Genomic DNA, 103,020 nt, shown 5'->3' on the forward strand with positions numbered 1-103,020 from the left:
ACCATTGCCATTGCCACCTTTATACTGGCCATGCTGGGTCCGATTCTTGGAACCATTGCTGACTATAAAGGATTCAAGAAGAAATTCTTTACTTTTTCTTTGGGCTCGGTGTCACGGCTACAGCCGTCCTTGCCTTCATTCCAAGTGACCAGTGGCTCATTCTATTAATATGTTATACCTTCGCTGCAGTCGGTTCCGCAGGGGCAAATGTATTCTATGACGCCTTCCTTACCGATGTGACCTCGGATGAAAGAATGAACAGGATATCTGCCAGAGGCTATGGACTGGGATATATCGGAAGCACCATTCCATTCCTCATCAGCATTGCCATCATTGTACTGTCTCAAAGCGGGACCATCCCCCTTTCGACTACTGTGGCAAGCAAGATTGCCTTCCTGATAACGGCTTTATGGTGGGGGCTGTTCGCAATCCCCATGTTCAGAAATGTTCATCAGCGCTACTATATTGAGCCTGAACCGAAGCCTGTCGTCAACAGCTTTAGGCGTCTTGCGAAAACATTCAAGGAGATCAAAAAATACCGTGCCTTATTCTTGTTCCTGCTCGCCTACTTCTTTTATATTGATGGCGTCGGAACCATTATCACGATGTCGACAGCCTACGGATCGGACCTTGGCATCTCGTCCACCAGCCTTCTCATCATCCTGTTTGTAACCCAAGTCGTGGCTGCTCCATTTGCCGTTCTTTACGGAAGGCTTTCTGAAAAGTTCACTGGAAAGAAAATGCTTTATGTGGGAATCATCATTTATATCTTTGTCTGTATTTATGCTTACTTCCTGGAAACGACATTAGACTTCTGGATACTGGCAATGCTTGTGGCGACATCTCAGGGAGGGATCCAGGCTTTAAGCAGGTCCTATTTCGCCAAACTGGTTCCAAAGCAAAACTCTAATGAATTTTTCGGTTTTTACAATATTTTTGGGAAATTTGCCTCCATCATGGGACCGCTTCTTGTCGCGGTGACAGCCCAAGTGACAGGCGACTCCAGCACAGGTGTTTTCAGCCTAGTCATCCTGTTCATCATCGGCATCATTATTCTATCCCGTGTTCCTGAGCCGAAGCAGCATCTTGCTCCTATAGATGCTGGAAATATGAAGATGTAAATGCCTGTCAAATAGAAGTAGAGTTTTGCTTTAGGATACACCATAACTGATATATGAAACGTCCTGTGAATTGGCACAGGACGTTTTATTTTGATAACAAGGATCATAAGAAATGGCATGTCCTTCTATATCACCAAGCAAATCATGCGTATATCACTCAAGAGTGGATACACTAAAGAACTTTAAATGCAGAATTGTTATACTCATGAATTTTCCGCCTCTTATATATGTTAGTATAGAATGTATGTTCGTTAAGATGACTTATATAAGGGGATGTTACATATGGAGAAAATAAGTTATCCAAATAGGTGGGATTTAGATGGAATTTTTAAGGGGAAAAGCAATTCAAAACAATTCTCAGAGCATCTCGAGAGATTAGAAGCATTGATATATAAATTGAAGGGCAGTGTAAACACTTTACGTACTCCTGCCTCAGAAATGGGCGCAAGGGAGATTTTCAATTTAGTAGAAAGCATCGGGAATATCCGTTTGCATTTTTCTCAAGCAAATTCGTTTATCACTTGTCTGCTTGCAGAAAACCCAAAGAATCAAGAGGCTGTTAGACTGCGTGGAGAAACCGCTCAACACGAAGCACCTTTCGAAAAAGAATTATCCAAAGTAAAAAAGCTATTAACTAACATCAAGGGAAATGTTTGGAAAGAGCACCTAAAAGCCGGAGACTTATCCGAATACAAATTCATTCTAAACGAATGGCGGAGCCAAGCGAATGAAAATATGTCTGAAGAGGAGTCAGCTCTTATTTCTGATCTAATGGCCGATGGATACCATGCTTGGGGAAATTTCTATTCTTCCCTCGTTAGCAGTATCAAGGTCCCTATTACTGTTCGTGGAGAAAAAGAGGTCTTGTCGGTCGGGCAAGCCATTAACTTGCGATCCCATCCTGATGAGGAAGTACGAAAAGAAGCTCATTATGCCTTAGAAGCTATATGGAAAGAGAAAGAGGACCTATTCAGTAAAATAATCAACCACATTACCGGATTTCGTATACAAATCGATAACAAGCGCGGAATTAAAAATCCGATCGAAGCTCCTTTGAAACGAAACAGGATGAAAGAAGAAACATTGAATGCAATGTGGGCAGTGATCAGTAAATATAAACAGCCTTTCTCCAGCTATCTGAAGCGGAAAGCTGAACTGACAGGGAATTCTAGTATGAAAGCTTATAATTTCTGGTCTCCGATAACAAAAAGCAACCAAGAAATGAATTTTGAAGAAGCTGCTGCATTTATTACGGAGCACTTTAGTCAGTTTGGTTCAGAATTAGAAGGTTTTGTAAAACAAGCTTTCAATGATGGGTGGATAGAAGCCGAAAACCGTCCAAACAAGTCAGCTGTTCCGTTTTGTGCCGGCTTTCCGCTCACTGGTGAATCGAGAGTTTTCATGACTTTCAGCGGTACTTTTTTAAATGTGTTGACCCTTGTCCATGAATTGGGGCATGCCTTCCACAATCATGCCATGATTCCTGTAAATGGTATGAATAAGCGGTATCCGTTGAGTATTGCCGAAACGGCTTCAACCTTCTCTGAAATGGTCATTTTTGATGCAGCTATGAAAAAGGCAAAGTCAAAAGAAGAAAAGCTATTTATACTGGATGAAAAATTAAAACGCAGCGTCATGAATTTTATGAACATTCATTCGAGGTTTCTATTTGAGCAGAGAGTATACAAGGAACGCAAGAAAGGAATTATTCCTGCCGACCGCCTCAATCAGTTAATGGAAGAAGCCATACATGAGGCGTATGCCGGATCCCTTGATGAGGCTTCCATACACTCTTGGATATGGACTCCTCATTACTATATTACTGAATCTCCTTTTTATAATTTTCCTTATACGTTCGGGTATTTATTTGCATTGGGCATTTATGCAAAGGCAAAGGAGAAAGGAAAAAATTTTGAAAGTGATTACCTCGCCTTGCTGCGTGATTCAGGAAGCATGACTGTAGAGGATTTAGTTATGAAACATTTAGGAGAAGATATTACTTCTGAGGCATTCTGGGAAAAAGGCATGAAGTTATGTGTACACGATGCTGAGGAATTCATCAGGCTTACATCCTCTTAACTTGATAGACGGAAGACGAAAGCCCCGTCAGTAGACGGGGCTTTCGTCTTCCTATCAACCAATTGCAGTAAAACACTGTCTATTGGGACTTTCCAGAAATACATTCTCCATCTACCTTCCAGGAAATAGAATCTTGAAATCTTCATATCCCTCTTTATCTAAATCTTCCACCGGGATGAATCTCAGTGCTGCTGAATTGATGCAGTACCGCAGCCCGTTTTTGCCTGGACCATCTTCAAAAACATGTCCCAAGTGGGAATCGGATTCACGGCTTCGCACTTCGACCCTGGTCATTCTGTGACTCAAATCGTATTTTTCTTTTACGCTTGCAGACATGACAGGCTTTGTGAAACTGGGCCAGCCGCATCCGCTGTCGTACTGGTCTTTTGACGTGAAAAGCGGTTCTCCTGAAACGATATCAACATAGATTCCTTCCCTGTCATTATTCCAATACTCATTCTTGAAGGGAGGCTCGGTGCCATTTTCTTGTGTGACATGGTATTGAATCTCCGAGAGCTTTTCCTTAAGATGTGATGTATCCTTTGGCCAGTGTTCCTTCAAAAACTCCTGCCTGCCAGACCCCCTGCGGTAAAGTTCGTATCTGAAATTATTTTTTATATAAAAATCCTGGTGATAATCTTCAGCAGGATAAAAGACCTGGGCTGGCAGGATTTCTGTCGCCACGGACTGTTGGAACCGCCCGCTGTCTTCCAGTTCTTTTTTCGATTCTTCCGCTTGTGCCTTTTGCTTCTCGCTATGAAAGTAGATAGCTGTTGTATACGCATTTCCCCTGTCGCTGAATTGCCCTTTATCATCAGTGGGATCAATCTGCTGCCAGTATAGCTTCAAGAGGTCTTCATATGGGAAAACTTCAGGATCGAAGAGGATTTGAACAGCTTCCCTGTGTCCTGTTTCCCCTGATACCACTTCTTTATAGGAGGGGTTGTCAGTCAGGCCTCCAGTATATCCGGAAACCACTTCTTTAATGCCCTCCCTCTCATCAAAAGGAGAAACCATGCACCAAAAACATCCGCCGGTAAAGGTCGCTCTTTCGTATTGTGATTGTGTCATTGTCGGCCCCCTTATTTAGAGTATGTATGGTTTCACGTGAAACATTTTATTCTTTTGCATACCTTTTATTAAAAGGCTGTTTTCGCATTCCCAAGAGTCGGATTTTTCCCCGGATACTAAGGGTATTAATTCTGATCGGAGGTTGCAGCTCTTTTCTTTTCATGTTAACTAGGTTATTCCGGTGAATTAAGGTTGTATTTTCGGGAATTAGTATTAATTAGCCACAAACTTTACGAAAAGAGCCTTTTAAAATCAGGACTAAGCTCACTCCATACATCAAACATATTGCCGTCCATATCCCAAAAGACAAAGTTCCTGCCGGCATGTCCCCGGTCTTCTATATCTCCGGTCTTTATCTTTTGCTCTTTGAATTTCTTGTGAAGTTCTTCTAACGCAGACAGACCGTCCACTTCGAAGGTCAACGAAAAGTGTTCCTCTCCCTTATGATTAAAAAAACCGGCCGATTGGTTGCTGCCTGCCTTCACAAGAAAAAAGCTCTGATTGGCTAAGTTCAGGATGGCCTTATCGCTATCCTGGTAGCTTATATCAGCTCCGAGGTTGACTGAGTACCACTGAGCAGAAGACGCCGGGTTTTGGACTGGAAGATAAGTCGTTCCTACTCTTAACAATGTTTGGTTCATTTGTTTTCCATTCCCTTCTTTTCGTTGTTATTTTGAAGCCATTCCCGGGCAAAATCGACTACTGCCCTCTGATCCAACAATTTGCAGTCTGCCTTGCCAATCATTGAGGTTTTAATCGTATGTATTCCCTCAAATTCTTTTCCCAATTCTTCAAATGGATCCGAATCATATAGAATTTCTTCATATACTTTCCATACCCGGCTTCCATCTTCCATCAGGGCTGCCCCTTTTTTGGCCTTCTCGCGGTTACCTATACTGTGTTCTGCAAAATGCAGGGAGGTATTGCTCTCATGAGTAACACCAAGCAAAAGCACGCTGCCCTCGAGTTCATAAATTTTAGCCAGTGGAGAGCGCGGTCCAAACCCTTCTTCAAGCGGCTGCTCACTTAAAATATAATCAGCGTGTTTTCCCCAGGCTGCAAAGGAATACATAGGATGGCTGCTTCTGCTTACACCAGGAAAACTCCTGAATACGTCGGCGATCATCCCCATCCCTCTGGAAGGGGTCACCCCTGGGTCATAGGCAGGCATCTCATCCCTGATAATCTGCCACCAGCTCTCCGGCACCGGCGGGTTCTCCCACTCTGACGGGTCGGAGTTATCTGCAGATTGTGCGGGCATGATCAGGGTCCCCCTTTCCCCTACCGCTTTCATCAAGGCGGTTACTACAGCAACTGCCCCTCCGCACACCCAACCTAAAGAGCTTAAAGAAGAATGTACGATAAGGACCATCCCTTCTTCAACGCCCAGGTTTCTAAAATCCTCAATCAGGCTGGCAGTTGTATGCGGTTTCTCTAATTGCTGAATTGCTTCTTTTTCTGTCATGATAAACTTCCCCTTACTCTCTACTTGAATAGAAATTATATATCATTTTTATTATGAACAATTTATTATATTTTTTCAATTTTCGGTAATTTATACTCAGTGTTGAACCAAATTTTAGAAAATGCTATAGTTAGAATGAAATATTCTGAAAAATTTGAAATGTTATTGTAACATCAAAAGCGGAAGCGCCCCGATTAGCCCCGACAGGCAAATGTTCCTCAGAGAAGAAAAGGCGGGTTTTCCTTTTATTCTCTGAGGGTTATTTGACCCCGAGGGGCTGGGCGCTGAAGCTGGACGGATCAAAAGCGGAAGCGCCCTGAACAGCCCCGACAGGCAAATGTTCTCAAGAGAAAAAAAGGCGCTCTTTCCTTTTATTCTCTAAGGGTTATTTGACCCCGAGGGGGCTAAGTCCGTTCCAGTGGGTACGAACCCTCGGGCGATGAAGCTTTCCGCGGATAACATAGTCTAAAGTTAATGGTTTTTAAAATTTTCTAACCATAAAGAAAAGGCAGCTAACCACTGCCCTATCGATTAAAAAGGAGGCTTACCCTTGAATAAAGTATTATGGCTGCCCATTCAGTTCCTGCTGACATGCGCAGGATTATTTCTTTTTAGTGCGGCCGGGTCTTTGCTTTTCTATGACCATGAGCTCGTCATACATATCGCCAAGTATTTTCACACCTTGAAGCAGGTTTTCCATGATGTCCTGAACCCCGGGTCGATTTCTATTATTGTAGATGATGACGGTAAGAACTATCCAATTTTCCCTATGCTGCTGCAACTGTTCGGCTACTCGTTTCTTCTTCTGATAGCAGCCTTTTCTATTGCGGTCGTTGTTTCGGCTTTCGTCAGCTATCTGATTATGTTTCTGCCACGGTGGGCAAAGCGGATATGCATGCGGATGCTGGATCTTTTCGATTCACTGCCTGATGTCATGATCGTTGTACTTCTGCAATTATTCATCATCTGGCTTTTTAAACAGACGGATATCCTCATGTTTGATATATACAAGCTGGGCGAAGATAAAATCTATGTGCTGCCGATCGTTTGTCTGGCGGTCCTGCCGATTGCCTTTCTAACAAAGCACTTCCTGTTTCAGATAAGAGAGGAAGAAGACAAACCATACGTTGAATATTCGTTTTCCAAAGGCTATTCGAAAGCCTATACCTTGTGGGTTCATCTGTTCAGGAACGTTTGGATTCAATTCTATTATCACATTAAACCGATTTTCTTATTGATGCTCTCTAACCTGCTTATCATCGAAATCTTGTTTAATATTAATGGATTTATGTTTGTTCTGCTAAAAACAGCTACAGCAGAACCAAGTGCGTTCTTCATAGGCATGCTGATGATTTACGTACCATTCTTCATCATCTTCAGCATAGGCAGGATTCTTTTGACCAAAACCATTGGAGGGGAGATTGAGGTATGAGTATTTTCAAATCTTTACGGTTTTGGATACCCTTTGCCATCCTGGCAGCCATGATTGTTGGAAGTTTTCTTGTCCCTGTTCTCTATCCGGATTTTCAGAATGAAGGACCTCCATATATAAGAGATTCGGAGACCGGTAAAGTCATCGCGGGATCACCTTATTCTCCTTCAGAAATGCCTCCTATGGGAAGTGACAGGCTTGGCAGAAATATTTTCCTTCTGCTTATGGATGGTGCCAAGTATACCCTGCTTGGTGCCCTGGCCATCGCACTCCTGAGGATGGCAGGCGGATTTGCGACTGGCCTGCTGTATGCTTTCATGCCCTCTTGGCTGCGCTCAGGCTTTAAAGGTTTTTGGGATACATTCAATTTCATCCCGCTTGCGATTGTCGGTTACATCCTTCTCCAGCCGCTTCAGATGGCTTACGAAGCTCAGGCACTCACAAGCATGCGCTTTTTGATTATTGAAGTGATCGTTATTGCTCTCATCGTCATCCCTTCCCTTGGCATGTATGTTGGGCAGGGGATGAATGATTTCATGAAACAGGAATTCGTCGATGTTTCAAGACAAATGGGTGCCAGCCGTTTTCATTTGATTAAAAAACATTTACTGCCGCATTACGGCCGCCATTCGATAGTTTTGTTTTCCGAACAGCTGTCACAGACACTCCTTCTTTTGATCCAGCTTGGAATTCTGAAAATCTGTCTTGGAGGGCTTATGACAGCTAATTTCGGAATCATGGAAAGCATCCCCGTCTATTTTTCAGCTATAAATGAATGGGCTGCCACGATCAGTATCAATATTCAGCAGGTCTTCATCAAACCTTATATTGTATTGGGTCCGCTCCTATTCTTTGCTGTATCAATTTATTGTGTAAATGAGATTAGCTCAGTATTAAGGTCTGTACTTATTGAGGGCAGCCATGTCGGCATGAGGCGCCTTAGAAAGAAAAGCAGTCAACGTCTCTCATCCTCCAGCAATCAGCCAAAAAGAGAAGACTTCTCTTTTGCTGATAAGGAGAAAAAGGCATGTTAAAGAAATCCGCTTCCCTTTTGGCCTGCCTTACCCTTCTTACTTTGCTGGCAGGCTGCAGGGTCGTTTTAGTGGATGAAACCCTCGCTGAAGAAGAAAAGGCTCCCCCAGTCGTTTCAGGAGAAGAAATTATCACTTTGGATTCTAGTGTGCAATTTGATAAGAAGATGGTGGTACGCGGTCAGACAAATCTGCCTGAGGGAAGTGTCCTCCAGGCCGGCCTGAAGGAATATCCGGATGACGCCGCAATGGAACAAATCATGAATGCCGAAGTACAGCCCCTTGAAGACTTTATACTGACCGGCACAGGGGAAGTGAGCGAAGACGGCACATTCTTAATTGTACTTAAAAGAGGGGATCGGGAAAAAAGATATCAGCTCACCGTTGAATTTCTTTCCGATTTACAGCCGCCTCCCATTAAAGAAAAATACGGGGAACTCGGTGAAAAAATCGGGGACAGCGAAGGTGCTTATCAATATGAGAAAGACGGAAAGACGTATACAGGCATCATACGGTTTGCACCCATACCAAAGCCTTCAGACCACGGGTTCTATAGCGGTAAAATGAAACTGAATTCAGACCCTGCCAACGCAGACCCCTTTTGGTAAGGCTGTTCCCGCATATATTGCTCCTTTCGAAAAAATCACAAGAGCCGGATCTTCCCCCGGCTACTAAGCTTTTACTCTCTTAAAAGAGGGAGCAGCTCTATTCTTTCTTGCTTACCGGTGTTATTTCGGTGAGTTATGGGATTAGCAGCAAAGTTTACGAAGCTTTCTGGTAACATAGGAGAAGAGAGCTGCCCTCTATTTAAAGATGGGGAGCATGTACGGAGGAGGATTGGAGCGGAAGGCGTGCGACCTCCTGCGGTACTAGCGGGACAGGTGAGACCCCGCAGGCGAAGCCGAGGAGGCTCAACGCCCGCCCCGCGGAGTCGCGCGCCTGGAGTGGAAATCCATTCCTTTTAAAATAGCCACAATCTTTGCGAAAACAGCCTTACGAAAAGACCCTTTGGTAAAGTTCACAGGTTCTCTTATTTATCCAGCAATTCTAAAAACCCTACTAAAGCAACATTTTGATGAAATTGAAAAAATAAAGAAGATCCCCTGGCTGTATAAGATCCAGGGGATTTTTTTGTTTCCCTCTGCTGTTACCTCATTGAATATCCAGGTGTATACTCCCTCATTTTGTTATATCGAAATAATTTTAACTATCAGAATAATGCGCCGGCACTATACCTAAATTCCTATTAATTTCTTTTATTCTCAATACTTAAACTAGTCATACTTTTAAGTATTTTGACATTGACAATAAAAGTAATTATTATAGTAAAGTATTTTCAGAGGAGGTACACACATGTCTAAATTAGATAAAAAGAAGATTGTAGAGAGTGTCCCGCAAAAAGGTTTTTTCGGACACCCTAAAGGACTTTTCACGTTATTTTTCACTGAGTTTTGGGAGAGATTCTCTTATTATGGCATGAGAGCCATTCTTGTCTTCTATATGTATTATGAAGTATCAGAAGGCGGACTCGGACTTGATGACAACCTTGCCCTTTCCATCATGTCCATCTATGGCGCCCTTGTTTATATGTCAGGAGTCATTGGGGGCTGGCTCGCCGACCGGGTATTCGGAACATCCAAAGCAATCTTCTACGGCGGGATCTTGATTATGTTCGGCCATATTGCTTTATCCATTCCTGGAAGCCTTTCCATGTTCTTTGTATCAATGGTCTTCATTGTCATTGGTACCGGTTTACTGAAACCGAACGTATCAAGTGTCGTAGGTGAAATGTATCCAGAAAGCGACAGCCGCCGGGACGCTGGATTCAGTATTTTCTATATGGGGATCAACCTTGGTGCCTTCATATCGCCGCTGCTCACCTCATCGGTTTCTGATGCATACGGATTCCACTGGGGATTCGCTATTGCTGCCGTTGGTATGCTGTTAGGCTTGATTGTATTTATGGTAACGAAGAAGAAAAATCTCGGATTGGCAGGCACATATGTCGGCAACCCGCTGACACTTTCTGAGAAGAAAAAGTACTCTATCATATTCGGTGCTGCCATTATTGTAATCGGCGGGCTGCTGGCCGTGCTGATTCCAAATGGATTATTTACTGTCGAAGCATTCATCAACTTAATCGGTATTCTCGGTATCCTTATCCCAACTATCTATTTCTTTGTCATGTATTTCAGTCCTAAAACGGATGAAATTGAACGTTCCCGAGTCATCGCCTATATCCCGCTCTTCATTGCAGCGGTCATGTTCTGGGCAATCCAGGAACAAGGCTCGACTATCCTTGCAAGCTATGCGGATAAGAGAACCGATCTTGATTTCGCCGGGATTTCCATCTCTCCAGGATGGTTCCAATCCTTGAATCCATTGTTCATCATTATCCTGGCTCCTGTATTCGCGTCCATGTGGGTGAAGCTTGGGGACCGCCAGCCGAACATCCCGCAAAAGTTTTCTATGGGATTATTGTTCGCAGGACTTTCTTTCCTTGTCATTCTTATCCCCGGCTACATTAGCGGAGATGCGCTTGTAAGTCCTTTATGGCTTGTTCTAAGCTACTTTATTGTTGTATTAGGTGAACTGCTTATTTCGCCAGTGGGACTTTCTGCAACCACTAAGCTAGCGCCCGTCGCCTTTTCAGCTCAGACCATGAGTGTCTGGTTCCTTGCCAGTGCCGCGGCACAAGCATTGAACGCGCAGCTGGTGAAGTTCTATACACCTGCTAACGAGATCATTTATTTTGGATCCATCGGAGGCGCAGCCATACTGCTGGGAATCGTTTTGTTTGTCATCGCCCCTATTATTCAGAAGTTTATGAGAGGCATAAAATAATTAAGGTGGAGAAGCCTGAGGGAGTCCTCAGGCTTTTTATAATGCTCTTTTCATAAATTTTGTTGCTAATAAACTCCTTTGATAACGCCTTCCTTCACTTTTAAAAAATCCTGGTAAGCTAAAAAGAAGGGAACTGTTACCCCCGATTAAAGAGAAAAGCCTTAGTATTTGGGGAAAAATCAAGTTCTTGGGATTTTTCCGGAAGCAACTATTTATACCAAATCAACCTTCTGAAAAGAGCATCGTAAAAAACTGTCGAAAACTATATAAGTGAATTTCATTTCCAAAGTTCACCTCCTGCATTAAACTAAAGTAAAAAGGGAGGGTCCCTGTTGAAATACTGGAAGCATGCTTTTTTAATTTTTGGCAGTTTTATTTTAGTGTTTATTATTGTAACCGCTTTCAACGCATTTACAATCCAATCTAAACAACCTGCCCCTAATCCTGAGAAAATTGCTTTGGATGAAGAAAAGGCGATCAATAATCTTTCTGAAGCAATAACTTACAAAACGATTTCTTATCAGGACCGCAGCAAATTGGATCTAGAGGAATTCCAGCGCTTCATTGATTTTTTAGAAAATAGCTATCCCTCTGTTCATCGTGAATTGGATTTGGAGAGAGTCAATGATTATGCACTCATCTATACCTGGAAAGGCAAAGATTCGTCTAAAAAACCGATTGGCATGACCAGCCATTATGATGTGGTTCCTGTCCTGCAAGGTACGGAAGCAAACTGGGAACAAGACCCTTTCAGCGGGGTGGTTTCCGGGGAGAAAATCTGGGGGCGTGGCACCCTGGACGATAAGATTGGCGTAATCGGCATTCTTCAAGCCCTTGAGCACCTATTGAATGAAGGATTTCATCCGGAAAGAGACATGTACTTCATGTTCGGCCATGATGAAGAAATCGGCGGAGAAGAAGGGGCAATGGCCATTGCCGCATTACTTAAAGAAAGAGGCGTCCAATTTGATTACGTCCTCGATGAAGGCGGCGCCATAGTGGAAAACATGGTGCCGGGTGTCGACTCACCTGTTGGCGTAGTCGGAATTTCCGAGAAAGGTTCCGCGACTGCAAAACTTTCAATCGAGGGCAGCGGCGGACACTCCTCCCAGCCTCAGAACCGGACCAATATCGGCAGAATCGCCGGTGCCATAGCCAAATTGGAAGATACCCAGTTCGCAGAGGATCTTAGAGGGCCTGGAGAAGATTTATTTGAATATGTGGCGCCTGAAATGAGCTTCGGGATGAAGTATATATTTTCAAATAAATTTATCTTTGAACCGATTATTGAAGAAGTGTTATTGAAAGAGCCGGCCTCAGCAGCATTAATCAGAACTACGATTGCTCCAACAATATTCCAGGCCGGGGAACAATATAATGCTCTGCCAGAGGAAGCAAGTGCCATCATCAACCTTCGACTCATGCCAGGTGATTCCTTGGAAGATGTGAAGCATTTCATTGAAGAGACGATTGAGGATGAAGCCATCACTGTTGAAGTGACGGGAAGCGAAGCAACAAAGGTATCTTCCTTGAAAGGCAAACCTTTCAAGACCATCCAGCAGGCGGCAAGGAATGTTTACAGCGAGGCCGTCATCGCCCCCTATCTGATGGTTGCCGGGTCGGATGCCAAACATTATGACAGTGTTGCAGACAATACGTACCGCTTTCTTCCAGTACAGATCACCTCTGAAGACTTGAACCGGATGCATGGTACCAATGAACATGTCAGTGTAGAAAACTATCTTAATTCCGTAAAATTTTATATTGAATTTGTGAGAGAAAGCAATCGATAAATAATCAAAAAACCTGCTTGCCATCAAGGAAGCAGGTTTTTGTTTTGTAGAAAAGATCTTTCAGGTAAACAATGCTGCTATTTAATAGGCATTTGGTAAGAAAAAGCTCTAATTCACGGTAAAAAAAGAGCTCTTCCCTCCGGTTAGCGAGAAAAACCTTGGTAATCGGAGAAAAGTGAAGAACTTGGTTTTTCCGGAAGCAACAATATATGAGAAAACAACCTTATAAAAAGGTCAAAAAAGCCCTCTCCAATTAAGACTAATTAGGAAGATTGTCGTTTAAATGGCGGTTGTCAGCAATATCCTGGCTGCCGTCCAAAAGGTGTGTCATGCCTCGGACCAAGGTATCATCCTCAAGCAGGCTCCAAATATGGTATCCAAAGTCTTCTCTTTTCAAGAGGACTTCTTCCAGTACCTGAACGGTTCCAAAGTCATTCAACTCATGCGCGCGCTTGATCGTTTTTCTCATCATGCCCTGAATTTTGATCTCATGTTCGAGGTCATTGCGAAGGTAATCCCTCATTGTGTAACGGCCCTCTACTTCGTGTTTTATATATGAAATTTCGTGCTGTGTAACAGGATGGGCAGTAGGCACGACACCCAGCCTTGCGACACGCTCGCCTACCATATCGATGTGCTTCTCTGTTACATCGATATGTTCATCCAGGATATGATGAAGGCTTCCAAATGATTCAGCACCTTCTGTGAGCCAATGATGTTTAGTGTATTGATGTAACGCGACGTTTAAAGCACACAGATGTTCATCCAGCATCAATCCCATCTCCAGACGGGTTTCATAAGGAAGGCTGATTCCGCTTCCTTCTTTTCTGGCAGTTCTAGGCTCTTGCCTTAAGATCATTTCTTTTGAATGCTGGTTCTTATGGCCAGGCATGTTCGGGTCAAACCCTGATTTCGAAAGCTTGAATTCATCATGGGAAAATCCTTGATTATCATGGTTCTGCATCTTGTTACCTCTTTTCCAGGAATTTTTACTTCTTTATTGTCCATATGCAGTACCTTATTTATTCAGGTTTTTTCATAGTTTTTAGACAATCCGTTATTCTAACCTACTCCCAAATGACTCCCACTTCATAGGATAGGGAAAGGAGGTGAATCTAAATGGAAAAACCTTATTTATTATGGTCTGAAACCCCTTATGCGGGGGAAAACAGGCCTCCGCGGGATCCCGTTACACCCTCTGCAGGCACCTGGCCGCTGATTTTTTTAGAAAGGCAGCCGAATGGTGACATTCTTACACCTCAGGGGAGGGATATTGAACGTGCCCTCCTGCACCCTGCTGTCATTGATTTTGACAGAGAGCTCAAAGTGGTGAAAAGAACCTTGAAAAATTTGACTGCAGAACAAAAAAGATTGCCGTGTATTATGGAAGCGGAGTTCCCACAAAACAATGGACACCTGTAATAGACCGGCTGATCGATACCTATAACGTCTCACCCACTGCTGCAGCCCAGATTCTGGCTTACGTCCAAGGAGCTGTCAATGATGCCATGGTCGTCACCTGGGACCTGAAGTATAAGTGGGATGTGGCAAGGCCCGATCAGTATGACCAGACAATGGAAACACTCATTTGTACACCGCGCTTCCCGACTTATCCTTCCGGGCATGCCGTCATGTCAGGTTGTTCAGAAACTGTATTGAGTTATTTCTTCCCTAGAGAAGCACGCAAGTTGAACAAGATTGCAGAGGATGATGCAGTCAGCAGGCTTTATGGAGGCGTGCACTTTCCTTCAGATAACAGCGAGGGGCTGCGACTGGGCAGGACGATTGGAAGATCCGTCATCAATCATGTAAAAGGCCAGCGAGGCTTTGATCCACGAATGATATCCAGAGACTATAACAATGCCAACCTTCTTCCTGAAGATTATCGTCAATTCATCCCTTATGATTTTCCACCTGATTGCTCTTCTTTAGTTATCGGTGAGGAGGTTAGCGGAAAGAAGGAGCAGCTAAAGAATCTTGATGCCCCAAAGCCGTTTCTTAAGAAACTTAATTAAGCATCCTAAGACCTTCTGGCAGGGGGTCTTTTTCTATTCCTTTCATTTATGAATTCTTAGTAGATCCGCCGCGCAGCAGCAAGCTATGAATATTGATTTCGGCAGCATGACTTTAAGGATGTGGCACACTTTTTCTGGGGATTCCAAAGCAACAATCCAATCTTTTGGTTTTTTATAAGCGGCTTGCGGAGCGAGGGATATCATCTTTCCATTTACCAGTTTTCCCTGTAAACCAGGACCGCTTCTACACATAAAAAAGATCCCGCTCTCAATACAGATGCGGGATCTTTTTACATTATCAACATATTATTCCTAAGGTCAATTAGGATCTTTTTTCGAAATTTGTATCAAATAGCAGCAAAGTTTTGAAAAGAGCCTTTTACTATTCATGAATGCAGCAGCCCGTTACGGCTGACAACATTGATGCCTCCTGAGGCCGAAATGACACTTCCGGTAATTAGATCCGAGTTCTCATCACACAGGAAGCCGACGAGGCGTGAGATATCTTCCCCTGTACCCGACCTGCCAATGGGGGTCACATCATCCTTCAACCCTCTGGCCGTTTCGATTGAAGATTCCTTCATTTCCCCCCTGATATCACCAGGGCATATCATATTTGCTGTGATGCCATATTCGGCTTCCTCCAAGGCGATGGACCTGGTTAGTGAAACCAGGCCCACCTTCGCTGCACTGAAGGCCGAACGGTAGATCCACCCAGGTGAATGCTCGGCATCCTGGAAGCCATAATTGACGATCCTGCCGAATTTTTGCTGTCTCATAATCGGTACAGCGAGCTTCAGAAAATGGAAAACGGCTGTCAAATTCCCGTTGATCATCTCTTCCCACTCATGGTCCTCATATTCAATCAGCTTCTTGCGCTCAAAAATATAAGGCCCGGCATTATTGACGAGATAATCAATGCGGCCAAATCGGCCCATAGCCTGATCAATAATGTTTCTGATATCTTCCTTTTTGGTGATATCGCCTTGAACAAACTGAAGCTGCTCAAGATAGGGAGCCCACTCTTGTTTCAACTGTTCAACCCTTTCAAGGTCGCTTCTGAAATTGACCGTAACAGAGCAGCCCCGCTTAAGGAATTGCTCGGTCACCTTTTTTCCAAGCCCTTTGGAACCTGCAGTGATCACTGCGTGTCTCATTATTCTCACCTGCGCTATCGACATTGTCATTTAAGTCTTTCCCTCTGCTATCTATTCAAAAGGGATAGAAATTCCATCCTGCTCTCCGTCTTCTCTGCGTAAATCCCCTTTACAGCGGTTGTCGTTGTAGAAGCAGTCGACTTCTTGATGCCGCGGCCGCACATGCACATATGCTTGGCTTCAACCACAACCATCACACCTTGCGGGTCAAGGACCTCTTCGACAGCTTTGGCGATTTCATTCGTCAGCCTTTCCTGTACCTGGAAACGTTTGGCATACCCTTCGACCAGGCGGCCGATTTTGGATAGGCCCGTGATTTTCCTATCCGGTATATATCCTACGTGAGCGACACCAAAGAAAGGTGCGAAATGATGCTCACACATGGAGTAGAACTCGATGTCCTTCACCATAACCAATTCCTTATGGTCGACATCGAATACTTTTTCCAAATGAGATTTCGGATCTTCACGATAGCCCTCTGTATACTCTAGGAATGCTTTTAGTACTCGGAAGGGTGTTTCCTGCAGCCCGTCCCGGTTCGGGTCATCACCGCAAATTTCAATCAAATTCTTGATTCCATCCATATATTGGTGTGCTTTGATGATATCTTTATCTATATCTCCAGATGTTCCTTTAAACAAATCCTGGAGTTTTTGAAGCATAAATTGATCTTCGGTCATTAACATAATAAATCTCTCCACTCTCTATTATGAAATAAAACCTTAAGCATCAAACTTACGGTTTCATGTTATACATACTATATCACAAATTCAAACAACCATTGATAGTCAGTATACTCTTGAAAAACATTACCAGCCATTTTATTGCTTTAAAGCACTAAAAGGAACAGACCCTCTTAGTGATTTAAAGTGTTGAAGAGCCAAAAAAGATAAATATTATCTCCTCGTTCAGTCTATCCTAAGGGTAAATACAATTTAAGAGGAGAGTTCTTATGAGTACAGATTCTCAAGAAAAATACAGGACGTACTGCGGCAGCGAGTATGATACGTTAAAGCGGGTCATTTTATGTGAGCCTCATTATATGACGATCCGTGATGTCATCAATGAAACCCAGAAGAAATTCAAGGATGAGGGCATACATATAGACAAAGCCGTTGAACAGCATGGCGAGTTTGTTAAAACTCTTAGAGAAAATGGTGTGGAAGTAGCTCTGCTTCCCTATCATAAAAAATACCATGAGCAGGTTTTCACCAGGGATATCGGATTCACATTAGGTCAGACAGTATTTGTCGCAAGGATGGCCAGCGAGGCCCGGAGAGGGGAAGAGGAAGTACTGAAGCAATGGCTCGAAGATGAGGATCTCTCTTATTACAATCTTGCTGAAGACAGAATCGAAGGCGGAGACGTTGTTATCGACCGGAATACTGTATATGTAGGTCTCAGCGACAGAACCACTCAAAGCTCGGTCGATCACCTGCAAAGCCTTATGCCGAATTATGAAGTAAAAGGCATCAAGTTCAAAGCGGAATATCTGCATTTAGACTGTGTCTTCAATGTCCTATCACCGACAGAAGCAATTATTTTCCGCGAGGCCCTGACTGAGCAGGACATTGAGTTTTTTGGATCACGTTACGAACTCATCGATGTTTCCAAAGAAGAACAGTTCACTCTTGGGACCAATTTATTGTCTATCGGGAATAAAAAAATCCTCAGCCTTCCTGTTAACAAGGAAGTCAACAAACAGCTTCGCGATAGAGGTTTTGATGTATTGGAAGTAGACATCACCGAGATCATTAAATCGGGCGGTTCTTTCCGCTGCTGTTCGCTTCCGATATTGAGGGAAAGCTGAGAAATCAAGCTTTGTTTTGGGTGCGACAGTATTCCGCATTGAGGAGGCCTGTCCGCTGCCTTCACACACTATCCAATTTTCATTAAAATCAGCCTTTTGAGCAGGGAATTCATAATCCCTGCTTTTTGTTGGTTCCATTTCTTCTATAGCTGTCCGGTAAATTTTGTTATAATCAAGTAAAATCAGGTCGACTGGGTGGTGAACTCATTGTTTAACATTCTCGTTATAGAAGACGATTTAACTTTATTTCAAGAAATCAAAGAACGTTTGTCTCAGTGGTCCTATGAAGTTCACGGAATCCGTGATTTTGCATTGGTCCTTCAGGAATTCACTGAGCTTAAACCCGACTTGGTCATCATTGATATCCAGCTTCCCAAGTTTGACGGCTTTCATTGGTGCCGTCTGATACGCTCGCACTCCAATGTGCCAATCATCTTTTTATCCTCCCGTGATCATCCTACAGACATGGTCATGTCCATGCAGCTCGGAGCAGATGATTTCATTCAAAAGCCCTTTCATTTTGAGGTGCTGGTCGCCAAAATTCAGGCTACTCTGCGGCGGGTGTACAACTATAATACGGAAAGCATCCATCTCAAGACATGGAATGGGGCGACAGTGGATTATGAAAAAACACGGTATCCAATGAGTCGGGCGCTATTGAGCTGACGAAAAATGAGATCTTCATCCTCAAGCTTCTAATTGAAGAAAAAACAAGATTGTCAGCAGGGAAAAATTAATGGAAAGCTTATGGGATGATAAACGGTTCATCAGTGACAATACCCTCACCGTCAATGTCAATCGGCTGCGAAAGCACCTGCAGGATATCGGTCTGGGGAGCTTCATTCAAACAAAGGTCGGCCAGGGATATATCGCTAAGGAAGAGGACAACCAATGATCCGGCTGTTTCTAAGAGAAAGACTCAGTTGGATTTCCCTCAATCTTTTCTTACTGGCCTTCCTGATCTTTGTCTCATATCTTGATCCGTCCATCCCGCTCACGCCCGTGTTGTATTTCGCCTTCTTAGCTCTGCTTGTTTTTTCTATCTTTCTTGCCATTCGATACAACAAAGAAACCAAGTTTTATAAAGAATTGACTGAGCGCGAAGATGACCTTGACCCCTCCACCCTCGTCAATGGCAGCAGCCCGTTTGAAAAAATCGTTGAAGAAAGCTTGGCTGGACAAAGCGAAGCGCTGCGAAAATCAGCTTCCCACAACCAACTGATGTTCGAGCAGGAAAAGGATGATCTCCTTTCCTGGATTCATGAGGTGAAAACACCTCTGACGGCCATGCACCTGATCATTGGCAGAATCGGTGATCAGCCATTGAAGGCCTCCTTGACATACGAATGGCTGAGGATTCACCTTCTTCTGGACCAGCAGCTTCATCAAAAGAGAATATCTTTTATTGAAAGTGATCTCTACATAGAAAAGACCAGCTTGGAAGAACTCCTCTATGGTGAAATCAAGATGCTTCAATCCTGGTGCATTCAAAAAGGGATTGGCTTTGACATCGATTTAAAGGCTGGCATAGTTTTAAGCGATAGCAAATGGCTTGCCTTCATTCTCAGACAGATTTTATCCAATGCGGTAAAATACAGTGATCAAGAAGACATCAGGATTAACAGTCATCATGAAAACGGCAATGTCATTTTGAGAATCCAGGACTTCGGAAGGGGGATCGATCCAAAAGACCTTCCAAGGATTTATGATAAAGGCTTTACCTCTACGACTGTTCATCAAGACAGTGCCTCCACCGGAATGGGACTTTACCTTGCCAAAAAGGCAGCCGAACCTCTCCACTTGGATTTGCATGTGAAATCAGTACCTCGGGCGGGGACCACTTTCACTCTGACCTTCCCCAAGGAAAATGATTTCATAACCATCACGAGCATGTGACAAAACTGTCACATGCTTTTGCTTATTGTTAGATGATTCGAAGGAAATTCCCTCTCTCCCTTACTATAATTAAAGTATCAATCAAAAGGAGTTTGAAGCGATGAATATTTTAGAAGCAATCAAAATCCAAAAAAACTACGGAAATAAATTTAATAAACAGGAAGTACTGAAAGGGATCGACCTTTCAATCGGGGAAGGGGAGTTTGTCGGCATCATGGGGGCTTCCGGCTCCGGAAAGACTACCTTGCTCAATGTCTTGTCATCCATTGATAAAGTCAGTGGCGGCAGCATTACCATCAACGGCAATGAAATGACCTCACTTAAAGAAAAGCAGCTTGCTCAGTTTCGTAAGAATCACTTAGGGTTCATCTTCCAAGAGTATAACCTGCTCGACACCCTGACGGTCAAAGAAAACATATTGCTTCCTCTTTCCATCACAAAAACACCCCGGAAGGAAGCTGAGCAAAGATTCAAGGCTCTAGGGGAAGAACTGGGAATCTTCGATATTAAAGATAAATATCCTAATGAGATATCAGGAGGACAGAAGCAGCGCACCTCCGCGGCAAGGGCGTTCATCCATGAACCAAGCATCATCTTTGCCGATGAACCGACTGGGGCCCTTGATTCTAAATCCGCTTCCGACCTTCTTAATAAACTTGCCGATTTGAATCAAAAAAGAAAGGCGACCATTGCGATGGTCACTCATGACCCGACTGCCGCAAGCTTCTGCAGCAGAGTCATCTTCATTAAAGACGGACAGATTTATACCCAGCTCATAAAAGGGGAACAATCCCGGCAGAGCTTTTTCAAAGATATCATCAAGACCCAGGCGGTACTAGGCGGTGTTCAGTATGAGCATGAATGATCTTATCTTCCGCAACCTGAAGAAAAACCTTAAGAACTATTATCTGTATGTTTTCGCCTTGATTTTTAGTGTGGCCTTATACTTTGCGTTTGTCACATTGCAATTTGATCCCTCAATGGATGAAACTAAAGGATCGATAAAAGGGGCAGCGGCAGTGAGGGCCGCATCGATCTTACTTGTGGCAATTGTCTCGATTTTCCTGCTCTATGCCAACAATATCTTTATCAAAAGACGCAGCAAAGAAATCGGACTGTTCCAATTGATTGGAATGACGAAAGGACGAATTTTCCGCCTCTTGAGCGTTGAAAATTTCATTCTTTATTTCGGCTCCATCATTGCGGGAATCTTCATCGGCTTTTCTTTTTCAAAGCTGATCATCATGGTCCTGTTTAAAGTGACCGGAGTCGACGCCATCGCCGCCCTTCACTTTTCCGAACGCGCCTTGATCCAGACCTTGATCGTCTTTGCGGGGATCTACCTTCTGATCATGCTTATGAACTATACATTCATCAAGAGGCAGAGCATCCTCTCGTTATTTAACGTAGTCTCTTCGACAGAGGAAAGGGTAAAGAAAATCTCTGTCTGGGAAGTTCTCATGGGCATCCTCGGTCTGCTCCTGATTCTTTCGGGATACTATATTTCTTCCAAGTTATTTGGTGGAGATTTCAACACGATTAATCAATTATTCTCAGCAATGGCCTTCATCCTGGCATCTGTCATCATTGGGACTTACTTCTTTTACAAAGGGTCTGTCCGTTTCATCGCCAACCTGATCAGAAACAGAAAGAACGGCTATTTAAATATCTATGAAGTGCTGTCCCTTTCATCCATCATGTTCCGGATGAAATCAAACGCTCTTCTTTTGACTATTATCACTACTGTATCTGCGCTTGCCATCGGACTGCTTTCTCTGAGCTATATTTCGTATTATTCAGCTGAGAAATTGGCGAAAAGCAACGTCCCGGCAGATTTTACATTTACGACTGTGGAAGAAGCACAGCAGTTCAAAGGCCTGCTGGGGGAGAACGAGATTTCCTTCACTGAAGAAACAATCGAGGTGCTTCAAGTCAATTTGGACGCTTCTGAAATCATTGAATCCACAATTAATGAGATGAACATGAACCCGGAAGAATTAGCGTTTCCTGTGATAGGTGAAAGGTCGGCAGAGGGGATCGAGCTTGAGGAAGATGAGGTAGTGTTTACTGGATATAATGATTTGGTACAGTCCTTCCTCTCATTAAAGGATTCAGGGAGCGTGACATTACTCGGCAATTCTGTTGAAATCCCACAAAAATATCTGGGAATAGAAAAAGAGTATTACGTCTCCTGGTATTTTACTGCCGGCGGTGTTCCTGTTGCCGTGGTGGACGAATCCATCTTTGAACGCCTTAAGAATGATCTTGATCTGGAAATTCAAAGGCCTTCTTCTCTTTACATTGGTATTGAAATCAAGGATGGTTCTCAAATAGAGGAAGCAAATGAGCTTTTCAATGAGACAGATCTAGCCGAAAAAGGCGGCAATGACTCACAATTGGCGATGAGTACCGGACAAAAGCAAACCATGGGCGTCGTCATGTTCATTGTCGGATTCCTGGGACTGACGTTCCTGATCACCTCCGGATGCATCCTCTACTTCAAACAAATGGATGAGAGTGAAAGTGAACGCCAGCACTATACGATCCTGAGAAAACTTGGTTATACCCAAAGCGATCTCCTGAAAGGAATCCAACTGAAGCAGGTATACAATTTTGGAATTCCTCTGGTTACAGGGCTGCTTCACAGCTACTTTGCCATTAAATCAGGATGGTTTTTATTCGGCACCGAGTTATGGACACCGATGATCATCGTTATGGGGCTTTATACAGCACTCTATTCGATATTTGGGGTATTGTCTGTTCTGTATTATAAAAAAGTAATTAAAGAAGCTTTATAAAATGTAAGCCTCAGTTATTGCGACTGGGGTTTTTATTTTTTCACACCTTGTTTTTGCCCATCATTTTATACAAGTATCTTTGGTACTGGACTTCTTCTAAACTATCACTCTTATTACTTGTAAATATATTTATATAGTTTGTGAAATATTTCACAAATAATCCACATACTTTTCAACTACCTCATCGTATACTAAGGATATAATCAATCACCTCATAAAAAAGGGATGAACAACTATGAATATATTTGAACTCCTTACCGCATTGACACCGGTTTTAGCTGTGTTTGTTTTTCTCGTCATTTTGCGCATGCCCGCTTCCCGGGCAATGCCCATCAGCTTAGCCGCCACAGCACTATTAGCTTTCTTTGTTTGGAAGGTTCCTGCTGTCCAAATCACAGCCGCAGCAATAGAGGGAATCCTTATCTCTGTCTCCATCTTGTGGATTGTTTTTGGGGCGATTTTACTGCTGAACACACTCTCCAACAGCGGCGCCCTCGACTCCATTCGTCATGGATTCACACAGATATCCGCAGACAGGCGTGTTCAGCTCATCATCATAGCCTGGCTTTTTGGCTCTTTTATCGAAGGGGCAGCCGGTTTCGGTACTCCTGCTGCGATAGGGGCTCCCTTACTTGTCGCCTTGGGGTTTCCTCCTCTGGCAGCCGTCTCCCTAGCTTTGATAGCAGACAGTTCAGCCGTTTCATTTGGAGCCGTCGGAACCCCGATGATCGTAGGGGTTAAACAAGGACTTAACGAGGGAGTGTCATTGGCTGAAATCGTAGAGAATGGCTTGGGCAATATGTCCATCAACCAATTTCTGCAGGAAGTTGCCAGCACAGCCGTTTTCATTGACTTATTCATAGGGTCGTTCATTCCCGTCATCCTTGTGATGATGCTGACCAGGTTTTTTGGAGAAAACCGCTCTTGGAAGGAAGGAGCCGAACTATTACCGTTTGCTATTTTTACGGGTCTAAGTTTTACAGTCCCGGCCTTTTTGACGGCGACCCTTCTCGGCCCGGAATTCCCTTCCATCATAGGGGGACTGGTTGGACTCGCGATTGTGGTGCCAGCTGCTAAAAGAGGATTTCTGCTGCCAGACAAACCTTGGGATTTCTCAGACACTCCATCAGAGACGGTAAACATTCAACCCCTGACAGCAGAGAAAACAATGCCGCTGTTGCTGGCGTGGCTTCCATATCTGCTGGTCGCGGTATTCCTGGTATTGACCAGACTTGATTTCCTCCCTGTGAAGGGGTGGCTCAGGGAAGTGAAAGTTGAATGGGCCTCCATTCTGGGGACAGAAATCAGTACCTCCTTTGAACCTCTGTACCTCCCGGGATCTATTTTTATCCTCGTCGTGGCTCTGACCATTCTCTTTCATAAAATGAATGGTTCGCTTGTTAGAAAAACATTTAGTCAGTCTGCTAAAACTATGGGGGGAAGCATTATTGCCCTCGGAACCGCTGTCCCGATGGTCAGGATCTTCATCAATTCCGGGGTGAACCTGGCTGACTTGGACAGCATGCCAATGGAACTGGCCGCAATGGTTTCCGAAGTGATCGGCGGCAACTGGCCGCTCGCTGCCCCGGTTATCGGGGCACTCGGCTCATTCATCTCAGGAAGCGCCACTTTCAGCAACATGATGTTCTCCCTGTTTCAGTTCAGTGTCGCAGATAGTATCGGAGTGGATACCAGAGTGGTGCTTGCCCTGCAAGTTCTTGGCGCGAACTGGGGGAATATGATCTGCGTCTTGAATGTCGTCGCGGCTGCTTCTGTTGTGAACCTCGGAGGAAAAGAGGGAACCATCATCCGGATGACTTTGATCCCAATGCTCTTCTATGCTTTGCTTGCCGGTGTGATTGGGTTTCTGCTTCTGATTTAACGTTTCAAGCTCTCTTCCAACAGGAAGGGAGCTTTTTTTTAGTTTAAACTGAGAGCTCTTACCAGTTACCCCTTAGAGGCGTTTCTTGAAAACAAGGCTGTAATTGGGTATTCTTAAGCTACAATGACCCAGATGAAGGTGTGTGTTCGAATTGCGTATAAATAAATTTATCAGTGAAGCCGGAAAAGCGTCGCGGCGGGGAGCTGACAGACTCATTGAAGAAGGAAGAGTCACGATCAATGGCAAAAAAGCGAAAATCGGCGATCAGGTTGAACCAGGTGACGATATCAGGGTAAGCGGCCAGCAGCTGCGTGTTGCCCGGAACAATGTCTATATTGCACTCAATAAACCGGTCGGAATCACAAGCACCACTGAAAAAAATGTGAAAGGCAACATCGTTGACCTTGTTAACCACCCATTAAGAATCTTCAACATCGGACGGCTTGATAAAGACTCTGATGGCTTAATTTTGATGACCAACGACGGAGATATCGTCAACGAAATTCTCCGTGCGGAAAATGAGCATGAAAAAGAGTACAACGTTTCTGTAGACAAGCCTATAACCCCTGAATTTTTGCAGCAGATGTCTGAAGGCGTCAAGATATTGGGGACCAAGACCCTCCCTTGTAAGGTGGAACAGCTTTCCAAGTTTGATTTTAAAATCATCCTGACACAAGGGCTCAACAGACAGATCCGCCGCATGTGTGAAGCTCTGGGTTATGATGTACTCCGGCTCCAGCGGGTACGAATCATGAATATCCACTTAGGTAATCTCCCCGTAGGCCAGTGGCGCGACCTTTCCAAAAAAGAGAAAAAGCAATTATTCAGTGACCTGGATTATGAGCCGAAGGAATGGTAAGGCGGGCTTCGTGAGTTAGGCTGTATGATGAGCTTGATTATATTTTGTGACCCTTTTGATGTCCCTTGCTCTTGCTGCGAGGGACATCCTTTTTGGTTTTTTTAATTTTGATGTTCCTCGCTTACCTTCCGAGGGACACATCTTTGGGTTTTTCGGATTTGATGTACCCCGCTCCGCTCACTAACGCCCCGTCAACAAAAAATAGTCACCTTTTCACTAAGTTCACTCTATTTTTCCTGAAAAAAGGGTATACATATTACTATACAAAGGAGGCTGCTATGACATTCTATATATTTGATGTGGACGGTGTTCTGACAGATGAACATGCCCGTCCCAGTGAAGAGGTATTACATACAATCGAGAAGCTGCACAAACAAAACGAACATCTCGCGTTCATCACCGGCCGCTCCAGGAAATGGCTGGCTGACAATATCTTTTCTTCCTTGGATGAGGAGGAAGATTGGTCAGGCCTATTCTGCGTCGCGGAGCATGGAGCCATAAAAGGAAAAGGGCCGGATGTAGAAAAGTGGGAGCTTGATAAAGACTTCGTAGTGTCTGATGACGTAAAAGACAAACTGATTAAGATCAGCCAAAAACAAGATTATGATGGACTCATTGAATGGGATGATACCAAGGAATCCATGGGAACCGTCGAGTCGGTCCACGGAGACCCGGAAGACAAGGAACACCTAAAAAAACACAAAAGGCGTTAAATGCCTATTCCAAAGAAGCAGAAGAAGTTGCTGATAAGCACAATAAAAAGGTTGTAGTCTCTACCTATGGTGTCGATGTTGTGCCGCAGGATCTTTCCAAAAAAATCGGTGCCGAGTGGGTTTTCGGCCAAGCTTCGGCAGAAGGGAAACCTGTCTATGTGTTCGGAGACAGCCATGGAGATTTCGTTATGGCTGAAACCGCCTGCCAATGCGGTGCCAAGGATGTGACCTTCTTTTGGGTAGGAGACGGCGATGCGCCTGAGAGCAAGGATGAGAATATCACCATTAAGAGTTCAAACGAGAATTATGCAAAGGGTACTCTCGAAGTATTGAACGAACTTCTCTAGCAGACATTAGCTGGTCCTCTGCCTTCAGCATGGCAGAGGACCTTTTTATGGGTAAAAAGCAATGAAGTCCAATTTATGTTATCATTAAAAAGTTGGATACTCTCAAATTTTTGAGAGGTGAAGTATGAAAAAAGCGACTCATGTATTTTGGTTTGCATTGGCTATCTCGTTGATAGTCGTTATCTGGGGGGCTGCGGCTCCCAAACATCTAAATAATTTTTCATCTGAACTGACCGGCCGTATTTTAAGTGACTTTGGCTGGTTCTACTTGCTGATTGTTATCGCCATTCTTCTTTTCTGTGTTTTCCTGATGTTTTCCCGATTTGGCAAGTTAAAACTGGGAAAGAAGGATGACGAGCCCGAGTTCAGCAGATCTTCTTGGTTTGCGATGCTCTTCAGTGCCGGAATGGGAATCGGCCTTGTCTTTTGGACAACCGCCGAGCCCATTTCTCACGCTTTCATCAACAGCCCTACAAGTGAAGAAGGATCGAATGAAGCGATTAAAGAAGCGTTGAAATACTCTTTCTTTCACTGGGGCATCCACGCCTGGGCCGTCTATGCTATCGTCGGATTGATCCTGGCCTATTTTAAATTTAATAAAGGGGCTCCCGGTTTGATCAGTGCCACTCTGACTCCTCTGTTTGGGGAAGAGCTGATGAGAGGGCCTCTTGGAAAAATGATAGATGTCCTGGCTGTATTTGCGACAGTCATCGGTGTAGCGGCCACACTTGGTTTCGGCTCTGCGCAAATTACTGGAGGACTCTCCTATCTATTCGGTTTCCCGGATACTTTTGCCGTACAGCTGACTGTACTTGCGATCGCAACCGTACTGTTCATCTGGTCCGCATGGTCGGGTATCGGAAAAGGTATCAAGTACCTAAGCAATATCAATATGGCACTCGCGATATTATTGCTGGTGGTTCTCTTTATTGTCGGACCCACCATGTATATCCTCAATATGTTCACACACACTCTGGGAAGCTATGTTTCCGACTTCTTTGACATGAGCCTGAGACTTGCTCCTTTAAGTGAAGACAAGCGGAGCTGGATTGATGGCTGGACCATCTTTTACTGGGCTTGGTGGATTTCCTGGGCGCCGTTCGTCGGAATTTTCATTGCCCGCATTTCAAAGGGACGGACAGTAAAGGAATTCCTTTTTGGTGTACTCCTGCTTCCATCGCTGGTATGTTTCATCTTCTTCGCTGTTTTCGGAGTTTCTGCCCTGAACCTTGAGCAGCTTGGTACTGCGGCTATTTCTGACCTCACATTGGAAACCTCCACATTCGGAGTACTAGCAGAGTACCCACTGGGAACGTTCATGTCCATCTTGACCGTCGTGGTGATTGCGATTTTCTTCATCACCTCTGCGGATTCTGCCACATTTGTGCTTGGCATGCTGAGCACGAACGGAGAGCTGAATCCTGGAAACTCTGTTAAAATCGGCTGGGGCCTGATCCAATCCACCATTGCGGCAGTCGTCGTGTATTTCGGCGGCACCCAAGGCCTGCAGAACATGCTGATCATTGCAGCCCTTCCGTTTGCAGTGGTGTTAATATTGATGGGCGTCTCTTTCTTTAAAGACATACAGAAAGAGGGAAAATCTCAACAAAAGTAAATAACCAGATTCAATCTAAGAGTATCCAATACAAGCACTGTTCCTTCAATGGAGCAGTGCTTTTCTATTACCATATGAAAATAAGGTATAATGAAATTGTCTGAATAGCAGAATAAATGTATTGCGGGGACGGATACGGATGGCGATGAAAGAAACAAGCAATTATATTCTTCAGGCTAAAAGCAAACAGTTTTACTGGGAGGGAAACGGACAGCTCTCCATTAAAACCTTCACTAATGGAAAAGCATACTACAAAACTTCAGCAGGATTTTTTGCTGTCGAAGAAAAAAGACATCTCATTTTAAATGAGGGCCCATATACGTTAATGATTGATGAGGAAGAGGAAGTTGAATCCTTCTGCATTTTTTTTAAGGATGGATTGGCCGAAGAGGTGCTGGCTTCATTCCGTGATTCACCGGAAAAACTATTATCGGACCCTTTCAAAGACAGAGAAAAGACAGGCTTATTTGAAAAAACGTATCACACTACAAGGAGTTTGTCCGATAAATTACAGAGACTGCAGAAAATGTCTTCGAAGCCGGAAGAAGCTTTTCACTTTTTAATGGAGGATATCCTTTCGCAGCAACTAAGGCAATTCCGCGATGTAAACTCTCTTCCTGCTTTACGTGAGTCCACCCGTGAAGAGCTTTACAGAAGAATAAGTATTGCCCATGAATATATCAGAGCCTGTTATCAGGAGTCTTTAACGCTGAGTGAGATTTCCAGAGCTGCCTGCCTATCGCCTAATCACCTTCTTAGAAACTACTCCTGGATATACGGAAAAACACCTCACCAGCATCTCTCACAATTCCGGATAGCAGAGGCAAGAAGGCTGCTTGCACAGACCAATCTCAGCATGACCGGCATTACCTTCCGGCTCGGCCTGAATAACCCTGTCTCCTTCAGTAAATTGTTTAAGCAGCATACCGGACTATCACCATCACAATACCGAAAAAAGGTGATATTGGATAAGAATTTTCACTAAAAATACTCTATCCTTAAATAGAATCAAATCGAAGGGAGAAATGACAAATTGGAATCAAACACTATTCAAAAAATCGGACAAATCGGAGTGCCTGTAGATAATATTGACCGCGCAATTGATTTTTATAAAGGGAAACTGGGCCTCACTCTTCTCTTTAACACAGACAGCATGGCTTTTCTTCAGTGCAGCGGTTTGCGCCTGATGCTGACACTGCCTGAAAAAGAGGAATTCGCACAGGCCAGTTCCGTCATCTATTTTGAAGTCAACGATATAACTACTTCCTATGAAGAACTGAAGAAAAACGGAGTAACCTTTACGGACGAACCTCATGTTGTCGCAAAGATGGGCCAGACAGAGACCTGGATGACCTTTTTCAAAGACACAGAGGGTAACACTCATGCGCTGATGAGTGAGGTATTTGCTTAAGGACCTCTAAGATGCTGCGCAGGTGAGTCCCAGTACCGCGGCTGCACGGGGTGTAAGAAGGAAAATAATAGAACGGCGGGCCCTCCTCTGGACCCGCCGCTCTATTTATTTTTTTGATCTCTCCTGAACAAATCCATGGACTTGTATCCTGCTGACAATACTTCCTTCATCTGAATTAAGCGCTTTTCCTGTGTCTCTTTCCTTTTTGCGCTAAAGATATAGCGGGCCCAATCTTTTTGATATCCAAAAGTCAGCCCATCATAAATGGCCAGGACCTCTTGACTGCCTTTCAAAGAATTCCTTACCTCGTCGATATTCTCGATATAGTCATCGACACACTGGCTGCTTTTTACCGCAGCTTTCTTCTTCTCCGGCTGTGCTTTCATCCCAACCACTGTGAACGTTTCATTCAAGCTGACCATCCTGGAGAACTTCAGATTGCTGCCATGAACAAATCCCTCTGCATTATAGTGATCCTCATTATAAATGCTGTCGCGTTCTATATACTGGTCATACTCCAGGTTATTTTTCTTCGGATAAGCGAAGTAAAGGTAGCCGTTATCCTTAATCAGCTTTTGGTTGACCGCCTTCTTCAAATACTCCCTGAACTCTTCAAGATTGTAGATGAACAGAAAGACCAAATCATACTGTTCTTCCTTGATTGTGCTGTCAAAAGCCAACTCCTCAAAATCATGAAGATTTTCTGGTATGTGAAGGACTGCTCTTGAAGAGAACTTTTGTAAATTAAGCTTTTCAATAATGCTTTTCTGCGAATTAATTTTCACATAACCCCTCCTTTCCTTATTGTGCGGCATGAGGAAAACGAAGAGTGACCGTTGTGCCGCTCCCAATGGCACTGTCAAATTGAATGGTACCCCCATACTTTTCCACAATATTATAGCAGATCATCAACCCAAGGCCTGTCCCTTTGCTTTTTAAAGAATAAAAAGGAGTTCCCAAAAAACTGACTTCTTCCTCTGACATCCCCCGGCCCCTGTCTTCTACTTTGATTTCGATAGTATCCCCGTGCCTTCCCGCCTTAACTGAGATAGGAGAACCATGCGGGGAGGCTTCGATTGCATTTTTAACTAAATTGATCAACAACTGCTTAAGTTCAATAGAATTGGCTGAGACATAGCACTCTCCATGAACTTGCAGATGTATTTGATTATCATGGAAAAGCCCATATGTCTTCAGGAGATCTGTCACGTCATCGAGCATCAGCTTAATATCCACTTTGCCTAAGCTGTTCTCCTTATCCGGTTTCGCTATTGAAAGAAATTGAGAGATCACATATTCTGCAGAGTCCAGCTCATTGATTAACAAAGAGAAGTTCCTTTTATATTCATTATTGAAGTCATCATCCCCTGCATAATATTGCAAAAACCCTTTAACCACAGTAAGGGGATTCCTGATTTCATGCGCAACGGCAGCAGCGAGCTGGCCTGTCGTCTTCAAGCGCTCCGCATTCTGGACCTGTTCATAATAAAGGCGCTGTTTCTGTATCCTTCTATTGGTTAAATGGTAGATAAAAAAATGATTATTTGACTGCCGATAAAATTGACACTATTGCCTATCAAATCTACTTCAATATGAGAAAACCGGACTCCATTATCAATGATAGAAATATAATTGAAGGTCAAGAAGATAAGGATTCCGTTCAGGATCAGAGAAAAATAGAACAGCTTCTGATCAAAAAACAGGATAGATCCCGCAGGAATTAAACAAAGAAAAATAAATGTCGACCATGTCTCAGGATAGAGGAAGAACAAGACATAAAAATAGGCTGAAGCCGCAATGATCGTTAATATCCGGAAGCCCCTGCTCTCAAACTTCGGATATAAAAGCAGACAGAGACTCAGAACCAATATAAGCGCAGCGTGCATCGCATACCCTATGCCGGGATTGGCCATTTGCGGATTGCCTGCCACTAATCCGGCAGACATTAAGATGATGCTGGTCAAGACACTGAAGTAATATAACTTCTTATTATAATTTGAGTGAAACTCCTTCAATTCGCTCACCGCCAATATTCTTCTATATATGTAACTATCTTACAAATTATAACATTAGTCAATTACTCCAAGATTGGCTTTCAAAGGCAGCCTGGTGATTGCTGATAATACGCGGAAACAGAGTCAAAATAAAGAAGGACACACCCTATATTCAAGGTGTGTCCTTCTATCCTCTTTATATACCTGCTTATCTTTCTTCAAGCCTGTTGATTCGATCGTCTAAATCAGGGTGTGTGGAAAAGATAGCAGATTTTCGTTTACCATTGATTTTCAAAGTTGCAACGGCTGTGTCTCTTTCCTCTACTACACGGTTGGAATAAGCTTTGAGCATACGCAAAGCATGGACCATTTTATCCTTGCCGGCAAGGTCTGCACCGCCTCGGTCTGCATGGAACTCTCTATAGCGTGAGAACGCAAATACGACTAGGCTTCCCAATATGGAGAAGACAATCTGGAATACGATGACGGCGATGAAATGGACGATTGGCGCCATATCTTCTTTCACGAAACGAGAAGCAATCCAAGCCGCGATTCTCGCCAGGAACACGACGAATGTATTGACGACACCTTGCAGAAGCGTCATTGTCACCATATCGCCATTGGCAATGTGGGCAACCTCGTGTGCAATGACACCTTCAACCGCATCATCATCCATTTCACGAAGAAGTCCTGATGAAACAGCTACCAGGGAACGTTTCTTGGAAGGACCTGTAGCAAATGCATTCACTTCAGGTGAATCATAAATACCCACTTCAGGCATATGCATTAATCCAGCCGCTTTGGATAGGCGGTGAACCTTTTCCACCACTTCCTGCTCCATGGCAGACATTGGCTGGTTAGGATCTAATACACGGACATTCATCATTTTCTTCGCAATCCAGCGTGACATTGCCAATGAGATGAAGGACCCGGAGAAACCGATGATCGCACTGAATATCAGCAAGGATACAAAATCAATGTTGCCTTGAGCATTAATATAATTACCTGCTCCAGTCAAAGAGAAGATAATACTAATCGTTAACAATACGAGAATATTCGTTAATAGAAAATACAATATACGTTTTCCCATTTAATCTCCCTCACTTTTTCAAGTTCAAATGAACCTGTATATGATCTTATTATATGATTTTTCCCTAATAATATCAATCTATTTTAATTTACAAAGACTGTTTTCGCATACATTGCTGCTATTAGAAAAATCCAAAGAGGCGGATTTTTTGTTAGGGGTCCCTGATGGGCAGGTTGAGTGACACCAAGAGGCGTTTTTTTGTTGTTAGGTATCCCTCACAAAAAACTTTTTTCCGATATTCTGCCGTTTTTAATGCTGCTTTACCCTATTGCTACTTTAAGCAGAAGGACCTTAGCCATCGTCCCTCCTTGAAAAGATTGACTGAAAAGGAATCAACACTTAGGATTAAAGAATAATATGGAGAACATTTGGAAGGATCAGGGGTGATGAATATGGAAGCCTTCAAACTATCCAGAAAAAACATGGCCGATTTACTTCTCTCTTTAAACAATTCTGCGGAAGAATCGCCATTAATGGTGCTGCAAAACGCCTGGACCTCATCACATGAGGATAAAATAAAAGATGGATTGACATTAAATGCCTTCATTTCTACAGAGATGCCTGCCATCTTCGAGAAATTCATCAAGACAGATAATGAAGACATTGGGTTTTCCATCAATGAAATCGTTTCATTGGGGAACCAGATTGAGTTTGCGAACCTCTCTCCAAGCGCTGTCCAAAATTGGGTTAAGCGGGATATAAAAGAGCTTATAGGCTCGCCGCAATTAGGAAGAAAATATACAGTCGACCAGGCAGTTATCCTCTTTATCGTAGAAGACCTGAAAGCGGCTCTCGACTTTGAATCCATCAGAAAAGTACTTACCTTGATTTTCAATAATCCAGAAGACCGTACCGACGATATGGTCAACCCAGTTGATTTATATTCTGCGTACGCTTCGGTATTCGATAAAATCCATCATCATACAGCGCCTTCGTTACAAGCCGCTGCTTCAATGAATGGGTGTGTAGGTACATTAATCAAGGAAGAGTGCCAGACCTCCTTGCCTGTATTTAAAGGAGTCGGAAAAGAAAACCTCGACATAGTATTGAATGTCCTGATATCCGCTGCTCTTACCGTACAGGCAGCCTACTATCAATCACTGGCCAGAAAGTATGCGGGTGCCGCCTTATTTCTGAAAGGCATGTAAAAAGGATCGTTTCGCTTCTTCAACTTTTGAATAAGCGAAACGATCCTTTTTTGCTTCAAACGAACTTCTTGCCAGGAAAGGCAGTCATTCCATGACTATCTTTACAATAAAGATTTGACAGGGATGTTTCACGTGAAACAATTCTATTAAAAAACGGACTCTATTGGAAGAGTCCGTTTTTCTTATCTTTACCTTATTAATGGCCGCCTTGTGAAGATTCTTTCTTCTCAGGTGCGAACCAGCCAAATAGAGCGATTGCTACCAGAATTCCGTAGAACGTAAGTGTCCACGGAGTACTGTGAGGGAAATGGTGGTCAAGAACACCGATATCCTCATGGGCCAAGGTAATGACAGCAAGCTTCACACCTACCCAGGCTACAATCGCATAAGCAGTTGTTTCTAATGCCGGGCGTTTGGCAAGTAACTGTACAAACCAAGTCGCAGCATACTTAATCAGAATCAGTCCGGCGATTCCGCCAAGAACGATCACTATGAACTTACCTGCATCCATGCCTCCGAATTGGCCAAGTCCTGAATCAGGCAAGCCCAAAGCAAGCGCAACAGCCGCAAGAATGGAATCAATGGCAAAAGCAAGATCAGCTAAACCAATTTTACCGACAGTCGGCCAAAAGCCTTTCCCCTTTGCTTCTTTTTCTATTTCCTCTTCTATATTCTCATTTTCCTTCCCGAACTTGGCGGTAATTAAGTGCTTGCCTCCCAAGTAGATAAGGTAGGCTGCACCAATTGCCTGCACCTGCCATACATTCGCGATAAATGAGATAGCGAAAAGGGCTCCGAACCTGAAAAAGAATGCCATTAGAATTCCATAGCTGATTGCCTTTTTCTTCTGGTCATCCGGTAAGTGCTTGGCAATGACGGCCAATACAAGCGCGTTATCTGCCGACAGCAAACCTTCCAGTCCAATTAAAATTAATAATGCCCAACCATATTCCAGCCAGATCGACTCCAAAATACCTCTCCTTCCTATAAAACAAAGTATTTGCAGTAAAGGTCTGGCTAACAATGTGAATTGCCAATAAAGCCGGAGGTAAACCCTCGTGCTGACGACTTTATTTGTACAGCTACTCCCCTTTACTTTTATATAATGCTAATAAATGGTGAAAAAGTCAAAAAAGAACGTACCTATTTATATATTTCTTTAAATAAGATCCTGTAACTCCTTTTTTCATGGCTTTAATACTCCGCTTATCTTCTCCTTGCGCTCTATTCTATATTCCTTTTTCGCCCGATTGTTAAACTATGACAAAAGAAACATAAAGAAACTGCATTCAGTATGTAGCGAAGAATTCCACTCCTTCAAAAACTCCCTTCTGCATACACCTTGAAATTACGGGAAACATAGTTGAAACGTACTGGTGCCTTTGGTTATTTCATTGAAAGTGGCAAGCGCCCCCTCGAGAGGATGTAAAACAAACAACCTTAAAGACCGTATTCACACCCATTCCTGTTATTGGAAGATCATTAGAGCCGAATTTCCCTGAGAAACCCAAGTTTTGTTCTCCAAACGGAGAGTGCCGTTCTTTTCCTTCTTGCTGCTTGGATATCAAGGTGAACCCTACAAAATTACAACAAAGTTACGAAAAGAGCCTTAAGAAAAGGAGATCCCTCATGAAAAAGGATAATGAACCTGTCTGTGACGAAAAAGATTACCTTCATCATTACCTCATTGAGCAAATCAACAGAATATCGGTTGAAGAACAAGAAGAGCAGATGAAGGAAGAGTATGATAATTATTGGATAAATATAGTAATCGCGAGGTGAGGGCTTGAATATTCTAAACCAATTAAAAGGGTTCAACTTTGATGCGCCCGACGCTGGCAGTGAGTTTGCAGCATTGGCAGATGCGTTAAAACTAGTTACTGAGGGCAAGGACAATGCCACAGGCAAATTAAAACACTTATATTCGACGGTTAAAGATGACTCCCTGAAAAGTGAATGTGCAGTAATCTTATTTGACCTTTACTTTGCAGAGTCTGACTGGAAACAGATTGAGTTCAATGGTCTTCTTGATGACAGCAGCATTGATGAGACCAACCGCTTAATTGCAAGAGCATGCAGCCAGGCGGAGCAAAGATTTTTTGTGTTCCCGGACAGTCGTCTGCAAGTACCTATTGAACTGAGTCTCACTGGCTGTCCTGTTATTGAAGTATTAATCAATGGACATAGAAAATTGTTCTGGCTTGATACGGGTGCAGGCATGACGGTCATCCCCCGTTCATTAGCCGCTCAATGTGATATTAATGTGATGGACGGTGAGGAAATGAAGGTCGGAAACTCTACAAATAAAAATGTTGATACAGAACTTGCCATTATTGATTCTATTGAAATTGAAGGTCTCCTCATTCAAAACCAACCGGCTTTAGTCCTGAAAGATGAGTATTTACACCTGCATAACCCCAAGACACAGGAAACGGTGATAATTGAAGGAATTATTGGCTGGGATATCATCCAGCACCTTTTTCTAGAGATTAATTACTCTAAGAAGCAGGCAGCCATCCAGGAACCACAACTTCAAAGTGAGTTGAAGGGAAATAATCTCTTTTTTTGCGGAGCCCCCATTGTAATGTTGAAAGCAGAAGATGGCTCCCCCCTTTATTTTGGATTAGATACCGGTGCAAGCAGATCACATTTCGGCCGGCCTTTGATCGCTAAATTTCCACATTTGGATATCAGTAAAAGAAGAGTCCATGCAGGCGGAATTGGTGAAGTAAAAGAGATAGAAGCAGACAGCCTGAGCTCGTTACATGTTTTTCTTCATGAGACACACCGGATAGAGCTTTACAATATAAGAGAGATGCTTTCCGATTTTGCCTCCTTCTTCCATTTGGACGGAGTCCTTGGAAGTGACGCAGCCAAGGATAGCTCTCTGATCATTGATTATAAAAATAGAAGAATTGAGATAACCAATTGAGACTCTTAAAAACTTTCTCATTTGAAAGCATCTCTTTTGAGAATCGTGCCGTTTTCTGTTAATTTTAATGTAGCTGATAAAAGTTCTCAGCTAACCAGCACTTCAAACAGTTCCCTGTTTGACTATCTATCTTTTTTAAAAAATTCTAATCAGAAAATCTATTTGAGTTTTATCCTTGACGTAGAATAGATTCTATATAATAATATATATCAGATTAGAATAATTATAAAAATTAACTATATTGAAGGAGGACGACATACTATGTCTCTTATCGGATCTGAAGTAAAACCATTTAAAGCACAAGCGTTCAAAGACGGAGAATTCATCGAAGTAACAGAAGAAAGCCTAAAAGGCCAGTGGAGCATTTTCTGCTTCTACCCTGCAGATTTCACTTTCGTATGCCCAACTGAGCTTGAAGATCTTCAAAACAACTACGAAGAACTAAAATCTCTTGGTGTTGAAGTTTACTCTGTTTCTACAGATACTCATTTCACTCATAAAGGCTGGCATGACAGCTCAGAAACAATCGGTAAAATTAAATATGCAATGATCGGTGATCCTTCTCAAAGAATCACTCGTAACTTTGAAGTATTAAATGAAGAAGATGGTCTTGCTGACCGCGGTACTTTCGTTATCGATCCAGACGGCGTTATCCAAACAGTTGAAATCAATGCTGGCGGAATCGGCCGTGATGCAGATATTCTAGTAAGCAAAATCAAAGCTGCACAATATGTAAGAAAGAACCCAGGCGAAGTTTGCCCTGCAAAATGGCAGGAAGGTTCTGACACACTTAAGCCAAGCTTTGACCTTGTAGGTAAAATCTAAGGAGTTGGTTTAAATGTTACTAGATGCGGATACCAAAGCACAGTTAGCCCAATATCTTGAATTGCTTGAGGGCGACATCCTTCTTAAAGTAAGCGCCGGTGAAGATGAGACTTCCCGCAATATGCTTATTCTTTTGGATGAACTGGCTACTATGTCTTCCCACATCAAAGTGGAGCATGCTGAATTAGAGCGCACTCCAAGCTTCAGTGTAAACCGTATCGGTGAAGATACAGGTGTAACCTTTGCCGGCATCCCTCTTGGACATGAGTTCACTTCTTTAATCCTTGCCCTTCTACAAGTAAGCGGCAGGGCTCCAAAAGTGGATGAGAGCGTCCTTGAGCAAGTGAAGAACCTTAATGGCCAATACCATTTTGAATCATACATCAGCCTTAGCTGCCACAACTGTCCAGATGTAGTTCAGGCACTCAACCTGATGAGCATTTTCAATGAAGGTGTCACGCACACCATGATTGACGGTGCTGCTTTCAAAGAGGAAGTAGAAAGCAAGGAAGTTATGGCGGTGCCGACCGTATTCCTTAATGGCGAAGAGTTCGGAAGCGGGCGTATGTCCCTTGAAGAGATTCTTGGCAAGATGGGCGGCGGTCCAGATGCATCTGAGCTTTCCGGGAAAGATCCTTATGACGTTCTTGTCGTCGGTGGAGGCCCTGCAGGAGCCAGTGCTGCCATTTACGCAGCCCGTAAAGGCATCCGCACCGGTATCGTTGCAGAGCGATTTGGCGGACAGGTTATGGACACCCTTGGCATTGAGAACTTCATCAGTGTCAAACACACCGAAGGTCCAAAACTTGTGGCGAGCTTGGAAGAGCATGTGAAGGATTATGGCATTGATGTCATGAATCTGCAGCGTGCCAGCCGCCTGGAAAAGAAAGACCTTATCGAGCTTGAGCTTGAAAATGGAGCTGTACTGAAAAGTAAGTCCCTTATTCTCTCAACGGGAGCACGCTGGCGTAAAGTCGGCGTTCCAGGCGAAGATGAATTCAAGAACAAAGGGGTAGCTTACTGCCCTCACTGTGACGGTCCGCTTTTCGAAGGCAAGCATGTAGCTGTCATCGGCGGAGGAAACTCCGGTGTTGAGGCTGCCATCGACCTTGCCGGTATTGTGAAGCATGTAACCGTCCTTGAGTACAATGCAGACCTGAAAGCGGACGCTGTTTTACAGGACCGCCTGTACAGCCTGCCAAATGTAACAGTAATCAAGAACGCTCAAACAAAAGAGATTACCGGTACCGATAAGGTAAACGGAATCACTTATATGGAACGTGATACAGAAACCGAACAGCACATCAACCTCGAAGGTGTATTCGTGCAGATCGGTCTTGTACCAAACACGGATTGGTTAGGCAATGTCCTTGACCGTAACCGTATGGGCGAGATTGTCATCGATAAGCAAGGTGCTACAACTCTTCCAGGAGTGTTTGCTGCAGGAGACTGCACAGATAGTGCCTATAAACAAATCATCATTTCTATGGGATCAGGGGCAACGGCCGCTTTGGGTGCGTTTGACTACCTTATCCGTAACTAAGTACTAAAGAACCGCTTCTACCATTGTAGAAGCGGTTCTTTTTCATTTCCAAGTGTTTTACTAATTCATATGATAGATTTCTTCTTCCTCATCAATCAGGACTCGGTTGCGTCCCTCTGCTTTTGCTGAATACAAAGCCTTATCAGCTCTATTCAAAAGATCAACAAGCGTCTCCTCTCTTGTCTTAGCTGCTTCAGCCACTCCAAAGCTCATAGTGGCTTTAATATAGATATCCTTTATCTTGAGAGGCTTTGTCTCAAGATTCAACCGAATGCGCTCAGCCAGAGACTTCGCTTCTAAACTACTATATCCTTTCAGTCCAAGAACAAATTCCTCACCGCCATAGCGGGCAAAGAGTTCCCCTTTCTTCAACTGTGTTTGACAAATATTCACCACATGAGCGAGCAATTGATCGCCAGTAGTGTGTCCGTACGTATCATTGACCCTTTTAAAATAATCTATATCCATTAAGATGACTGTAAAGGGAGAAGATTCCGTTTTGGCTTCCTCAAATTCCGGATTGCAATGTTGAAAAAAGGCACGGCGGTTATACACTTGTGTAAGCTCATCATGATAAGCAAGATGCTCTAATTTCAATTGCAGCCGCGTAACCTCTGTAATATCAGTGAATATGATTAAGAGTCCATTGTGCTGGTGGGCCTGCTGAAGCTTGGAAATACGTACTTGGTAGGTGTGTTCCGGCGAACCATCGACCGTGAATCGGAATTCCTGAATACTTGAACCTCCAGCTGATTCATATGGAAAATCATCTACTGAAATGGCACCCCAGATTTTGGTGAATTCCATCCCCAGCATGCTCTTACTCAACCCGGGAAACATCCGCTTTGATGCTTGATTAAACTCTATCAATCTATGTGATTCGTCCAGCACTACGACTCCATCATTGATACTTTGAAAGATGGCATCTTTCGCAATGGGCATGAGTGTAAACATCCGCGATGAGCTGATAGACCAAAAATAGCAAAGGGACGTTACCCACAAGACCATAGGCACCGGGTCAATTCCAGAAGGAGTCAAACCAACCAAATAAATAAAAGCTGTAATAATTGGAACGAGTTGGCCGATTATTAATGAAAGCAATTGCGGCCTGTAAGCATTGGCCGTTTCCTTCCAGCGGGAAAGTAATAGAAGCAATGCCGCAAAAAGGCAGCCAAATGTGTAAAGGCCATGAATCATATACCATTGTCCTATTTCCTGAAGGATGAAGGGTGGTCCCAATTCAGCATCGATCTCAAATACTCTGTAATGCAGATGGTGAACATCGTTTGTCGCAACCATTATCAAACTGATAAAAGGAATAGCCAGAAGTGCGGCCCACCTTATAGCAGTCAGCTTCATCCCTAAATAGCGCAAGATGAACATTAACCCGAGAGCTGGTGAGAAAGGCATGCCCGCATATAGAACAGCGGTCCAAAATTTGATTTCAGGAAGCGTAGTGGACAAGAGAACAAAGGCAGACCCTACACAATAGATAAAGGTGCATAGTGTATGGAGAATAAACAAGGGTGCAATATTCTTATAGTGAAGGCGTCTGGCATATACAAATATACACAAATATAAACTGAGAACACTAGAAGTACAAATTAAAGTAATATAAGCTGTCAATTCCGAATTCACTGTTCCGGCCCTCTTTTTAGAAGCTTTTTTATTTAATGTAGCACATATGTAAATCAAAGTGGGTGCTTTCTTGAAATTAGTAGGTGGACTAAGAAAAGAGAAGCAGACTTGCAAAATAATAAAAGGCTCTTTCCAAATAAATTGTTGCTATCGGATATCCCCGAATACTTTGGTTTTTCTCTCTTTTCAGGGTGCTGCTCTTTTCTTTGTGGCTTACCAGGTAATTTCAGAAGTTTTATGGCGTTATCTAAAAAGGTTCTTATTAAAAAGCAACAAGGTTAACGAAAATATCCCAATAAAAAGAACCTTCCGCTCTGCATCTGCAATAGCTTGAAGGTTCTCATCTTATTCTTATTTATCAGCTCGTCACCTTTTCAATGGACTCCTTATCCAGAGATTTACCCAAAGCACTTTTCTTGTCATTGAGTCCAAGTGTTTCGGCTGTAGACTCATGGATTTCACGGAAAAGCTCCGGATTCTCCGACAATAACAGACCATAAGAAGGAATCATCTCTTTGATTTTCGGCTCCCACTCTTCCAAGTGCTGCGGGAAGCATTTACCCAAAAGCTCAAGCATGACGTTGACGGCCGTAGAAGCTCCCGGCGATGCACCAAGCAAGGCTGCAATTGAGCCATCTGCTGCGCTGACGACTTCTGTACCAAATTGAAGAGTTCCTTTGCCTGTGTCGGTGTCCTTGATTACCTGCACCCGCTGACCTGCCACCACGATATCCCAATCCTCGGACTTCGCATTGGGAATGAATTCACGCAATTCATCCATGCGCTTTTCATGAGATAACATGACTTGCTGAATGAGATACTTCGTCAATGCCATTTCTTTGGCGCCTGCTGCCAGCATTGTAAGAACATTATTCGGTTTAACAGAACCAATCAAATCTAGATTTGAACCCGTTTTCAAGAACTTAGGTGAGAAGCCCGCGAACGGTCCAAAGAGCAGTGATTTTTTGTTGTCGATGTATCTAGTGTCCAAATGCGGAACAGACATCGGAGGAGCCCCCACCTTGGCTTTTCCGTAGACCTTTCCATGATGCAGAGCTGCGATTTCCGGCTTGTTGCATACAAGGAACAGCCCGCTTACAGGAAAGCCGCCGATCTGCTTGGATTCAGGGATACCGGTTTTTTGAAGCAATGGCAGACTTCCCCCGCCTCCGCCGATAAAAACGAACTTGGCTGTATGGTATTCAATCTTCTTACTGTCGATATCGTGTACTTTTACTTCCCACGAACCGTCTCGGGTACGCTTAATATCCTCTACACTATGCTTGTAGTTAATCTCCACATCTTTAGTTTTCAAGTAATTGAACAGCATGCGTGTCAGCGCACCGAAGTTTACATCCGTTCCAGAATCGATCTTGGTCGCTGCAATTGGCTCATCTGATATACGTCCGTTCATGATTAGCGGAATCCATTCCTTCAGCTTTTCCGGATCTTCGGAGAATTCCATTCCTTCGAACAAAGGGTTAGTTGAAAGCGCTTTAAATCGATTTTTTAAAAAATTGATGTTGCTTTCCCCTTGTACCATGCTCATATGAGGAATCGGCATGATGAAATCTTCAGGATTGCTGATCAGGTTGTTTTTTACAAGGAAAGACCAAAACTGCCTTGATACCTGGAACTGCTCATTCACTTTGACTGCCTTTGTGATATCGATAGAGCCATCCGGCTTTTCAGTAGTATAATTCAGCTCACACAATGCCGCATGGCCTGTCCCGGCATTATTCCATTCATTTGAGCTTTCTTCCCCCGCACTATCCAGCTTCTCAAACACCTTGATATTCCACTGGGGAGCTAATTCTTTCAATATAGAACCCAATGTTGCACTCATGACTCCGGCACCAATCAAAATAACGTCTGTTTTCGTCTGTAGGTTGCTCATTATACCCATCCTTATCCCTATATTTGTATAGTAGAGCAGGCATTCCTGCTTGGAAGTGTTAGTGTTTTGCATTTTTGTAGAAATTGTTGATTTCCGCCACAGGTGCACGACTCCGCGGGGCGGACGGTGAGACTCACCTGACCCGCTGTTCCCTTCCCGCAGGAGGTCGTACACCCTCCGCTCCAATCATCTATATAACACAAGATACAAGATAAAATAACCAAAAAACATCTTTTAATAATTATAACTTTATTTATAGTATATTTAAATAATTTCCAGAATTAAAATAACAGTGGTTATCTGATAATTATAGACTATTCCGGCGTGATTGTAAAAAGCTGTATCTGTGTAGTTTGGATAGTTAAGAATTAGTATCCACTAGCTGCGCTCCACCTCAGTATAAAAATCTCATCCAAACTAATCACAATTTATTTGAATAATAACTTGGCCCCCACTCAAGTTCTGCTAAGTTTTTATTATTTTGAAAACCAATTTGCATTCCAAGAATCTTTTCAGTATTATATATCTAAATGATACATATCTTTTAGATAGGTGGGTGACTATGAAAAAATACAATGATACAACGTACGCGATTTTAGGAATCCTGACGACCGAGTGTAAAACGGGGTATGCCATTAAGCAGCTTATCGATAACAGCTTGAGCCATTTCTGGAAAATCAGTTACGGCCAAATTTATCCTGCCCTGAAACTCATTGTTGAGGAAGGTCTGGCGGAAATCAAGGAGTCTTCGACACCGGGCAAAAGGGACAAAAATGAATACTACCTTACCAAGAAAGGCAAAGAAACCTTAAAAAGCTGGCTGGAGGAGCCTATTGAACAACTGCCCGTCGAGCGAAACGAAATTTTGCTGAAATTGTTTTTCAGCCAGCATCAGTCAAAAGAGAACACCCGCTTACTCCTGTTAAATTATAAGCAGGATTTAGAAAAACGTTACAACACCTATATAACGATCGAACAATCTATTAGCGCCCAGCATGCCCATGATAGAGATGCTGCCTATTGGCTGTTTACATTGGATTACGGCAAAAGGGTAACAAAAGCTGCTGTCGAATGGTGCGAGGCTGCTTTGGATAAGTTTGAAGAAATGAGGGGGCTGTAATGAGAAATCAAATTTTAAATGGACGCCATACGGCTGAAAACGGCGAAGATATTGTCGTGTTTATCATCGGGATGAGGATCAATAAACCCTTGGCGGTTCATAAATGGCTGCCTGTATTAAAAGCAATGCCTGGCATGATTCAGGAGCTTTATTCCAATAAAGAGGAACTGGGATTTTTATCAATGGAGAGTTATTTTGGACTTAGAACGACTTCTATGATTCAATATTGGCGTTCGATGGATGACCTGCTGGCCTATGCCCATAATGACAAGCATTTGACTGCCTGGAAAAACTTCAATAAAAAGATCGGCAGCAATGGAGCGGTTGGCATTTATCATGAAACTTATCAATTAAAGAGCGGGAACTATGAATCCATCTATGGCAATATGCCCCGCTATGGCTTAGGAAAAGCCTTGAAGCATACTCCAATTTCTTCAGGGAGAAACACTGCCCGGGAGCGGATTGGATCATAGTGCGGTAACAAAGCGCACCCGAGTCTGCCTCGATGCCCTTTGCCTATCTGCACTGACAGTTACCAAAATCCTGCACTTTCCATAAGCAAGTATCCCCCTGTGAACAATAGGATGAGATAAGTGAAGATACGAAAAACTTTTTGATTAATGGCTTTAAACAACAGCTGCCCTATATACAATCCAGCGAATACTAAAGGCAATGCCCATAAACTTGATATCCAGACTGTTGAACTCGTACCGGCAAAGATAATTTGAAACACTAAACTGCCCAGGTAGATAAATAAGTAAAAGGCGAGTGTGGTCCCTCTCAATGTCTCTTTTTTGGTTTCGGTTCCTGAAAAATATAATAATAATGGCGGCCCCGGCATTCCTATACTAGTTGTCAATAATCCTGAGAGCCCGCCAACCAGTACGTCTTTTCCTTTATTCTGAACCATCCGGAATCGAATGATCAGCATAAAGGTTAAAACTAAAATGACAATGCTTACCCCAAGCTTCAATTTCTCTATTTCTAATAGCATGAAAATCATGATTCCGATGGGCAGCCCAATGATACTTCCCGCAACAAACCTTTTCAGAATGCCAAAATCTACATCACGCCTAATCTTCATTATTAAAGCACTTGAAATAAAGAAAGATAACAGCAGGTTTATCTGAATGGCTTCAGCTGGTGAAAATATGAGTAAAAGAAACGGCGTTGCCAGGATAGAAAACCCAAAGCCGGTACTAGTCTGCAGTACAGAGGCCGCTAGAATAATGATAATGAATGTGATGATTTCCATAAAAAAACCTGCTTTCCTTTAAACCTTACCAGCTATCCCTTCTCTACTAAGTCTACCATTACATAGGTTAGCATATTTTTGCTTCCCATTACGTTTGCCAGTCCAAATATCACTGAATTGCTGCACCCCCTATTCTATGTTTCTTATCAATTAATCCGTTCCTGCGAGCCCCCTCCCCCATATTGTTTTCCCTTAAGAATCCGTCTAAAAAGCACTTTTAACTGTTTCAACTTACCAGGAAAAGGGGTATTTTTTAACAGATAAATGAAACATTTTACAATTTTATACGTAATAACTGGAAACGATCGCAAACATCCAGACTAGTTATGGAAGGAGAAAAACAGATGAAAAAAAGAGTATGGCTTTCTGCCATAATGTTGAGCCTGGCCCTTGCAGCCTGCCAGAATGAACAGACCGCCCCGGGGGAAACAAAAAATGAATCCGAAGGTCCGACAGCTGAAGATACGCAGGATCAGGAAGCTGAGCAGGCAGCGGCAGAACCTGCTGGCGCGCTGGAAGAACTGGAAGAAATGGATCTTCCTCCGCTTCCCGAAAAACCTCAGGATTTTGTTCAGCAGGGAACCGGACTTTTAAATAATGAAGCGGTTGGCGGGGGTGAGGAATCACAGGCAGCCTTCCTGGAGTTATTCGGTGATATTCCCGCACTGCCCGAGGATGCTTCACAAGAAGAAATGGAATTATACTATCAGTACATTCATACCATCACGAAAGTAAGCCTGCCCGACCCATCCGGCGTCTTGGATGCGGCAAGGTTCGATATGGAAGGAATGCCCGAAGCCGACCGGCGCTATGAATTTAAAGATAGCTATAATATTGAAATCATTTTGGATGCCAGCGGATCAATGGGGGCTGACGCTGGCGGAGAAACCCGGATGGAGCAGGCAAAGCGGGAAATTCAGAACTTCCTTGCTTCAGCACCAGAAGAAGCGAACGTTTCACTGCGTGTCTATGGACATGAAGGAACAGGAGATGACGCTGATAAAGAGATGTCTTGTACTGCCATAGAGGAAGTGTATGAACGGGGTCCCTATGATGAAGGGGCATTCCAGGAAGCCCTGGATCAATTTGAACCTGCAGGCTGGACACCCATTGCCGGCGCACTGGAATCAGCTGCAGACAGCTTCGAAGGCTTGGACGGAGAGCAAAACACCAATTTAATATATCTCGTCAGTGACGGCATTGAAACTTGTGATGGCAACCCTGTCACAGCAGCAAAAAGCTTCGCTGGAAGCAATATTTCCCCTATTATTAATGTCATTGGCTTTAACGCAGATTCAGAAGCACAGCAGCAGCTTAAGGAAGTAGCAAAAGAAGCAGGAGGAGCCTACGCGAATGTCAATAATGCTGAAGGCTTGCGCGATGAATTCGAAAGGACCGGTGATATTCTTCAAAAATGGAAGCAATGGAGAGTCGGTGCCTTGAACAACCGAAACTGGACCAGCGTACATGCCATGGTGGACATCAATAATTTCAGCATTGCATGGAACAACAATGCCAGAGCACAGGTTAATTCAGAATACAACGCGATGACCGTGCTGATGGAAGAAGAAAAAATCACCTATGATCAGCTCGGTCCTTTGAAAGACCTGGCTACTGCCAACTATGATAAGGCACTGGAAGCAGGCAGTAAATTTTATGACGAGCTTCAGCAAATCAAAGACGAAGGCATCGAAGGAATGGACCAGATGATAGAAGATGCCCGTCCTGATGAAGAGTCAGGGAGTTAAAAATTTATAAAATGGTGTTGTATAATTTCTGGTGAATTTATTGTCAACAGCCGCTTTTTCGCTAGAGAGAAGTTCTGATGACACCAATAGAAAAACCGGTCCTTAAAACGAGGCCACTGAAAATCTGCTGATTTTAGAATATCACTTTGATTAATAGGGCTGTTTTCGCATATAATGATGCTTTTGGATATCCCTGGATACTAAGGTTTTTATCTCTTAACGGAGTGAGAAGCTCTTTTCTTTCTTGCTTACCAGGGGAATTCCGGTGAGTTATAGCATTAGCTTACGAAAAAAATAGCAACAAAGTTTACGAAAAGAGCCATTAATAAAGAAAAAAGCTGACTCTAAAAGGAAAAAGAGTCGGCTTTTTTCTTCATAATGCTTATCCTTTAGCTCCCCAAAATAAAGGATTAGTCGACTAAATCGATTTTTCAGGAAGTCTATTGTCCTAAGGAACTAGGATATTTAAAGATCCATATACTTACTGAACATCATTGTTAGATGTAGGATCATTGGAGACGCCGACCTATATTGACGGTTCAATTAATTGAGCTTAGTCTTCTTTTTCTCAACATTGATTAGAGTGGAAGTTACACGACCTCTTGCGGGACTAGCGGGCGTCAAAAGCGCGCTTGCTCTTCCCCAAATAGAGGGAGAAATTCCCCTTATTTAATAAAAACCACTAAAAATAGCTTAAATAAAGGGAGAAATTCCCCTTATTTGTCTCAAACCATTAGAATATAGGTGCTTTTTCTTTATATAAGGGGAAAAATTCCCTCTATTTACCTTCAAAATGAGTTTCAATCAGCCATTAAGGGGAAAATCTCCCCTTATTTTTCTGATAGCTCGCCGGGGTCATATAACCTCAAGAGAATAAAGGAAAATATCCTTTACTGGACTTTTTCATGGCCTCCTTAAAACCCCCGGCTTCTTCTTTTGTGCTCATTCTTAAAAGCTCAGGTACTTTGACCATTTCCCCCGTGATTTGAACCCCATACTTCGAGTTACACTACAGGCCCATAGAATCCTACTGAACATATAATTCAAGAGATGCATATAGTATTTGAGGAGATGGAAACTCTTAGTTTCAATATCTTTCATAGAATTTGTTATTTAAACGAACGTGGAAAGGAGAGATATCACAGTGAACATCAGTTTTTTAAGCCCTGCCTATAATAGCGCTCAATGGATCAAAACCATGCTTGATAGTATTCCGAAAGACTATGCTTTTGAAATTCTAATCTGTGATGATGGTTCTACTGATAATACATTAGAAATACTAGAAGACTACAAAAAGGGATGCCCTCAGTTAAAGATCTTAATCAACGAGGAAAACATAGGGGCAAGCCATTCATATAACCGGCTGATTGCCGAAGCAGCCGGGGATTATATTGCAATCATTGACAGCGACGATATGTATCTTCCTACGATCAAAGATGTGTTGAAACAAGTGGACGGAGAATATGATATTTATTATTACAATATGCTTCGAAAAGATGGTCAGGCAATCATAAAAAGAGAAACAGATGGTTACGGATGGCCAGGTCAATTTAAAATCATCAGAAGAAGCTTTATTGGTGATGCTCATTTCACAGTAAGAAAGGAATATGCTGGTGACTGGGATTTCAACAGAGCCTTGGTTGATAAAAAACCTAAATGTAAATATACAAACATATTTGCCTATTGGTACAATTTCCCACGGGAAGATTCTGAGTACTTTTTACATCTAAGAGGATTGAAATAAATCTGTGTTAGTTAAATCTGACGAAAAGTATTCAATCACTAATTTAAAGTACATCCGGTAAGACATGTTCATTCCTCTTTCAACTGCCCCTCTGTTACAACAACTCCATAAGAAATAAGACCATCAAAATAAAATGATGGTCTTATTTCTATAGAGAATTCCTTCAGCCGTATTTCTTCTGGTGCTCTTTCTTTCGCTCCAGATAATCTTTATCTTCCCGCGCAAGCTTCCACTTTTCCATAAAAATGGCTGCTGATTCTGCTTTCTCCGGATCGTTCTGCCTTTCGTGCACTTTGCCGTTTTCATCGTATTTCTTCCCGCCTTTGTAATTCGTGTAGCGGCGGGCACGTGTATAGCCCATCTGCAGGAATTTCCTTGCCATGTCCATACCGACAAAATCTTCTTTCTCCTTATAATCGAGAAACATTTCATAAATCTTATCAGATGACTCTTTTGCGATGTCCGGCGTCTTAAATCGCCAATACTGGAGGATTTCGCTTTTATAAGGCTCTACCATCAGTACCCCTTGCTCTCCCCTGCCGACTCTGTATAATTCCGGCTTCTCGCGAAAATCGATATTATCAAAATCCAGATCATAATTGAAAGCCATAGTGGTCACCCTTTTTATTGGAGGTTTACCCTTGCCGCCATTTTTGTATGCGAAGAAATACTTTTTAGTCTACTCCCTCTCTCCTATGCAGCATTAAACTTTAGGGGACACGGATCTCCCTTACTTTGATAAATTTGAGATAAAAGCCGATATGTCCTTCACTTTTCAAGTATAATGAACATAATTCAGATATGCATATAATAATTCTTGAAGAGAATTCTATCCATATGACGAAAAAACAAAAAATAGAGGTTAAAAAATGAGTAAAAAAAGTTTTGCGGATTACCATGTAAGTGAAGAGATACAAAGAGCCCTGGTTGTTTTAAAATATGAAACGCCAACAGAAGTCCAAAGTAAAGTCATTCCCCCAGCAATGGAAAACCAGGATCTCGTCGTAAAAGCTCAAACTGGAAGCGGAAAAACGGCTTCCTTTGGCATCCCTGTTTCCGAAATGATTCATTGGGAGGAGAAAAAGCCACAGGCTTTAATCCTTACTCCAACGAGGGAACTCGCGGTACAAGTTCGGGAAGATATCACGAATATCGGAAGGTTTAAACGCATTAAAGCAGTGGCTGTCTATGGAAAAGAACCTTTCTCAAAACAACGGGATGAATTGAAACAAAAAACTCATGTTGTTGTTGGTACGCCCGGCCGGGTCATGGACCATATTGAACGAGAAACATTGGAACTGGATCAAATCAAGTATCTTATCATTGACGAAGCTGATGAAATGCTTAATAGAGGTTTCATTGATGAAGTGGAAGCAATCATCAATGAGCTGCCTTCAGATCGAGTCACCATGGTATTCTCGGCTACCCTGCCTAAAGATGTTGAAAATCTTTGCCACAAATATATGAAGAATCCTCTTCAGATTGAGATTGAATCCACAGGGGTAACGGCTGATACCATTGAACATTCTTTGATTGAAGTGAAAGAAGAAGAAAAGATATCACTTCTTAAAGACATCACGGTTGTAGAAAATCCCGACAGCTGCCTGATTTTCTGCCGTACAAAAGAACATGTCGATACTGTGTACAGCGAATTGGATAGGGCTGGATACCCTTGTGAGAGGCTCCACGGAGGCCTGGAGCAAGAGGACAGGTTCTCGGTGATGGAAGGGTTCAAATTGGGGAACTTCCGCTATCTCGTGGCCACTGATGTCGCTGCCAGAGGGATTGATATTGACAATGTGACGCTGGTCATCAACTATGACGTTCCCATGGAAAAAGAGAGCTATGTCCACCGCACCGGAAGAACCGGCCGTGCCGGAAATAAAGGAAAAGCGATTACCTTTTCAACACCTTATGAAGCAAAGTTCATCAAAGCCATTGAAAGATACATCGGTTTTGAGATACCTGCGACAGAAGCTCCAAGCTATCCGGAAGTGGCGGCCGGCAGAGCTTCGTTCGAAGAAAAACTCAGCGGCAGGCGCGTTGTAAGAAATAACAAAACCGCCCGTATCAATCAAGATATCATGAAACTCCATTTCAACGGCGGTAAAAAGAAAAAAATCCGCGCAGTTGACTTTGTCGGGACGCTTGCAAAAATCCCAGGAGTCTCAGCAGACGATATCGGCATCATCACCATCCATGACCAAATGTCTTATGTCGATATCCTGAATGGAAAAGGCTCATTGGTTTTACAAGCGATGGAGAATGAAACTATCAAAGGGAAGAAGTTAAAGGTTAGTAAGGCGATTAAGTAAAAGGGAAAGCGCCCCGTTAGCCTTGACAGATAATGTTTAGTATCATACCAATATCTAGATAAAGAGGCTGGGACAAAAGTAGAAAACTAATTGATGCAAGTAGAAATCATAGAAAATAAAACCGCATGAGATCAAGGTTATATACTTGATCTCATGCGGTTCATTTTTGTTATTAGGCTCTTACCTTAAAGATGTTATTTTTTTAGATTAGGTTATCCGCCAGTTCCTGATCGCAGGCGGATTGGAGCGGAAGGTGTGGGACCTCCTGCGGGACTAGCGGTCGTCTAGTTCCAGCGCCTAGCCCCTCGGGGTCAAACAACCCTCAGAGAATAAAAGGAAAGACCGCCTTTTATTCTCTGAGGAACATTTGCCTGTCGGGGCTGACCAAGGCGCTTCCACTTTTGATGACAGGTGAGACCAAGGTTACGTACCCACTGGAACGTAACCCCGCAGGCAAATCTAGCTCCAGCGGCCGCCCCGCGGAGTCGTGCACCTGGAGCGGAAATCCTTTCTTTATACTCAGACACATTCTTTTGAAAAGAGCTTTTTATAAGGTTTTGTCCCAGCCTCCCTTATCATTCTCTTTCTCTAGCCACCTGTGTATCCCGAATATTTTTCTGAATAGTGATTGCCGCAAATAGGCTAAGAACAAATGACATTGCATAAAATCCTTTTTCACTTAAGATGATGCTGCCAGCGTTATAAAGGCCGATTGCCATCAAAGAGATGGCTACAATCACGGCAAACCAGCTTAGCCCGTAATAGATCCCCGAAACCGGGATATCTTCTTCCTTATCCCTTACTGCCTTTTGCAGGGATATAGATGCGTAAAGGCCGAATACCAATACAGCAAAGTAATACCCCTTTTCATTCAATTCCATTCCAGCATTGAACAGACCAATCAGATAAGCCGATACACCTACAACCAAAGCTGCCCAGCTTGCTCCTTTAAAAGCAGAAGTAGGTTCCCCTTCTTTTCTTTCCACCTTGATCTTAGGTTTCTTTTCATCCCTGTTCACCAACGGGTTTTCATTAAATTCAGTCATTCTCCGCTCCCCTTTATTATCACTCACCATACAGTCGCTAACACACTCACTGTAAGTAATATTATAACAATTTATGACAGATTATGCCTGAAAATTATTAAGTGAAATTAAAGAAAATGACTGACTTATATCAATAAGAGGAAACCTATCGGCGGATAGAGCTATTTCTCTATTTATGATACGGTTCACCCCGATTAATCCGAAAAGCCCGATAAACCTGCTCAACCAGTATCAGCCTCATCAACTGATGGGGAAAGGTCATCTTCGAAAAAGACAGCATCTCATTGGAGCGCTTCAATACTTCATCACTCAAACCCAGAGAGCCCCCAATAACAAAGGCTATTTTGCTTTTTCCGTAAGTCGCAAGCTTATCCAGGTTATCAGCGAGGTCTTCTGAGGTTCTCATTTTCCCTTCGATGGCCAATGCAATGACATGGGCATCGGGCGGGATTTTTGCCAAGATCCGCTCTCCTTCTTTTCCTTTAACTTGAATCATTTCCGTTTCACTTAATTCTTCGGGTGCTTTTTCGTCGGAAACTTCAATGACTTCGACCTTTGCGTATGCACTAAGACGTTTTAAATATTCATCGATTCCTTGCTTAAGATATTTTTCTTTTAATTTTCCAACCGTCACAATAGAGATATTCACAATTCACACTCGCTTTACAACCAATTTACAAACACGTTATCCACAGAAGTTATACACATATCCACAATTACTATCCACATATCGTATGCGAATATCAGTTCGCCACAATATATTCTGCTGCTTCATCGCAATATTCACAAGTTGTGGATAAGTTTTGCTCAGCTGTTAATTGTTCCAATTTTGGAGCAACTTCATATTCATCCACAATGATGTCCATCGCAAGCTCAACATGTTCCATGCAGCAATAGATCATACTTTTCCCTCCGCTCTTAACCCAGATCATTTTCTTATTAATTTATCCACAAGTCATCATATCATTAAAAAATAAAGCAGGAAAGTGCTGGGCACCTTCCTGCTTTTGAGTTATCCACACTATAGACGAGATTCATCCGCCAACTTCATTTGAACGGTTTGCTGCTCGCCATTTCTGTATATTGTCACTTCCATTTGATCGCCGACTTCTTTTTCATTATAAAGGTGCTTGCGAAGCTGGATAATATCGCTGATCTTTTCACCATCAAGCTCCACGATGACATCAAGTTCCTGAAGCCCCGCTTGAGCCGCAGGAGAGTTTGGTACAACTTGGCGGACCATCACTCCGTCTTTAATATCCTCAGGAAGCTTCAGTGTTTCTTGCTGGTGATAGGCTGTGATTTCGTTGACATTTTCCAGCGAGACTCCCATTGCCGGACGTTTAACTTCACCAAATTCTTCAAGGTCCTCTATAATAGGCTGCGCTGCATTGATTGGAATCGCCAGTCCGATACCTTCAACTGCCTCCTGGGCAATCTTCATCGAATTGATTCCGATAAGCTGGCCGGCTATATTTACTAGGGCGCCTCCACTATTCCCAGGATTGATGGCTGCATCGGTCTGGATGACCTCTGCCTGCCAGTCTTCCATTCCATCCTGATTCACATCGACAGGAATGGTACGCTCAAGGCCTGAGATAATGCCTTGAGTAACCGAGCCTGAGAAAGCAAGTCCTAACGGGTTTCCTATTGCTAGAACCGGCTCTCCTGTCCTTAGCTCATCTGAGTTGCCGAATTCAGCTACCGCTTCAATTTCTGCTGCTTCCACTTCAAGAACAGCAAGGTCTGTCCAGACATCGCCGCCTCTCAATTGGGCAGGCAGCTTGGTACCATCTGAAAGTGTTACTTCAAGCTGGTCAGCTCCTTGGATGACATGAAAGTTAGTAGCTATGTAAGCTTTTCCGCCAGCTTTCTTATAGATGACACCAGATCCAGTACCTGACTCCTGGCCGGTCTGCTCCCAAAAGCTTTGCGAACGAATATTGCTTATGCCTACAACCGCATCTTCCGCTTTTTGTACGGCTTCCGTTACATCAGTGGTAACATTTACCGAAAGATTTCTGCTTTCTCCATTTTGTCCGTTATGATAGTTTTCATCTGTCTCAGCCAAATTGCTGCCCGGATTATAGGGAAGAACATCCCAATCAGCCAATTTAGGCAATGCCACAATGACGAGTACTGCCCCTAATATAATCCCTACAAGGCTTGCCAGGAAATAGCCGCCGCGGTTTCCTTTCTGTTTGGATCTTGTATTTTCATAATCCTGGTCGTAATAACCCATCCACTGATACACCCTTTCCTCTACATCATTAATATTTTTCCTTCATATTCAAAAATATAGTCAGGTAAAATGGAATTTTGCTTTCATTTTATAAAATATTTTGGGATTTATCCACTTGGAGCGCGTTTCTGTAGACTAATTTCTTTTTTGTTCAAAAATATACAAAAAAAGATGAAAGCCCAGCGGACTTTCATCTTTTAATTCCCTTTTATCCTAAGGGACTAAACACCTTAGATGGCTACAAGCTCCGTCGGGATTTTTGGATCGGTATCGAGAAGATTGAACTGCTCGCCGACTCTGATCCCTCTTGATTCAAGCGTTTGCGAAACACTCATGCGCGCCAGGTCTTTCATATTATTATCTTTACTCAAGTGAGCAAGATAGATGCTTTTCGTCTGGTCACCAAACACTTCACTCATTGCAATGGCTGCATCCTCATTGGAAACATGGCCTACATCACTGAGGATACGGCGTTTGATGCTCCACGGATAACGGCACATTCTAAGCATGTCCACGTCATGGTTGCTTTCAAATACATACGTATTGGCATTAGAGATGATGCCCTTCATGCGGTCGCTGACATATCCTGTGTCCGTCACCAGGACCAGCTTCCTGCCCTCATGGTGGAAAGTGTAGAACATTGGTTCCGCAGCGTCATGGGAAACTCCGAATGATTCGATATCCAATGAGCCGAATGTTTGGACCTTTTCCATACCGAACTCGAATTTCTGCTCCAGCGGTACATTACCGATTAAAGGATCCATCGCCTTCCACGTTTTTTCATTTGCATAGATAGGAAGACCGTACTTTCTGGCCAGGATACCGATCCCTTTTATATGGTCACTATGTTCATGCGTAACCAGAATCCCAGTTAGATCTTTAATATTCCGTCCAATCTTCTGAAATAAGGCTTCCATTTGTTTTCCGCTTAGACCAGCATCCACGAGGAATGAGTTCTGGCCTGTTTCAACAAAAATGGCATTTCCAGTACTTCCGCTCGCAAGTACACTAAAATGCATAGACATTTCTCTCACTCCAGTATTTCTTTTTCTGTATTGGTAAACTCGATGATATTGCCCTCAAAGGCATTGACGAAATGATGTTCCTCTTCCCCTTCTCTTGTAACGATAAAATGCCAGGCGGGACTCAAAACCTGTCTCTCTGCCTCCGGTACCAAGGTATAGAAGCCGATTTCCGGTGTCCCGATTGAACTGTCAGGAAGTACCTTCTTCTTGGAATACAGTGTCTCCACCGCCTGGATCGGCGTGATGACCGATTTCTTTTCGGTGAACTCTTCAAAGTCCGTCATTAAGGTTTGGGTATAAGAGACAATTTTTCGATCCTCATCAAAATAAATCGCCAATTCGCCATTAATATTGTTGAAAATAGGCTTTTCTTTGTAATTCTGATAATACAGGATTCTCTGCTGTTCTTCATCAACGCCCCAGAACGAATAAGCATCCCCGTTAAGGATATTCTTGTTTATAAAATCAGTAAGCTCTTCCGGCTTGAACTTTTCACTTAATACATATTCACTTTCTTCAAACTTGGAAGAAATCATAGTCGAATCAATTATTTCGACTGATTGATCTTTCAATTCCTTGATATCTTCAGCTGTGAAAGCCTTAGTTATGGCATTTATATATGGTTGTTTCTCAGGATCTTTCGAAAGAGGCAGCTCATACTTTATATTATCAACCTGAAGCCGATCCTCGAGTTTTGTCTCACTGAGAAAATCGTACTGGCTTTCATTATACTTGTTTATGAAGAGTGTTAACAGGAAAATGTCCAAAATCAGAAACACAATGATGAAAATCGTTTTTGTTTTACTCCAATCCAATAGGAACCCTCCCCACATCTTCTGACTGGATCCTGATCCATGAGCCAGCGTACTTATAGTACCAGGCAGGCTCCAGAACGACGAGGTTAGAAACATCGTTGGCCAGTTTAAAACCCTGAACGATTTCTTCAATCTGCTCCGGTTTAATATTGTCTCCCATCAGATGATCCAGCACTTTTCTTCCTGAAGGGAGGGTGACACTGCTGGTTTCTGTGGAAACACCATCTAAACTCGTATATGGCCTGGAGTATTTATAAATATTCACCTTACCCAAGACAACCGAGTATTCAGCCATGCCGCTTTCACTGAAGACAGGAAGATCATGCATGAACATCCGATACAGTACCTTCCTCTGAGGCTTACTCACTGCGAAATACCGGTAAGAGTAATCAATCGGCCAGCCGCCATGATCATTGATGAAATCACTTGTCTGGGTGATAAGGTTGGTAACACTGGCCTCGCCTTCCGCTTCTTCTTCTATATTCACAAAAGAAAAGGTCTTATTATGGACATTTACCCTCATCAGACTGGAATCATCATTGAATTCCTCTCCATTATTGGTGAATTCATGACTCACTAAAGATGGCTTGCTGAATAAAGCGTCAACATATTGATTTAATGTATCTTGATCGTTAACATACTGATAGCTGTTCAGGTCCACTGAATTTTCAGGAAGGTAAATTCTGCGTGTATCAGTAGCATCAAATCCAAAGTATTCAGGATGTTTAAGAGATTTAGCTGCAAAATCACGTTCAAAAGACTGAACAGTCGCGTTGTTAATCCGGCTTTCATAAACCCTTTGCTTTGCATAAGAGACAAAGTAAACCGTCCCAAATTCTTCTGAATCATTTCTCGTTTTAACAACCATCCGGTCAAATGTATCCTGGGGCAGCTGGTTATCCTGGAATTTCAAAACATTCTTGAACACCTCAAAAGAAATGAGGTCTGAAAATATGATTTCCGCTCTGTCTCCTCCATGGACTAATTCCATGAATTCTGCATTCGACAGCGACCCGGATATATTGGTTAGTTCATAGACATTCCATGAGGCCATTTGTTCAATCATATTTTCCATTTCAAACTGCCTCTGGGTACCATAGGTTTTATCACTGCGATGATAAAGCAGTTTAAGAGGCAGAATAACTTCATTCAGCTCCTTTTGATCGCCGATTATTATATCTTCCGTAATATTGCTTTCATCAATCGGTTCTAAGCTGGGCTGGTAAGTCCATAAGCTCCATGTCAAAAATATACTGGAAACCACAAGCAAGGTCAGTGTGATGGATTTTATTTGTTCATACTTCATAGCCATTCATCCTCTTGTGTACTGTCATAAGGAAGAGTAAATGAAATGGTTGTCCCTTTTCCTTCCTTACTTTCAGCCCATACATTTCCTCCATGAGCTGTAATCATCTCTTTTGCAATGGCAAGACCCAGTCCAGTGCCTCCCATTTGTCTCGAACGGGCTTTATCGACCCGGTAAAAGCGTTCAAAGATTTTGGTCAAATTATCTTGGGGAATGCCGAGCCCCTGGTCAGAAACACTTATTAATATATGTCCTTCTTTTTCTGTGACACTGAATGTAATCAAGCCGCCTTCGGGTGAATACTTCAATGCATTGGAAATGATATTATCAAGCACCTGGGTCAACTTATCTTTATCGATATCCACAAACAGGGCCTTTTCCGGTAGCTGTCTCTTAAAATCGACATTTTGATTTTTGGACATTTCAAAGCGGTCGATAATCTGATGGAAGAAGCCAACAAACTCGATCCACTCTTTATTAAAACGATAATCCTTACTGTCCATTTTGGATAGCTGAAGCAAATCATTCACAAGGCGGATCATGCGTTCCGTTTCATTTTGGGTAACGTCCAGGAAACGCGGGGCAATCTCTTCATCCTGCCAGGCCCCTTCTGCCAATGCTTCCAAGTAGCTTCTCATCGTTGTCAAAGGTGTCCTCAATTCATGAGAAACATTGGATACGAAATCCCTTCGCTCCATATCAATTTTTTCCTGTTCCGTTATATCATGAAGGACTGTTATAATTCCATTTACAAAGCCGGTTTCCTTTTGGATGACAGAGAAATTAGCTCTAAGTATATAGGGCTGTTCTTTCGTACTATAATCCAAAATAATGGAGTCCTGCTCATTTGATAAATCCTCAAAGGTATACTCTTCATCAAGCCCCAACAGTGATACAAGGGGCTGTGAAAGAACTGTTTCACGTGAAACATTCAGCATCTTGGCTGCCGGATCATTAATTAAGATGACCCTTCCTTTACGGTCGGTCGCAATAACGCCGTCCGTCATATAGGAAAGGACAGACGAGAGCTTCCTTCTTTCTCCTTCAGTTGTTGCTTGTGCTTCTTGAAGCCTCTTTGTTAAATTGTTAAACGTGATGGCCAGCTGGCCAATCTCATCATACCCGTATACTTTTACTTTCCTTGAGAAATTTCCTTTTGCCATCGCAAGAGCCTGTTTCCTCATATCAGAAATCGGCCTGGTAACAGTCTGCCCCAGAAGCACCCCCAGAATGGCTGTGATCACAAGGGCAATGGCTGTTCCTGTAGAAAAAATCTCGTTAATTTCTTCCAGCTGCTGATACACATTTTCAATCTTGGCAATGATATAAACCGCACCAATTTCCTCATCGCCATTGGTGATTGGCGAGGTGTACACCCATATACGGCTCCCGGTCTTATCAATGTACGCTTCGTCTATTTCTTTTCCTGTAGCCAGCACCCGCTTTATCATCGTATCAGTCGTTCGCTGTCCGACTGTATCAAGATTATCATTTTGGGAAGTACCGAGGATCCGGGACTTGCTGTCGATGACCCTCACTTCAGATACATCGGAGCCTCTAAAATCTGTAAGCAGCCGATCAATATCTTTTTCAAGAGAGGGATCGTCATCTGTCCTTTCCTTGAGCATCTCTTCGCTGACATTATATTCTAAAAAATTTACATTCTCTTTGATATTACTGGTGAAATTGGTGATCAGCTTATCTTCCAGTTCACGGACAAAGTAAACCCCAATGATTTGCATGGCCAGAAGGATAAGCAGGACATAAATCAAAACAAACTTAAGATGGATCGAACGGGTAATGCCTACTTTCTTCATTTAATTACTCCTGTTCTGGATTGCGTAAATAATAGCCGACTCCTCTTCGTGTGACGATCCAATTAGGATGGCTAGGATTATCTTCGATTTTTTCGCGCAGGCGCCTTACCGTCACATCCACTGTCCGGACGTCGCCGTAATAGTCATACCCCCACACAGTTTGCAGAAGATGTTCTCGTGTCATGACTTGTCCGATATGTTTAGCCAAGTAGTGAAGAAGCTCAAACTCACGGTGTGTCAGCTCAATTGTATCTCCTCTTTTAGAAACAATATATGCATCTGGATGGATGACTAGGGAACCAACCGCAATTTCATTCGAACCTGCTTCTTCCGCCTGCTGTGCAGCCCCATGCTGATGCCTTCTCATGTTCGCTTTAACACGCGCAATCAGTTCCCTCGTGCTGAATGGTTTGGTGACATAGTCATCAGCACCCAGCTCAAGGCCAAGGACCTTGTCAATTTCGGAATCTTTAGCCGTCAGCATAATGATCGGCATTTCATATTTCTTCCTGATTTCACGGCAGACTTCCATCCCATCACGGTTAGGCAGCATAATATCAAGCAATACAAGGTCAGGCTTGATTTCTTCCGCCATCTTGACCGCCTCATCGCCGTCATATGCGCAATGAACTTCATAGCCCTCTTTCTTCAGGTTAAACTGCAGTATATCAGCAATCGGCTTCTCATCATCAACTACAAGTATCTTCTTATCCATAGTCCCTAATCTCCTTTATCTCAAATTAGCTTTTATTTCAGTGAAGTTTTTTCTACTAGTTAGTATTATGGTACAAACCCGCATGCTTATGAATGCAGGGTTGATTCTAATTTATCATTTAATTGCTTTTAATTCATCTTTTATCTGGAATTAGAGGATGATTGCCTCTATAACGTATTATCAAATCATATTAGGTTTGCAGCTTTTATCTCCCGGGTAATATATAAAGCATAAAGAAACCAATGGAAGTGGAGCAAATTAGCAGTAATGGTGTATCTGGGCCATGCTCACCTCCTAACAAGGTTTAAGGTTCTTTTCGTCAATATGAATTTCGAAAAATAGCACAATAATTAAATGGAAATATTCTGGTAAACAAGAAAGAAAAGAACTGAATCCGGCTCTTGGGATTTTTTTAAAACCACAATTATACGAAATCAGCCTATTATAAAGAAAAGCCTCCGGGCCTGAGCGGCCAGAGGCATTGAATTCGTCAAATACGTTCAATTATTAAAAGAGGCTTAAAGGATCAACCATCGCGCCATTTTTATAAACTTCCAAGTGCAAGTGAACACCTGTTGATTGTCCTGTTTTCCCCATGTTTCCGATCGAGGAACCGGCTGATACAGTCTGTCCAGCTGAAACACTGATGCTGCTCAAGTGTGCGTAAACGGAACGGTAGCCATTGTTATGGTCGATAACGACTTTGTTTCCATATCCGCCAGAATCCCAGCCTGCTGATACAACTGTTCCATTATCTATGGATTTGATTGTCAGGTTGTTTGGACGTGCAATGTCTATGCCTTTATGCATTTTTCCCCATCGCTGTCCGACTTTGGAAGATACATACCCTCCGTTTGTCGGCCATGAAAAACTTCCAGAGCCCCTTGAAGGAGTCACTTTAGTACCTTTGATGACAATATACTTTACGGGTTCTTTCGTCACTTTTTCATCCTTGACTATACGGTTAACTTGAGTACCATTTTCTTCAGTTGTCAGGTAGGTAATGGCCTTTTCACCATCTTGTCCTTCCTGCTTCACTTTTATATCGCCTTTATTTAAAGTATCATCTTCGATAACTTCTTTTTCATAAGGGACTGTCTCAACTGCAGATTGTTCTTTTTCGACTGTTACATTGACTAAAGGCTTGAATACTGTCACATTGACTTCGTCGTCGATCTGAAGCACACTGTCTTCATTCAATTCAGGGTTTAATTCCAGCAGTTTACCGGAAGTAAGCTCATGCTTTTGGGCAATGCTTCCCAAAACATCCCCCTCTTGAACTTTATATTTCTTTTCTTCAAGAGTTCCCTTCATAAGAAACTCCACCGCTTCATCGGCACTCTTGATTTCTTCAGGCGCAGCATTTGCTTCTTTAAGCTCGGCTTCCTCTGAAAGCTTTACTGAAATCAATTTCGTATCCTCGTTGGAATCCGGTGTTCCTTCTTCCAACTCTTTTAATTCTTCTTCTGAAACAAATTTAAGCTTTAGTTTTTTCAGTGCCTGTTCAGCCTCTTGCTCATCTTTGACAAGAACTGCCGGTTTGTCGCCGAATGAGATGGAAACAGCCTTTGCTTCTGCTTTTACAGACTGATTCAGGTGTTCAATAACTTTTTCATTATCGGCTGATGCCCTGAATACTTGTTCAGGAATATAAGAAATCTCTCGATCAATTTGCAATTCAATAGAATCATATTTTTCTTCTTCTGCATCAAGCTTGCTTTCGATAGCCTTCTCAACAGCAGATTTATCCGTTACCGAGCCGACATATTCTGTCCCCATATAAACATGATAAACCGTTTTAAGCTTTGCGTCATCGTTTGCAGCAGCAGAACCAATTGTAAGGGCAGACAAGGCTAGTGTTGTCATTGCCGCTCTTTTTAGCAGATTAACAGATTTATGTATTAAGTTATTTGGACTTTCTTCTTTAGATGAATGAACGGAATTTCTCCAAGTCATCGGTCTTTCCTCCTAGCTAAAGACAAAGAAACCATCAGCAAAACAAACATTAGTCTCTTATACCTAAAAAATAAGTTTAATTTAAAATGATACTTTTATAATCTACCATAATTCTGACAACAAGGGAGAAACGTTTTCATAATGTAACATAATTGTATAATAAGTTACAAAATATGCCTTTTGGTTGTAATTAACGAGGAATATACTAAAAAAGAACGTGGGTATTAGTATAGGGGAATTTTGGCATGTGACATTAAAAAGAAAAAATAAAAAAGCATCGCGAGAGTCATGTCGTCGCAATGCTTTTTAGGTGATGGCTCAGGACGGAATCGAACCGCCGACACATGGATTTTCAGTCCATTGCTCTACCAACTGAGCTACTGAGCCATAATAGTATATTTCCTAAAGGAAAGTTAAAATGATAATTGATCGTCCAGCTCTCAGGAAGCTTATTCAAGGTGCAGCTCGAGCTGTACGCTGAAGTTTATTTTTTGAAGCTTATTCGGACGTGCTCTACCAACTGAGCTACTGAGCCGTATTAGTTTCGGCTTCCGCTAAGCTGCGAATCTCTTCGTCAGCGCCCTCATTCACATCCTCATGCACCTGTCAGTGCACTCCGGTGTTCATTCAGTTGCTTCCTCGACCTTCTTGCTTATCGAAACCTTCTTAGTTTGAACTGGAATTGAAATAATAAATCATAATATGTAAATGGCGGTCCGGACGGGACTCGAACCCGCGACCTCCTGCGTGACAGGCAGGCATTCTAACCAACTGAACTACCGGACCAAAGATTTTTGCTGACAAGCAAAATATCAATCCTTAAAGAAAGGACTATATAATACTTTGTCGATGAGATTTACTTCGCTTTTAAAGCGAAGCGGAGTAAAAAAACTTGGTGACCCATACGGGATTCGAACCCGTGTTACCGCCGTGAAAGGGCGGTGTCTTAACCGCTTGACCAATGGGCCGTTTTTGTTTGTTTGGAGCAACGAAGATAATAGTATCACATAAAATAGAATCTAGGCAATATCTTTTTGAAAATAATGTCGAAATAATTTAATTCTGTCTGAATTGCTTTGTTGTGTCTGAGTTTAGGAGAGTCAAGTACATACTTGTGGGCTGACACAAGAATGTAAATTTTTGTAATGAATTCCTTTGATTTTGTAAGTACATGAGTGGCAGTTTTTAAACAGAGATATATAGCCAGAAGCGCGGGGTCGGTACATGAGTTGGTGATTTTCAGCGAAGATATGTATCCAGAGGCCCGAGGTGGGGACATGAGTTGTTGGTTTTCAGCGAAGATATGTATCCAGAGGCGCGGGGTGGATACATGAGTTGGTGGTTTTCAGCGAAGATATGTATCCAGAGGCCCGAGGTGGATACATGAGTTGATGGTTTTCTATGAAGATATGTATCCAAAGGCGCGAAGTGGATACATGAGTTGGTGATTTTCAGCGAAGATATGTACCCAGAGGACCGGGGTGGGGACATGAGTTTGTGGTTTTCAGCGAAGATATGTACCCAAAGGTATGGTGTGGGTACATGAGTTGAAGGTTTTCAGCCAAGATATGTATCCAGAGGCGTTGGGTTGGCACATGAGTGGAGGTTTTCAGCCAAAATATGTATCCAGAGGCGCGGAGTGGATACATGAGTTAGTGGTTTTCAGCGAAGATATGTATCCAACGGCGCGGGGTGGATACATGAGTTGATGATTTTCAGTGAAGATATGTATCCAGGGGACCGGGTGGATACATGAGTTGATGGTTTCTATGAAGATATGTATCCAAAGGCGCGAGGTGGATACATGAGTTGGTGATTTTCAGCGAAGATATGTACCCAGAGGACCGGGGTGGATACATGAGTTGAAGGTTTTCTTTGAAGATATGTATCCAGAGGCGCGGGGTGGGCACATGAGTTGAAGGTTTTCAGCCAAGATATGTATCCAGAGGCGCGGGGTGGAGACATGAGTTGGTGATTTTCACTAAAGATATGTATCCAGGAGTCGGGTCCGTAATAAAATTAGGATGCAGATAGGTCTCGCCATATCAACTTGTTATATCAATTCATGTTAATATGGAAAGAAACAACAGGAGGTGCAATGGAGTGACCATTTTCATTAGGTTATGGAAGAAAGTGTCCAAGATGGACTTTAGTGTCATCCTGTTCCTTTCACTTGCTATAGTTTTGTTTGGAACAGTTTCCATTCATTATCTCGAACCCGAAAACTTTCCGACTCTTTTTGAGGGATTCTGGTGGACGATGACCACTTTGACTACTGTCGGATATGGTGATTACTATCCTACAACAGTTTCCGGAAGAATCCTTGGTGTCTTTCTTTTCATCTTTGGCATTGGAATTATCGGACTTTTAATCAGCAAAATTATGGATGTTCTCGCTACCTTTAATACGTTAAAAAGGGAGGGAAAGCTTTTGTTTAAAAATAAAGGACATTTCATCTACATCGGATGGTCTTCGAGAACGGAACGTGCAATTAAGGAAGTACTTGCGCATAAAGGTGATAAACAAATTGTGGTGATCGAGCAGTTAGACAATACTCCGTTTACTCATGACCAGGTTCATTTTATAAGCGGCGATGCATCAGATGAAGAGGTATTGATGAAGGCAAATATTTTGGAAGCAGACCGGGTTGCAATATTTTCGGATTTAACTATCACGAAGCCTGTTCTGGCAGACGGAAAGTCTTTACTGATTGCCTCCGCTGTAGAAGCTTTGGCTAAAAAGCATAAAGCGAATATCCATTCTGTAGTGGAAGTGATGGAGGAGAAGAATATTCCGCTGTTCAACCATATCGAGGTGGATGATTTCATCCTATCGAATGATTCTGTATCGCTCTTGATGGCAAAGGCCACCCTGCAGCCCGGAACTACTGGCTTGTTCAGGCAGCTATTGAGCAAAAAATTCGGGAAAAATATTCATGAATTCTTTCCTTTAAAAGATTGGCATACATATAAGGATGCCTCGCATGCCCTGTTTGAAAGTGGAGCAGTCCTGATTGCGGTCAATGAAGATATGGATTTCAGCAACGCCGCAGAGAAGAAGCTCCAAAAAGAGGATGTACTGTACATAATCTGTGATGATCAAGTGTATCAAACATTACGGACAGAATCCGCAACTTAAGTTCTTTTATAATAAAAGGCTGTTTTCGCATATATTGTTGCTTTCGGAAAAATCCCAAGAACCGGATTTTTCCCCGGATACTAAGCGTTTTATCTCCTATCGGGGGAGAGTAGCTCTTTTCTATTCGGTGTTCCCAGATTTCCCCCTCTTAATATGGTTACCTTTTAGGAATTAGTATCAAATAGCAACAATGTTTACGAAAAGAGCCTAATAAAAAAACAAATCAAAAAAGCTTGAGGACACTGCCTCAAGCTTTTTTGTATCATTATTTAGCCCATACACTTCTTACTACGTTGGTCTGGGAGCGGTCAGGTCCTACAGAGAAGATGGACAAAGGAATGCCCGTCAACTGGGAAACACGCTCAAGATAGTGTCGTGCGTTTTCTGGGAGGTCGCTCAATGTTTTGCAGCCTGTGATATCTTCCGTCCAACCAGGAAGCTCTTCATAAACAGGTTCGCACTCTGCAAGGATATTCAGGTTGGCAGGAAATTCATTGATAACCTCACCCTTATATTTATAAGCCGTACAGATTTTCAGGTTCTCTATTCCAGTAAGGACATCAATCGAGTTAAGAGAGAGGTCCGTCATTCCACTTACACGGCGGGCATGCCTAACCACGACACTGTCAAACCAGCCGACACGGCGCGGACGTCCTGTGGTCGTACCATATTCACGGCCGACTTCACGGATTTGGTCTCCGATTTCATTGTTCAGTTCAGTCGGGAAAGGACCGTCACCTACACGAGTCGTGTAAGCCTTGGATACACCTACAACATGGGAAATCTTTGTCGGGCCTACCCCTGAACCTATAGTCACCCCTCCTGCAACAGGGTTAGAGGATGTAACGAATGGATATGTACCTTGATCGATATCAAGCATGACACCTTGTGCGCCTTCAAACAGGACACGGCGACCTTCATCCAGGGCATCATTCAATACAACAGATGTATCACAAACATATTTTTTAACCTGCTGTCCATATTCATAATACTCATCAAGGATTTCCTCGATTGCAAATCCTTCTGTTTCATAAAAGCGCTCTAACAAACGGTTCTTTTCTTCAAGATTACGCGTCAGTTTTTCTTTAAAAGATTCATAATCAAGCAAATCAGCAATTCGAATTCCACTGCGGGCAGCTTTATCCATGTATGCAGGACCGATTCCTTTTTTCGTTGTTCCGATCTTATTTGCACCTTTGCGTTTTTCTTCTACTTCATCCAATTTTAAATGATATGGAAGAATAACGTGCGCTCGGTTGCTGATGCGTAAGTTATCAGTTGTAACGTTACGGTCATGCAGATACTTAAGCTCTTTTACAAGTGCCTTTGGATCGACGACCATTCCGTTTCCTATGACTGATGTTTTCTCTTTATAGAAGATTCCTGATGGAATAATATGTAATTTATAAGTTTCACCATCAAATTTGATTGTATGGCCTGCGTTATTTCCACCTTGATATCGTGCAATTACCTCAGCATTTTCTGAAAGGAAGTCGGTAATCTTTCCTTTTCCTTCGTCTCCCCACTGTGTTCCTACAACTACTACTGAAGACATAAATGGCACCTCCGCTAGGGTTAATTAATCGTTCTCTTATCAAACAACCTTATTTTATCAGTTAAAAGAAGGACAAGTCAATGAAAACACGAACATTGTTTCCAATGATTATTTTATTTGTTCGTAAAAACTAGGTCTTCTTTCCTTTTACTCTTTAGTTTGCGAAGATACCGGGAAATCTATTAGTCCTAATTTAATGTTTTAGTGTAAAAGTTGTGGTTTAGATTTTAGGGTTCTTTTTTCGCCTTGTTGTGTCTTTCAGATGTTCATAAGGGATATCTGAGGGCTGTTTTTGTTCTCCTGGTGTCTCTCGAGATGTTCATGAAGGACACCTAAACCCACTTTTCGCTCTCCTGGTGTCCCTCGAGATGTTCACGAAGGACACCTGAACCCTTTTTTCACCCTTCAGGTGTCTCTCAAGAAGCCCACGAGAGACACCAGAGCCCGTTTTCCCACTCTGGTATCACTCACGGTTTACATGAAGGACACGGCTACATAGCTACCCCATACCGCTGTATATCCATACAAAAAAGAGCCAAGGGGGAATCCCTCGACTCTTTATGCACCAGGCGGAACACCTGCGTCATCATACCTTCTTTCCAGGTTGACGAACTTGTTATATTCTTTAACAAAGGCAAGAGATACGGTACCGACCGGGCCGTTACGCTGCTTGGCGATGATGATTTCTATGATGTTCTTATTCTCTGATTCTTTGTCATAGTAGTCATCACGGTATAAGAAGGCCACGATATCGGCATCCTGCTCGATACTTCCGGATTCACGGATATCTGACATCATCGGACGCTTATCTTGGCGTTGCTCCACTCCACGGGACAGCTGGGACAAGGCGATGACGGGCACTTCCAGTTCACGGGCAAGACCTTTGAGCTCACGGGAAATTTCCGATACTTCCTGCTGGCGGTTCTCGCCGGAGCGTCCGCTTCCCTGGATCAGCTGCAAGTAGTCGATCAGAACCATTCCAAGGCCTTGTTCCTGCTTAAGGCGGCGGCATTTGGAACGGATTTCACCGATTTTGATGCCTGGGGTGTCATCGATGTAAATCCCAGCATTTGATAGGCTTCCCATTGCCATTGTCAGTTTACGCCAATCTTCATCTGTCAGCGATCCTGTACGCAGGTTCTGGGCATTGATGTTTCCTTCTGCACAAAGCATACGCATGACAAGCTGTTCGGCACCCATCTCCAAACTGAAAATTGCGACGTTCTCATCCGTTTTCACGGCAACATTCTGCGCAATATTAAGAGCGAAGGCCGTCTTACCAACGGAAGGACGGGCCGCAACAATGATCAGGTCATTCCGCTGGAAGCCTGCCGTCATTTCATCCAGGTCGGCGAAGCCGGTTGGGATGCCGGTAACATCTTCTGTACGATTATGAAGGAGCTCAATATTATCATAGGCCTTCACCAGTACATCCTTAATGTCATGGAACGCCCCGGCGTTTTTACGCTGTGCAACTTCCATGATATTTTTCTCGGCTTCACTTAAAAGAGCATCGACTTCATCCTCTCGGGAATAGCCATCTTGAGCGATGGTCGTTGCTGTCCGGATCAGCCTTCTGAGCAGGGATTTTTCTTCGACGATCTTGGCGTAATATTCAATATTGGCCGCTGTTGGGACAGAGCCTGCCAATTCACTCAAATAAGATACTCCGCCGACATCCTCAAGCTCTTTTATGGCAGAGAGCTCTTCAGTGACAGTGATCAAGTCGACTGCTTTTCCCTTGTCACTCAGATTCAGCATGACATTGAAGATCTTCTGGTGCGAACTGCGGTAGAAATCTTCGGGGATGAGTGATTCAGATGCCTGGGTCAAGGTGCTTGGCTCAAGGAAAATGGCACCAAGGACCGCCTGCTCAGCTTCTATATTTTGCGGTGGAACGTGATTGGACAATATTTCATTCATATAATGTAAAACCTCCAGAGAGAAGGATTTTTTTCAATAGAAAAAATGTGACCGGCATACCCTACCAGATCACATTTATATAAGTCTATTCTATTTTAACACGTTTTTCGGTAAAATCGATTTCCAATATTAGTTTTCTTCTGTAACATGCACTTTCAAAGTGGCTGTTACATCTTGGTGAAGTTTAACAGGCACATTAGTGAAGCCCAATGAACGGATGGCATCGTTCATTTCGATTTTGCGTTTGTCCACTTTGATTTTATGGGATTTCTTCAACTGATCTGCAATTTGCTTGCTTGTGATTGAGCCGAAGAGACGTCCGCCTTCACCTGATTTTGCTTTCATTTCCACTGTGAGCTCTTCCAGTGTTGCTTTCAGATTCTTTGCATCTTCCAGCTCTTCCTGGGCTTGTTTCTTTTCTTTATTTTTCTGGCCTTCCAATTGGCTTACACTGGAATTTGTTGCTTCTACAGCAAGTCCTTGCTTGATGAGGAAGTTATGGGCATACCCATCTGCCACATTCTTCACTTCTCCTTTTTTCCTTTTCCTTTAACATCTTTAAGAAAAATTACTTTCATGATTCTTTTCCCCCTTCAAAGTATTCATCCAAGGCCGCCTTAAGGCTGTATTCAGCTTCCCCAACGGTAATGCCGGGAAGCTGTGTAGCGGCATTGGTTAAATGTCCTCCGCCCTGGAGTGTTTCCATAATAATTTGAACGTTCACTTCACCAAGAGAGCGGGCACTGATTCCGACAAGGTCATCTGTTCTTTTTGATAGAACAAAAGAGGCAACGACGCCATCCATCGTCAGAAGTGTATCAGCAGCCTGGGCGATCAATACAGGGTCGTAGATAATATCTTCCTCACCCTTGGCAATCGCCACTCCATCGTAATAGAAGTCCACTGTTTCAATCAACCGGGAACGCTTGATATACGTTTCCACGTCTTCTTTCAGGAACTTTTGGACCAGCACTGTATCTGCGCCCTGTCCTCTAAGGTAAGAGGCGGCATCAAATGTTCTGGACCCTGTTCTCAAGGTGAAGCTCTTTGTATCGACGATGATGCCCGCCAAAAGAGCTGTGGCTTCCATCATCGAAATTTTTTCGTGCTTCGGCTGGTATTCCAGCAGCTCGGTTACAAGCTCTGCTGTAGAGGAGGCGTATGGCTCCATGTAAACAAGCAGAGGATTCTTGATAAAGTCTTCGCCGCGTCGGTGATGGTCAATGATAACAACCCGTTCAGCCCTCTGCAATAGCCTTTCCTCAATAACCAGGGAAGGTTTATGAGTGTCCACAACCACAAGCAGTGTATCATCAGTCATGAGGTCCAATGCTGCTTCAGGAGTAATGAACTTGGAATGCAGGTCAGGATTCGATTTTATTTCATTCATCAATCGTTTCACGCCATTGTCGATTTCATTGAAATTAACGACCACATAGCCCTCCTTCTGGTTCATCTGAGCCACTTTGCGAACTCCGATGGCAGCTCCAATCGCATCCATGTCAGGCATCCTGTGACCCATTACAATGACTTTGTCGCTCTCCACCATAAGCTCCTTCAAGGCATGTGAAATCACGCGGGCACGAACCCTGGTCCGTTTCTCCATTGGATTTGTTTTTCCTCCATAGAATTTCACTTTCCCATTTGGCTGCTTGATCGCCACCTGGTCACCGCCGCGCCCAAGGGCAAGGTCGAGGCTTGACTGCGCAAGGGTGCCGAGTTCAGGCAGTGTCGATACCCCGGTTCCGACTCCAAGGCTCAGGGTAAGCGGCACATTTTGCTTGGAGGTTGTATCCCTGACATCATCGAGAATCGAAAACTTATCTTTTTCCAATTGCTGAAGGATCTTCTCATTGAAAACCGCTATGAATCTTTCTGAGGAAATCCGCTTGAGGAGAACGCCGGAATCCTTTGCCCACTTATTCAGGATGGATGTAACCATGCTGTTCAAACTGCTTCGCGTCTGATCGTCCATTCCTTGAGTAAGCTCATCGTAATTATCCAGGAATATGATAGCAATTGCCGTTCGTTCTTCTTCATATTGCTTTTCGATTTCCGTTTGTTCTGTCACATCAAAGAAATAAAGGAGCCTTTCCTCAAGCTTCAAAATGACACGGAATTTGCGCTCATTAAGCGTAACGACTTCCGTATCCACTTCCTGCTTGATCAATGGCACAACGGAATCGGCTACATCATAAAGCGAACGTCCCACCAATGTGTCTTCATTGAAACAAGAAGCCATGAACGGATTCGTCCACTCAATATAGTAATCATCATTAATGAGCATAATCCCAATCGGCATCTCCATTAATGCCTCTTCTCCGACTCTTTTCAAACGGTAGGAGAGGGTCGAAATATATTCTTCTGTTGATTGATAGGTCTTCTTTTCATAGTAAAACGCAATATAAAATACGGCGGCCAGCAGGACGAACCCAGCAAGGGAAATCCACCAATTATAGAAGGCAGCAGCTGCCAGGACAAGGACAGAAATGGCTGCCAGCCCATAAAGCGGATACCTGACCAATCGTTTTTTATAGTTAGATGTCATGATTTCAGCTCCTCAAATAAGAATGCTAACCTTATGACTTACGTTGAAGGCGCTGTCTAAGATCAAATCCTAAATCAATTATACCTATAATCCTTACGAACTCATAAAGCGGAAACGCTAATACGATAATTAAAATCATTAATCCCTTCGGCCACTTTTTTAAATAGGCAAAGAAATAAATAAACGAAAGACCTTGTACAAACAGCAGCAGCTGAAGCACATAAAAAAGGTTGAACAGTGTCCAGTGAAGATATGTACCCATCTCAGGTCTTACCGTAATCATCAGAATCAATGTAATTAAATAATACCATACTATGCTTTGTGGAAGCTTCCAATATCTGAAAGAGGGAAACTTGGCTGATTGGATCCCGATTTTTCTAAGCAGTGGAAAATTCACACTGATGATAATGAGCATCATACCAAAAGCGAGAATCAAAAAGATGGATGGAATTATAATCTCAAATTGCTCCATAGATGCGCGAATTTCCTCTATTCTCTCTGGAGGAATCGGCTGTCCCAATGCTTCTGCACGCTGGATAGCGTCTGATAATAATTTTTGAGACTGATCTTTGGACTCTTCGATTACATTCATCCCGAGAAATAGAATGGAAACAATATACTGAAATACGGTACTGACCAAAAGGACGATACTGGTCACCAGATAAATCATCATTTTGGATTTTTTATTTTTCAGCATCCATCCGATAATGATACCCACAGTTCCAAAGGAAAGCGTTAAAGGAAGGGTTAGAAGAAATACCCCTGCCATTAAGGAAATAAAGAGAGCAGCCGCAAGCATTATCAATGCCGGCTTGATCCCATGTTTCTCGCTGTAAATAATGAATGGAAGCACCAAAAAAAATATTGTAATGGTGCTGATGACCGGCAAATAGGCAGTCATCAACATTAAAACAGTATATATTGCGAGCAATAATGCTCCTTCCGTAAGTGTACGGGCGTTTTTCACTTGGACACCCCCACAATTCTGAATCTTTAACAGAGGCTCTTTTCGTTAACTTTGTTGCTATTTAATATGTAATTCGGAAAATAATGCCGTAATTCCCCCAAAAATCCTGGTAAGCAAGAAAGAAAAGAGCTACAGCCTCCGTTTATAGAAGAAATCCTTCATATCCGCGGATATCCAAAAGCAACAATCAAATGCGAAAACAGCCTTAACAGAAGACACGCTTCTTAGATTTTCATTTCCTATAGTCAAGGAAACACCCCTAATTTTATCGGTATTTCCTTGCAGATTCAATTCATTGCCTTTGAACATAACAGTTTCTTTATAATTATGCAAAAGCGACTTTCTCAAATGCTGCCGGCGAACTTGCCTTCTCATCAGTATATCTAATAATGAATGCATGCAAACCTTGAGAAAATCACCTTTCGAAACGTTTTAAAAATAAACTTTCTTGCTATAAAATATAAATTCCGGAAAGTATCATTATACAATTCACCGGAAGTTAACTGGCAAGAAAGAACAAGACAGCTCTCCCCATTTAGGGAAAAATCTAAATACCCAAGAGATAAGTTCATACCCCTTTAGAAAGATAAAAAGGAACAGCAGAAGTAATCCTGCTGTTCCTTTAATTTCAATTATTCACCTACAACATATGGAAGTAAAGCCATAGTACGTGAGCGTTTAATTGCACGAGTAAGTCTGCGTTGATATTTAGCGCTAGTTCCTGTCACACGACGTGGAAGGATTTTTCCGCGCTCAGAGATAAATTTTTTCAAAAGATCTACATCTTTATAGTCGATGTGTGTAATTCCGTTTGAAGTGAAGTAACACACTTTACGACGTCTTTTTCCGCCTCTGCGCATTGCCATTACAAATCGCCTCCTTGCTTATTATTTTCATTGCTTCATATATAGAAATTTAGAATGGAAGATCGTCATCCGAAATGTCGATCGGCTGACCGTCATTTGCGAATGGGTCATTATCCACACGCGTATAGTTCTGGTTGTTGTTATTGCTGTTGTTATTATTGCGCTGATTCTGATTTTGACTATATGAATAGTCTTGCTGCTGTTTCTGACCGCCGCCATAATTGTTGCTGCCGCTGCGTTCGCCTTGGTAACCAGAACCGCCGCCTTGGCTTGAGTTCTTAGGCTCAAGGAATTGAACCGATTCAGCAACGACTTCAGTCATGAAGACACGCTTGCCATCCTGCCCCTCGAAATTACGAGTTTGGACTCGGCCGTCAACACCGGCTAGGCTTCCTTTTTTCAAGAAGTTAGCCACGTTTTCGGCTGGACGACGCCATACAACGCAATTAATGAAGTCCGCTTCACGTTCACCCTGCTGATTCGTAAAAGTACGATTCACTGCAAGCGTGAATGTAGCCACGGGCACCCCGTTAGGAGTGTATTTCAGTTCTGGATCTTTGGTTAGTCGACCCACTAATATTACTCGGTTCATCATCAGAATCAACCCCTTCCTTCTAACGTTTGTTTCACGTGAAACAAGTCAGAAGCATTCGTTTTCAAAAAACGTTTGGATTATTCTTCTTCTTTGATTACGATATGACGGATGATATCGTCAGAGATCTTAGCTAAACGATCGAACTCAGAAACCGCTTCTGTGTTAGAATGGATTTTTACCAATTGGTAGTATCCATCACGGAAGTCATTGATTTCATAAGCTAAACGACGTTTACCCCACTCTTTCGACTCGATGATTTCCGCGCCATTTGATGTTAGAACGTTATCGAAACGATCAACAACAGATTTTTTAGTTTCATCATCTACGTTTGGACGGATAATGTACATAACTTCGTACTTTCTCATCTTGTAGTCACCTCCTTGTGGTCTATGCGGCTCTTCTCGGCAGAAGAGCAAGGAGCAATATATTATTACTCACAAGTTAGAATTATATCATAGTGGACGAGTTAATGCAATAGCACGCGGAATACATTAACTTTCTTTCTTTTTAATACAATTTTTTCGTAAAGATTTTGTCTGTTGAAAGTAATGGATTTCCGCTCCAGGCGTGCGACTCCGCGGGCGGGCGTTGAGCCTCCTCGGCTTCGCCTGCGGGGTCTCACCTGTCCCGCTAGTACCGCAGGAGGTCGCACGCCATCCGCTCCAATCCTTTTTTGGAAAAAGGGAGGAGGGTAAAATAGCATTGCAAACGCAACAATCTTTTGGAAATAGCCTTTCGTAAAGATCTTTTCGCAAGAATTGAGCTACTAATGGATTTCCGCTTCAGCCGTACGACTCCCCTAGGTGGGATTAGTTATGATTTTTTCAAGAAAGCCTTATGCGTAATTGAAAATATTAACCGAAAGATACTTTGAGGGACCATTCCAGGGTGATTACTTTTCATTCACTCTACTGAGCTATAGAAGCAGCCCTTTTTAAAACTTAATAACTCTATGCCGCAAGATCCAGGATAAACTGAATAAAATTACCGCGATGACCAATGAGGTGTACATCGGCCATGCCATTTCATATTGAAATGCATCCTGCAGTTCAAGATAGACAAGCAGTCCAGTCCAACCCATGAAGATAAGTGCCCCCATAGACATCAGCCACAGATTAGCTCTCTTTTTATATGTTGCCCACTTCATCAGTTTTAAGAGTAACAGTACAACAGCCCCAAAGAATATAATTGAAACTATGATTGGGGTAAGAGGGAGTCCTTTTTCAGGCGGCATGAAGAGAGAGAAGACTCCGTCCACCAGAAAATACCATCCCATACCTGAGGCAGTAATATAAAAGTACAACCATAATTTGTTCTTTACTGGCTCTTTTGGCAAATCTCTCAAAAGCTCATCACAGTATTTCTTCGGCTGATCTCCAAACACTTCCTCAGCAGTCTGTCCATTTTCCTGGGCTTCCAAAAGGTGTTCAAGGATTTCAAGAAGAAGTTCTTCTCCGTCCCGTTCCTCAACATCACTCATCCTGATGTAAAGAAGCATATCTTCGTAGTACTTTTTGTTTTCTTTATTCAGCTTTTCTCTTCTTTCATTATTCAGCTGGATCATTTCCTTGGCTGTCATTGGTTTTCCCCTCCTTTAAAGATTGAATCTACTGAAGCGCTTAATTTCTTCCACTCAACACTGAATTGTTCAAGAGCATTTTCACCTGCAGCGGTAAGGGTGTAATATTTCCGGTTGGGGCCGCTGTCGGATTTTTTCATCTTTCCCTGAATTAATCCTTCTTTCTGGAGACGCAATAAAACAGGGTAGATCGAGCCTTCGCTAACAGTATCCATGCCTCTCCGGGATAATTTCACATACAGTTCGTATCCATAGGTGGGACTTTCATGAATGATGGCAAGGATACATCCTTCCAAAATGCCTTTTAACATCTGACTTTTTAATGACACGTGTCTGCATCCTCTCTAACTTGTTTTGCAAGGTAGCGAAACAAAAAAATATACCTTGCTTTACAAGATAGCTCTATTTTACTGGAAAAATCGGGATGCTGTCAATAAGAAAAAGCTGTTCAAAGTGCCCATTTTATACTGGGACACTTGAACAGCTTCAAATATCTTATACGTTGAAACGGAAGTGGATGACATCTCCGTCTTTCACGATATATTCTTTTCCTTCAAGTCTTACTTTACCCGCTTCACGCGCAGCTCCCATGGTCTCGTTTGCAACCAGGTCATCATAAGATACAGTTTCCGCACGGATGAAGCCTTTTTCGAAGTCAGTGTGGATGATTCCAGCACATTCAGGAGCTTTCATGCCATGTCGGAATGTCCACGCACGTACTTCCTGAACGCCTGCGGTGAAGTAGGTGGCGAGCCCAAGAAGATTATAGGCTGCACGGATCAGCTGATCTAAACCAGACTCTTCGATACCAAGCTCTTCAAGGAACATAGCCTTTTCTTCATCATCCAGCTCGGCAATTTCAGATTCAATTTTCGCACATACAACGATCACTTCGGCGTTGTCACCTTTAGCGAATTCACGGACCTGCTGAACGTATTCGTTATCAGAAGGATCCACGATATCATCTTCACTGACATTGGCCACATAAAGGACAGGCTTGATCGTCAGAAGGTGAAGTCCTTTTACAACCTTCATCTGCTCATCAGAAAACTCAACCGTACGAGCGGATTTGCCTTCTTCAAATGCCTCCTTCAATTTTACAAGGATCTCATGCTCATAGGCAGCATCTTTATCTTTCTGCTTGGCCAATTTCTGCACGCGTGCAATCCGTTTGTCTACAGACTCAAGATCAGCAAGAATCAACTCAAGGTTGATGGTTTCAATATCATCAAGCGGGTCGACTTTTCCGGAAACATGAGTGATATTGTCATCAGCAAAACAGCGGACAACCTGACAGATCGCATCCACCTGGCGGATATGAGAGAGAAACTTATTTCCAAGTCCTTCACCCTTGCTGGCACCTTTAACAATTCCGGCAATGTCAGTGAATTCGAAAGCTGTGGGAACGGTTTTTTTCGGTTCTACAAGCTCAGTCAATTTATCAAGGCGATAGTCAGGAACTTCTACTATTCCGACATTCGGGTCGATTGTACAGAAAGGATAGTTGGCAGACTCTGCACCTGCTTTAGTAATTGCATTAAATAGAGTTGATTTCCCGACATTCGGCAAACCAACGATTCCAGCTGTTAAAGCCATTTTGGTCACTCCTCATTAAATGGATCTATATTTATTCTGCCTGATGAACCGGCAGTGAAAGTCTAAAATTATTCAAACCATTTCTAATTATAGGTTTTAAGTGGTAGAAACACAAGGGGAGGGTGGAATTGAGGGAGCTAGACTTTTCTTTGACCCCGTAATGATAAATGGTTAAATTTAACCCAAATCGCTTTGTAACCCATTAGGCTGGATATTTCTTTAACCAAAAAATCAAATTGCCCATGATTCACAGCACAAGTTTCCAATATTCCTGTTAGAGAAATGAAATGATCAAACAGAAGATTAAGTCCGGGAAGACTGAATCTTCTTTATTAAAACATTCTATTATACTATGGGTTTTAAGAATACTGATTTATGATTGAAGCGGAAGTCAACCGCTCTAGCCAAGTAAAATGAAACCCCAAAATTTTCAAAAGAAAGAGAGCATCCCATTCGAATGCTCTCTTTCTTTATCGTATTTTATTCTCCCGCAGACTCCAATACCTTCTTCATCTTTTTCGAAAACTCTCTTCTTGGAAGCATGATACTGTGGTCACAGCCCTGGCATTTGATACGGATATCCATGCCCATTCTGATGACTTTCCAGCGATTGACGCCGCAGGGGTGCGGCTTTTTCATTTCAACGACATCGTTTAATTGAAAGCTTTTTGGCTCCATACCTTTTCCTCCCTACTCACTATCAAGCTGTCTTACGGAATTTTCTATACTCTCTTCTTCTTGTCTGTTATACATAACCATTCGAGGGAACGGAATTTCAATTCCATGTTTATCCAATACAAGTTTAACATCTTTTCGTATATTGCGCGCCATTGCCCAATGCTGCATTGGGATACATTCAGCTACTATCCTCATGACAACATCGGAAGCTCCAAGAGTCTGGACACCCAGTAAATCCGGCGGTGTCACCAGTTCCTCATATTTTTGAGGCATCGTCTGCAGCAGTTCACTGATCACTCTTTCCGCTTCTTCAATATTTTCTTCATAGGCAATGCTGACATCCACTACCGCAATACTGTTATGGATGGAGAAGTTGGTGACCTCGGCGATATTTCCGTTAGGGATAATATGGAGTTCTCCTGTCCAGTTTTTGATCTTGGTTGTCCTCAGACCGATTTCTTCCACATTTCCTTCCAGTGCCCCGACACGGATGAAGTCCCCTACAGAGAACTGGTCTTCAAAGATGATGAAGAAGCCGGTGATAATATCTCTCACAAGGTTCTGAGCTCCGAAACCAACCGCTAAACCGACAATTCCCGCACCGGCTAAGAGAGCTCCAATCTCAACTCCCAAGTTGGTTAAAACCATCGTGATTGCTATGAAATACACAACATAGGTCAAGACATTTTCCAATAGTTTACTTAAGGTAGCTTCTCGTCTCTCCGTTATTTTAAAAGGAGACCGTGAACGCACCCTGAATATATTTCTAATAACTGTTCTACCGACTTTAAGGACAACAGCAGTTAATAATAAAATTAAAATTATTTTTACTGAAGCTAAACCAATCTCAATCCATAAGTCATCACTAATTAACTTATCCCAGAATTCTTGTGTTACTTGTTTAGCCTCATCAGCAGATTCCTCTAACGGATTTTCAGCCTCATTATTATTTGTTTGACTCATTAAAAATCCACTCCTAGTAAGCTCTCAGAAAATATATTTCATTGTATCAATTTTACCCGTATTTGGATAGCGGCAAGCAAACTATCCGAAAATTGTTTAAAAAGTCTTAGTTTGTGACAAATACATAATACTATGTATAGATAAGCCTTTTTTTCCGTATACTGTTAATACTAATGCAAAGGAGTGGAGGGAATGAATCTGAAAAAGGGTTTTTTTGAGCGGAAAGCCGAGCCATACCGAGTGCTGCATGATGATGAAAAAGCGGCAGCATCGATTTCTGCGGAACTGCTCACTATGCTTCCGACAGTTGTGAGACCCGTAGTAATCGTTTGTATCGGAACAGACCGCTCAACAGGCGATTCCTTAGGACCACTCGTCGGCACCTTTTTAGAAGAAAAAGTAACAGACGGATTTCATATTTACGGTACTCTTGATGACCCTATCCATGCTGTCAACCTGGAAGAGAAGCTGGAGGAAATCAGGAAGAGCCACCTGAATCCATTCATCATCGGCATCGATGCCTGTCTTGGAAGACTCAAGAGCGTCGGGGCTATCCAGCTTGGCGACGGACCAGTAAAGCCTGGTGCTGGTGTAAATAAGGAACTTCCAGATGTAGGGGACATGCACATCACCGGAATTGTGAATGTCAGTGGTTTTATGGAATTCTTTGTTTTGCAGAATACCCGGTTGAACCTTGTTCTAAAAATGGCCAGAATCATTTCAGAAGGAATCTATTTGGCAAGCAAGGCACGCCCTCGAAAAGAGACGATCTTCAAAATGAACCTTACTGAAGAAAAACAGCAATTGCTCTAATAGAAAGGCTGCTTGGACAGAAAATTGTTTGCTTTCGGAAAAATCCCAAAGCCGAATACTGGGGTTTGAATAGCTCTTTTCTTTATTGCTTCCCAGGATGGTGAATTATGGTGTTATCTTACCAAATTCATATTAAATAGCAACAAAGTTTATAAAAAGAGCTAATAGAAAAAACACACCTGGCAGCATTAGCTTAGTGTGTTTTTAGTTTATAAAATAAATTGCTGATAGCCATACATGATTGAAACAACCGCTGCCACCACCAGGATGCCAGGAAGCAGGTTCGCCACCCTGATTTTTGTCACGCCAATCAGATTAAGGCCGATCGCAAAGATCATGATTCCCCCCGCGGAGGTCATTTCAACGATAAAAGAATCCATTACTGCCTGAGGGACAAATCGGTCAATTTGCGTAGCAAATAAAGCGATGGTTCCTTGGTAAAGAACTACCGGAATAGCGGAGAACATTACACCGATTCCCAATGTTGTTGTTAAAATAAGTGAAGTAAATCCATCAATGATCGCCTTTGTATAAAGAACATCATGAGCTCCACGGATACCGCTGTCCAGTGCCCCTATGACAGCCATCGCACCGATGACAAAAATCAAGGTCGCAGTCACAAAGCCTTGGGAAATGCTTGTTTCACTGCCTTCCGTCCCCATCTTCTTCTCAAGCCAAATTCCCAAAGCATTGAGCTTATCATCAAGGCCGGCCCATTCACCAATCACTGCACCGAGCACCAGGCAGATGATGACAACAAGGAAGTTTTCACTTTTCATTCCCATCTGCAGCCCCAGTACCATTACAGCCAATCCAATTGCATACATGACCGTTCCTTTCATATTTTCAGGAATGCGGTGGAGCATTTTGCCGAGCAAAGTGCCTATGATGATACACACTCCGTTAACGATTGTTCCTAAAAGTACCATAAAGACGTTCTCCTTTTTCGATTATCGAAATACTTTCTACTAAAATAGCACTTTTCATTGTAATTGCCTACATTTTTTTATAACTTTTCGCAAAGATTGTGGCTAATGAGAAGTATGGGATTTCCGCTCCAGGCGGACGACTCCGCGGGGCGGGCGGTGAGCCTCCTCGGCTGCGCCTGCGGGATCTCACCTGTCCCGCTAGTCCCGCAGGAGATCGTACGCCTTCCGCTACAATCCTCCTGCGTAAAGGGGGATTAAGGTGAAAACGGATTTTAAAGCATTATTAGAAAATGTCTATAGAATAGACTGTTATCGTATTAATTTTTGCTTTTGATAGAATCCCTAGAGCAAGAATCTCTCCTGGATACTATGGTTTTTCTCTCTAAAAAGCCGAGCAGCTCTTTTCTTTTTGCTTACCAGAATATTTTCGTGAATAATGCCGGTACCTTACAAGGTTCATATAAAATAGCAAGTTTACGAAAAGAGCATTTAAAAGCAATAAAAAAAGAACCAACACAACTATATGGTCAGTTCAATGAATATCTTTTATTTATTTTCCATATGGCTCAGCATTTCCAGTATTCGATCAAGATCTTCTTTTGAGAAGAATTCAAATTCGATTTTGCCTTTTTTCTTGGATTGTTTAATGGAAACGTTGGTACCGAATCTTTCTCTTAAAATCGTTTCCTGTTCTTTTATGAAAACATCCTTCTTTTCAGGTTTCTTTGTTTCACGTGAAACATTTTCATTGTAGTCATGAATCAGCTGCTCCAGCTGCCTTACATTCAAGGCTTCTTTAATTATTTTATCGACAACTGTCTGCAGTTTCTCTTTCTTTCTTAAGCCTAGCAGGGCACGGCCGTGTCCCATCGTAATTTTATTATCGATGATCAGCTGCTGAATCGGCACAGGCAGGGAGAGAAGGCGGATATGGTTGGCTATATGCGGTCTGCTTTTCCCCAGTCTTTTAGCCAGCTGCTCCTGTGTAAGATCGAGCTTGTCCATAAGCAGTTGATAGGCATTGCCTTCTTCAATCGGAGAGAGGTCTTCGCGCTGCAGGTTTTCAAGCACTGCCAGCTCCATCATTTGTTTATCAGTCATTTCTCTGACAACAACCGGGACTTTATCAAGCTTTGCTGCCTTAGCCGCTCTATATCTTCTCTCACCAACGACTATCTCAAAACCCTTAATGCTTTTTCTGGCTATGATTGGCTGAAGAATCCCATGCTCCTGGATTGATTCCTTTAATTCTTTAATAGCTTCCGGTTCAAATACCTTACGCGGCTGATAAGGGTTTGGCCTTAATTCCTTCAAGCTGATTTCCTGAACTGCTTCTTCTTTCTCAGCATCCACATTGGCAAATAATGCGTTGATTCCTTTACCTAGTCCTTTAGCCATTCGCAGCCACTTCCTTTGCTAGATCTAGATAAACCTCTGCACCCCTGGATTTAGAATCATATATAATGATTGGTTCTCCGTGGCTTGGAGCTTCACTTAACCGAATGTTTCGAGGAACAATGGTACGGTATACTTTATCCTGGAAATACTTTTTCACTTCTTCAATGACCTGGATTCCGAGGTTTGTTCGCGCATCCAGCATAGTAAGCAGGACGCCGTCGATTGCCAAGTCATGATTAAGATGCTTTTGCACCAATCTGACAGTACTCAGCAGCTGGCTCAGTCCTTCAAGTGCGTAATATTCGCATTGTACGGGAATGATGACGGCATCTGAAGCTGTCAAAGCATTGATCGTCAACAACCCAAGAGATGGAGGACAATCGATGATAATATAATCGTAGTCATCCTTCACCTTTTCAAGTGCCCTCTTTAAGCGGACCTCCCTGGAGATGGTAGGTACAAGCTCAATCTCCGCACCAGCCAGCGAGATTGTCGCCGGAACAGCAAACAGCCTTTCCACAGTTGTCGGCTTCACCAAATCCTTCACTTCTGCATCATCTACTAAAACATCATATATACATTCCTGGACATCACCTTTTTCAATGCCCACACCACTGGTGGCATTTCCTTGTGGATCAATGTCGACTAGAAGCACTTTCTTTCCTATGTATGCTAAACACGCTCCCAAATTGACGGATGTAGTGGTCTTGCCCACTCCGCCCTTCTGGTTGGTTATGGCAATTATTCTGCCCAAGGATTTCACCTGCCCTTTGAACTTCCAATTCAATTTCTTGAAAAATTAATCGTCTATCTTCTATTCTATCAAAATTCCGGAATAGTTTGTCTTTCATTTCAAAAAAATTCTATTTCCAATTTATATTGAATGGCTGCATACAAAAAGTGAGAAACCATTTACCTGTTTCTCACTGAAAGCATCTATTGTGCTGTTGTCATAAATTATATTAAACAAGTCAGGTTCCAGCCGTAATCCTGAGACAGGAGGTAGTCCTTGTTGTTCAATTAGCACAATAAATATCTGGGAATATAGGAATGACGCTATAGCAGATTAATAGACTATTATTGCTTTTTCTTAGGTATCTTTATAGTGAATTGATAATATTCTTCATGCTCTTCTTCCTGGGAATCAAGATTGATTCCGCTGTCAGAGACCATGGACAGTGATTGGCGGATGGTATTGACCGCTATTCTCATATCCTTGCTGAAGGCCTTGCGCTTCGGCTTAGGTTTCTCTTCGCCTTCAGAGAGCATTTTGTCCACTCTGTCTTCGGTTTGTTTGACATTGAGGCTTTTCTCAATGACTTCCTGCAGCAAAATCACTTGTTTTTCCTTCTTTTTAAGAGGAATGAGCGCCCTCGCATGTCTTTCTGTGATCTGCTTGGCCAGGATGGCTTCCTGTACTTCTTGAGGAAGCTTTAAGAGCCTGAGCTTGTTGGCAACAGTGGACTGGCCTTTTCCAAGTCTCTGTGCCAGGGCCTCCTGGGTAAGATTATGAAGTTCAAGCAGTTTGCCATAGGCAATAGCCTCTTCGATCGGAGAAAGCTCTTCCCTTTGCAGATTCTCTATCAATGCAACAGAAGCTGTTTCTGTATCAGACATATTTTTAATGATTGCAGGCACAGTTTCCCATCCAAGCAGTTGAACTGCCCGGAACCGGCGCTCCCCTGCAATAATTTCATACTGGTCCTCATCACTTTGCCGCAGGACGATCGGCTGTATGATTCCGTGAGTATGAATCGTTCTCGATAGTTCTTCAATCTTCTCTTCGTTAAAGACAGTTCTTGGCTGAAATCGGTTAGGGACAATATTGGAAACTGGAATATTTTTGACTTCATCTCTGTCATTCACTTCGCTTACTTCACTGACAGCGGATTCCACTTCCTGATTGGTATCTTGTTCTTTTTCCCCTAAGCCAAAAAAACGAGAGAAAGGATGCTTCATCTTCCTACACCACCTTTAAGGAACTCCCTTATTTACTATTCTCTATCATATGACAAGTTCCTGCAATCACTTTGACCGTTTGTCAGATATTAATCGACACTTTTTTCAGTGTGAACATCTTGTTTTTTTGTAATTAAAACTAACCTTAACAGTGTTGATCGGATAGAATATTTGATTTCCGCTTCAGGTACGTGACTCCGCGGGGCGGGGGTGAGCCTCCTCGGCTTTGCCTGCGGGGTCTCACCTGCCCGCTAATCCCGCAGGAGATCACGTACCTTCCGCTCCAATCAAAAAACGTCTAGATATATTCACCAGCCTTAAATTCCATACCTGAAATATACTTTCCTAAAGTCTGAGCCCATTATGGCAATGAAAATATTAAAACAAATCTTTAACATCATATAAATAGTCGATTATCATTCATGATATTGTACAATCAAAGTCTTTAACAGGAACCGGTTGATGCACATAGCTCTTAATGGATGTTACTCTAACGGAAGCTTATTGGGTGTTCCAGGTTTACGCGGATACTTCTTAGGTGTCGGCTTCACTTTATGAATAACAATGATGTTTCTTTCACTTTCTTCAATGGGAAGCTGAAAGGAATGCACTTCTTTCAGTTCACCGCCTAGAGTTGCGATCGCTTTCTTTCCGACATTCATCTCTTCTGAAGCGCTTGCTGCTTTCATAGCGGCAAAAGTACCATTCTTCTTCACCAGCGGAAGACATAATTCGCTTAATACAGACATCCTGGCGACAGCCCTTGCGGTTACCAGGTCGTATTGTTCCCTGTGTTCTGGTTTCTGTGCGAATGTCTCGGCGCGGTCATGATAAAAGTTGGTATTCTCCAGTCCAAGCTTCTCTGATAGATGATTCAGAAAAGTGATCCGCTTATTCAGGGAATCCACTATATTCACTTCAATCTGCGGAAAGCAAATCTTCAGCGGAATACTGGGAAAACCGGCACCGGCACCCACATCGCACACCCGGATCTCACGATTGAAATCCAGGTAAAAGGCAGCCGTGATGGAATCATAAAAGTGCTTCAAATACACTTCTTCCTTATCCGTGATAGCTGTTAAATTCATTTTTTCGTTCCATTCGACAAGAGTTTCGTAGTATTCTTCGAACTGGGCAAGCTGCTTCGATGTCAAATGGATGCCCTTTTCGCTCAATTTTTCTGTAAACTGGGAAATATTCATTGCTTCAATCCTTCCTTTAAAGCTCTTTTCGCTTCTATTATTCAGCCGTTACCTTGGCAATTTTTCCTTGTTCAATATACACAAGCAAAATTGAAACGTCTGCAGGATTCACTCCGGAAATCCTTGAAGCTTGAGCCAGCGATAAAGGACGGACTTCTTTAAGTTTCTGTCTTGCTTCAGATGCCAGGCCGTTGATGGCGTCATAATCAATTTGATCTGGAATTTTTTATTTTCCATCTTCTTCATTTTATCGACCTGCTGCAGCGATTTCTCAATATATCCTTCATATTTAATTTGGATTTCCACTTGTTCTTCGATGTCTTCAGTTAAAGATTCTTCTCTTGGTGCCAAAGCTTTGATATGGCTGTAATTCATCTCAGGACGGCGAAGCAGGTCTGACGCCAGGATGCCGTCTTTCAGTTCACTTCCGCCGGCTGCTTTGATGACATTTTGGGTTTCCTCATTTGGCTTCAGTCTGACCGAATTCAACCGTTGTTTTTCTTCCTCAATCGATGCCTTTTTCGTTAGGAAACGCTCATAGCGTTCATCTTGAATAAGGCCGATTTTGTGGCCGATTTCTGTAAGGCGAAGATCCGCATTATCATGGCGGAGAAGCAGGCGGTATTCCGCTCGAGAAGTCAAAAGACGATATGGTTCATTTGTGCCTTTTGTTACAAGGTCATCAATCAGTACGCCAATGTAAGCATCTGATCGATCTAAAATTACTTCTTCTTTATCCAAAGCACGGCAGGCGGCATTTATACCGGCCATCAAGCCTTGTCCTGCTGCTTCTTCATATCCGGATGTACCATTGATCTGTCCGGCTGTATAAAGATTTTTGATTTTTTTGTTTCCAAAGTCGGCCATAGCTGTGTCGGAACAATGGAATCATACTCGATTGCATAACCTGCTCTCATCAGCTGCGCTTTCTCCAAGCCTGGGATAGTGGCAAGAATCTTCATCTGCACATCTTCCGGAAGGCTCGTTGATAATCCTTGTACATATACCTCCTGAGTGTTCTTTCCTTCAGGCTCAAGGAAAATCTGGTGTCTCGGTTTATCATGGAAGCGGACAACCTTATCTTCAATGGATGGGCAGTAACGCGGTCCGGTTCCTTTGATCATGCCCGAGTACATAGGGGAACGGCTCAAGTTATCATCAATCAGCTGATGTGTTTCTGCATTGGTGTACGTTAACCAGCAAGGCAGCTGATCTGTGATATATTGTGTTGTTTCATAACTGAATGCACGGGGAACTTCATCGCCCGGCTGGATTTCTGTTTTTGAATAATCGATTGTTTTGCTGTTTACCCGCGGGGGAGTTCCTGTTTTGAAACGGACCATATCGAACCCAAGCTCCTGCAAATGCTCAGAAAGCTTGATGGATGGCTGCTGATTATTCGGACCGCTTGAATATTTAAGATCTCCAAGGATGATTTCACCTCTCAGGAAAGTTCCTGTAGTGATAACAACAGTTTTCGCACGGTAACCGGCTCCTGTCTGTGTTACCACACCTTTACACTCGCCGTCCTCAATGATGAGGCTTTCGACCATTCCTTGGAGAAGGGTCATATTCGATTCATTTTCAATGATTTTTTTCATTTCATGCTGATAGGAAAATTTATCTGCCTGAGCTCTCAAAGCCCGCACTGCAGGTCCTTTTCCTGTATTCAACATACGCATTTGGATATGGGTTTTATCAATATTTTTACCCATTTCTCCGCCCAGCGCATCAATTTCCCTGACGACGATACCCTTTGCGGGTCCGCCTACTGACGGGTTACACGGCATGAATGCGACCATATCGAGATTGATTGTAATCATCATGGTCTTGGCACCCATTCTTGCAGCTGCCAATCCAGCTTCTACGCCTGCATGGCCCGCACCGATAACGATGACATCAAATTGTCCTGCTTCATATTGCATCGTTTTCGTTTCCTCCTTGTTGGTACTTCTATATTTTTGTAATTTTGTAAATTTATTATTGTAATTGGCTGCTTCTTTCATAACCGCAGCCAACGGTCATTTTCCTAAACAGAATTGTGAGAATAGCTGATCAATCAAGCTTTCATGAACACTTTCTCCGATAATTTCACCGAGCAGTTCCCAGGTTCTAGTTAAATCGATCTGGGCAATATCGATAGGAGTCCCCATCTCGACACCATTGATTGCTTCATCAATGCTGTTATGTGCTTGATTCAGCAAAGCAATATGACGGCTGTTTGATACATAGGTCATATCCCCGGCTTCAAGAGATCCTGCAAAAAACAGGGACGATATGGCTTCTTCCAGTTCATCGATACCCTGTTCTTCTAATAAGGAAGTAGTGACGATTGCATGCTGTGATGCCAAATCCTTCACTTTATCCATATCAATTTTCTGAGGAAGATCTGTTTTGTTGACGATGACAATAACGTCCATGCCTTCGACCGCCTTGAACAATTGTTCATCCTCATGGGTGAATTCATCCGAGTAATTCAGTACAAGCAGGATTAAATCAGCTTCTTTTAAAACCTGTCTTGAACGTTCGACTCCAATTCTTTCGACAATATCTTCTGTTTCACGGATCCCAGCCGTGTCAACAAGCCTCAGTGGAACTCCACGCACATTTACGTACTCTTCTATTACATCCCTTGTCGTTCCAGGGATATCTGTCACAATCGCCTTGTTTTCATGGACAAGGCTGTTTAGCAATGAAGATTTCCCTACATTCGGCCTTCCAATAATAACTGTTGAAAGCCCTTCTCTAAGAATTTTTCCTTGTACGGAGGTACGAAGAAGCTTTTCGATTTCAGCCCGAACATACTTCGATTTCTCCAGCAGAACGCCATGAGTCATTTCTTCGACATCGTCATATTCCGGATAATCGATATTGACTTCCACGTGGGCCAGCGTCTCCAGTATTTCCTGGCGAAGCTTCCGGATCAGCTTGGACAATCTACCTTCCATTTGGTTAAGAGCAACGTTCATGGCTCTGTCCGTCTTAGCCCTGATTAAATCCATGACCGCTTCAGCTTGGGATAAATCGACTCTTCCATTAAGGAAAGCCCTCTTCGTGAATTCTCCGGGTTCTGCTAAGCGAGCCCCATATTTCAGTACCAGCTGAAGAACTTTATTGACTGAAACCAAGCCGCCGTGGCAATTGATTTCGATAATATCTTCACGGGTGAAGGTTCTGGGGCCTTTCATGACCGACATCATGACTTCCTCTACAACCGCTCCAGTAGAAGGGTCGACGATATGGCCGTAGTTGATCGTATGGGAAGCAACACCGTGGACCGAATCACCTTTTATTCCTTTAAAGACCTTGTCCGCGATATTGAAGGCTTGATCCCCGCTCAATCGAACGATTGCTATCGCACCTTCTCCCATCGGAGTAGAAATGGCCGCTATTGTATCGAATTCCATCTCTCTCACCTCTTTTCTTAATCTCTTAATCCTATCTGGTGTCCATAGATTAATTTTGAACACACCAAAAGATCCGTAATGGCTTTTTACTAACTTAGCCATTCCAACGGTAAAATATCTATATTAAATGTTCTTTATAGGCGTTTCATCCTCTAAATGATTAGAATATCATACTCTTCATAGATAAAAAAGTTCAGGTTCATATTTATCCACAAAGACATTTTCCTCATTCTCTCATTTTAACTTATCCACATGTGAATAACAATAAAGCGAATCAGAATAGATAGTGTTTTTATTTTTAATAGTTTTCCACAGTGCTGCTTATTAAAAAGCTGAGGTCCTTTGATATATTTTTTATCGATGATGAAAGCAGTTGTCAGGCAGCGGAAATTCATGAGTGCTGATTTGGCGTTAACAGACCGATAATGGATCCTGAACTGGGTGTACCGCTAGTTAACTATATAAAACATTCATAACACACTGTAAATTAAGCCGGATAATTAAAAAATCCAAACAAAAAAATCCAGGCTGGTTATCAGCCTGGATGAACTCATTATTTTCTTTTAGGCGCTATCACGATGTAGCGGTTTGGCTCGGATCCTTCCGAGAAGGTGTCCACTTTCTTGGATCTCACTAAAGCGGAATGAATTACTTTTCGTTCATAGGAAGGCATTGGTTCCAATGAAACTTTTCGATTGGTTCTTACCGCTTTCTCAGCGAGTCTTTCTGCTAAGTTTGCGAGTGTTTGCTTCCGTCTTTCACGGTAATTTTCTGCATCCAGCACGACAGTCAGAAATTGATCTGAATAGCGGTTGGCCACTAGACCGGCCAAATGCTGAAGTGAATTCAGTGTCTGTCCCCTTTTTCCAATCAACAAGGCAATTTTTTCACCTGCTAGTTGAAACTCGGCATGACGGCCGTCCACTTTAATATCAATTTCGACGTCGATTCCCATCATTTCACTGACAGAAATCAAATATTTCTTAACTTCATCAAATGGATTGACGATCTTTTTTACATTAACTGTGGCAGGACGGGATCCAAAAAGACCGAAAAATCCTTTTTTCCCCTCATCCTTTACTTCGATTTCAGCTTCTTCTCTGGTGATGTTCAATTGAGCTAATGCGGATTCCACTGCTTCTTCGACCGATGGACCAGTAGCAGTTACCTCTCTCACTTTTTAGCTCCCCCGTTTTTTGCTGCAGCCTGTACTTTCAAGTCAGGTCCTTTGATAAAGTAGGTTTGAACGATCATGAATAAGTTACCCACTACCCAGTATAAGGAAAGTGCTGCCGGGAAGTTGATGGCAAAGATGATGATCATGACAGGCATAATGTAAAGCATCATAGCCATTTGCGGATTTTGGTTAGCTGTTCCAGCCATCATCATTTTTTGCTGGATGAAAGTTGTCGCACCAGCGATGAGCGGAAGAAGATAAAATGGATCCGGAAGACCCAGGTCAAACCATAGGAATGTATGGTTTTTTATTTCTTCAGTACGGCTTATGGCATGATAGAAACCAATCAAAATCGGCATCTGAACAATTAATGGAAAACAACCGGCTAATGGATTGACACCGTTCTTTTGAAAAAGACCCATTGTTTCCTGCTGCAGCTTCCTCTGTGTTTCAGCATCTTTAGAACTGTATTTTTCACGCAGTTTCTGCATTTCAGGCTGAAGTGCCTGCATCGCTTTTGAATTCTTCGTCTGTTTAATCATTAGCGGAAGAATTGCTAAACGAATGATGAGAGTAACGATAATGATACCTAAACCATAACTTCCATCAAAAAATTCGGATACTTTCGTAATTAATAAAGAAAGAGGATACACAATGTATTCATTCCAAAATCCGGAACTATCCTCTGTGATCGGCTGGTTATATTCCATGCATCCTGACAGGACAGTTACAAGCCCGATCATGACAAGCACGGCTAAAAATCTTTTTTTCACCCTCTACTTCCTCCCTAAAACTTTTTTCCGGACAACCTGGCTTGTCCATAAACAAACTCCGATCATCTGAATTTCAATCATCGGAACTAGTGCAAACACAGAGATATTGTAACATCTTTTATATCGCCTATGCTGTAGAAACTTGTCTAAGTTCTTACGATTTTTCTATTTTCTTTTGTCAAACTGCGCGGATTGCTTGGCATCAAGCGCTTTGCATTTCTTCAAAACATGCATCAAGCTTTTCTTGATTTCATGAAATTCCATATCGGCCGCCGGTTTTCTGGCGATAATAACGTAATCATACTGATTCTTGACATCATCTTTCAATTCCAGAAAGACCTGTCTGATATATCGTTTAACCTGATTACGGACAACAGCATTTCCAATTTTCTTGCTGACAGAAAGACCTATTCGAAACAATTGCTGATCTTCTTTTTTCAGTTTGTACACAACAAACTGTCTGTTGGCAAATGAAGTACCCTTCTTGAACACCTCTTGGAATTCGCTGTTTTTCTTCACTCGCTGTTCTTTTCGCATTTACCCACCTGCTATTTCTAAAAAGTAAATCTGTTCAATCATTATGTTACCTGTTTTCTCTATAATAAGAAGATTTATACCCCCGGAGAGATGAAGAATCCACCACTAAGATGCTCTCCCCATGACTATGGGAAATTTCCTTACTAATTGAAAAAAGGCTGTTTCGTTTATATTGTTGCTCTCGGAAAAATCCCTAGAACCGGATTTTTCCCCGGATCCTAAGTTTTTTCTCTCCAAACGGAGGGAGCAGCTCTTTTCTTTCTTGCTTACCTGGATATTTCTGATTAAATGGGGGTTTTCTGTAAAATTAATATTAAACAGCAACAAAGTTTACGAAAAAGAGCCTTGAAAAAAGACCACTGATAAATTCAGTGGCCTAGGCAGATAATACTTTTCTTCCCTTTTGACGACGGCGAGCTAGAACTTTACGGCCGTTTTTTGAGCTCATACGTGCACGGAAACCGTGGTTTTTGCTTCTTTTACGAGAATTTGGTTGAAACGTTCTTTTCATATATGACACCTCCCTAAAGGAATGGATAAAATTATAGGTTAAAGACAGTCTTTTCAATTATAAAGAGAGGTATATAAATTGTCAATACCACCTCTTTTAATTTTTTGCAAGGCTGTGCTCCTTAAATTACAGATAAATTTGAATCTGCTATTTCTCCACATAAATTCCTCTTAAAGCTTTCTTTGGAATGATTGGGTGCCTGAGCTCTTATTTTTCCTTCTTGATTTATAACCGCAGGAATTCTTAACTGAACCGCCATCTCTTTGAAGAGGATACCTTGTAAATTTGGATGAAATCACTTAAAAGATTTGAATTTATTATCAAACAGCGAAAAACCCGCCATCATTCTCCTGAAAAACCTGGTAACTAAGAAAGAAAAAGCTTTTCTCAACATTTAGAGGGGAAGACCTCAGTATCCAGGTTAAAAATCCGGGTTATAGAATTTTTTCCGAAATGGTTTTGAAAACCGCTATTTCATCCAGGGAGATCTCAAAAGAATTCATCTGCTTTATTTTATCCTATTCGAGTTATTTTCCTAAAATCTTCGCAAATTCCTTACCTTGAAATTCTCTGACTCACCTTGTACTTTATCACTACTAAAACTGATTCCACACCCCCTGTGGATATTTTTCGACACGGAAATTAACTATCCACAGCACATATTGACACCTTTTTCACAAATAAATAACCTGTGGAAAAGTTTTTTCAACAAGAACGGGCTATTGTGGATAAAGTTTAAAAGTCATTGCAACGGTAAGGATATTCTGATATGATTATTGTGTTTTCACTCTGAATTACTATTGTTGGCAAAATGCGTTATCCACAGTTGGTGGATAACTTGTGGATAGTTTATACAGAGCCTTTGTAAAAGGTTGTCCACATAAGGTGGATATTGTCGAATAACCGTTTTTCTTCCTTATTATATATTTTTCCACATTCATAGTTTTGTATTTTTATGAATAACAAACTTTTATCAGAGAGTAAGGCTGTACAGACGTTGTACATACTCTTAGAGGAAAAGGAGGGGACCAGTTTGGAGAATATAGGGGACTTATGGAATAAAGCCCTCTCGAACATAGAGAAAAAGATAAGCAAACCGAGTTTTGATACTTGGTTGAAGTCTACTAAAGCTCATTCCATACAAGGAGATACACTTATCATCACCGCTCCCAATGAGTTTGCCAGGGATTGGCTTGAAGGAAGGTATTCTCAATTAATTTCCGGTGTTCTATTGGATATTACAGGAGAAGAACTCATCGTTAAATTTATCATTCCGCAGAATCAGGAACCGGAAGAATTCGATCTGCCTGTACCTCCGAAGAAAGTGGCTGATAATGACGACAGCCAGGAGTTTCATCAAAACATGCTTAATCCTAAATACATGTTCGATACCTTTGTTATTGGATCCGGGAACCGTTTTGCCCATGCAGCATCACTGGCAGTTGCCGAAGCGCCTGCCAAGGCATATAATCCGCTTTTCATTTATGGAGGAGTAGGACTGGGGAAAACCCACTTGATGCATGCCATCGGACATTATGTCCTTGAGCATAATCCGGCTGCTAAAGTGGTTTATTTATCTTCTGAAAAATTCACGAATGAATTCATTAATTCCATTCGAGACAATAAAGCCGTTGACTTTCGCAACAAATACCGCAGTGTCGATGTCCTTTTAATCGATGATATTCAATTCCTGGCAGGCAAAGAACAAACACAGGAAGAGTTTTTTCATACATTCAATACACTTCACGAAGAAAGCAAGCAGATTGTCATTTCAAGTGACCGCCCGCCCAAAGAGATTCCAACTCTTGAGGACAGGCTCCGCTCACGGTTTGAGTGGGGACTGATTACGGATATAACTCCTCCTGATTTGGAAACAAGGATTGCCATCCTGCGAAAGAAGGCGAAAGCGGAAGGATTGGATATTCCAAATGAAGCGATGCTGTACATCGCCAATCAAATCGATTCCAACATCCGTGAACTTGAAGGTGCGCTGATCAGGGTCGTCGCCTATTCATCGCTTATCAATAAAGACATCAATGCCGATCTTGCTGCCGAAGCTTTAAAAGATATTATTCCAAGCTCCAAGCCTAGAGTCATCACGATTGCCGATATCCAAAGAGTTGTCGGTGAGCATTTCAATATAAAGCTCGAGGATTTCAAAGCGAAAAAGCGGACCAAATCTATTGCCTTCCCCAGACAGATCGCCATGTATTTATCAAGGGAAATGACGGATTTCTCGCTTCCGAAAATAGGTGAAGAATTCGGGGGACGCGATCATACGACCGTCATTCATGCCCATGAGAAAATTTCTAAGATGCTCGGAGCGGATACAACCTTCCAGCATCAGTTGAAAGAGATCAGGGATGTTTTAAAAAGTTAACTACTTTTTGCCCTCTTAATTATGGTTGTGTTGGTAAAGGAAGGTGTGCGATCACATCCAGGACTTGAGGACACCTGGTTACAGAGCCCAGCTGAACTAAGTCGTGCAGCTGCAGCGAACCTATATAAACAGCCCTAAATCTTTAAGTAAGTAAGGCTCTTTCCTAAAAGGTTGTCGCTTTAGAATGCTTTATTCTCACCATTTTTACGTAGAAGGATTGGAGTGGAAGCCGAGGAGGCTCAACGCCCGCCCCTCGGAGTCGTGCGCCTGGAGCGGAAATCCATTTAAAATACCAAAAAGTTAATAGAGAGTTATCCTGAATACTGTTAATAACTTTGCTATGTTTGCACACAGTCTGTCCACATGTGGATAGGCTGTGTTTCCTTTCGTTTTTCGCACTTATCCACATACTAACAGGCCCTATTACTACTAGTACTATTTTTTTAATAAATATATTAGTATATGCTGCAGTAAAAAAATTATGTTCAAACTGGAGGAAAAGGTAATGAAATTTGTTATCCAAAGGGACGATCTCGTACAGAGTGTCGGAGATGTCATGAAAGCTGTCACATCCAGAACAACGATTCCCATTCTTACGGGAATAAAAATTATCGCTACTGATGAAGGAGTCACATTGACAGGAAGTGATTCTGATATATCCATCGAGTCTTTTATCCCAACAGAAGAAGATGGAAATGAGATTGTCGAAGTAATTGAAAAAGGCGGGATTGTCCTGCAGGCCAAGTTCTTTAGCGAAATCGTTAAAAAACTTCCTATGGATACAGTGGAAATCGAAGTCCAGAACCACTTGCAGACAGTAATCCGTTCAGGGAAAGCGGAATTTAATTTAAACGGACTTGATCCAGAGGAATATCCACACCTCCCGCAGATTGAAGAAGGAAATGCTTTCAAGGTGCCAACCGACTTGCTGAAGACTATGGTCAGACAAACTGTGTTCGCAGTGTCCACCTCAGAAACACGCCCCATCTTGACAGGTGTAAACTGGAGGGTGGAAAACGGAGAACTTTCCTGTATTGCAACAGACAGCCACCGGTTAGCAATGAGAAAAGCGCCGCTTGAAAGTGATACTGGAAATGAATACAATATCGTAATTCCAGGAAAGAGCCTGACAGAATTGAGCAAAATCCTGGATGATAATTCTGAACCTGTAGAGATTGTCATCACTGATAATCAAGTGCTGTTCAAAGCTAAACATCTATTGTTCTTCTCCAGACTGCTGGAAGGCAACTATCCGGATACAAGCCGTTTGATCCCTAACGAGAGCAAAACGGAGCTGGTCCTTGCAACCAAAGAATTTCTTCAAGCAATTGACCGTGCGTCCCTGCTGGCAAGAGAGGGAAGAAACAATGTTGTTAAATTATCCACTGTTGAAAGCGGTGTGATCGAGATTTCTTCCAATACACCTGAAATCGGGAAAGTCATCGAGCAGGTTCAAAGCCAATCGAATGAGGGAGAAGAGTTGAAGATTTCCTTCAGTGCTAAATATATGATGGATGCTTTGAAAGCATTGGAAGGAACAGAAATTCATATTGATTTCACAGGAGCAATGAGACCGTTTGTTATTAAGCCGCTGCATGATGACTCCATATTGCAGTTGATTCTGCCTGTAAGAACCTATTAATTCCAAATGTATATGAACCGACTGGCTGTCTGACTAAATTTTCCGTTATGCAGCCAGTCTCTTTTTCATTTTAAGAGACTGTAAATCAGTATGCTTTATTACTTTAAAGTACTAAGAGGGACTGTCCCTTTCAGTGCTTTAAAGTAATGCAGTACCTTCTCCCAAGACATTTACAGGTAGTGTTTTGTATTAAGGCGAAAATATAGTAAAATAAAATAATTAGATATTATGCCGGAAAGTAGTGATCTATCATGGAAAAGCAAATTACCATTGATACTGAATATATAACATTGGGCCAGTTCTTAAAGCTGGCTGAACTGATTCAATCAGGTGGAATGGCCAAATGGTTCCTGAGTGAATATGAAGTCTATGTTAACGGGGAGCAAGATCAAAGAAGAGGAAGAAAATTGAGGGTTGGAGACAAAGTTGAAATAGAGGAAAATGGGGCTTTCATCATCTCTGACGAAGAATAAGAGGATGACTGTTTATGTACATTGAAGAAATTCAGCTCAAAAACTATCGAAACTATGACTCCATTGATATCACATTTGAAAACAGTGTGAATGTTATTTTGGGTGAAAATGCCCAGGGAAAAACCAATATTATGGAGTCGATTTATGTTTTGGCAATGGCGAAATCCCACCGGACATCAAATGATAAAGATTTAATACGCTGGGATGAGGAATATGCTAAAATAAAAGGCAGGATACAAAAACATAATGGCTCTCTCCCCCTTGAATTGGTGATTTCCAAAAAGGGCAAGAAAGCCAAGTCCAATCATATTGAACAGAAGAAATTAAGCCAATATGTTGGAAATATGAATGTAGTCATGTTTGCGCCGGAAGATCTCCATTTAGTCAAAGGGAGCCCTCAAGTAAGGCGTCGTTTTATTGATATGGAAATCGGGCAGGTATCACCTGTCTATTTGCATGACATTGCTTTGTACCAAAAGATACTTCAGCAGCGTAATCACTACTTGAAGATGCTGCAGACCAAAAAGCAGAAAGATGAGACGATGCTTGATGTTTTGACTGAACAGCTGATTGAGGTAGCAGGAAAAATCATCCGCAAGCGATTTGACTTTATCAAACTTCTGCAAGAGTGGGCACGCCCCATCCATTCAGGTATCTCCAGAGGTATTGAAACCCTGGATATTCAATATAAACCGTCCATAGATGTATGCGAAGATCAAGATTGGTCGAAAATGGTAGGAATACTAGAGGACAAATTTAATAATTTGCGACAGCGCGAAATAGATAGAGGGGTTACACTTGCCGGTCCTCACAGGGATGATCTGCAATTCTTTGTCAATGACAGGGATGTCCAGACTTTCGGATCTCAAGGTCAGCAGCGGACAACGGCCCTTTCTCTGAAGCTCGCTGAAATTGAACTGATTCATTCAGAAATTAAAGAATACCCGATTCTTTTACTGGATGATGTATTGTCTGAACTGGATGATTTCAGGCAGTCCCATCTACTCAATACCATACAGGGAAAGGTGCAGACCTTTGTCACCACGACCAACGTGGACGGCATCGATCATCAGACATTGAATGAGGCCACAACGTTTGAAGTTGAAGCCGGTCAGATCAAGAGAGTGAAGTGAGGTGTTTCCATGTATATTCATGTTGGGGAAGATGTGATGGTCAGAACGGATGAAATTGTTGCCATTATTGACAAGGACACTGTTCAATTTTCAGACGAAATACAATTATTTCTTAAAAAGAAAGAAAAACAGACGAGCAACCTGGCAAAGGGTACATATAAGTCTCTAGTGGTCACCGTGGACCAGCTGTATCTTTCACCATTAGCATCCACCACATTGAAGAAGCGTTCGAGAAAATGGAATACCCATGACAATCTTTTAAATAGATAGTGAGACTAATTAATATTCAAGCATGATTACATGCACAGGAAGTGTAGGTGAATTGGTTTGACAATGGAACAAGAACAAAGACAATCTTATGATGAGAATCAAATACAGGTTTTAGAAGGTTTGGAAGCCGTTAGAAAACGTCCCGGAATGTATATCGGCTCCACCAGCTCAAGAGGACTTCATCACTTGGTGTGGGAAATCGTCGATAACAGTATCGATGAAGCCCTTGCAGGTTACTGTTCCGAAATCAAAGTGACAATCGAAGAAGACAACAGCATCACTGTTCAAGATAATGGACGCGGAATCCCGGTCGGTATCCATGAGAAAATGGGCAGGCCGGCTGTTGAAGTCATCATGACCGTCCTCCATGCCGGCGGTAAATTCGGCGGAGGGGGCTATAAAGTATCAGGAGGCCTCCATGGTGTTGGTGCTTCTGTCGTGAACGCCCTGTCAACTGAGCTGGAAGTATACGTCCACCGTGATGGAAAGATTCATTATCAGAAATTCGAAAAAGGTGCTCCAAGCTTTGATTTGAAAGTGACAGGAGAAACGGATGTCACAGGCACGGTCATCCACTTTAAACCGGATCCTGAAATTTTCACGGAAACAAGGGAATATGAGTATGACATTTTAGCGAATCGTCTCCGTGAGCTTGCTTTTCTAAACAAAGGAATCAGAATTATCATTGAAGACAAGCGAGTGGAAGATAAAAAGAATGAGTATCATTACGAAGGCGGAATCAAGTCCTATGTAGAGCACTTGAACCGTACAAAAGAAGTCATCCATGAAGAGCCGATTTTCATTGAAGGTGAAAAGGAAAACATTTCCGTGGAAATAGCCCTTCAGTACAACGATGGTTTTGCGAGCAATCTTTACTCGTTTGCCAATAACATCCACACGTATGAAGGTGGAACACATGAATCGGGATTCAAAACTGCCCTGACTCGTGTCATCAATGATTACGCCCGTAAAAATAATTTATATAAAGACAGTGACGCAAATCTTTCCGGTGAAGATGTGCGTGAAGGAATCACAGCTATCATTTCCATCAAACATCCCGACCCGCAATTTGAAGGGCAGACAAAGACGAAGCTTGGGAACTCGGAAGCAAGGACCATTACAGATGCCTTGTTCTCGGAGCACTTTGAATCGTTCCTGCTTGAAAATCCTGTTGTCGCACGGAAAGTTGTCGATAAAGGTTTAATGGCTGCGCGCGCAAGGCTCGCTGCGAAAAAAGCACGTGAACTTACCCGCCGCAAGAGTGCCCTTGAAGTTTCAAGCCTGCCTGGTAAGCTGGCGGACTGTTCTTCAAGAGATCCCAAGATCAGTGAAATTTACATCGTTGAGGGTGACTCAGCCGGCGGATCTGCCAAACAAGGCCGTGACCGCCACTTCCAGGCAATCCTGCCTCTTAGAGGAAAAATCATCAACGTAGAGAAGGCCCGGCTTGATAAAATCCTTTCCAACAATGAAGTCCGTGCCATGATCACGGCACTTGGTACAGGAATCGGCGAAGACTTTGACATTTCAAAGGCCCGTTATCAAAAAGTCGTCATCATGACAGATGCCGATGTCGATGGAGCCCATATCCGTACGCTCCTCCTGACATTTTTCTACCGCTATATGAGACAGATCATCGAGGCAGGCTATATTTATATCGCCCAGCCGCCGCTGTATCAAATTAAGCAAGGTAAAAAGATTGATTATGTTTATTCTGATAAACAGCTGGAAGAAGCACTGGCACAAATGCCTGCACAGCCTAAACCCGGAATTCAGCGCTATAAAGGTTTAGGTGAGATGAATGCTACACAGCTTTGGGAAACCACAATGGACCCTGAATTCAGAACTCTTCTGCAGGTAAGCCTTGAAGATGCAATCGAAGCGGATGAAACCTTCGAAATGCTGATGGGAGACAAAGTAGAACCGCGGAGAAACTTTATTGAAGACAATGCTGCATATGTGAAAAACCTCGACGTTTGATTCATCAGCAGGATAGAATCAATTTTTTCTATCCTGTCTTTTACATAGGCTGTTTTAGCATAAATTGTTGCTTTCGGAAAAAGCCCAAAAGCCGGATTTTTCCCCGGATACTAGAGTTTTTCTCTTTATTCGGGGTGAGTAGCTCTTTTCTTTCTTGCTTAACAGGGTATTCTAGGGGGATTAGGGCATTATCTCACCAAAATCATATGTAAAAGCAACAAAGTTGACGGAAAGAGCCTTTACATAAAGGGTCATTAAGACGGCAGTATTTTATTATGAAACTTAAGAAACAAAAGCGGACATAGGTAGCTAAAATACCTTTTTAAAGGAGGTCCCTTCTATTATGGCGGAAATACCACGTTCTAATGTAAAAGAAATCAATATAAGCCATGAAATGCGTACATCCTTCCTGGATTATGCCATGAGCGTTATCGTTTCCCGTGCATTGCCTGATGTACGTGACGGTCTGAAACCCGTACACCGAAGAATTTTATATGCAATGAACGACCTGGGAATGACATCTGATAAAGCGTATAAGAAATCTGCCCGTATCGTCGGTGAAGTAATCGGTAAGTACCACCCGCACGGTGATACAGCTGTATACGATACAATGGTGCGTATGGCGCAGGATTTTAACTATCGTTATATGCTTGTGGACGGCCACGGAAACTTCGGGTCTGTCGATGGAGATTCAGCAGCAGCCATGCGTTATACAGAAGCGAGAATGTCCAAGATTTCAATGGAAATCATCCGTGATATCAACAAAGACACCATCGACTACAGAGATAACTATGATGGATCGGAACGTGAGCCGATAGTTATGCCTTCACGTTTCCCGAACCTGTTGGTGAACGGTTCGTCTGGAATCGCTGTAGGGATGGCCACCAATATCCCGCCTCACCAGCTGGGTGAAGTGATCGACGGGCTGCTTGCACTGAGCAATGACCCCGAAATCACAATCCAGGAACTGATGGATTATATTCCGGGACCTGACTTCCCAACCGCGGGAATGATCGTCGGAAGAAGCGGAATCCGCAGAGCTTACGAATCAGGCAAGGGCTCCATTACCATGAGGGCGAAAGTCAGAATCGAGACTAAGGCGAACGGCAAAGAAACGATTATCGTTGAGGAAATCCCTTATCAGGTCAATAAAGCAAAGCTTATTGAAAAAATTGCCGATCTTGTGAGAGACAAAAAGATAGATGGCATCACAGACCTTCGCGATGAATCCGACCGTAACGGAATGAGGATTGTCATTGAAGTCCGTAAAGATGCAAATGCCAATGTCCTCTTAAATAACCTTTATAAACAGACAGCGCTGCAGACAAGCTTCGGTATCAACCTGCTTGCCCTTGTAGATGGACAGCCTAAGGTCCTGAACTTAAAGCAGTGTCTCTATCATTATTTAGAGCATCAGAAAGTCGTCATCCGCAGAAGGACTGAGTTTGAACTGAAGAAAGCGGAAGCGCGTGCGCATATCTTGGAAGGACTGAGGATTGCCCTTGATCATATTGATGAAATCATCGCTTTGATCCGAGGTTCTCAAACTACAGATATTGCACGTGAAGGTTTAATGGAAAACTTCTCTCTTTCTGAGAAACAAGCTCAAGCAATCCTTGATATGCGTCTTCAGCGTTTAACTGGTCTGGAACGCGACAAGATTGAAAATGAGTACCAGGACCTTCTTAAGCTGATTGCCGAATTAAGAGCGATCCTTGCAGATGAAGAAAAGGTATTGGAAATCATCAGAGAAGAATTGAATGAAATCAAAGAACGTTTCAATGACGAACGTCGTACTGAAATCGTGGCTGGAGGCATAGAGCAGATTGAGGATGAAGACTTGATTCCACGCGAAAATATCATCCTGACATTGACGCATAACGGATATATCAAACGTCTTCCTGTTTCCACTTACCGCAGCCAGAAGCGCGGCGGACGCGGAATTCAAGGGATGGGCACCAATGAAGATGATTTTGTTGAACATCTTCTGACCACATCCACACACGATACGATCCTTTTCTTTACAAACAAAGGAAAAGCGTTCAAAGCAAAAGGATATGAGATTCCGGAATTCAGCCGGACGGCAAAAGGAATCCCGATCATCAACATGCTCGGTGTCGACAAAGGCGAGTGGGTCAATGCGATGATCCGTATCGAAGAATTCGTTGATGACTGGTACCTGTTCTTCACTACAAAGCAGGGAATTTCAAAACGTACTCCAGTATCAGACTTTGCAAATATCAGAACCAACGGGCTGATCGCCATCAACTTAAGGGAAAACGATGAACTCATTTCCGTTAAGCTGACGGATGGAAGCAAAGATATGATTATCGGAACGAAAAAGGAATGCTGATCCGTTTCCCTGAAACAGATGTCCGCTCAATGGGAAGAACGGCTACCGGTGTTAAAGGCATCAATCTTGATTCCGAAGATATAGTGGTAGGCATGGAAATACTGGAAGAAAAAGATGATGTACTGGTGGTTACGGAAAAAGGCTTTGGTAAACGGACACCTGCTGAGGAATACCGCATCCAGACACGTGGCGGAAAAGGATTGAAAACCTGCAACATCACTGAAAGAAACGGTGAGTTGATCTCTGTTAAGGCTGTTACAGGTGAAGAAGACCTTATGTTAATAACAGCTAATGGTGTACTTATCCGTATGGATGTTAGTGATATCTCGACAACCGGCCGGAATACGCAGGGCGTCAAACTGATCCGTTTGGATGAGAACAGTTCTGTTGCTACAGTTGCCAAAGTTGAGAAGGATGAAGAAAAAGAAGAAGATGAGATTCCTGTTGATCTGACAGAAGAATCGGCTGATGTAGTTACCGGAGAGTCTTCTGAAGAGAACGAATCCGAAAGCGATAACGAAAACAATAACGAATAATTCAAGAAATCACTCTCCTTCCCGGAGGGTGATTTTTTTGGTTCTGGATTCTTCAATCCTTTAAAGCGCTAAGAGGGAAAGTAACTTTTAATACTTTAAAGATTTAAACTGAAAAGGAAGAATAACTTTTTATTTTAAAACGGTGCGAAGATGGTTATTTGTCTGGTAAAATAAAGAAATGAACACTGGACAGAGGTGATATTTATGAGAATCAAAGTACGCGAGGTAGAAGAAGGCTGCATCCTCAATCAGGATATCTTAGGGATGACTTCACTGCCCATCATCCCGAAGAAAACAGTCATTCATGATATACATATTAAAGTACTGAATTCTTTTCTTATTGAAGAAGTATCTGTAGAAAGAATCAAGGCAGACGGAACTCCATTCTATCCTGCACATGCAGGAGAAGAGGAAGAGGATAAAGGCAAACCTGCCAAGCCTCAAAGGCGTAACAGTGATTTCCTGAATTTATACCTGAATACGGTACAAGAGTTTAAAAGCGAATTCCAAAACTGGCAGTCAGGAATGCCGGTTTCCATCTCGAAAATCAGGAGCATCATTCTGCCTCTGCTGGAACTGGTAGAGAAGAACCCAAAAATATTGCCCACCTTCATCAATATACTTCAAAAAAGGATTATATTTATCATCATCCACTTGCAACCGGGCTGATGAGCGGGTTGATGGCCAAAAGGCTTGGCATGGATACCGGGAAAAAGATTCAAGTGACCCTTGCCGGAGTACTGGCTGATTGCGGCATGGCCAAAATTCCATTGTCTATCCTCACTAAGGAGACAGCCTTGACAGAGTCTCAATTTAAAGAGATCAAGATGCACCCCGTCTATAGCTACAAGATGGTCAAGGATATCTCTCTCCTCAAACCAGAGACCAAGCTGGCTATATTCCAGCATCATGAGAGACTGGATGACAGCGGTTATCCAACTGGGGAAAATAAAGAAAGAATTCATTTATTTTCAAAAATTATCGCTGTGGCTGATGTATTCCATGCTATGACTTCTGAAAGAATATACAGAAGCAGGCAGCTGCCGTTTCAGGTCTTGGAGCAAATCAAGGAAGACCACTTCGGAAAATATGACATCCAGGCGGTACAGGCACTTATAGATATCATTACAGACCTCTCAATTGGGACGGAAATACGTCTTTCTAATGGAGAAGAGGCGGAAGTCATGTTCCTCACAAGGGAAAATCCAACCCGCCCGCTTATACAAGTTAAATCCACCGGGACCATTATGGACCTTGCGAAAAGACGAGATCTGTTTGTAGAAGAAGTTCTCTCGTAAAGTATAGAGATAGAGGCGGGTCAGTGTGCTGCTGATCCGCCGTTTCGTTTGAAGAAGAATCCATATAATTAGTGTGTTGATGTTAACTAAAGAAGAAATAACTCTTAGCCATAGAAAAAAATCTAAATGAATGATTATTTTTACTTGTATTCAATAGATGATGTATGTATAATGAATCTCGTTGGCAAAAAAGCCGGCAGAATGTTTTTCCAAAAAGTTATTGACAATATAACAAGGTAAATGTTATATTATAAAAGTCGCTTATGACAAGCGCACATTGAACATTGAAAACTAAACAACTCAAAACGTCAACGTTAAACTAGTAAGAACA

At 42.6% G+C, this 103,020-nt stretch carries 87 protein-coding genes, 3 tRNA genes and 5 pseudogenes; 43 read left to right on the forward strand and 52 right to left on the reverse strand.

Annotated features, from left to right (window positions below; translation table 11 throughout):
- Both B9Z54_RS04405 and B9Z54_RS04410 read left to right on the forward strand, forming a co-directional pair.
- Positions 1-1,121 (forward strand): annotated as a pseudogene (locus B9Z54_RS04405) (MFS transporter); the annotation flags it as partial.
- 282 nt (positions 1,122-1,403) lie between these two features.
- Positions 1,404-3,200 carry a M3 family oligoendopeptidase gene (locus tag B9Z54_RS04410; protein ID WP_113927289.1) on the forward strand — a complete coding sequence of 599 codons (1,797 nt, stop codon included), beginning with the start codon at positions 1,404-1,406 and terminating at the stop codon, positions 3,198-3,200.
- Between the two features lie 111 nt (positions 3,201-3,311).
- On the opposite strand, the gene msrB is transcribed toward B9Z54_RS04410, so the two are convergent.
- The 3 genes from msrB to B9Z54_RS04425 all read right to left on the reverse strand — a co-directional run bounded on the left by msrB (position 3,312) and on the right by B9Z54_RS04425 (position 5,736).
- On the reverse strand, positions 3,312-4,271 hold the full coding sequence (msrB, locus tag B9Z54_RS04415; RefSeq protein ID WP_113927290.1) for a peptide-methionine (R)-S-oxide reductase MsrB: 960 nt from the start codon (positions 4,269-4,271) through the stop codon (positions 3,312-3,314).
- 230 nt (positions 4,272-4,501) lie between these two features.
- Positions 4,502-4,912: a VOC family protein gene (locus B9Z54_RS04420; RefSeq protein ID WP_113927291.1), complete on the reverse strand. Its 411-nt coding sequence runs from the start codon at positions 4,910-4,912 to the stop codon at positions 4,502-4,504.
- Positions 4,909-5,736 (reverse strand): AAC(3) family N-acetyltransferase, encoded by an 828-nt coding sequence (locus B9Z54_RS04425; protein ID WP_113927292.1) that lies wholly within the window; start codon positions 5,734-5,736, stop codon positions 4,909-4,911. Before B9Z54_RS04425 ends, B9Z54_RS04420 begins: the two co-directional genes overlap by 4 nt.
- Positions 5,737-6,286: 550 nt before the next feature.
- Here B9Z54_RS04425 and B9Z54_RS04430 point away from each other — a divergent pair.
- The 5 genes from B9Z54_RS04430 (at position 6,287) to B9Z54_RS04450 (ending at position 12,836) form a co-directional block, all read left to right on the forward strand.
- Positions 6,287-7,168, forward strand: coding sequence for an ABC transporter permease subunit (locus tag B9Z54_RS04430; RefSeq protein WP_113927293.1), 882 nt, complete (start codon positions 6,287-6,289; stop codon positions 7,166-7,168).
- Positions 7,165-8,202, forward strand: a complete 1,038-nt coding sequence (locus tag B9Z54_RS04435; RefSeq protein WP_113927294.1) for an ABC transporter permease subunit — start codon at positions 7,165-7,167, stop codon at positions 8,200-8,202. Before B9Z54_RS04430 ends, B9Z54_RS04435 begins: the two co-directional genes overlap by 4 nt.
- The gene (locus B9Z54_RS04440) at positions 8,196-8,807 is read left to right on the forward strand and encodes a hypothetical protein (protein WP_113927295.1); all 612 of its coding nucleotides are present in this window, start codon (positions 8,196-8,198) and stop codon (positions 8,805-8,807) included. The genes B9Z54_RS04435 and B9Z54_RS04440 overlap by 7 nt, the downstream gene beginning before the upstream one ends.
- 745 nt (positions 8,808-9,552) lie before the next feature.
- The gene (locus tag B9Z54_RS04445) at positions 9,553-11,043 is read left to right on the forward strand and encodes a peptide MFS transporter (protein WP_113927296.1); all 1,491 of its coding nucleotides are present in this window, start codon (positions 9,553-9,555) and stop codon (positions 11,041-11,043) included.
- 332 nt (positions 11,044-11,375) lie between these two features.
- On the forward strand, positions 11,376-12,836 hold the full coding sequence (locus B9Z54_RS04450) for a M20 family peptidase (RefSeq protein WP_113927297.1): 1,461 nt from the start codon (positions 11,376-11,378) through the stop codon (positions 12,834-12,836).
- A gap of 259 nt (positions 12,837-13,095) precedes the next feature.
- Here the strand turns inward: B9Z54_RS04450 and B9Z54_RS04455 are convergent, their stop codons facing one another.
- Positions 13,096-13,800: a Dps family protein gene (locus B9Z54_RS04455; protein ID WP_113927298.1), complete on the reverse strand. Its 705-nt coding sequence runs from the start codon at positions 13,798-13,800 to the stop codon at positions 13,096-13,098.
- Positions 13,801-13,955: 155 nt separating this feature from the next.
- Here B9Z54_RS04455 and B9Z54_RS25530 point away from each other — a divergent pair, with 155 nt between their 5' ends.
- A complete protein-coding gene (locus B9Z54_RS25530; protein ID WP_240189799.1) occupies positions 13,956-14,258 on the forward strand; it encodes a hypothetical protein in 303 nt (100 codons plus the stop codon).
- The gene (locus B9Z54_RS04460) at positions 14,213-14,851 is read left to right on the forward strand and encodes a vanadium-dependent haloperoxidase (protein WP_240189800.1); all 639 of its coding nucleotides are present in this window, start codon (positions 14,213-14,215) and stop codon (positions 14,849-14,851) included. Before B9Z54_RS25530 ends, B9Z54_RS04460 begins: the two co-directional genes overlap by 46 nt.
- Before the next feature lie 386 nt (positions 14,852-15,237).
- Here the strand turns inward: B9Z54_RS04460 and B9Z54_RS04470 are convergent, their stop codons facing one another.
- Both B9Z54_RS04470 and folE read right to left on the reverse strand, forming a co-directional pair.
- A complete protein-coding gene (locus B9Z54_RS04470; protein WP_113927300.1) occupies positions 15,238-16,008 on the reverse strand; it encodes an SDR family oxidoreductase in 771 nt (256 codons plus the stop codon).
- Positions 16,009-16,055: 47 nt separating this feature from the next.
- A complete protein-coding gene (gene folE / locus B9Z54_RS04475) occupies positions 16,056-16,670 on the reverse strand; it encodes a GTP cyclohydrolase I FolE (protein WP_481747780.1) in 615 nt (204 codons plus the stop codon).
- 290 nt (positions 16,671-16,960) lie between these two features.
- Here folE and B9Z54_RS04480 point away from each other — a divergent pair, with 290 nt between their 5' ends.
- The 12 genes and pseudogenes from B9Z54_RS04480 to B9Z54_RS04535 all read left to right on the forward strand — a co-directional run bounded on the left by B9Z54_RS04480 (position 16,961) and on the right by B9Z54_RS04535 (position 29,339).
- The gene (locus B9Z54_RS04480; protein ID WP_113927302.1) at positions 16,961-17,818 is read left to right on the forward strand and encodes a dimethylarginine dimethylaminohydrolase family protein; all 858 of its coding nucleotides are present in this window, start codon (positions 16,961-16,963) and stop codon (positions 17,816-17,818) included.
- A 207-nt stretch (positions 17,819-18,025) separates the two neighbouring features.
- Positions 18,026-18,713 (forward strand): annotated as a pseudogene (locus B9Z54_RS04485) (response regulator).
- Positions 18,710-19,714 carry a sensor histidine kinase gene (locus tag B9Z54_RS04490; protein ID WP_113927303.1) on the forward strand — a complete coding sequence of 335 codons (1,005 nt, stop codon included), beginning with the start codon at positions 18,710-18,712 and terminating at the stop codon, positions 19,712-19,714. The pseudogene B9Z54_RS04485 and the gene B9Z54_RS04490 overlap by 4 nt, the downstream one beginning before the upstream one ends.
- A gap of 100 nt (positions 19,715-19,814) precedes the next feature.
- The gene (locus tag B9Z54_RS04495) at positions 19,815-20,579 is read left to right on the forward strand and encodes an ABC transporter ATP-binding protein (RefSeq protein ID WP_113927304.1); all 765 of its coding nucleotides are present in this window, start codon (positions 19,815-19,817) and stop codon (positions 20,577-20,579) included.
- The gene (locus B9Z54_RS04500) at positions 20,566-22,512 is read left to right on the forward strand and encodes an ABC transporter permease (protein ID WP_113927305.1); all 1,947 of its coding nucleotides are present in this window, start codon (positions 20,566-20,568) and stop codon (positions 22,510-22,512) included. The genes B9Z54_RS04495 and B9Z54_RS04500 overlap by 14 nt, the downstream gene beginning before the upstream one ends.
- 235 nt (positions 22,513-22,747) lie before the next feature.
- The gene (locus B9Z54_RS04505; protein ID WP_113927306.1) at positions 22,748-24,394 is read left to right on the forward strand and encodes an L-lactate permease; all 1,647 of its coding nucleotides are present in this window, start codon (positions 22,748-22,750) and stop codon (positions 24,392-24,394) included.
- Positions 24,395-24,545: 151 nt separating this feature from the next.
- Positions 24,546-25,253 carry a 23S rRNA pseudouridine(2604) synthase RluF gene (gene rluF, locus B9Z54_RS04510; protein ID WP_113927307.1) on the forward strand — a complete coding sequence of 236 codons (708 nt, stop codon included), beginning with the start codon at positions 24,546-24,548 and terminating at the stop codon, positions 25,251-25,253.
- A 278-nt stretch (positions 25,254-25,531) separates the two neighbouring features.
- Positions 25,532-25,966 carry an HAD hydrolase family protein gene (locus B9Z54_RS04515; RefSeq protein ID WP_162785087.1) on the forward strand — a complete coding sequence of 145 codons (435 nt, stop codon included), beginning with the start codon at positions 25,532-25,534 and terminating at the stop codon, positions 25,964-25,966.
- An 80-nt stretch (positions 25,967-26,046) separates the two neighbouring features.
- On the forward strand, positions 26,047-26,313 hold the full coding sequence (locus B9Z54_RS04520) for a hypothetical protein (protein WP_113927309.1): 267 nt from the start codon (positions 26,047-26,049) through the stop codon (positions 26,311-26,313).
- Positions 26,314-26,437: 124 nt separating this feature from the next.
- On the forward strand, positions 26,438-27,928 hold the full coding sequence (locus B9Z54_RS04525) for a glycine betaine uptake BCCT transporter (protein ID WP_113927310.1): 1,491 nt from the start codon (positions 26,438-26,440) through the stop codon (positions 27,926-27,928).
- 139 nt (positions 27,929-28,067) lie between these two features.
- Positions 28,068-28,913 (forward strand): helix-turn-helix domain-containing protein, encoded by an 846-nt coding sequence (locus B9Z54_RS04530; protein ID WP_113927311.1) that lies wholly within the window; start codon positions 28,068-28,070, stop codon positions 28,911-28,913.
- 48 nt (positions 28,914-28,961) lie between these two features.
- Complete coding sequence (locus tag B9Z54_RS04535) at positions 28,962-29,339, forward strand: VOC family protein (protein ID WP_113927312.1); 378 nt, start codon at positions 28,962-28,964, stop codon at positions 29,337-29,339.
- Between the two features lie 101 nt (positions 29,340-29,440).
- Here B9Z54_RS04535 and B9Z54_RS04540 read toward each other — a convergent pair whose 3' ends face one another.
- The 4 genes from B9Z54_RS04540 to htpX form a co-directional block, all read right to left on the reverse strand.
- Complete coding sequence (locus B9Z54_RS04540) at positions 29,441-30,124, reverse strand: YdeI/OmpD-associated family protein (protein ID WP_113927313.1); 684 nt, start codon at positions 30,122-30,124, stop codon at positions 29,441-29,443.
- 16 nt (positions 30,125-30,140) lie between these two features.
- Entirely contained in the window at positions 30,141-30,797 is a 657-nt protein-coding gene (locus B9Z54_RS25535) for a sensor histidine kinase (protein ID WP_240189801.1), read from the reverse strand.
- A 59-nt stretch (positions 30,798-30,856) separates the two neighbouring features.
- Positions 30,857-31,363, reverse strand: coding sequence for a hypothetical protein (locus B9Z54_RS25540; RefSeq protein ID WP_240189802.1), 507 nt, complete (start codon positions 31,361-31,363; stop codon positions 30,857-30,859).
- A gap of 178 nt (positions 31,364-31,541) precedes the next feature.
- Positions 31,542-32,423: a protease HtpX gene (gene htpX / locus B9Z54_RS04550; RefSeq protein ID WP_113927314.1), complete on the reverse strand. Its 882-nt coding sequence runs from the start codon at positions 32,421-32,423 to the stop codon at positions 31,542-31,544.
- A gap of 392 nt (positions 32,424-32,815) precedes the next feature.
- Between htpX and B9Z54_RS04555 the strand changes: the two genes are divergently transcribed.
- Positions 32,816-33,571, forward strand: coding sequence for a DUF1836 domain-containing protein (locus B9Z54_RS04555; protein WP_113927315.1), 756 nt, complete (start codon positions 32,816-32,818; stop codon positions 33,569-33,571).
- A gap of 196 nt (positions 33,572-33,767) precedes the next feature.
- On the opposite strand, the gene B9Z54_RS04560 is transcribed toward B9Z54_RS04555, so the two are convergent.
- Entirely contained in the window at positions 33,768-34,541 is a 774-nt protein-coding gene (locus tag B9Z54_RS04560) for a TerC family protein (RefSeq protein ID WP_113927316.1), read from the reverse strand.
- A gap of 659 nt (positions 34,542-35,200) precedes the next feature.
- Between B9Z54_RS04560 and B9Z54_RS25175 the strand changes: the two genes are divergently transcribed.
- The 4 genes from B9Z54_RS25175 (at position 35,201) to ahpF (ending at position 38,871) form a co-directional block, all read left to right on the forward strand.
- On the forward strand, positions 35,201-35,353 hold the full coding sequence (locus B9Z54_RS25175) for a hypothetical protein (protein WP_205207672.1): 153 nt from the start codon (positions 35,201-35,203) through the stop codon (positions 35,351-35,353).
- Between the two features lie 4 nt (positions 35,354-35,357).
- Positions 35,358-36,503, forward strand: coding sequence for a retropepsin-like aspartic protease (locus tag B9Z54_RS04565; RefSeq protein WP_113927317.1), 1,146 nt, complete (start codon positions 35,358-35,360; stop codon positions 36,501-36,503).
- Positions 36,504-36,764: 261 nt separating this feature from the next.
- Positions 36,765-37,328, forward strand: a complete 564-nt coding sequence (gene ahpC, locus B9Z54_RS04570) for an alkyl hydroperoxide reductase subunit C (RefSeq protein ID WP_113927318.1) — start codon at positions 36,765-36,767, stop codon at positions 37,326-37,328.
- Positions 37,329-37,341: 13 nt separating this feature from the next.
- On the forward strand, positions 37,342-38,871 hold the full coding sequence (gene ahpF, locus B9Z54_RS04575) for an alkyl hydroperoxide reductase subunit F (RefSeq protein ID WP_113927319.1): 1,530 nt from the start codon (positions 37,342-37,344) through the stop codon (positions 38,869-38,871).
- Between the two features lie 60 nt (positions 38,872-38,931).
- Here ahpF and B9Z54_RS04580 read toward each other — a convergent pair whose 3' ends face one another.
- A complete protein-coding gene (locus tag B9Z54_RS04580; RefSeq protein WP_113927320.1) occupies positions 38,932-40,509 on the reverse strand; it encodes a histidine kinase N-terminal 7TM domain-containing diguanylate cyclase in 1,578 nt (525 codons plus the stop codon).
- Between the two features lie 70 nt (positions 40,510-40,579).
- Between B9Z54_RS04580 and B9Z54_RS24680 the strand changes: the two genes are divergently transcribed.
- A complete protein-coding gene (locus B9Z54_RS24680) occupies positions 40,580-40,843 on the forward strand; it encodes a hypothetical protein (protein WP_162785088.1) in 264 nt (87 codons plus the stop codon).
- A gap of 24 nt (positions 40,844-40,867) precedes the next feature.
- Here B9Z54_RS24680 and B9Z54_RS04585 read toward each other — a convergent pair whose 3' ends face one another.
- Entirely contained in the window at positions 40,868-42,415 is a 1,548-nt protein-coding gene (locus B9Z54_RS04585) for a malate:quinone oxidoreductase (protein ID WP_113927371.1), read from the reverse strand.
- Between the two features lie 553 nt (positions 42,416-42,968).
- On the opposite strand from B9Z54_RS04585, the gene B9Z54_RS04590 reads away from it, so the two are divergent.
- Complete coding sequence (locus B9Z54_RS04590; protein ID WP_113927321.1) at positions 42,969-43,526, forward strand: PadR family transcriptional regulator; 558 nt, start codon at positions 42,969-42,971, stop codon at positions 43,524-43,526.
- A complete protein-coding gene (locus B9Z54_RS04595; RefSeq protein WP_113927322.1) occupies positions 43,526-43,999 on the forward strand; it encodes a DUF4188 domain-containing protein in 474 nt (157 codons plus the stop codon). The genes B9Z54_RS04590 and B9Z54_RS04595 overlap by 1 nt, the downstream gene beginning before the upstream one ends.
- A 59-nt stretch (positions 44,000-44,058) precedes the next feature.
- On the opposite strand, the gene B9Z54_RS04600 is transcribed toward B9Z54_RS04595, so the two are convergent.
- Positions 44,059-44,781 (reverse strand): sulfite exporter TauE/SafE family protein, encoded by a 723-nt coding sequence (locus B9Z54_RS04600; protein ID WP_113927323.1) that lies wholly within the window; start codon positions 44,779-44,781, stop codon positions 44,059-44,061.
- Between the two features lie 344 nt (positions 44,782-45,125).
- On the opposite strand from B9Z54_RS04600, the gene B9Z54_RS04605 reads away from it, so the two are divergent.
- Together B9Z54_RS04605 and B9Z54_RS04610 are read left to right on the forward strand one after the other, a co-directional pair.
- Positions 45,126-46,529: a vWA domain-containing protein gene (locus tag B9Z54_RS04605; RefSeq protein WP_162785089.1), complete on the forward strand. Its 1,404-nt coding sequence runs from the start codon at positions 45,126-45,128 to the stop codon at positions 46,527-46,529.
- A 1,144-nt stretch (positions 46,530-47,673) separates the two neighbouring features.
- Positions 47,674-48,273, forward strand: coding sequence for a glycosyltransferase family 2 protein (locus tag B9Z54_RS04610; RefSeq protein WP_113927325.1), 600 nt, complete (start codon positions 47,674-47,676; stop codon positions 48,271-48,273).
- A 163-nt stretch (positions 48,274-48,436) separates the two neighbouring features.
- On the opposite strand, the gene B9Z54_RS04615 is transcribed toward B9Z54_RS04610, so the two are convergent.
- A complete protein-coding gene (locus B9Z54_RS04615) occupies positions 48,437-48,883 on the reverse strand; it encodes a DUF4385 domain-containing protein (RefSeq protein WP_113927326.1) in 447 nt (148 codons plus the stop codon).
- A 259-nt stretch (positions 48,884-49,142) separates the two neighbouring features.
- Here B9Z54_RS04615 and B9Z54_RS04620 point away from each other — a divergent pair, with 259 nt between their 5' ends.
- Complete coding sequence (locus B9Z54_RS04620) at positions 49,143-50,588, forward strand: DEAD/DEAH box helicase (protein ID WP_113927327.1); 1,446 nt, start codon at positions 49,143-49,145, stop codon at positions 50,586-50,588.
- A 575-nt stretch (positions 50,589-51,163) separates the two neighbouring features.
- Here B9Z54_RS04620 and yiaA read toward each other — a convergent pair.
- The 13 genes from yiaA to B9Z54_RS04685 all read right to left on the reverse strand — a co-directional run bounded on the left by yiaA (position 51,164) and on the right by B9Z54_RS04685 (position 62,478).
- Positions 51,164-51,634 carry an inner membrane protein YiaA gene (gene yiaA / locus B9Z54_RS04625; RefSeq protein ID WP_113927328.1) on the reverse strand — a complete coding sequence of 157 codons (471 nt, stop codon included), beginning with the start codon at positions 51,632-51,634 and terminating at the stop codon, positions 51,164-51,166.
- A 169-nt stretch (positions 51,635-51,803) separates the two neighbouring features.
- Positions 51,804-52,283 carry a 23S rRNA (pseudouridine(1915)-N(3))-methyltransferase RlmH gene (rlmH, locus tag B9Z54_RS04630; protein WP_113927329.1) on the reverse strand — a complete coding sequence of 160 codons (480 nt, stop codon included), beginning with the start codon at positions 52,281-52,283 and terminating at the stop codon, positions 51,804-51,806.
- A 94-nt stretch (positions 52,284-52,377) separates the two neighbouring features.
- The gene (locus tag B9Z54_RS04635; RefSeq protein WP_113927330.1) at positions 52,378-52,536 is read right to left on the reverse strand and encodes a CxxH/CxxC protein; all 159 of its coding nucleotides are present in this window, start codon (positions 52,534-52,536) and stop codon (positions 52,378-52,380) included.
- A gap of 119 nt (positions 52,537-52,655) precedes the next feature.
- Positions 52,656-53,876, reverse strand: coding sequence for a S1C family serine protease (locus B9Z54_RS04640; RefSeq protein ID WP_113927331.1), 1,221 nt, complete (start codon positions 53,874-53,876; stop codon positions 52,656-52,658).
- 230 nt (positions 53,877-54,106) lie between these two features.
- Entirely contained in the window at positions 54,107-54,901 is a 795-nt protein-coding gene (locus B9Z54_RS04645; RefSeq protein WP_113927332.1) for an MBL fold metallo-hydrolase, read from the reverse strand.
- A 5-nt stretch (positions 54,902-54,906) separates the two neighbouring features.
- Complete coding sequence (locus B9Z54_RS04650; protein WP_162785090.1) at positions 54,907-55,716, reverse strand: two-component system regulatory protein YycI; 810 nt, start codon at positions 55,714-55,716, stop codon at positions 54,907-54,909.
- The gene (locus tag B9Z54_RS04655; RefSeq protein ID WP_162785091.1) at positions 55,703-57,022 is read right to left on the reverse strand and encodes a YycH family regulatory protein; all 1,320 of its coding nucleotides are present in this window, start codon (positions 57,020-57,022) and stop codon (positions 55,703-55,705) included. Before B9Z54_RS04655 ends, B9Z54_RS04650 begins: the two co-directional genes overlap by 14 nt.
- A complete protein-coding gene (gene walK, locus B9Z54_RS04660) occupies positions 57,019-58,794 on the reverse strand; it encodes a cell wall metabolism sensor histidine kinase WalK (RefSeq protein ID WP_481747779.1) in 1,776 nt (591 codons plus the stop codon). Before walK ends, B9Z54_RS04655 begins: the two co-directional genes overlap by 4 nt.
- Positions 58,795-58,843: 49 nt before the next feature.
- Positions 58,844-59,554 carry a response regulator YycF gene (gene yycF / locus B9Z54_RS04665; RefSeq protein ID WP_113927336.1) on the reverse strand — a complete coding sequence of 237 codons (711 nt, stop codon included), beginning with the start codon at positions 59,552-59,554 and terminating at the stop codon, positions 58,844-58,846.
- A gap of 507 nt (positions 59,555-60,061) precedes the next feature.
- Entirely contained in the window at positions 60,062-61,510 is a 1,449-nt protein-coding gene (locus tag B9Z54_RS04670; RefSeq protein ID WP_113927337.1) for a M23 family metallopeptidase, read from the reverse strand.
- Positions 61,511-61,824: 314 nt separating this feature from the next.
- A tRNA-Phe gene (locus B9Z54_RS04675) sits at positions 61,825-61,897 on the reverse strand.
- A gap of 322 nt (positions 61,898-62,219) precedes the next feature.
- Positions 62,220-62,296 (reverse strand) — tRNA-Asp (locus tag B9Z54_RS04680).
- Between the two features lie 107 nt (positions 62,297-62,403).
- Positions 62,404-62,478 (reverse strand) — tRNA-Glu (locus B9Z54_RS04685).
- A gap of 1,105 nt (positions 62,479-63,583) precedes the next feature.
- Between B9Z54_RS04685 and B9Z54_RS04690 the strand changes: the two genes are divergently transcribed.
- Positions 63,584-64,648, forward strand: a complete 1,065-nt coding sequence (locus B9Z54_RS04690; protein ID WP_113927338.1) for an ion channel — start codon at positions 63,584-63,586, stop codon at positions 64,646-64,648.
- A gap of 265 nt (positions 64,649-64,913) precedes the next feature.
- Here B9Z54_RS04690 and B9Z54_RS04695 read toward each other — a convergent pair whose 3' ends face one another.
- From B9Z54_RS04695 to B9Z54_RS04765, 13 genes and pseudogenes are all read right to left on the reverse strand, one after another.
- Positions 64,914-66,203 (reverse strand): adenylosuccinate synthase, encoded by a 1,290-nt coding sequence (locus tag B9Z54_RS04695; RefSeq protein ID WP_113927339.1) that lies wholly within the window; start codon positions 66,201-66,203, stop codon positions 64,914-64,916.
- 558 nt (positions 66,204-66,761) lie between these two features.
- Positions 66,762-68,126: a replicative DNA helicase gene (gene dnaB / locus B9Z54_RS04700; RefSeq protein ID WP_113927340.1), complete on the reverse strand. Its 1,365-nt coding sequence runs from the start codon at positions 68,124-68,126 to the stop codon at positions 66,762-66,764.
- A 129-nt stretch (positions 68,127-68,255) separates the two neighbouring features.
- Positions 68,256-68,704: pseudogene (gene rplI / locus B9Z54_RS04705) on the reverse strand (50S ribosomal protein L9).
- Positions 68,701-70,674 carry a DHH family phosphoesterase gene (locus B9Z54_RS04710; RefSeq protein WP_113927341.1) on the reverse strand — a complete coding sequence of 658 codons (1,974 nt, stop codon included), beginning with the start codon at positions 70,672-70,674 and terminating at the stop codon, positions 68,701-68,703. Before B9Z54_RS04710 ends, rplI begins: the two are co-directional and overlap by 4 nt.
- Positions 70,675-70,705: 31 nt before the next feature.
- Entirely contained in the window at positions 70,706-71,641 is a 936-nt protein-coding gene (locus B9Z54_RS04715) for a YybS family protein (RefSeq protein WP_113927342.1), read from the reverse strand.
- Between the two features lie 632 nt (positions 71,642-72,273).
- Positions 72,274-72,507, reverse strand: a complete 234-nt coding sequence (gene rpsR, locus B9Z54_RS04725) for a 30S ribosomal protein S18 (protein WP_113927344.1) — start codon at positions 72,505-72,507, stop codon at positions 72,274-72,276.
- Positions 72,508-72,556: 49 nt separating this feature from the next.
- Positions 72,557-73,102: a single-stranded DNA-binding protein gene (ssb, locus tag B9Z54_RS04730; protein WP_113927345.1), complete on the reverse strand. Its 546-nt coding sequence runs from the start codon at positions 73,100-73,102 to the stop codon at positions 72,557-72,559.
- 77 nt (positions 73,103-73,179) lie between these two features.
- Positions 73,180-73,467 (reverse strand): 30S ribosomal protein S6, encoded by a 288-nt coding sequence (rpsF, locus tag B9Z54_RS04735; RefSeq protein ID WP_113927346.1) that lies wholly within the window; start codon positions 73,465-73,467, stop codon positions 73,180-73,182.
- 569 nt (positions 73,468-74,036) lie between these two features.
- Positions 74,037-74,681 carry a DUF1129 family protein gene (locus tag B9Z54_RS04745; protein WP_113927347.1) on the reverse strand — a complete coding sequence of 215 codons (645 nt, stop codon included), beginning with the start codon at positions 74,679-74,681 and terminating at the stop codon, positions 74,037-74,039.
- Positions 74,678-75,010: a PadR family transcriptional regulator gene (locus B9Z54_RS04750; RefSeq protein ID WP_113927348.1), complete on the reverse strand. Its 333-nt coding sequence runs from the start codon at positions 75,008-75,010 to the stop codon at positions 74,678-74,680. The genes B9Z54_RS04745 and B9Z54_RS04750 overlap by 4 nt, the downstream gene beginning before the upstream one ends.
- A gap of 166 nt (positions 75,011-75,176) precedes the next feature.
- Positions 75,177-76,277 (reverse strand): redox-regulated ATPase YchF, encoded by a 1,101-nt coding sequence (gene ychF, locus B9Z54_RS04755; RefSeq protein WP_113927349.1) that lies wholly within the window; start codon positions 76,275-76,277, stop codon positions 75,177-75,179.
- 480 nt (positions 76,278-76,757) lie between these two features.
- Positions 76,758-76,955 (reverse strand): DUF951 domain-containing protein, encoded by a 198-nt coding sequence (locus B9Z54_RS04760; RefSeq protein ID WP_113927350.1) that lies wholly within the window; start codon positions 76,953-76,955, stop codon positions 76,758-76,760.
- Between the two features lie 12 nt (positions 76,956-76,967).
- Positions 76,968-77,918: a mechanosensitive ion channel family protein gene (locus tag B9Z54_RS04765; RefSeq protein ID WP_113927351.1), complete on the reverse strand. Its 951-nt coding sequence runs from the start codon at positions 77,916-77,918 to the stop codon at positions 76,968-76,970.
- A 192-nt stretch (positions 77,919-78,110) separates the two neighbouring features.
- Between B9Z54_RS04765 and yyaC the strand changes: the two genes are divergently transcribed.
- Positions 78,111-78,731, forward strand: a complete 621-nt coding sequence (gene yyaC, locus B9Z54_RS04770; RefSeq protein WP_113927352.1) for a spore protease YyaC — start codon at positions 78,111-78,113, stop codon at positions 78,729-78,731.
- A gap of 209 nt (positions 78,732-78,940) precedes the next feature.
- On the opposite strand, the gene B9Z54_RS04775 is transcribed toward yyaC, so the two are convergent.
- The 11 genes and pseudogenes from B9Z54_RS04775 to rpmH form a co-directional block, all read right to left on the reverse strand.
- A complete protein-coding gene (locus B9Z54_RS04775) occupies positions 78,941-79,660 on the reverse strand; it encodes a DUF554 domain-containing protein (RefSeq protein WP_113927353.1) in 720 nt (239 codons plus the stop codon).
- Between the two features lie 546 nt (positions 79,661-80,206).
- Positions 80,207-81,058: a ParB/RepB/Spo0J family partition protein gene (locus tag B9Z54_RS04780; RefSeq protein ID WP_113927354.1), complete on the reverse strand. Its 852-nt coding sequence runs from the start codon at positions 81,056-81,058 to the stop codon at positions 80,207-80,209.
- Positions 81,051-81,812, reverse strand: coding sequence for a ParA family protein (locus tag B9Z54_RS04785; RefSeq protein WP_113927355.1), 762 nt, complete (start codon positions 81,810-81,812; stop codon positions 81,051-81,053). The genes B9Z54_RS04780 and B9Z54_RS04785 overlap by 8 nt, the downstream gene beginning before the upstream one ends.
- A gap of 323 nt (positions 81,813-82,135) precedes the next feature.
- Positions 82,136-83,017 (reverse strand): nucleoid occlusion protein, encoded by an 882-nt coding sequence (gene noc, locus B9Z54_RS04790; RefSeq protein ID WP_113927356.1) that lies wholly within the window; start codon positions 83,015-83,017, stop codon positions 82,136-82,138.
- Between the two features lie 485 nt (positions 83,018-83,502).
- Positions 83,503-84,219, reverse strand: coding sequence for a 16S rRNA (guanine(527)-N(7))-methyltransferase RsmG (gene rsmG, locus B9Z54_RS04795; RefSeq protein WP_113927357.1), 717 nt, complete (start codon positions 84,217-84,219; stop codon positions 83,503-83,505).
- Positions 84,220-84,256: 37 nt separating this feature from the next.
- Positions 84,257-86,144: pseudogene (mnmG, locus tag B9Z54_RS04800) on the reverse strand (tRNA uridine-5-carboxymethylaminomethyl(34) synthesis enzyme MnmG).
- A 96-nt stretch (positions 86,145-86,240) separates the two neighbouring features.
- Positions 86,241-87,626: a tRNA uridine-5-carboxymethylaminomethyl(34) synthesis GTPase MnmE gene (gene mnmE / locus B9Z54_RS04805; protein ID WP_113927358.1), complete on the reverse strand. Its 1,386-nt coding sequence runs from the start codon at positions 87,624-87,626 to the stop codon at positions 86,241-86,243.
- Between the two features lie 553 nt (positions 87,627-88,179).
- The gene (gene jag / locus B9Z54_RS04810; RefSeq protein WP_113927359.1) at positions 88,180-88,803 is read right to left on the reverse strand and encodes an RNA-binding cell elongation regulator Jag/EloR; all 624 of its coding nucleotides are present in this window, start codon (positions 88,801-88,803) and stop codon (positions 88,180-88,182) included.
- Positions 88,800-89,576, reverse strand: a complete 777-nt coding sequence (spoIIIJ, locus tag B9Z54_RS04815) for a YidC family membrane integrase SpoIIIJ (protein WP_113927360.1) — start codon at positions 89,574-89,576, stop codon at positions 88,800-88,802. Before spoIIIJ ends, jag begins: the two co-directional genes overlap by 4 nt.
- Positions 89,577-89,741: 165 nt before the next feature.
- Positions 89,742-90,113 (reverse strand): ribonuclease P protein component, encoded by a 372-nt coding sequence (gene rnpA / locus B9Z54_RS04820; protein WP_113927361.1) that lies wholly within the window; start codon positions 90,111-90,113, stop codon positions 89,742-89,744.
- A gap of 376 nt (positions 90,114-90,489) precedes the next feature.
- The gene (rpmH, locus tag B9Z54_RS04825; protein ID WP_006837292.1) at positions 90,490-90,624 is read right to left on the reverse strand and encodes a 50S ribosomal protein L34; all 135 of its coding nucleotides are present in this window, start codon (positions 90,622-90,624) and stop codon (positions 90,490-90,492) included.
- Positions 90,625-91,657: 1,033 nt separating this feature from the next.
- Here rpmH and dnaA point away from each other — a divergent pair.
- From dnaA to B9Z54_RS04875, 9 genes and pseudogenes are all read left to right on the forward strand, one after another.
- Positions 91,658-93,004: a chromosomal replication initiator protein DnaA gene (gene dnaA, locus B9Z54_RS04830; RefSeq protein ID WP_113927362.1), complete on the forward strand. Its 1,347-nt coding sequence runs from the start codon at positions 91,658-91,660 to the stop codon at positions 93,002-93,004.
- A gap of 505 nt (positions 93,005-93,509) precedes the next feature.
- Entirely contained in the window at positions 93,510-94,646 is a 1,137-nt protein-coding gene (gene dnaN / locus B9Z54_RS04840) for a DNA polymerase III subunit beta (RefSeq protein WP_113927364.1), read from the forward strand.
- 251 nt (positions 94,647-94,897) lie between these two features.
- The gene (gene yaaA, locus B9Z54_RS04845; protein ID WP_113927365.1) at positions 94,898-95,119 is read left to right on the forward strand and encodes a S4 domain-containing protein YaaA; all 222 of its coding nucleotides are present in this window, start codon (positions 94,898-94,900) and stop codon (positions 95,117-95,119) included.
- A 14-nt stretch (positions 95,120-95,133) separates the two neighbouring features.
- The gene (gene recF / locus B9Z54_RS04850) at positions 95,134-96,252 is read left to right on the forward strand and encodes a DNA replication/repair protein RecF (protein WP_113927366.1); all 1,119 of its coding nucleotides are present in this window, start codon (positions 95,134-95,136) and stop codon (positions 96,250-96,252) included.
- 9 nt (positions 96,253-96,261) lie between these two features.
- Positions 96,262-96,522 (forward strand): extracellular matrix regulator RemB, encoded by a 261-nt coding sequence (gene remB, locus B9Z54_RS04855; RefSeq protein WP_113927367.1) that lies wholly within the window; start codon positions 96,262-96,264, stop codon positions 96,520-96,522.
- 63 nt (positions 96,523-96,585) lie between these two features.
- Entirely contained in the window at positions 96,586-98,502 is a 1,917-nt protein-coding gene (gyrB, locus tag B9Z54_RS04860) for a DNA topoisomerase (ATP-hydrolyzing) subunit B (RefSeq protein ID WP_113927368.1), read from the forward strand.
- A gap of 343 nt (positions 98,503-98,845) precedes the next feature.
- Positions 98,846-101,391, forward strand: a pseudogene (gene gyrA, locus B9Z54_RS04865) (DNA gyrase subunit A).
- A 204-nt stretch (positions 101,392-101,595) separates the two neighbouring features.
- On the forward strand, positions 101,596-102,060 hold the full coding sequence (locus B9Z54_RS04870) for a hypothetical protein (RefSeq protein ID WP_113927369.1): 465 nt from the start codon (positions 101,596-101,598) through the stop codon (positions 102,058-102,060).
- Complete coding sequence (locus B9Z54_RS04875; RefSeq protein WP_113927370.1) at positions 102,060-102,689, forward strand: HD-GYP domain-containing protein; 630 nt, start codon at positions 102,060-102,062, stop codon at positions 102,687-102,689. Before B9Z54_RS04870 ends, B9Z54_RS04875 begins: the two co-directional genes overlap by 1 nt.
- The last annotated feature ends 331 nt before the right edge of the window (positions 102,690-103,020 follow it).

Source organism: Bacillus sp. P14.5, assembly GCF_003316765.1.
GTDB lineage: Bacteria > Bacillota > Bacilli > Bacillales > Bacillaceae_B > Rossellomorea.

Excerpts from the sequence above, each read along its gene's own strand:
- B9Z54_RS04410 (WP_113927289.1), top strand. The coding sequence starts at position 1,404 with ATGGAGAAAATAAGTTATCCAAATAGGTGGGATTTAGATGGAATTTTT.
- msrB (WP_113927290.1), bottom strand. The coding sequence starts at position 4,271 with ATGACACAATCACAATACGAAAGAGCGACCTTTACCGGCGGATGTTTT.
- B9Z54_RS04420 (WP_113927291.1), bottom strand. The coding sequence starts at position 4,912 with ATGAACCAAACATTGTTAAGAGTAGGAACGACTTATCTTCCAGTCCAA.
- B9Z54_RS04425 (WP_113927292.1), bottom strand. The coding sequence starts at position 5,736 with ATGACAGAAAAAGAAGCAATTCAGCAATTAGAGAAACCGCATACAACT.
- B9Z54_RS04435 (WP_113927294.1), top strand. The coding sequence starts at position 7,165 with ATGAGTATTTTCAAATCTTTACGGTTTTGGATACCCTTTGCCATCCTG.
- B9Z54_RS04440 (WP_113927295.1), top strand. The coding sequence starts at position 8,196 with ATGTTAAAGAAATCCGCTTCCCTTTTGGCCTGCCTTACCCTTCTTACT.
- B9Z54_RS04445 (WP_113927296.1), top strand. The coding sequence starts at position 9,553 with ATGTCTAAATTAGATAAAAAGAAGATTGTAGAGAGTGTCCCGCAAAAA.
- B9Z54_RS04455 (WP_113927298.1), bottom strand. The coding sequence starts at position 13,800 with ATGCAGAACCATGATAATCAAGGATTTTCCCATGATGAATTCAAGCTT.
- B9Z54_RS25530 (WP_240189799.1), top strand. The coding sequence starts at position 13,956 with ATGGAAAAACCTTATTTATTATGGTCTGAAACCCCTTATGCGGGGGAA.
- B9Z54_RS04470 (WP_113927300.1), bottom strand. The coding sequence starts at position 16,008 with ATGAGACACGCAGTGATCACTGCAGGTTCCAAAGGGCTTGGAAAAAAG.
- folE (WP_481747780.1), bottom strand. The coding sequence starts at position 16,670 with ATGCTTCAAAAACTCCAGGATTTGTTTAAAGGAACATCTGGAGATATA.
- B9Z54_RS04480 (WP_113927302.1), top strand. The coding sequence starts at position 16,961 with ATGAGTACAGATTCTCAAGAAAAATACAGGACGTACTGCGGCAGCGAG.
- B9Z54_RS04490 (WP_113927303.1), top strand. The coding sequence starts at position 18,710 with ATGATCCGGCTGTTTCTAAGAGAAAGACTCAGTTGGATTTCCCTCAAT.
- B9Z54_RS04495 (WP_113927304.1), top strand. The coding sequence starts at position 19,815 with ATGAATATTTTAGAAGCAATCAAAATCCAAAAAAACTACGGAAATAAA.
- B9Z54_RS04500 (WP_113927305.1), top strand. The coding sequence starts at position 20,566 with ATGAGCATGAATGATCTTATCTTCCGCAACCTGAAGAAAAACCTTAAG.
- B9Z54_RS04505 (WP_113927306.1), top strand. The coding sequence starts at position 22,748 with ATGAATATATTTGAACTCCTTACCGCATTGACACCGGTTTTAGCTGTG.
- B9Z54_RS04515 (WP_162785087.1), top strand. The coding sequence starts at position 25,532 with ATGACATTCTATATATTTGATGTGGACGGTGTTCTGACAGATGAACAT.
- B9Z54_RS04525 (WP_113927310.1), top strand. The coding sequence starts at position 26,438 with ATGAAAAAAGCGACTCATGTATTTTGGTTTGCATTGGCTATCTCGTTG.
- B9Z54_RS04530 (WP_113927311.1), top strand. The coding sequence starts at position 28,068 with ATGGCGATGAAAGAAACAAGCAATTATATTCTTCAGGCTAAAAGCAAA.
- htpX (WP_113927314.1), bottom strand. The coding sequence starts at position 32,423 with ATGGGAAAACGTATATTGTATTTTCTATTAACGAATATTCTCGTATTG.
- B9Z54_RS04555 (WP_113927315.1), top strand. The coding sequence starts at position 32,816 with ATGGAAGCCTTCAAACTATCCAGAAAAAACATGGCCGATTTACTTCTC.
- B9Z54_RS25175 (WP_205207672.1), top strand. The coding sequence starts at position 35,201 with ATGAAAAAGGATAATGAACCTGTCTGTGACGAAAAAGATTACCTTCAT.
- ahpC (WP_113927318.1), top strand. The coding sequence starts at position 36,765 with ATGTCTCTTATCGGATCTGAAGTAAAACCATTTAAAGCACAAGCGTTC.
- ahpF (WP_113927319.1), top strand. The coding sequence starts at position 37,342 with ATGTTACTAGATGCGGATACCAAAGCACAGTTAGCCCAATATCTTGAA.
- B9Z54_RS04585 (WP_113927371.1), bottom strand. The coding sequence starts at position 42,415 with ATGGGTATAATGAGCAACCTACAGACGAAAACAGACGTTATTTTGATT.
- B9Z54_RS04590 (WP_113927321.1), top strand. The coding sequence starts at position 42,969 with ATGAAAAAATACAATGATACAACGTACGCGATTTTAGGAATCCTGACG.
- B9Z54_RS04595 (WP_113927322.1), top strand. The coding sequence starts at position 43,526 with ATGAGAAATCAAATTTTAAATGGACGCCATACGGCTGAAAACGGCGAA.
- B9Z54_RS04600 (WP_113927323.1), bottom strand. The coding sequence starts at position 44,781 with ATGGAAATCATCACATTCATTATCATTATTCTAGCGGCCTCTGTACTG.
- B9Z54_RS04605 (WP_162785089.1), top strand. The coding sequence starts at position 45,126 with ATGAAAAAAAGAGTATGGCTTTCTGCCATAATGTTGAGCCTGGCCCTT.
- B9Z54_RS04615 (WP_113927326.1), bottom strand. The coding sequence starts at position 48,883 with ATGGCTTTCAATTATGATCTGGATTTTGATAATATCGATTTTCGCGAG.
- B9Z54_RS04620 (WP_113927327.1), top strand. The coding sequence starts at position 49,143 with ATGAGTAAAAAAAGTTTTGCGGATTACCATGTAAGTGAAGAGATACAA.
- yiaA (WP_113927328.1), bottom strand. The coding sequence starts at position 51,634 with ATGACTGAATTTAATGAAAACCCGTTGGTGAACAGGGATGAAAAGAAA.
- B9Z54_RS04635 (WP_113927330.1), bottom strand. The coding sequence starts at position 52,536 with ATGATCTATTGCTGCATGGAACATGTTGAGCTTGCGATGGACATCATT.
- B9Z54_RS04640 (WP_113927331.1), bottom strand. The coding sequence starts at position 53,876 with ATGGGTTATTACGACCAGGATTATGAAAATACAAGATCCAAACAGAAA.
- B9Z54_RS04645 (WP_113927332.1), bottom strand. The coding sequence starts at position 54,901 with ATGTCTATGCATTTTAGTGTACTTGCGAGCGGAAGTACTGGAAATGCC.
- B9Z54_RS04655 (WP_162785091.1), bottom strand. The coding sequence starts at position 57,022 with ATGAAGTATGAACAAATAAAATCCATCACACTGACCTTGCTTGTGGTT.
- yycF (WP_113927336.1), bottom strand. The coding sequence starts at position 59,554 with ATGGATAAGAAGATACTTGTAGTTGATGATGAGAAGCCGATTGCTGAT.
- B9Z54_RS04670 (WP_113927337.1), bottom strand. The coding sequence starts at position 61,510 with ATGACTTGGAGAAATTCCGTTCATTCATCTAAAGAAGAAAGTCCAAAT.
- B9Z54_RS04690 (WP_113927338.1), top strand. The coding sequence starts at position 63,584 with ATGGAAAGAAACAACAGGAGGTGCAATGGAGTGACCATTTTCATTAGG.
- B9Z54_RS04695 (WP_113927339.1), bottom strand. The coding sequence starts at position 66,203 with ATGTCTTCAGTAGTAGTTGTAGGAACACAGTGGGGAGACGAAGGAAAA.
- dnaB (WP_113927340.1), bottom strand. The coding sequence starts at position 68,126 with ATGAATGAAATATTGTCCAATCACGTTCCACCGCAAAATATAGAAGCT.
- B9Z54_RS04710 (WP_113927341.1), bottom strand. The coding sequence starts at position 70,674 with ATGACATCTAACTATAAAAAACGATTGGTCAGGTATCCGCTTTATGGG.
- rpsR (WP_113927344.1), bottom strand. The coding sequence starts at position 72,507 with ATGGCAATGCGCAGAGGCGGAAAAAGACGTCGTAAAGTGTGTTACTTC.
- ssb (WP_113927345.1), bottom strand. The coding sequence starts at position 73,102 with ATGATGAACCGAGTAATATTAGTGGGTCGACTAACCAAAGATCCAGAA.
- rpsF (WP_113927346.1), bottom strand. The coding sequence starts at position 73,467 with ATGAGAAAGTACGAAGTTATGTACATTATCCGTCCAAACGTAGATGAT.
- B9Z54_RS04745 (WP_113927347.1), bottom strand. The coding sequence starts at position 74,681 with ATGACAGCCAAGGAAATGATCCAGCTGAATAATGAAAGAAGAGAAAAG.
- ychF (WP_113927349.1), bottom strand. The coding sequence starts at position 76,277 with ATGGCTTTAACAGCTGGAATCGTTGGTTTGCCGAATGTCGGGAAATCA.
- B9Z54_RS04760 (WP_113927350.1), bottom strand. The coding sequence starts at position 76,955 with ATGGAGCCAAAAAGCTTTCAATTAAACGATGTCGTTGAAATGAAAAAG.
- B9Z54_RS04765 (WP_113927351.1), bottom strand. The coding sequence starts at position 77,918 with ATGAGTCAAACAAATAATAATGAGGCTGAAAATCCGTTAGAGGAATCT.
- yyaC (WP_113927352.1), top strand. The coding sequence starts at position 78,111 with ATGAATCTGAAAAAGGGTTTTTTTGAGCGGAAAGCCGAGCCATACCGA.
- B9Z54_RS04775 (WP_113927353.1), bottom strand. The coding sequence starts at position 79,660 with ATGGTACTTTTAGGAACAATCGTTAACGGAGTGTGTATCATCATAGGC.
- B9Z54_RS04780 (WP_113927354.1), bottom strand. The coding sequence starts at position 81,058 with ATGGCTAAAGGACTAGGTAAAGGAATCAACGCATTATTTGCCAATGTG.
- noc (WP_113927356.1), bottom strand. The coding sequence starts at position 83,017 with ATGAAGCATCCTTTCTCTCGTTTTTTTGGCTTAGGGGAAAAAGAACAA.
- rsmG (WP_113927357.1), bottom strand. The coding sequence starts at position 84,219 with ATGAATATTTCCCAGTTTACAGAAAAATTGAGCGAAAAGGGCATCCAT.
- mnmE (WP_113927358.1), bottom strand. The coding sequence starts at position 87,626 with ATGGAATTCGATACAATAGCGGCCATTTCTACTCCGATGGGAGAAGGT.
- rnpA (WP_113927361.1), bottom strand. The coding sequence starts at position 90,113 with ATGCGAAAAGAACAGCGAGTGAAGAAAAACAGCGAATTCCAAGAGGTG.
- rpmH (WP_006837292.1), bottom strand. The coding sequence starts at position 90,624 with ATGAAAAGAACGTTTCAACCAAATTCTCGTAAAAGAAGCAAAAACCAC.
- dnaN (WP_113927364.1), top strand. The coding sequence starts at position 93,510 with ATGAAATTTGTTATCCAAAGGGACGATCTCGTACAGAGTGTCGGAGAT.
- yaaA (WP_113927365.1), top strand. The coding sequence starts at position 94,898 with ATGGAAAAGCAAATTACCATTGATACTGAATATATAACATTGGGCCAG.
- recF (WP_113927366.1), top strand. The coding sequence starts at position 95,134 with ATGTACATTGAAGAAATTCAGCTCAAAAACTATCGAAACTATGACTCC.
- remB (WP_113927367.1), top strand. The coding sequence starts at position 96,262 with ATGTATATTCATGTTGGGGAAGATGTGATGGTCAGAACGGATGAAATT.
- gyrB (WP_113927368.1), top strand. The coding sequence starts at position 96,586 with ATGGAACAAGAACAAAGACAATCTTATGATGAGAATCAAATACAGGTT.
- B9Z54_RS04870 (WP_113927369.1), top strand. The coding sequence starts at position 101,596 with ATGAGAATCAAAGTACGCGAGGTAGAAGAAGGCTGCATCCTCAATCAG.
- B9Z54_RS04875 (WP_113927370.1), top strand. The coding sequence starts at position 102,060 with ATGAGCGGGTTGATGGCCAAAAGGCTTGGCATGGATACCGGGAAAAAG.